This is a genomic window from Vreelandella songnenensis, assembly GCF_003002925.1.
Classification (GTDB): Bacteria; Pseudomonadota; Gammaproteobacteria; order Pseudomonadales; family Halomonadaceae; genus Vreelandella; species Vreelandella songnenensis.
The window spans coordinates 114,091-221,430 of the sequence record NZ_PVTK01000006.1 but is presented as its reverse complement, the minus strand read 5'-3'; the positions used below and the strand labels follow the sequence as shown (position 1 = coordinate 221,430).

The following is a 107,340-nucleotide window of genomic DNA, read 5'->3' as shown; positions in this document are numbered from 1 at the left end:
AAGGGCTGGGAGAGCGCTTCGCGGTGGGTAAAGTCGACTACCGCGATATCGTCAACGCCGGGTAGCGTGAGCGTGAAGTGCAGTCCTGTGCTCGCCATCTTAACTCCCCTCCCCTGAACCAGAACCAATGATCACACCACCGCAATCGACCGCGTGGCCGGTTAAAGCCGCTGGCTTGCCGTCAATCAAAATCGTGCCGGAACCTTGGGCAATCGCCCGCGGGTGCTTGGGATGATTGGGCTTGTCGTGGGGCTCTAACGGGTCGCCCACGCGGGCCACCGGCTTGCCATCCATGATCACCGTGCCGCTACCTGCGATGACGGGCGTCGGGGGGAAACCATCGTGGTCGGTTCCCATATCGCCTACGAGTACAAATTTCTGGCCCATTATCACTGCTCCTGTTCCGGTTCCGCGTATTCGTCCTGCTTGCCGCTTCAGTGTTGCGCTGGCGGGTTACTCATCCCACTGGGCAGGGGCTTCGTAACTCGCCACTTCCAGGACATCCACGTACTGGCGGCTGAAGCCCGCCGCCTCCAGGCTGTCGATGGCCGAATGGCAGGCCAGCGGCAGGCGCGTTTGCAGCGGCACCCCGCTTAGGCTTCGCCGCACCGCCATCAGCAGACGGGTGCCGTGGCCGCTGCCCTTCCACTCCCGGCTGATGTAGAAAAACTTGAGCTGCCAGGCGGCTTCGTCATCCGGCCGGCAGGCCAGCACCATACCCAGCGGCGGGCCATCGCCATGGCGCAGCGCCAGCAGGCGGCCCTGCCAGTGGGCCACCTGGCCATTTTCCCGCTGCATCCATACTTGGCGATTAACGGTGAATTCAAGTGCACGGCGCAGCGTATCGAGCACGCTTTTATCGCGCAGCACCCAAGGGGAGTGGCCTTTGGCATCGGCCTGATATACCGCTTCGATAAAGCTGTCGATATCCTCGTTGCGCGCGTCCATCAGTGGGCGTGAGCGCTTTGCGCCCTTGCGCTTGTGGCGCGCCGCCGGCTTGTCTTTATCGGAGATAAACAGCTGCTTAAGTTTGGTCAGCATTGCTACCTCGCTCAGCATAAAGGGCGGACGGCAGCTGGAAGCCTGCGGCCAGTGGACGCGTGAAGGGATTGGGCGCACCGCTGGCAAACAGGCGGTAGCGCATGGTGCCGCCGTCAACGTTGAACCGAAGCTCCAGCTCGCGTTCGCTTACGCTGGTGATATCGGCCTGCTCCAGCAGCCGAAACCATGCCCAGGCGCCATCCTGGGCAACGCTTCTCGGCGAGCGGTTCACTTCGCTAGGCACCATGGTGATTCGGCTTTCCGTACCGCCACGCAGCGCGTTTGGCCAGATCATCGACACTCGCTGGCTGGCACTGTGGGCATACTCGATCAGCTGGCCGTCCACGCTGATCACGCTGCGACGCTTGTCCGGCGACAGGCTGACGGGTTCAAGGGCAAACTCCACGTCCAGCGCGCCGTCACGGCTGAAGTAGGCGCGCCGAATCTGCTCGGCCTGCTGAATGGCGGTGTAGAGGCTATCGCGCAGCAGCGAATTACCTTCGGCATCCACCAGGTACTCAGGCGCGCCTTCGATGAAAGGCTGCAGGCTGTCCTGGTAGAAGGTATCCAGCGTGCCGCCCGGGGCGAAGAAGTCCTCGAAATCACTCAGCGCCACTTCCTGGCTAGCATTGGGCGCCAGTGGATAGCGGCCTGCCAGGCGCTCCTGGTAGGGTGCCACCACGTCATCCAGCCACTGGCTTTCAAGATGCCGCGTGGCGCTGGCCATCATCAACTGCCAGCTCTGGTCGGCCAGATTGTGCAGCATGCGGCCCACCGGCTCTGGCGTGCTGTCGGCAATGCGCTGCAGGTTATAGATGGGGTCGTTGCCGCGCAGTGACAGGCGGTCACGCACGCTGACAAAGGCAGCACGCCCGGCATTGCTCGACTCTTCGATCGCCATCAGGTAATCGCGCAGCGCCGTCACGGCGGTCTTGATCTCCTCGAGTGAAGAGGGGTTATCGTTGCGCGCCTGGCTCAGCTGATTGATCGGCGTGAACGGCTGCTCGATGGCAAATGCCAGCTGATAACGCTGGGATTGGCGTAGCGCCTCACGGGCCTGCTCGTCATCTTCGGGAAGCTCCGGGTAGAGGCTGGTATTGCGCTCTACCGCAGCCAGCAGCCGATCGAGGGGGCGCTGGCTGCCCACCAGCGCATCCGCCACCACGATGGCCTGATGGATATCCGGCAGCGGTACCAGCTGGGTATCGCGCAGGGCATCACGCCAGCTGGCATGATAATCCGCCACGTAGTGCTCGCGCAGGGCCACCTGCAGCTGTTGCCGGTCGGCCTCGCTGAAGTTGATGTTATCGCGCTGACCGAGTACCCAGGCATCGATCAGAGCAAGCTCTGTGGCCCGGTCGAGTTCCTGAAGGAAGTAGTTTTCGAAGCCGTCGCGGGTGAGCAGGTGCGGCAGGCGTACATTCTCGGGGTCATCGTTGCGCGACATGAACACGGTGTTGAACAGCGTGCCCACACTGCGGCGTAGATCCAGCGGCTCGCCCTGACGGTTTCCGGACGCCTTCAAGGCGGCGTAAACGCGCTCATCGATAGGTTGGCGCGAAAGCTCCTGCTGGGCGGCGGCGATGCTTCCCTGAAGCGGTGCCATGGCCCGCTCAGCGCTCGGGCTGCCTTCGGCAATGCGGCCTTCAAGATCGCTATGCTCGAGCGCGTAATCCAGGTGCATCAATAGCCGCCGCTGAACCTCGCCCTGCTGGGGAAAGTAACCCTGCCAGCGGTTTGCCATGAAACGTTCAACGCGCTCCGGCTGACGGCCGCTGGCATCCGACATCATGCGCAGCACGCGCAATAGCGAAAGCTTGGCATTGCTGCCCTCTTCGGCGCGGTTCATGTCGTCCATGATGCCGATCATCAGCGCCGGCAGGAACTGTCGCTCCAGCATGGCAAGATAGGCGCGCTCCACCTGAGCACCAATTACATGGCCTTGATACAGCCCCATGTCCGCCAGATACGGCGTATGTGTGCGGTACCCGTCAAAGGTTTCCAGGGCATGACGCAGCCGGTCGAGCGGGTCGAGAAGTTCAAAACCGGTGGGGTCATCGCTCTGGAACGCTTCCGGCTGAGTGGCCAGGAACGTTTCCGCGCGCTGTTCAACCGCGGCAAGCGACACGCTGTTCTTCTGATAGAAATGCGTCCAGCCGCCGACCAGAATAACGCTCAGCACCAGGCACGCCGCCAGGCTTGCCTTGCGCACGCGCTGGCGCCGCTGGGTCACGCGGGCGTTGTCGCCGGCCAGTCCCGCTTCGGGGTAAATGACCTTCTCGAACAGCTCTTCGGTAAAGTAGAGCGCGCTGCGCGTGGCCCGATGGGCAGGTTGAACGCTATCATCCATCCCATAGCGCCGTGCCGCGGCATCCACGAACGGGTCTTCCGGCACCCCCTGCTGGTACACCGAGGTGAAGTAGGTACCACGCACCATGGCGGCCGTTGAAAAGCGGTCACTGGAGAGCGCTTCGGTCAAGAAGCCAAACAGCACCTCGCGCAGCCCTGCCAACTGGCGTACAAAACGAAATACCGACTCGCGCTCTTCACGGTCGCGGCACTCGGAAAGCATGGTGGGCATCAGTTGATTCAAGCGCGCCAGCATGGCGTCGTAATCGGCTTCGAACTCAGCTTCCCACTTGCCAGGGGTATTCATGGACGCCGGAGTGAACGTGAAGCCTAGCGGCGCTCGGCGGGCTGCGCGGGAGTAGTGGCGGAAGAAGTCATCAAAGCCGTGCAGCAGGTCCATCTTGCTGAACGTGACGTACACCGGCAAGCGGGTACCGTGGCGCTCCATCAGTTCACGCAAACGGCTGCGCAGCAGCGCCGAGTAGGCCTTGCGAACGGCTACCTGGGCATGGCTCAGGCGGGCAAGGTCCAGTACCAGCACCACGCCATCCAGCGGGCGCTGGGGGCGGTTATGCTCCAGCCAGCCGACGAAGTGGTCCCACAGCCGGCGCTGGAGTTCCTGGGGTTCGCCACCTTCCATAGCGCCCTGAGTCAGAAGCTCGCCATCCGGGTCGATCAGCACCGCCTTGTCACCGATCCACCAGTCAAAGCCGAGCTGGCCCTGTTTGCTGCTCTGGCCCGAGGCTTTCATGACGTGGGTCAGGGCGAAGTTCTGGCCCGAGCGGTTGATCAGGCTGGTCTTGCCGGCGTTCTCGACGCCCATCACCAGATACCAGGGCAGCCGATAACGGCTGTTGCTGCCACCCAAACTGTCGGTAAGCTCAGTGAGGACCTGATTGAGCGAGTCTTCCTGGCGCTCGACCTGGGACATGATCGGGTCCTGCTGGCGCGACTCTTCCAACTGGCGTTCGTCATCCAGAGCGCGCAGGCGCCGGGCAAGGCGTACTCCCCAGATAACGGCCACCAGGGTCACGACCGCAAGCGTTGCCAGCAGGCGGTTGGTAAGCGGTGCCAGCGGCATCACGCCGCGCACTTCCCAGCCAGGCCCCCACCACCAGATAGCCACCACCAGAATGGCCAGCAGCACTGTCCACAGTAGCGTGGAGAGGCGCAAAAGCCCCTTGGCCTTGTTGCCGTGTGCATTGGCCCGGTTTTTTGCTGTTTGTGCCCGCGACAAACCAGGCACCCAGCGGCTCAGCTTCGACGTTATGGTTGACCACATTAGCCTTTATCCCTCGTCCCTTTAATATTGACCGTTGTCAGTGCGTTTCTTGAATCGCGGCTTTCAGGCGCGATACCAGCGCGGGTTCCCACTGCTCTAATGCCAGTTCCGTTACCGTTTGATGCAGCGTGCGGTAGTGCTGCTGCGCCAGGCTTTCGAGCCCGGTTTCCTGCAGCAGATCCGCGCTGGCCAGGCGCCAGTACGCGCTTTCTCGGGGCGTTCGGGCGCTGCTCAAGCCTTGGTCGAGCACCTTGAGCGCGGCGGCGAGATCGCCGTCTGCCACGGCTTCGCGTGCCTCTTCAAGCCCGGCGTGCCAGGCCTCGCTACCGCCGCCAGCCGCGCCGCCACTGTTTTCGTTGCTGTACAGCCAGCGCGTCGTTTCTTCATCGACGAATGAAGCGCCGCTATTGAAAGTGAGCGCCTCGATACCCGGCAGGCGCTCCACGAACCGCTGCGTTTCATCACGGATCGCTTCGGCACAGCGGCTGTGACCAAGCTTTTTGGCAAGCCCGGCACTCAGACGGTGGCCTTCCAGCCAATAGGGGCTTAGCGCCAGGCTATTTTCGATACGCTGCCAAAGTTCGTTGTCGCCGCCCTTGGCAAGCGCTTCGCGGTAATCGGAAACCCGGTCCGCTGATACCGGCGCAAGCTCGGTCTTGCCGTTCTCCTTGGCCGCGGGCAGCGCTTGAATCGTGCTCCATACCGCATAGCGGCGCAGGCGGTAGGCCAGCGGCTCGCCCGGTGACTGCTCGCCCAGAAACTCTGCCATCTTGAGCAGCGCCTGGCGATTCGAGCGCTCGTTGCCCGCCTCAAGGCGCAGCTCCGGCGCCTTGGCCGTCGAAGACGTGGTGGCCGCCTGCTCCTGACGAGCCGCCGGCTGGCTGGTGGATTGCTCACCAGCCGATGACTGAGAAGCGCTCTGAGCTGCCTGCTGGGTTGGTCGCTTGGCCTTTAGCTGGCGGCTTAGCTCAGCCAGCGCATCATCCGGCAACGCCTTCTCGGCCACCTGGTGTTCAAGCTCCGTCAACGAAGCCTGACAGGCGTCAAACTCATCCTCGGCATTGTGAAAATCGAGCGTTGATACGAGTTTGACGCTGCGCTGAATCAGCTGTTGAAACAGCCGCGGGCGCATCTTGACACCGCGCTTGCCTGCAAACGGGTAGGCGTGCTCCCACCAGGGCTGGGCGATGCTTCGGGCAAGCAGGCGTAGTGAAAGCGCAAAACGCACGCCGCTGCCTCCGTGCTGCATACAGTGCATCAGATGGCCCAGCACCTTCAGATCCTTGCTACGCTCGCTCAGCATACGGATGGCCAGCGTCTCGGCGGTCTCCCACTCCACGTTGGCGTGCTGAAGCGAGCCAATCTTCATCATTTCCTCATCCAGCGTCAGATAGTCGTTGCTATCTTCCACCGGCTCGCCCACCGGGGCACCCTCGCCGTTGGCGGGCAGAGGAGCCAGCAAGGGGCCCAGGTGTGACTCGGCAGTAATTCGCATGAAACCTCCCTTACCAGCGGCACGCTTCGCGTAGCGGGGCAATTTCCTGGCGCAACCCCGCCACGTTGAAGCGCAGTCCGTCAAGCCCTGTTACGTCGCTATGCAGCGTAACTTCCTCGGCATCCAGCAGTTGGCGCAGCGTATCGATGGCGGGCAAGCCGCGTCCGCCGCTGACCACCCGGCCGCCGTCACGTACACGCCACTGCTGCTGCACCGTGCGCCCTCCTCCTGTGAGCCGTAGATCCATCCGGGCACCGCTGATGGGCGTGGGCAGATGCAGCTGGAAGCGGGTGATCAGCCTTTCGCAGGCCATCACCATAATGGGCCTGGGAGGCGTCGTGCCGAGGGCTGGCACGCTGATCAGTACACTATCCCCAGCCTCTTGCGCTATCAGTCCGACGTTTTCATCAGGCCGGGCGGCCTCCTGACGCTCGATGGCTTGCCACAGCGCGGGCAGCTCATCGTCATCAACACTGAAATTGGCTTCCAGAAAGAGCGCGTCGTAGCAGTTCAGTCGCTCCAGGCGGGAGGTTTCTTCCGCGCAGGCCTGAGCGCTCTTGAGGCGCGCATCTTGCTCATCGGCCTGGGCAGGTGCGCAGGCCAGCAGGCAGAGCGTCAGCAGGCCACCGATAGTCCACTGACGTTTTAGCAGCATCGCGTTCATTTGATATCCAGTTCCAGTAGCTGACATTTATGGGCCAGCGTTCGCTTGGGTAGCCCGAGACTCTGCGCCGCCTGGGCGCGATTGCCCCCAAACAGGCGCAATCGCTGGCGAATAATGGTGGATTCGATATCGCGCATCGTCTGACGCAGATCATCAATGTCGCCCGGCAGTGCAAGCGGCATCTCCTCTGCTGGAGCCACCATGTCATCCAGGCCGCTGTCCGCGAGCTGGCTATCCTGCTCGCCGGGCAGCACATAGGTGTCAATATCGGCGCCGTGAGGCGTCATCGCGCAGGCGTAATCGATCACGTTTTTAAGCTCGCGTACGTTGCCCGGATAATCCCGGCGATAAAGCAGGCGCAGCGCGGCGGGCGTGATGCCCATCTCGTCACGCCCTTCCCGTGCGCAGAAATCGGTGATGAAAGACTGCGCCAGCTGGGCAATATCGTCCCGGCGCTCGTTCAAGGGCGGCAGAGTGATCGGAAACTGGCCCAGGCGGTAGTAAAGATCCGCACGAAACCGCTGCTCCTTGATCTGCTCGCGCAGGGGTTGATGCGTTGCCGCGACCACGCGCAGGTCAGCGCAGCGCTCCTCGTTTTCCCCCAGCGGGCGGTAGCGGCCGCTTTCGAGTACGCGCAGCAGTTTGGCCTGCAGCGCCAGCGGCATGTCACCGATCTCATCGAGGAACAGGGTGCCGCCATCGGCCTGGCTGATAAGCCCTTCGCGGGCGTGATCCGCTCCTGAAAAAGCGCCCTTGCCGTGCCCAAACAGCTCGGACTCCAGCAGCGCTTCGGGAATCGCGGCGCAGTTGATCGCCATGAAAGGGCCGTTCGCCCGCGCCGAAAGTTGGTGCATGGCGCGTGCCACGCGATCCTTGCCGGTGCCGGTTTCACCTTGTAGCAGCACCGCCAGGTTGGTTTCTGCCGCCCGTACGATATGTCGGCGCAGTGCCTGCATGGCGGCAGATTGGCCGAGCAGGTCTTCGGCCAATTGGTCAGCCAGTGCCTGGCGTCGCGTGCCATCGTTGAGCTTGGCCAGGGAGTCCTGAAGAATCCGCGAGCGGTGCCGCTCGCCCTGCTCGCGAGCAAGGCGCATCCATAGGCGGCACAGCAGAGCTTCAAATGCCGCCATGCCCGGGTCTTCCGTCAACGCCAAAAGCCTTGCCGGCGTTCCCGCCAGCAGCATCACGCCGAGCCATTCGCGCGTGCCCTCGACCCCGCGCAGCGGCCGAACGTGAAGATGCAGCGCGGACCCAAGCGATGCCACCTGGGACTGAAAGCCTGGATGATCCAGGCGAATGCGCGCATCGGCAACGCTCAGTGTCAGTGGCTTGCCGCTGCGGATAACGTGGGCGTAAGGGTGATGAAAATCACCGCAGTCGAACTGGCCCTCATCACCGTCACGGCCCAGCCAGCGCCCACTGCCATCGATGTAAAGACACTCCGCCAGCGCCAGCCCCAGATGGCGCTTTAACAGCGTCGCCGAGCGCTGGCGTAGCGTCGCCGCGCAGTGGCTCTCCACCAGGGTCAACGCCAGCGGCATGGCCGAAAGCTCGACGGATAGCGCCGAGCTTTCGGCGGTAGGGGCGACGGGCTGCGTCATGGGTCAGGCAACCTCTGCAGTGAAGGTGCCGTCTTGTGGATCGACCCCCAGCACCACGCTGGAAACCGTCTCGCGGCGCGCCATGCGCTCAAGCAGCGCCCGGGAAAGCGGCGGCAGCAGTTCGCCATCGATTACCGACTCCAGCATGCGCGCACCGTTTTCGCTGCGCGTGGCCCGTACGCATATGGCTTCGGCCAGGGCGTCTTCCAGCACTACCTCGGCCTGGCGATGACGTTCACGGATGCGCGTGGCCAGTGTCGTGAGCTTGGCCTTGACGATATCGCGCAGCGTATCGCCATCGAGCGGCAGGTAAGGCACCACTTCCATGCGTGCCAGCAGTGCGGGCTTGAAGAACTCGGCAAGCACCGGGTAGAGCGCTTCATCCAGGGCGGTGGCGTCTTCGCCGTGGGCAACGATCGCCTCATAACCCAGGTTGGAGGTGAGAAAGAACAGCACGTTCTTGCAATCGATCAGCCGCCCTTCGCCATCGGCAAGCTCACCCTTATCGAACGCCTGATAGAAAAGATTCAGCACATCAGGATGGGCTTTCTCCACTTCATCCAGCAACACCACTGAGTAAGGGCGTTGGCGGATGGCCTCGGTCAACAGTCCGCCTTCGCCAAACCCGACATACCCCGGGGGCGAGCCGATCAGCCGGGAGACCGTGTGCTTCTCCTGATACTCGGACATGTTGATGGTAGTAAGGAACTGGCGGCCGCCGTACAGCTGCTCGGCGATCTGCACCACGGTTTCCGTCTTGCCCACGCCACTTGGGCCAACCAGCAGGAAAGCGCCCAGAGGGCGGCCCGGGCGGCGCAGATCCGCACGCGCGGTCAGCAGGTGGCGATGCACCCGCTCGATCGCGATGTCCTGCCCCTTGATCAAGCTGCCCAGATGGGTGGGGAGTTCGGTCAGGCGCGTCAGCTCATCGCTGGTCATGCGCTCTACCGGCACCCCCGTCCAGTCACCGATGACCTGGGCGATCTGGGCTTCTTCAACACTTGGGTTCACCAGCGCATGGGCCTGCTGCAGGCGCGTCAGCTGCTGCTCGCGTTCGGCAAGCTCCGCGTGCAGCTGTTCGGGCGAGCGCGGCTCGGCCGGCGGCTGGTCGTCTTGGGCACGTTCGCCGGTGCCGTCAGCATCCAACAGTTGGCGATGCAGCGTGACGATGGCGTCAACGCATTCGCGCTGCTCTTGCCAGGCAGCTTCCAGGGTGGCGAGCTCGGCTTCAAGGGCGGCCAGGCGCTCGCTGAGCGCCTGGCCCATCGAGGCATCCGGCTCACGGCCCAGCAACTGTTCGCGGGCCAGCTGATCGCGTTCGCGCAGGGCGGCAGTGTGTTCGCTCTGCAGGTGGCTCAGCTTGCGCGGCGGTGTATCCAGCGCTTGCGCCAGACGCGTACACGCCGTATCCAGTACGTCGATGGCCTTGTCGGGCAGTTGGCGCCCGGCCAGGTATCGTGCGGAAAGCGACGCTGCAGCGCGCAGCCCGCTATCACCGATGAGCACGCCATGAGCGCGCTCATACACGTCCCGCAGGCCGCGCAGAATCACCAGCGCCTGCTCGACGCTAGGCTCGGACAGCGCCACGGGCTGGAAACGCCGCGAAAGCGCCGGGTCTTTCTCGAAATATTTCTTGTACTCGCGCCAGGTGGTCGCGGCAATCGTGCGCAACTCGCCCCGTGCCAGCGCGGGTTTCAGCAGGTTGGCGGCGTCGCCCCCGCCCTCCTGATTGCCCGCACCAATCAGCGTATGCGCTTCATCGATAAACAGCAGCGTGGGGCGCGGGGCGTTCTTGACCTCATCGATCACGGCCTTGAGACGTTTCTCAAACTCGCCCTTTACGGCCGCCCCTGCTTGCAGGGCGCCCAGGTCCAGCGTTAAAAGCTCTACACCGGCCAAGGCGGAGGGCACCTGGCCTGCCACGATACGCGCGGCCAGCCCTTCCACTACGGCGCTTTTACCGACGCCGGCATCGCCGATCACGATAGGGTTGTTCTTGCGTCGGCGTCCCAGTATATCGAGCATCTGGTCGATTTCAGGATCGCGGCCAAGCACCGGGTCCAGCTCGCCGTTGCGCGCCTGCTCGGTGAGCGAGGTGGCAAAGCGGGCAAGGGCGCTGTCATCACTTGAGCCAGACGCGCCAGTACGCTGGGCGTTGGCGTCAGCCTCCTTAGGTGCTTCTGCCGAATCAGCGGTCAGGCGATTAAGGTGGCGGCGCAGGTTTTCCCGGTTGATCTCGCCAAGTAGCCGTACCGAACCGGCGCCCAGATAGCGCTCAGGGTTGTGCAAGAGCGCAGTAAATATGGCGCCACTGCGCAGCGTCTGGTGCTGATACTCGGTGGATGCCAAAAGCCATGCATCCTGCAGCAGCTCGACCAGCAGCGGTGAAAAGCTGGGCGTTGCCACCTCCAGGTTACGCGGCGGGCGTGTCTCTTCTGCCAATTGGGCGCGCAAGGCGGGCGTATCGACCGTGAGGCTTTCACAGATGCAGCGCACGTCACACAGCGGCTGGTCGAGCATTGCCTGAAGCAGATGCCCGGCAGTCACTTCGGGTGCCTGCTGCTGGGCACACAGTACTGCTGCTTGCTCAAGCCCTTGGCGAGCAATGGTATTAAGGCGGTCAATAAGTGCCGGTAGCTCTACCCTGAGCATGGTAACTCCTAGCGATAAAGTTGGTTGAGAAGCGTGGTGATCTGTTCGGCCTGCTGATCAAGCGACCAGGAGAAGCCCAGATACACCGCGACCATGGCCAGGGTAAAAAGCGCAAAGATACCCCAGGTCGGGAAGCTGGCCGTGCGCTGCGAACGTCCCTGCACCACGTTCTTGAGCGGCTGCGTCAGGGTGTCTTCAGCGGGCTGTTCAAGCGATGAAAGCTGGTCACCCAGGGCACGAACAATCTGCTCGTACTCATCGCGCCCGTGAGACATGACGCGATAACGGCCCTCAAACCCAAGGCACAGGCACAGGTAGATAAAGGCGAGCATGTCACGATAGCGCTGGGGTTCTTGCTGCAGTCGCGCCAGGATGGAGAACACTTTTTCCCCGCCCCAGGTTTCGTTATGAAACCGGGTCAACAGCGAGTGTTCAGCCCACTTGCTTTGCCGCCCCCAGGGCATGCCCATGACTGCTTCATCGATAAACGAGCAGAGTACATAGCGGTAGGCAAGCAGCGTGGCACGGTCGTAGCCCTGTTCGGTCAGCTCGATCTCGATGGCGGCAATTTCGTCGACCACCTGGCGGTAGAGGCGTTCGACATCGCCTGCGCTGTCGAGCTGGCGAACGCGAACCACCATGCCCAGCAGGCTGCTGGCGGCATCCACCAAGGGGTTGAGGTTATGCCCCCGCAGCCGGAACCAGTAGTCTTCGTCAGCATCGAGCTGTTCGGCGTGGCTATGGATGAGATGCTCAAGGCCACGCTCGTTGATGAGATCCTCGTGGCGCATCTTATGCGGCGCGGCGCGTCCGCGGGTCGAGCCTTGCCCATCGGTAACAAGATGTTGCATGGTTTAACTCCTGATCGCCCAGAACTGCATTTCCAAACCCGGGAACTCCCCGGCCACGTGGAACGCAAAGCCGCTGGCGCCGTTAAGCATTCCCCACGCTTCGCTCTGGCGGTCCAGCTGGAAGTAGGTGTAGCCGGCGTGATAAGGCAGCTCGCGGGGGGCCACCGGCAGCGGCTCAAGCGGTACGCCAGGCAGCTGCAGGCTGATAAGGTCGCGGATACGCTCAACGCTTGCGACCTTGGTCTGCTGTAGAAACAGCTTGCGCAGACGTTCGTTGGGCATATCGGCACGCACGGCCAGGATGAACTCGGCAGATTCGATCAGGCTGAGATCGGAAAGCGGTGCAACCAGCAGGCCGAAGCGGCGCGACTGCAGCTGGATCGCCACTGCCCGTGGCTCAAGCACGGTGGAAAGCGCCTGGCGCAGCATCTTCATCAACGGCTTGAAGGCCCGTTCGGGGTGGTCGTGGTCGTAGGCCGGGCATTCCGGCGGCAGCCGGGATTCATCGGTAAAGGTCACCAGCTCACAGGCGATTTCGTGCATGGTGTCGTAGAGACGTTCCGGATGCAGTTGCCCAAGGCGCGCCAGATGCTGAAAGCGGGGCTGGGCACGGTTGAGCAGTTGCAGCAGCATGAAGTCAGATACATCCGCAACGCCTGCCTGGTGGGGAGTGGAAAGCCGTTGGGCGATGTTGCGTGCCCGCTCACGCATCAGGCCCGCCATTTCCCCCACGAACCGCTGCAAGCCAGGAGCCGCCTGTACGTTAAGCAGCGTGGGCAGGAACTGTTCATCCAGTACCAGGCTGCCATCCGGGCGGCGCTCGACGATGCGCGCTACGGCAAGGCAGGCATAGCCGCTGCGGTCATCGCGCTCAAGCAGCAGACGCGGTGAAACCCGTGCAACCTCAAGCTCGGCGGTGGCCCCATCTTGAGAGTGGAGGTCACGCACGCTGCGCGAGGAAAGGCGGTAGCGGGCAGGCAAATCATCTTCTGGCCAGCGCACTTCACCTACGCCGTCGGTGGCCAGCGGCAGGCCCAGGTAGACAACCTGGTTGGTAATGCTTGCATCATCGATCTCAAGCGGCGTCGGCTCGACATCGTCTGCGGGCAGGTGAAAAGCGATACCATCGGGCGTAACGCCGCTGGCCCGACTGATCGCTATGCGCCCAAAGCTGAGAAATTCGTTATTCAGCTCAAGGGATAAGAATCCGTAGAGGTAGTGGCTGACCCCCTTGAGGCGTGTATCCAAAAGCCCTTCCAGGCTGCGCTGCTGCTGCTGGAAATGCTGGGGCTTGATGAACAGGCCCTCGCTCCATACCACTCGATTGCGGCTAGCCATTACTCCTCCTTCCTTAGTTCTACTTCACTGTCACGGAGGTGAACCAGCAGGTGGTAGTGCTCCCCACGGCTGGTGACTTTCACGACCTTTTTCCACTCCGCCTCGTTGGGCGTGGCATAAAAGGCGATCAGCCCGATGTAGCGCGTCTCTTCATCAACCGCGAACGGTTCGTAGAACTTCCACTGCCCCGGCAGCAGGGTAAAGTCGTCGTGAGTCAGGTAGTTCGTGCCCAGCGCGGCTTCCAGGTCTGCATGCAGTTGGCTCAGATCCGCCGCCATCAGCATGGAGTCATCCTTGAGTTGCAGCACCTGAAAGCGCAGCGGCGTGCCATCTCCCTCCACGTTGGGGTTCACATTGGGCTCGGCCACCATGCTGATATCTACCGTCGTCGGGCGATCCTCGGGATAGCCCACGGGCACGGAAGGGTCGCGCATTACCTGCCACGTCTTGCCTGCCGCTTCCCGGGTCGACGCGCAACCGGCCAGCAGGAGCAGCAGGCAGAACAGCCCGACAAGGCGCACGACCGTCATGTTCAGGCCAGGCGCACTCATGCCTCCTCCCGCTGCTGACGACGCACTGACTGGTCATATCCCTGCTCGAATACTTCCCAGAAAAGCTTCTGAAAGCCCTGCTGGCGACCAGAGTTCAGCTCGCGGTAGTAGTGCTGGTACATTTCCCAGGCCCAGCCGCCTTCGTCCTCGATTCGGTTGCCAGCGCCGCGATAGGCATGAAAGCGCTTGAGCAGCGCCTCGGGCGAGAAGGCATCCAGAATGGCGCCCAGCGCCTGACCGATGGCTTCTTCAACGGCCGCCTGATGCTGGCCCTGATGACGCAGGCTCTCGGCGACCGCTTCCGGGGCCGACAGGTGAACAGGGCTGCGCTGTGCCGAAAACATGGTTTCTGCCGTTTCTTCAAACGTAAGCCCCAGTCGCAGAGGATTGTCCTCGATAGGCTGCAAGCGACGGTCGCGAAGCGGGTACTTGCTATCGTTCTGGCTCTGCTGCAGTCGGCGCAGGCCATCGATGGTAGCGCGCAATGTCTGGCCCGCTTCTTCTAGAAACGCCTGCTGCTCTTCACTGTTTTGAAAAGGCAGATCAAGCCCCAGCCCCCTCAGCAGCGGGTCGGCACCCACATGGCTCAGCGCCTGCGTAGTGGGCTGCTGCCAGCGATCTTCCAGTTGCTCGCCAACAGAGCGCTCCAAGTCGTTTAGCTGCCGTTCATCCATGCCACTGCTCCTCTGTTTTGTGGTGCCATTCAAGGGTTTGATTTCGGGAAGGCGTACCGCTTCGTCGCGCTGCTCTTGCTGGCGCCATTCGTTAGTGTGGCTGCGGTACGCACTGGGGCTCGCGTCCAGGGGCTCCAGGGTGGCTGGCGGTGCAGCGTCTTTATCCAGCGCGACCATGGGGTCGTGCTGCAGCGAACCGGGAACGACACCCCCTAGTGCTTCTATCGGGTCTTCCTGCTGAGCCTGATGACGCCCCGAGGGTTCGCTTCCCATGGGCCAGCCGGCGTGCTCATGTGTAGTAACGTCTTCCTGCTCTTCATCAATCAGCGTGGTAAGCGAATGCATGCCGGGTTGCCAGGCATGCCGGTCGCCGGTATGCACCTTCAAGCGATACACCCCGATCGTCAGCTCATCACCGTCGCGCAAGGCGACTTTCCGATTGCGCCCGACAGGCAGCGTGGCACGGTTGATAAAGGTATGGCCGCTGCAGTCGATCAGGCAGAATTTGCCATCGATCTTGGTAATCTCAGCATGCTGGGGGCGCACCCTTCCTGCGTGGTCCTGCAGCAGCCAGTCGTCATAATCACTGCTGCCAAGGGTTCCTCCCTCGCCCTGGAAGACATAGCTACTGGACGAACGGCCTTCCAGCTGTTCGCTGTTCACAACTACTAACGTCACGGCATCAAACGGATCGACTTGCATGCGTTAACTCATCATCTGAATGCGAACACGGCGACGCGTCGAGGCATCGTCACCATCAGGGTCTACAAAGGTGGTCCAGCCCAATTGGCAGGACCCGGCATCGCCAAGGCGCATGGGCTTGACCTCGCTTTCCAGCAGTTCAAGCTCCAGGTCGTAGGCGAGCGGCTCGCGCAGTACAAAGCTGACCAGCGTCTTCAAAGGCTGATGCTCTTCACCGTCGGGCAGAAAGTCCCTAAAGCGCTCAAGACTCAACCCGCGAAGGCATAGCGCGAACTTGCCATTTACATCGGCCACCCGCTCGCCTGCGACCATGTCTTCACCCAGCGTCATGCCCGATAACCCCATGCGGCTACGCTGATTCAGGGGAATATCCACCCAGCGGTGAATCCACTCTTCGATTTCCACACGGGCCAGGTCAAAGCAGTGGCTGACAATGCCGATGACCACATCCGGCGAGCGCGAACGCCCCGCCAGAAGCCCGGCATAGGCCAGCATCTTGCTCCAGTTGATGGGCGTTTCACCGCGCAGGTTGTCATCAGCAAGCCCTACCAGTGCAAATACGGCTGCTGAGAAGCCGTCCCGCGCATTGTCTTGATAGCGCACGTAATGGCGATATTTCCGCCAGTTCTGGTGCATCAGGGTCAGCAGGCGGTGGTTGAAGAAATCCAGAAAGTCGCCGGCCGCTCCCTCCTGGTGCGCGGACTCGTGAGCCAGCGCTTCCAGGTAGTAGCTGGGCAGCGGAGATTGCGCGCCCTGCAACCCCAGAAAACTGACTTCCATCTCATACTGACCGTACCCATCGGCCTCGAGTGTCAGTACGTCGCTGCCTGGAAAGCCCAGCGAAGCAGAAGTCTTGTAGCGCACGCGCTGAAATGACGGCACGCTACCGCCATGCCGCCGCTCCTGATCATCGCCGTGATGACGGTGCAGCAGCTCGACCAGTTGGAAAAATTCGTAGCGTCGCGCCTTGTCGAGCAAGGGCGCCAGCGCTACATCAGTGGCTGCTGCCCTTCCTGTAAGCTCCATACATAGCGCTCTTGGTTATGGCGATTGATGACCTGAAGCTCATGAAACGAATTGATGCTGGCATAAAGCGACATGAAGCGGGCAAGCACACTACCAAACAGGTACAGGCTGCCTTCATCGCCAAACGCGTCCTGATCAAGCGTCATGACAGAGCGCAAACCGCGCACCGGCAACCCCTTGCGCAAACGATCAACCGGCTGGGTATCGATACTGACAATACCGGTCAGGCGCTTCTGGGCAATGCGCTCGGCCTGACGGTCTACCAGAGCGCGGAAGTCATACGCCCTCAATACCGAACACAGCGCATCGCGATTGAGCAGCGAAAGATAGTTAAGCGACAGGTTCGAGATCAGAATCCATAAAAGCCCGTCATCAATGGCGGGCCGCAGTACCGGCGTGGGTCGGGTAATATTGGAAAAGGTGGCAAATGAAGGGCTCTTTTCCGTGCCGACGCAAACATCGCCAACGGTCAACCGCTCGGGCAGCTCGCGATTGGAACAGGTCAGGGCAAGAGAAATGGTTTCTCGCCGCCCCAGACACGCCTGCTCGTCCTCACGTATAAAGGCAATGTCGTGATCGAAACCATCGCTGCGCAGGCTGTTGCCGACACGCACACGAAAATGAAGCGCCTGGCGCCCCTTGTCACGCTCGATCTGGTGCTGGAAACTTTCGAACGGTACATACCGTCGTGACGCGGTCTTGGACGTACTCTGTTCACCTTCCAGACGCCCTACCACGCTATCCACACTGAATATTTCGTAATGCGAGGGCGACTTGCTGCTGGGGCGAATGCGGTATTCGCTGCGCTCCCCCGTCAGGTCGATGGGCTCAGCATCGTGTTCAAAGAGGTTGATGGCAGGCGTGCAGTAAAGGGCCAGGTGCTCGTTCTGGATACGCGCATCGGTCGGCAGCGGGCGCGCAAAGACAAAGCGAAGCGTGACCCGCTTGGCTGGCGCATCAGGCAATATCTGGTCCAGACCCTGCACATCAAAGAAATGAAACGCCTCGGGAAAGCAGAGATACTCCTGCAGAATTCGGTACCCTTGATGCACATTACTTGGATAGGGCAAAAGCGCCTGGTCGCGCTCGAACCCGACGGCTTTCAAGGCATTGGCTGGCAGCGTCTGGCGCTTTCCATCAATGTCGATTTCAAGACGAGCCAGGTAGTGGCTCATCCAGAGATAGAGCGTACGCGCCGTATAGGTATCGCCGCCCAGATGCAGACGCAATGACGTGATGCCCATATCCTTCATGGGCTGGTCACTGTGCACATCCATCGACAGCTCGACCAGCGAGGTTTCCCGTGTGTGCCGCGCCTCTACGCCCGCATGCTCCAGCGGATAGAGCGTGACGTCATGGCAGGTACGAAACAGACAAGACGTATTTTCGACAGCGTTGCTGGCAAGCTCCGTTCCACGGCTTACCTGCTGGTGCTGGCTCAGGGAGTGCCACATGGGGGTGAACTGCACAACCGTCATGCTGGGCACCGGCCGCAAGTAGTTCGGCCACAGCATGCTGATCAGTGAGTGGGTAAGCTCCGGGAACTCGTCTTCCACCTTTTCCCGCATGCGCCCGGTCAGAAAGGCAAAGCCTTCCAACAGCCGTTCAACGTCCGGGTCCGTGCTGCGCTCGGACAGAAACCGGCTAAGGTTCGGGTTTGCCTGGGCAAACTCGCGCCCCTGGCGCTTTAGAAAATTGAGTTCATCACGATAATAACGGTTGAGCATGCGTGCCCCTCGGGTCAATCAATTGAGACACTGATAACGCTTGTTGTTTAACACCAGGTCGATGGTGGTCAGCGCACTTTCTCTGCCTAACGCCACCGTGGCATGCACCTGAAAACGCAGCTGCAGCGGGTCGCCTGCGTTGGGCAGCGACTCGACATCTACCCGCTGCACTCGTGGTTCAAAACGCTCGATGCACTGGCGAATGGCCTGCTGAATGTTGAGCTCCAGGTCCAGCACACCAATGGTGGCGTCATTGAAGTCAAGCAGGCCCAGATCGGGTGCGCAGGCATTATTCCCAGGGTGACTATTGAGCAATTCAACCAGGTGGCGCTTGATCGACTCGACCACTTCTACCAACCGCGCCTCTTCTTCAAGAGGCGCAGATTGATGGGGGGTAGCGAGGCGCTCAAACAACCGACTGCTTAACAAGCCGCTACTGTCAGTTGCCATGACTCCGCCAGCCCTTTATTCCTTGTCGAGACGTCCGACCAGTGATAGCTCAAAGTTTGCCCCCATGTATTTGAAATGCGGGCGTACCGACATGGAGACCTGATACCAGCCTGGCTCTCCTTCGACATCGGATACCTGGATGGAGGCGGCCCTTAGCGGGCGGCGGCTGCGCACGTCTGCCGGCGGGTTTTCCTGATCGGCAACATACTGTCGAATCCAGGCGTTGAGCTCTCGCTCCAGATCCTGACGCTCTTTCCATGAGCCAATCTGCTCGCGCTGCAGCACTTTGACGTAGTGCGCCAGGCGATTGATGATGAACATGTAGGGGAGCTGGGTACCCAGCTTGAAGTTGGTTTCTGCCATCTTGCCTTCGGCGGTATTGGGAAATACCTTCGGTTTTTGCACCGAGTTGGCCGAGAAGAACGCCGCGTTGTCGCTGCCCTTGCGCATGGTCAGTGAGATAAAGCCCTCTTCGGCCATCTCGAACTCGCGGCGGTCGGTAATCAGCACTTCCGTCGGGATCTTGGCCTGCAGCTGGCCAAAGGCTTCGTAGGTGTGAACCGGCAGATTTTCAACGGCACCACCGCTTTGCGGACCGATGATATTGGGGCACCAGCGATATTTGGCGAAGCTGTCTGTCAGACGCTCAGCCAGCAGATAGGAGGTGTTACCCCACAGGTAATGCTCGTGATCTTCACTGACCGTTTCACGATAGTTGAAGGTCTTGATAGGGTTCTCGACCGGGTCATAAGGCGTCCGTAGCAGAAAACGTGGAGCCGTCAGACCCAGATAGCGGGCGTCATCGGATTCACGCAGGCTGCGCCAGCGGGCATATTTCGGCCCTTCAAAAATTGCCTTGAAATCCTTGATATTCGGCAGTTCTTCAAAGCTTTCGATGCCGAAGAAAGAGGGTGCCACCGATGACATGAAGGGCGCATGCGCCATGGCGCCTACTGCGGCAGAATACTGCAGAAGCTTCATATCCGGTGTTGAGGGCGTGAAATCGTAGTGCCCGATAATACCGGCAACTGGCTCACCGCCAAACTGGCCATAGCCCGCGTTATACACGTGGTGATAAAGGCCGCTCTGGCTGATTTCCGGAGCAAATTCGAAATCATCCAGCAGCTCCTGCTTGGTCGCGTGCAGGACATCCAGCTTGATGTTTTCACGAAAATCGGTGCGATCAACGAGAAGTTTCAGGCCTCGCCATGCGGATTCGAGCTGCTGAAAATCGCGTTCATGCAGAATCTCATCGACCTGATGGCTAATCTTGCGATCAAGCTCGACGATCATGTTGTCGACGAGCGACTTGTTGACCGTTGGCGCATCATCGTTACTGTTTAAAAGCTCCGCAATGAAGGCCGCTACACCCTGCTTGGCAACGTCATATCCTTCATCCGCCGGCGCCATCCTTGTCTGCGCCATCACCTGGTCCAGAAGCGAGCCTTCTGCTGCTTCTGTTACTGTTGCTTGCTGCTTAGCCGTTTTACTCATCGCCGTGCCTCGAAATCGTTTTGCTGTTTGATAGATACGCTATTTGCGATAAATGGTTATTCGCTCTTGCGATCTTGATCGAGCAGCTCGAGCTCGTTCAGCAACTGCTGGCGGGCATCATCGTTCTCGAGAAGCTTCTGCAAACGGTCACGAAATGCGGGAACATTGCCCAGCGGGCCTTTCAAGGCAACCAACGCTTCACGCAGCTCAACCAGCTTGCGCAGTTCGGGGACCTGTTTGGCGATGGCATCAGGAGAGAAGTCCTCAAGGGACTTGAACGTCAGATCAACCGGGATTTCGCCAGACTCTTCACTATCATCCAGACGATTAGGCACCGCTGTTTGAAGCGTCAAGCCAGCTTCACGCATTACTGATTGGAAGTTGTTTTTATCAACCGAAACGGCTTGGCGCTCTTCAATAGGCGTTTCTTCCTCCCCACCCTTGAAGTCGCCCACTACCAGTAGCTTCAGCGGAAGTTCGGTATCGGCCTGCTGACCATCGGTAGCTGGCACGTACTTGATATTGATGCGCTCTTTAGGCGCAACGGTCCCTTGTTTAGCCATGGCACTCTGCCCTGAAAGAAGGTTTCTGAATGTAACCGCAAACAATTCTTAATCAGGTAACGTTAGCTAAAAGAGGGTGATTTCTCTACTTAGGTTATGGAAATGAGACAACACTTCGACAACGCAAAAATCGAAAATAAAGCTGATTTTTGATGCGTATCGCGACAAATAGCCTCTAAATTAACTTTAATTTGCTAAAAAAGAATGATTTGTAAGAAATGTCTTACAAAAACTGTCGGCAATCTCTTAACCAGATTGTCAGCTTTTACGCACAAACCGTTTCGCAAAAAAGAGCACATAGCATGAAATTTTGGCAAATAATCAGGGGATAGATAGTTCAGCAACGAAGCCAGATGAAACATATAGTTACTTTCGCATACAAATGTTACCGCACCAAAGCAAACATTGCATCCTTTGTCATGATGGCCAAAAAAGCAGGCAACTCATTGCCAAGCAAGCAACAAGTTGCTTTTTAACAAGCCATATTTTGCCTAACTACGGTTAGATAATTAAAGCTTATAAATATTAAGCAATTGAAAAATAAAAATAAAAATATAATGGCATGTAGATTGCTATATCTTTTCCGTCCGTTGGACATCAATGACTTTTTTCGTCAAGGAGCAGATCATGCCAACACCATGTTATATCAGCATCGAAGGCCAGACTCAGGGCAACATCACTGCCGGTGCATTCACCCCTGATTCCGTAGGCAACATCTACGTTGAAGGCCACGAAGACGAAATGCTGGTCCAGGAATTCAAGCATGTCGTCACCGTACCGACTGACCCGCAGTCAGGTCAGCCTTCCGGTCAGCGTGCCCACAAGCCGTTCGTGTTCACCGTGGCACTGAACAAGGCCGTGCCGCTGATGTACAACGCACTTGCCTCTGGTGAAATGCTGCCCAACGTTGCGCTGAAATGGTACCGCACCTCTGTTGAAGGCAAGCAGGAGCACTTCTTCACTACTACGCTGACCGATGCCACTATCGTGGATATCAACCTGCGTATGCCGCACGCCCAGGACATCAACAAGTCTGAATTTACCCAGCTGATGGATGTTTCTCTGGCGTACCGCAAGATTGACTGGGAACACACCGTTGCCGGCACTTCTGGCTCGGACGACTGGCGCGCACCTATCGAAGGCTAAGCCTTTGCGTGATGCTCGCATTAAAAAACCCCTTCCACTGGAAGGGGTTTTTATTGGTCGGTACCACGCTTTAGACAAAGCGCCCCAGGCCTACGGCGCTGCGAAGCCTGTCCATGGTAACGGCGGCTTCTTCGCGAGCGCGCAGGGCACCCTTTTGCAGGACGCTCTCGATATACGCCGGGTCTTCCATCAGCGCCGTATAGCGCTCGCGTGGCTCGGCCAGGTGGGCGTTAAGATACTCGAACACCTGATTCTTGGCATCTCCCCACCCGATGCCGGCGGCGTACTGCTCGCGCATCGCGGCGGTTTCGCTATCGGAGGCAAAGGCGGAATAGATCTGGAACAGCGTACAGGTATCCGGGTCTTTCGGCTCGCCCGGCTCAAGTGAGTTGGTCTTGATCTTGCGCACCAGCTTCTGAAGCTTTTTCTCGGTGGAAAACAGCGGGATGGTGTTGTCATAACTTTTGGACATCTTGCGCCCATCGAGCCCCTTCAACACTTCGCCCTTCTCGCTTACCACGGCTTCCGGCAGGGTAAAGTACTGGCCTTTATAGAGGTGGTTGAAGCGCCCGGCCATATCGCGCGCCATTTCGATATGCTGGATCTGGTCACGCCCCACCGGCACTTTATTGGCGTTGAACATCAGAATATCGGCTGCCATCAGCACGGGGTAGCCAAACAGCCCCATGGTGACTCCTTTATCGGCATCCTGATTGCCCGCTTCTTCATTGTCGGCCACCGCTGCCTTGTAGGCATGGGCGCGGTTCATCAGCCCCTTGGCACATACACAGGAGAGCATCCAGGAAAGCTCCTGGACTTCCATGAGGTCAGACTGGCGGTAAAAGATCGCGTTGTCGGTATCCAGCCCCAGCGCCAGCCAGGTGGCAGCAATTTCCAGGCGCGATTCCTGAACCCGCTTTGGGTCCTGGCACTTGATAAGCGCGTGGTAATCCGCCAGAAAATAGAACGACTGTACGCTGGGGTCCTGACTCGCCTCGATGGCGGGCTTGATGGCTCCCACGTAGTTGCCTAAGTGTGGAGTACCTGTCGTAGTAATACCGGTCAGTACGCGGGTTTTGGCAGTTTGACTCATTGTATTCAGGCTCTTGGGCAAATAGCCCTATGATAACGCGCCGCCCATCGCGTGGCGAATGGCTTCATTGAAGGCGCGCCAGTTGCCAGCGGGGAGCCGTATCGGTGTAAACAAACACCAGCTGCGCCTGGGGCTGTGTATCTCCCGCTACCTGCCGCCCCGTTAAAACGGCCAAGCGACTGCCATCCAGCTTCTGTACGACAAGCGTGGGAATCCTGGCCAATGAGGAGGCGCCTGAATCTTGCTGGTCAAACGGCCATTGGCGAGCCAGCGCACTGAGCGTGCCCGCACTCAACAGGCTCCCCAGCGCCTCCCCTTGAATCACAAACTGCTCACCCCTGCCCAGGGTTGCCGCCAGACGGTCGAACAGGATGTCACGCTGCGCCGCACGCGTATTGCCTGCCGCTGCCGCCAACAGGCTCTCTTCTACCATTTGCGTCTGCACCAAGGCACGGTAGTTACCTGCCAAGCGCTCATCCACCAGCGCAGAGCGCAGGCTGGCGACACCTATCATCAGCGCGACAGACAGAAGCCCCATGACCACCACCAGCGCGGCGCCCCGCTGCCGCTTCATGGGCTGGCCTCCGGGAGCGCCTGCGACACGACCTGGTCGCGTTGCATCACATGCCAGGTAAACCTGCGCCTATCCTGCTCGAATTCGAGCGTGACCCGATAAAGGCCGGGGGTACCGTGGGCGTTCTTCTCCCACAGCGTGAGTGCGCTGCATTCACGCTGGCCTTTATAAAGCCCTTCGATCAACGGCTGACTATCCCGGCGCAGCGTGCAGGTGGCATCACTTGCCAGCGAATCGCTGACCTCATAGCGGTGTGCCTGACCACGGCGAATATCTTCTGTGAGCGCCTGACTGGCAAAGATCAGCGCCTCCTGCTGGCGGCTCAAGGTGTCTACTCGCTCGAAGGTGGTAAAGGTAGAGAGTACGAGCTGGCCCGCCCCCAGAATAATGACGGTACCAATCACCATGGCCACCATGACCTCCACCAGCGTGAAGCCCTCCGAGCGCCGGCTACTCATCACCCCTCCCCCAGCGTTGGAAGGATAAACACGTAGTCAAAGCGCTCGTCAGCACGGTCAGAGTCGCGCGCTTTCGTTACGATGGAGACCGTCAGCTCACAGCCGCTTTCCATGAAAGCGCGCCGGAGGCTGCCCGTGGCCTGTTCAAGCGGTGCGTGAGGCCCATCAAACCACTGCGTCTGCCAGTCGCTTTCCAGCGCGGTCATGTCGATACGCCGACAGCTCTGCCGGCGGGAGAGCCGCGACCAGGCGCGCTCCTGGGCATCGATGGCGGCAAGGCTTGCCTGTGAGCTCTGAAACCCGGCCACGGCGCTGTGCAGCGACGTCAGTTGCATGGCCGCCACGCCCATCAGCCCGAATGCCAGCAGCGCCAGGGCGATCAACGCCTCGATGAGCGTAAACCCTGCTTGGCGCGCCATTTACCAGCAGGCCTTTGGCAAGCGCTCTCCACGGCTATCGAGCGTGATGGCCGCTGCACAGCCATCCTTCTGGGTGGAAGCGGCATTGATCAGGTAGTAATGCGGGGTAATGCTTGAAGGAGCAAGGGTATAGCGCTTGGCGGGGGATTCAGGCGTAATCGTGCATTCGTGATAGGTAAAGGTGCGGCTATAGCAACGCTCTAGTTCGGCCGCGGCCTGCATGAGCCCGGCATGGGCATCGGTGCGCAGGGCAGCCTGCTGATGGCGGATAACGCTTGGGTACGCCATCGCGGCGAGCAGGCCGAGAATGGCCATCACCACTACCAGCTCGATCAACGTGAAGCCGCGCTGGCCCTCCGGGGAATCGCCAGCGCGTACAGCGAAAGGGCACACCGCCTGAATCAAAGGAGGCTCCTGTCTCGGCCAGGGCTTCAGCCCATCAACTGCTGACGATGACCTGCTCGCGAAGCTCCTTGGGCATGGAAAAGGTAATGTTCTCTTCCCGCCCCTTGAGCTCTTCGGGCACCGTAGCCCCCAGCGACTGCAGCTTGGCAATGACGCCCTTCACCAGCACTTCCGGCGCGCTGGCTCCGGCCGTCACCCCAATGCGGCTGACGCTTTCAAGCCATTCACCTTCGATCTGCTCGGCATTGTCGATCAGGTAGGCGGGCGTACCCATACGCTCGGAAAGCTCGCGCAGGCGGTTGGAGTTGGAGCTGTTGGGACTGCCTACCACCAATACCAGGTCGCTGTCTGCGGCCAGTTCGCGCACGGCGTCCTGCCGGTTCTGCGTGGCGTAGCAGATGTCGTCCTTGCGCGGCCCGCTGATCTCCGGAAACTTCTCGCGCAGCGCATCGATCACTTTTGCCGTGTCATCCATGGAAAGCGTGGTCTGAGTCACGAAGGCCAGGGTCGAAGGGTCGTTGACCGTAAGCTTGGCCACGTCCTGCTCATCCTCCACCAGGTAGATATGCCCACCGTGGGTCGTGTCGTAGCGCCCCATGGTGCCTTCCACTTCCGGGTGGCCTTCGTGGCCGATCAGGATGCACTCCTGGCCACGCTTGGCATAGCGAAGCACTTCCATATGCACCTTGGTGACCAGCGGGCAGGTAGCATCAAACACTTTCAAGCCGCGCCGCTCGGCATCTTCCTGCACGGCCTGGGAGACGCCGTGGGCCGAGAAGATGACGATCACGTCATCAGGCACTTCATCGAGCTCTTCGACAAATACCGCCCCACGCTCGCGCAGGGTTTCCACCACGAAGCGGTTATGCACCACTTCGTGGCGAACGTAGATCGGCGGGCCGAAGACATCCAGCGCCCGATTGACGATATCGATAGCGCGATCCACGCCGGCACAAAAACCACGCGGATTGGCTAGTTTGATCTGAATGGGCTGTGCTTGCGTCGATTGCATGATATCGCCTTGATGCGTAAGCGCATCGCTTGATGAATTAATGCGTGGTAACCGGTTTGACGTCGAGTACCTCGACCTCAAACGTCAGCGTACGCCCGGCCAGCGGGTGATTGAAGTCGACTTCAACCCGATCGCCCTCGATGGTTTTGACCACACCGGGCAATTCCGTTCCCGCTTTATCGGCAAACGACATCACCATGCCGATTTCCGGCGCTTCATCACCGAAGTCGGCCCGCTTCAGTGTCTGAATATTCTGCGGGTTGTGCTGGCCAAAAGCATGCTCCGGCGATACCTCAAACGCACCCGTTTCACCGGCGGCCATGCCCTTGATCGGGTGCTCAAAGCCTGGTGGCAGGTTGCCATCCCCGTACTGAAAGATCGCCGGGGCTTTCTCCTTGGTAGAGTCCACTACCGTGCCATCTTCAAGCTTCAGGGTGAAGTGAAGAGTCACTTCCATGCCGTCATCAATCAGGTATTCACTCATGAGACTGCTCGCTATAGGGTAACGCCCCGGCCTGAACCAGCTCCGGGGCTAAATAAAAAGGGGACTCAGAGACTCGCGCGGTGGGCTTTTCTGCGCCGCCGGTCGCCCATTACCGACTCCCAGATCAGGCCAATGGCGCCCAGCGTAATGCCGATATCCGCCACGTTAAACGCCGGGTAATACCAGCCCGAAACGTGAAACGACAGAAAATCGACCACGTAGCCATGCACCAGACGGTCATACAGATTGCCAAGCGCCCCACCGATGATCAGGGGCAGCGAAATGGCCAGCAACTTTTCATCCGCCCGCACGCGTGAAAGCCAGATGGTCAGGCCAACACTTGCGCCAATCGCAATCACGGCGAAAAACCAGCGCTGCCAGCCGGGGTGGCTGGCCAGAAAGCTGAATGCCGCCCCGGTGTTGTGCATTAACGTCAGGTTGAAAAACGGCAGCACTTCCACCGGCTGCAGGTAGCCCAGCTGACTGCTGGCAATTGCCTTGGTAGTCAGATCCACCACGATAACGGCCACTGCCACCCACAGCCAGCGCAGCGGCTGGCGCATGGGGGGGCGCTGCAGGGTTTCATCACTGCTCGATAGAGTATCAGGCATAGTAGCGCGTCTCGCCGTTGCCCTCGGGCAGGTTGGAGATACAGCGGCCACACAGGTCCGGATGGTCCGCATGGGTGCCGACATCGGCGCGATGGTGCCAGCAACGCTCGCACTTCTGATGATCGCTTGCGCTGACCGCCACTTTCAAACCGTCAAGCTCGGTGCTCTCCGCATTTTCCGCCGCGCTCAAAGATGCCAGGTGCACTTCGCTGGTCAGCATCACAAAGCGTAGCTCATCGCCCAGCTTGGTAAGGGTAGCGCTAAGCTCGTCGCTGACGTACAGCGTCACTTCCGCCGCCAGGCTGCCCTTTATCACCTTTTCATTGCGCGCATCTTCCAGGCACTTGTTGACCGCGTGCTTGACCTCGAGCACCTGCTCCCAGAAAGCGCGGCCCATCTCGGCGCCTTCTTCCAGGGTGCCCAGGCCCGTGTAGTACGTTTCCAGCAGCACGCTGTCGCCACGCGCGCCAGGGATATGCTCGAAAATCTCTTCGGCGGTGAACGAGAGAATCGGCGCGACCCAGCGGGAAAGCGCTTCGACCACATGATACAGCGCGGTCTGGGCGCTGCGCCGTGCCAGCGAATCTGTCTGGGTGGTGTACTGGCGATCCTTGATCACATCCAGGTAGAAGCCGCCCAGCTCGCGGGCACAGAAGCCGTGCACCTGCTGGTAAACATCGAGGAAGCGATACTCTTCGTAGGCCTTGTCGATGCGCCCTTGGAGCTGGGCCGCACGGTCCACCACCCACTGGTCCAGTGCCAGCATATCGCCAAAAGCGACCTGATCCGTTGCCGGATTGAAGCCGTTGAGGTTGGAGAGCAAAAAGCGTGCAGTGTTACGGATACGCCGGTAGACATCTGCAGTACGCTTCAGGATCTCGTCGGAGACCGCCATTTCCCCGGAGTAGTCGGTTGAAGCCACCCACAGGCGCAGAATGTCGGCGCCAAGCTTGTCCATCACCGACTGCGGCGCCACCACGTTACCCAGCGACTTGGACTGCTTGCGGCCTTGAGAGTCCACGGTAAAGCCGTGGGTCAGCAGCTGACGATAGGGCGCGTGGCCGTCGATGGCCGAGCCGGTCAAGAGTGACGAGTGGAACCAGCCGCGATGCTGATCCGAGCCTTCCAGGTACAGATCGGCACGCGGGCCGCTTTCGTGGCCGTGCGGGTGCGAGCCGCGCAGCACGTGGCGGTGGGTGGTACCGGAATCGAACCACACGTCCAGCGTATCGGTGATCTTGTCATACTCGGCCGCCTCAGCGCCGAGAAGATCAGCGGCGTCCAGGCTGAACCAGGCATCGATGCCCTGCTCCTGCACGCGCATGGCAACCTCTTCCATCAGTTCGACGGTACGCGGGTGCAGCTCGCCGGTTTGCTTGTGCAGGAAGAAGGGAATCGGCACGCCCCAGTTACGCTGGCGCGAGATACACCAGTCCGGGCGGTTGGCGATCATGCTGTGCAGGCGCGCCTGGCCCCAGGCGGGGGTGAACTGCGTGGCTTCGATACTTTCAAGCGCGCGCTCGCGCAGGGTCTTGCCATCCTTGCCCTGGATATCCATGCCCACGAACCACTGCGCCGTCGCGCGGTAGATGACCGGCGTCTTGTGGCGCCAGCAGTGCATGTAGCTGTGTACGATGGGCTTATGGGCCATCAGCGCGCCGACGTCTTCAAGCTTTTCGATGATATTCGGATTGGCCTTCCAGATCATCTGACCGCCAAAGAACGGCAGATCATCGACGTACACGCCATTGCCCTGCACCGGCCCCCGCATGTCGTCAAAGCTCATGCCGTGGGCGCGGCAGGTATTGAAGTCGTCCAGGCCGTAGGACGGCGCGGAGTGAACGATACCCGTGCTGCCCACTTCCGACTCGACGTAATCCGCCAGATACACCGGCGACAGGCGATCATAGAACGGGTGGCGGAAGTTGATCAGGTCAAGCGCCTCACCTTGGGTGGTCGCAATGACCTCGCCTTCCAGACCAAAGCGTTCAAGGCAGCTCTCCACCAGCTCTTCGGCCAGAAGCAGCAAGCGCTCGCCGGTATCCACCAGCGCGTAGGTGAACTCGGGGTGCACGTTGAGCGCCTGGTTGGCGGGGATGGTCCAGGGCGTGGTGGTCCAGATCACGACAGCGGCGGGCTTGGGCAGCGCACTCAGGCCGAACGCGGCGGCAAGCTTCTCGGCATCTTCTACCGGGAAGGCGACATCGATTGCGTCGGACTTCTTGTCCTGATACTCGACCTCCGCTTCGGCCAGGGCCGAGCCGCAGTCGAAACACCAGTTGACCGGCTTCAGACCCTTGAAGACGTAGCCCGCTTCGACCATATCGGCCAGCGCGCGAATTTCACCGGCTTCGTTGGCGTAATCCATGGTGCGGTAAGGGTGATGCCAATCACCGATCACCCCCAGACGCACGAAATCGGCCAGCTGGGTTTCTACCTGAGCACCGGCGTATTCACGGCACAGCGCCCGGGCTTTGGAAGGCTCCAGGTGCTTGCCGTGGGTAGTTTCCACCTTGTGCTCGATCGGCAGGCCGTGGCAGTCCCAGCCCGGCACGTAGGGGGCATCGAAGCCCGCCAGGTTTTTCGATTTGACGATGATGTCTTTCAGAATCTTGTTGACGGCGTGACCGATATGGATACTGCCGTTGGCATAGGGAGGGCCATCGTGCAGCACGAACAGCGGCGCGCCCGCACGCGCTTCGCGCAGGCGCTGGTACAGGTTCATGTCCTGCCAGCGGGACACCCGCCCCGGCTCCTGCTTGGGCAACATGCCACGCATGGGAAAGTCGGTTTCAGGCAAGTTTAGCGTGTGCTTATAGTCCATGGTTCGGTCAGCCGTTGTTAGCATCGGCAGCGTCATCCGCCGAAGAAGGATCAGAAGAATTTGTCTTGGAAACCACTGTCTTGGAAGCCACAGTCTTAGAGACCACAGTCTTGGAGACCACAGTATTAGAAAGCGGGGCCGAGGCCAGCGGTAGCGCGTAATGACGGTCAGCCAATGCCGTCGCAAAGTAGCCATGCGCCTGGCTCTGATCGCGCTCGATTTGCGCTTTCAGCGCATCAAAGTCGTCAAACTTCACTTCGCCTCGCAGCCGTGCGCAGGGGTATACCGTCATGCGCTGACCGTAGAGGTCGCCCTGAAAATCAAACAGGTGAACTTCCAGGGTCGGCCGCTTGGAGCCCACGGTGGGCCGAAAGCCGACGTTGCCCACGCCCTGGTACTGCCGGCCGTTTTCAAGGGCGACCGTCACGGCGTATACACCGCGCAGGGTCAGCGGCTGGGGCAACAGCGGCAGATTCGCGGTGGGTACACCAATGGTGCGCCCCAGCTGCTGGTCGCGCACCACGCGGCCACTTACCGAGTAGGCACGGCCCAACAGGCTAGCCGCTGCGGCAAAGTTGCCGCTGGCAAGCAACGTGCGTACCCGCGAACTCGACACCCGTTCGCCTTCGACCGTAAAGGTCCGGGTATGCTCTACCCCGAAGCCGCGCTCGCGTCCCACCGCCGCCAGCAGGGCAAAATCGCCTTGGCGGTCACAGCCAAAGCGGAAGTCGTCGCCCACCACCAGGTGTTTGACGTTCAGCCCCTTGATCAGCACCCGATCGATGAACTCACGCCCGGTCAGGCTGCGAAGCGCGTTGTTGAAAGGGAGACAAACCACCTGCTCGGCACCGTGCTGGCCCAGCAGGCGCACCTTTTCACGCAGGCGCGTCAGCCGGGGCGGCGCCTGGTCGCCGGCAAAGTATTCACGCGGCTGGGGCTCGAACACCACGACCGTTAACGGCACGTTCAGGCGGGCAGCGTGCTCACGGCACTGCTGCAAGATCGCCTGATGGCCACGGTGAACACCATCAAAATTACCGATGGTGGCCACGCAACCCTGGTTGATCGCCGCCAGATTGTGCAGACCTCGAATGACGCGCATGGCACCTCAGCCGTTGTAGTTTGCCCCTTTCCCCACCTTTTCAGGCGTTGGCGAAGCGTAAAAACCCCTGATTATAGCGAACCCGCCGCACTAAATGTCTAACTCTCTCTATATCAGTCTCGAGATTCAACTCTGCATCTTGAAGTGGCGGGGCCGCAAGCCAAGCGCCGCCAGCCAGACAAAGTAAAGCGAGCCACCGAGTCCGACAAGCATTGCCACCCAGCCCACGCGCTGCCACATACTGAAGTCAAGCCACGCCTGCCACTCCGGTGAGGCGAGATAAAGCGCGATGGTCATCAGTGCGCTGCCGCCGCCCAGCTGTACCGCATAGCGCCCCCAGCCGGGCTGGAAGACCAGCACGCCTTGCTTGTACAGCAGATAGCCCAGTAGCCCGGCGTTGAGAAACGCCGACAGTGCCGTTGCCAGGGCAAGCCCCGCGTGGGCCAGCGGCCAGATCAAGATAAGGTTGAACACCATATTGGCGATCATCGCGATAATACCCACCTTGACCGGCGTTTTGGTGTCCTGTCGGGCAAAAAAGCCTGGCGCCAGCACCTTGATCAGCATGAACGCCACCAGGCCAAACGCGTAGGCGCGCAGGCTCATGGCGGCCATCTGGATATCAGTGTCGGTCATTGCCCCGTAGTGAAACAGGGTAATCAGCAAGGGTTCGGCCAGCACTCCCAGCGCCAGGGCGGCGGGCAAGCCCAGCAGCAGCACCACGCGCAGCGCCCAGTCGAGCATGGCGGCGAAATGCGCCTTGGACTGCGAGGCATGGCGCTTGGAGAGCGCAGGCAGAATCACCGTGCCGATGGCCACACCAAACACACCCAGTGGCAGCTCGACCAGGCGATCCGAGTAGTAGAGCCAGGAGACGCTGCCGGCGGCAAGCAAGGAAGCCAGCACGGTATCCAGCAGCAGGTTGATCTGGGATACCGACACGCCAAACAGCGCCGGCGCCATCAGCTTCAGGATCCGCTTGACGCCCTCATGGGCAAAGTTGGGCCAGGGTGTGGGCATCAGCCCCATGCGCATCAAGAACGGTACCTGGAATATCAGCTGGGCGGCACCGGCAATCAGCACGCCCCAGGCGAGCGCCATGGCGGGCTCATCCATCAGCGGCGTCAGAAATAGCGCCGCGCCAATCAGCGAAAGGTTCAGCAATACCGGCGTAAAGGCCGGCACGGCAAAGCGGTTCCAGGTGTTCAGTACGCTGCCGGAAAACGCAGTGAGCGAGATCAGCAGCAGGTACGGAAACGTCAGGCGCAGCATATCCGCGGTCAGGGCGAGTTTGTCCGGGTCGTTGCCAAAGCCTGGCGCAAACACCCAGATGAGCCAGGGCGCGCACAGCATCGCCAGCGCCGTGATCAGCGCAAGCAAAGCGGTCAGGCTACCCGCCACCGCGTTCAACAGTTCGCGAATCTCCTGCTTGGTGCGCTGAGTCGAGTACTCGGAAAGTACCGGCACAAAGGCCTGGTTGAAGGCCCCTTCGGCAAACAGTCGGCGCAGGAAATTGGGGATCTTGAACGCCACGAAAAAGGCATCCGCCCCGTCGCTTGCGCCCAGCAGCGTTGCTACCACCACGTCACGTACCAACCCCATCACCCGCGACAGCATGGTCATGACGCTGACCACCAGCCCCGAGCGCATGAGCCCACGCGCCGGTGCCACGTTGACAGCAGTTGAGGTGTCGCTTGGGGGCGTGCTCGAGGTCATCGCTTTTATCCGTTATCGCCAGGAAAAACCATCAGACACAAAAAAACCGGCCGCAGCCGGTTTTTTTATGGCGCCTGCCGACTTACGCCGCCAGTGCCTTGATACGCTTGTTCAAACGGCTTTTCAGACGCGCTGCTTTCTTCTTGGAAAGCACGTCTTTATCAGCAATACGGTCAACGACCGGCTGCATTACCTTGAACTCTTCCATTGCCTTGCCATGGTCGCCGGTGTTGATCGCTTTGATCACACGCTTGATGTAGGTGCGGACCATGCTGCGCTGGCTGGCTTTCAGGACGCGACGGTTCTCGGCCTGGCGGGCGCGCTTGCGAGCTTGCTTGCTGTTCGCCACTGGTATCTCCTTGGAGAATAAAGGTTGCCGCTGATTCGGCAACGGATTAACTATGTGTTTGTCGGAGGGCCTTCGCCCAATCACGACATTTCCGTAACAACCAATTGATTTGAAGAGCCTTTAAGCTCATTCAAAGTGTGTGACCGGCAGCTGATTTGACTGCCCGCCCACGGGTCTTGTCTGAGAGGATGGCGTAGTCTATCACGCGTAAAGCCGCCAGGCTAGCGGGTATCACGCCCCTCGGGGGCGCTCAGGGCAGCGGCTGGCCGGTGGGCGCCAGTATCTTGCGCAGAAAACGCTGCGTGCGCGGGTCTTTAGGTGCGGTGAAGAGCTCCTCAGGCGGGGCCTGCTCGATGATCTGCCCTTCATCCATGAACACCACCCGGTCTGCCACATCCCGGGCGAACTGCATTTCGTGGGTGACGATAATCATGGTCTGTTGCTCGGATGCCAGTTGCTTCATCAGGCTCAATACCTCGCCTACCCACTGTGGGTCCAGCGATGAGGTCGGCTCATCAAACAGGATCACATCCGCGTTGGCAGCCATGGCGCGCCCGATGCCGATACGCTGCTGCTGACCACCGGAAAGCGCGGCCGGATAGGCATCACTCTTGTCGGCCAAACCGATACGCTCGAGAATCTCCCGGGCGCGGGCATGGGCCTGCTCCTTGGGTATCTTGTCGACCACGATCATGCCTTCGCTGATATTCTGAAGCGCCGTCTTGTTGGCAAACAGGCCGTAGTTCTGGAACACGAACGCCGTACGCCGACGCAGCTTCAGTATGTCCGAGCGGCTGGCGCGCTGTGCATCGACTTGTACATCGCCCACGGTAATACGCCCTGACTCCGGCCGCTCCAGAAAGTTGATACAGCGCAGCAGGGTGGATTTTCCCGTGCCCGAGGGGCCAATGATCACGATGATCTCGCCCCGCTCGAGCGTCAGGTCGATATCGGCAAACACGTTCTGCTTGCCAAAGCGTTTGGTCACCGCCTCAAGGGAGATCATCGTTGGTAAGCCCTGTTGAGATAAATTTCCAGGTGCCGCTGCCCCCAGGAAAGCAATTCCACCACCACCCAGTAGATGATCGCCACCAGCAGAAAGGCTTCAAGGTACAAGAAGCTGCTGGAGGCTTCTTTTTGCGTCGCCCCCATCAGCTCGGTGACGCCCAGCGTAAAGGCCAGCGACGTCGCCTTGATCATGTCGATGAAGTAGTTCATCAGCGTAGGGGTAGCCACGCGCGTCGCCTGGGGCAGGATAATGCGCCGCATCAGCTGCGGCTGGGTCATGCCGATAGAGAGCGCCGCTTCGGTCTGGCTGCGGTCGATCCCCACGATTGCCGCGCGAATGGACTCGGCCATGTACGCCGAGAAATGCAGCGTCAGCCCCAGAATGGCCGCCGTGACGCCGTTGATCGACACCAGCGCCTCTACCAGCTGCGGCAGACCGTAATAGAACAGGAACAGCTGAACGAGCAGCGGCGTACCGCGAAAAAACGAGATAAACAGCAGTGAAAAACCGTTAAGCAGCGGCACGCGAGTCACGCGAATCACTGCCAATAGGCAGGCAAACACCAGCGCAAACAGCATGGCGATGGTCGCCATTTGAAGGGTCAGCGGCAAGTAGCTTAAAAGAACCGGCAACAGCCCCCACATGTATTCCAGATTTAGCATGTCGGCATCGCTTATAAGCAAACGGCCGTGGGGTACCCACGGCCGAGTTCAATACGTAGCTTCACGTTACAGCGTAGCGCTTATTCCGGCTGCTGCGTGATATCTGAATCAAACCATTTTTCAGAAATCTCGCGCAGCGTACCGTTCTCGCGCAGCTCGGCAAGCGCCTCATTCACCCGGTCACGCTGGGCGTTACCCGCATCGTCATTGCGGAACGGCAGAGCGTTTTCAATGACCGTAAACGGCTGACCGGCAAGCTCCAACGGCAGACCGCGCTCCTTGATGACTTGGGTGGCACTTACCCGGTCCATGATAAAGGCGTTGATCCGCCCGATCGCCACATCCTGCTCCACGTTGGACTCGTAAGTGCGGATATCGATCTCATCGGCATTGGGCAGTTCACGCAGCAGCTGCTCGTAGTTGGAGCCCAGGTTGACGGCAACGGTTTTGCCAGAAAGATCTTCCACGCCGTTAATGGTGTCATTACCGGCGCGGACAACAACCTGTGCACCGTCATACACATAGGGCGCGGTAAACACGTATTTGGCCTCACGCTCTGGGGTGATAGTGATCTGGTTGGCAATGGTATCAATGCGCCCGGAATCCAGCATGCCGGCAAGGCCCGAGAAGCTCGCGGTCACGAACTCGACATCGTCACCGGTGATCTCGCCTACCGCGTTGAGCACATCCACTTCGAAACCTTTCAGCTCGTCGCGCTCGACAAATGTAAACGGAAAATAGCCCCCGGACATGCCCACCTTGAGCGTATCCGCCTGGGCTTGAACGGTGGCTAAGCCACTTGCCACGCTCAGCGTGAGCGCCGCGGCCAGCTGGGTCAATCGACGGGGTGTGATTCGGCGTGTACGTGTCATCTGCTGATATCCTCGTGGGCAAGCTTGGCCTGCCGTGTTCGACGGTTAACCGCTGTCACTCATGCCTGAATGCGTGTCAGCTACAAGCGCATCATAAACACATAAAAGAATATTAAAAATAGTTTTTATGCATCATGGTTATTAAAAACAGCATCAACCTCAAGCGTGCAGCGTCAATGTTCCTGAAGGAAAGTGTAGACGCTGAACCGCGATGGCGTGAGCCAGGGCCATAAGGCGCCGGCTGGCTAACCGGTAATATTCTTGAACGTTTTGGATGAAGCGGGCTTTCGCTCGGCATCGAGTATATCGCCACCCAAGGCAGCAAATTCCTCGCCCAGCGTGATCAGCTTGCCCAGTTGCACCTTATCAAACCCGCGCTTGCGCTTGAGCTTCTCGACAATCAGGCTTACCCCGCTCAATACGCTCGCTTCATCCAGAAAGGCTTCGGCCGAGGGCATGACGCCCGGCGGGTAGGCATTGGCTACGCGCACCGGGTTTTGCGGAGTAACGCCCGCTATCAGATACACCTGTAGAGAAGCATCGTAACTTGCTTCCCAGGTATTCATCAGGGCCTGAATCTTTTGGTTAAGCGCTATATCCGGTTGATTAAAGACCACAAACAGACAGTAAGAGGCGATTGGCGTAAGGTCGGATGTCGCCAGAGCCGCACCATCAAGAGCTACTTCTGGTTTCGCTTCAGGTAAAGCGTTTTCAGCAGAAGACTCATCAGCCACGGTAGGCGAAGCGCCACCCAGTTTACTGGGGCTTGTTTGATCCAGGGTCAACCCGGCACCAGACGAACTGGCGGCCAAGCCCAACGCTTCTTTCTTGCAAAAGTAGAAGTAGCCAACAATTATCAGAGTATTAAAGCTTAGCCAGCCAGCGGCGATGGTCAGGCTAAGTGCCAGCGTGTGTGGATTCATTGCTTATTTTCCGCCATTTTGATCAAGCAAGCAGTATCAATAAGCTGAAGCAAAAAGCAATTTCAGTCAGCTTAGCAATTAGTGGAAGAGAGTTATTTAAATTTAATTAAACATTGCCAAGAATACCGCTAGCTATTCTGTAACATGAGCTCACTATAATTTTCTCTTAAATAAATGATCCTGATCACTTTTTATTCTAAATAATTCAAATGAGACTTTAGTCAAAATATTACCAGTCGATAAGAATAAGGCACGCCAGTGCTCGCCATTGTTCTGTTTACTGCCCCTACTCCCTCAAACGTCATGAATCACTCTTCTACTGTGAGAAAACATAATGCTGCAGGCACTACACCGTATTTCCATAGGACGTAAGTTCGTTCTGGTTTTAGCTTTGCCGTTGATAGCCATGGCGTGGTTGGCGGTATCAGGTATTTTAGAGCGCAAGGCGCTTGTCTCGGAAATGAGCCACCTTCAGGAAATGACGGTTCTGAGCCAATATGCCGGCGACCTGGTTCACGAGCTGCAGCGCGAGCGCGGCATGACCGCCGCCTTTCTGGGCAGCAATGGCCAGAATTTTCGTACTGAACTGCCCGAACAGCGCAGGCAGACGGATGAGCGGGTCAATGCCTTCAACACCTATACCCACAGCCTGAGCTTTACTGAACAGGATGCTGGCGTACAGGCGCAGGTAGAGCAGGCCAAGCAGCTTTTGAAAGACGTGACCAGCCTTCGCCAGCGCGCTGATCGCCAGGAAATAGTGGGCGAGCAGTCCAGCACCTACTACACCAGCATCAATAACCTCTTGATCAACATCGTCAGCAGGTTGACCTTCAGCGTAGAAAACGGGGAGATCGTCAGGCAGTTGAACGCCTATTACAACCTGCAGAATATAAAAGAACTTGCTGGTATAGAACGCGCCTTGTTGACTACCGCCTTTAGTACAGACGCCCTCTCCGCCACCATGTACACCAATCTTCTTTCGCTTACAGGCCGCGCCAATGCCTATACCAGCAGTTTCAACAATCTCGCCAACCAGGAGATCCAGGGCGAGCTGGCAGAAGTCTTGTCCAGTGACCTTGCAAGGAACCTGGCGGCCATGCGTGGTATTGCAGTGGAGCGAGGCATTGCCGGAAACTTCGGGGCTGATCATCAACAATGGTTCGAACAGCAGACCCGCCTGATAGATCAGCTAGGCGAGATTGGGCGGAAAGCATCAAGTGACTTGATCAAAACCGCCCAGGACCTGCGTAATCGAGCGGTCAGCGGCCTAGTGTATTATCTGGCGCTTTCGTTAGCCGCCGCGGGGATTGCGATTCTGCTTGCCATCCTGATCGTGCGCAGCATCGTGCGTCCCTTGCAGGCTGCGCTGACGAATATCCAGACACGCGGTGGCGACCTGACCCAGCGCCTGGCCGTTCCAGGAAGCGACGAACTTTCCCAGCTGTACCAGGCATTCAATAAATCAACCATTGAAACAGAAGCGTTAGTGGCCAGTATCAAACAGGGCGCGGAGTCCGTTGAAGTCGCCAGCAAGGAGATCGCCAAAGGCAATGCGGACCTGGCGCAGCGCACCGAAGAGCAGTCCGCCTCACTAGTGGAAACGGCGTCCAGCATGGAGCAGATTACCGCAACCGTGAAACAGAGTGCAGATACTGCCCAGCAGGCGCGTCGCTCTACACAGGACATGGCCCATCAAGCCAATGAGGCCAATGAAATTGCGGAACAGGCACGCATGGCAATGGAGAAAATCCATCAAGCCAACCAGAAAGTCACCGCGATAGTGGAAGCCATCGATGGTATTGCCTTTCAAACTAATATTCTGGCCTTGAATGCCTCCGTAGAAGCGGCGCGCGCCGGTGAGCAAGGACGAGGGTTTGCGGTGGTCGCCTCTGAAGTACGTAACCTGGCTAGCCGCAGTGCCGAAGAAGCCAAACAGATTCGAAAACTGATCAACCACAACGTTGAAAGTATCCAGGAAGGCGAAAACCTTGTAGCGTCCACCAGCACATCGCTAAAAACTATCGCCGAACGCGCCCAGCATACGGCCTCGCTGGTCGCAGAGATATCAGCTGCCACCAGCGAGCAGTCATCCGGCATCGAACAGATCAACCAGGCCCTGACCCAACTGGAAGAAGTAACCCAGCAAAACGCCGCGCTGGTGGAGCAAGTAGCCACCGCAAGCCGCTCGCTGGATGATCAGGCGGGGGATATGGCGGATATGGTGGGGCGCTTCAAGGTTACCGAGGAAGAGAATTCGCTGGCGTTGGCGCATCAGGGGTATTAAAGCAGCGTTCTCCAGCCAACGCGTTAAAAAAAGTTCAATGAACAGGCAGCCAACGGCTGCCTTTATTAATGAAGGTTTGACGGTACAGATTCGTGACAGCCAACTAAATCAACAAGTTTCTGATGAGCGCTGGGCGAAAGACCCATCGCAAGATCCTGCCTGAAAAAAGCCAACGACCGTCCACTCTACTTAGACAGAACCGTCAAGCCAAAGCAATTTTCGGATGAGAGATTTAAACGGTCTTCATAGGCCAATCCAGCAGCCCTTTTCAACCCTTTGATTCAGTAAAATAATGACAAAATATTAAAAATATGCTGATTTTTTTCAATCCAAAATCTTACACTAACCATACATCGGAATGATAATACCAATCATCGTGAAGCTACAAACACTCAAATATTAATAAAACCTATTTTTATGAACTGCTTTAAAATAATAAAAACAACATCATCTACTATAAAACCTTTAATCAAGCATATACGATTATTCAGAGCCCAATACATATTTCAAAGAAAAATTCTATTTGACTATATGAAAAATATATTATCATCAATTTTACATTATGGATAAATTGATATTTAGCAGAATATTCAAAAACAATAAATATGTGGCTCTATTTTTAAATAGTTATTACTCGACGCTATTTAATATTTTCTAGAAATGATGAGCAGGGCTAATATGATTTACTTTCAGCAGCAATCCTATTAATAACTTTGATTATAGGTGTTTTATGATCCCAGTAGCCAAACCTTATTTACCTAGTCGTGAAAAGTTGAATAGCTATATCGATGGCATCTATGATCGCGCTTGGCTGACTAATAACGGCCAGCTGGTGCAAGAACTAACACGCCGGCTTGAAGAGTATTTAGAAGTAGAAAACCTGTTGTTAGTAGCAAATGGTACCTTGGCCTTACAGATTGCTTATCGCGCTCTTGGTATTAGTGGGACAAGTAATAAAACAGAAGCAATTACTACACCGTTTACTTTTGTTGCCACCGCAAGCTCTCTTAAATGGGAGGGAATAGATCCTGTTTTTTCGGATATTGATGAAACTACTTGGTGTTTAGACCCTTCTCTAATTGAACAGGAAATCACTTCTCGTACTAAGGCTATCGTGCCTGTTCATGTATTTGGCAACGCTTGCGATATAGAGGCAATTGATTTTATCGCACAACGGCATGATCTCAAAGTAGTGTATGATGCTTCGCATGCTTTTGGCGTTAAGTATCGAGGAAAAAGCATACTCCGCTATGGGGATGCCGCTACACTCAGTTTTCATGCCACTAAACTGTTTCATACAGGTGAAGGTGGAGCTATTATCTTCAAGCGAAAGGAAGATTTAGAACGTGCGAAAAAGATGATTAACTTTGGCATCACTGGTCCCGAAACTATTGAAGAACTAGGCATCAATGCCAAGCTGAGTGAGTTACATGCGGCAATTGGCCTAAGCGTATTAGATGAGATCGATAATAACATTTATGCAAGAAATAAAGTTGCTGATTTTTATCGACAGCAACTATCCAATCACTATCAGCACCAAGTATGGAATAATTATGCTACTCAGAACAATGCCTACATTCCGCTAGTATTAAATACCGAAGAAAGTACAATAAAGCTAGTTAAATACTTCCAGGCTATGAAAATTACTGTTCGTAGATATTTTTATCCATCCCTGAGCAACATTCCGCTTGTACTTAAAAATAACAAAAAGACCACTATATCTGACGGTATAGCGTCTCGAATTGTCTGCTTACCTATTTATTCGAATCTTCCTGAATGCACTCTTCATGAAATAGTTAAACACTTGTTATTATTTGATGAAAAAGAATAATTTTTCAATATATATAAATTAAAACAAAAGCTTTTATTATCAATAAAGTTATTGGATAACAGATAGAATGCATATTATTATTTTCAGCGGTTATAATCAACGTGCTGTTATATCGTTTCTCCGGACTCTTAAGCAGTGCGGCGTAATACCCTCTATTATTGCTAAATCTCATGATGACCCTATCTTCAAGACTTCGTACAAAAATCAAGTTAAAGCAGTACGCACTGAAGAGTCCCTTGAAAAAAATGACATCATCTCGTGTATAGAAAAAATAAAAATGCAAACTGCGCACTCAAAATTTTTAGTAGCGCCTTCAACAGAGGCTCTTAACCGCCACTTCCTTGAGAACAGGTCTTTCTACAATCTAAACTCTATTGAAATACCTTTAGTAAATCATGATTTGTATACAGAGGTATCAGACAAAAAGAGTTTTTCTAAACTATGTCAATCAAATAATATAAAAACACCTAAAGAATACTTCAAATTTGACAATGCATCTTTACCTATAGCAGCAAAACCTATTAAATATTTAAGCGATGATGGAAAAGCCTTAAAACCGATTCTCATCTATAATAAAGATGATCTTAGAAAATTTAAAACTGACCACTACCAAAACTCATTCTACTACCAAGAGCTGGTAATAGGTCAAAGTTACTACTTACTTTATTATTTTTCAAGGAATGGTCGATCTTATAAATTTTCACAAAAAAATATAGCTCAGCAAGCAGAAGGAAAATCTATCGTAGCTGCAATTCCTTCGAAAATTCATGATGATCCTATTTCTACCCAATATGAAACCCTTTTTTGTAAAATTGGTTTTCATGGACTTATCATGGTAGAAATAATAGAGGATATAAATAAAAACGAATATTACATGATCGAAGCTAATCCGCGTTTTTGGGGTCCATCACAATTATTTGTAGATAACAATATCAATTTTTTTGAGCTTCTTCTTTACGACTACGGCGTATTGAAAGAGGAACCAGCACCCGGTTCAACTGACTTATTAACGGCTTATTATTGGCAAGGAGGCATTTCACTAGCTAAAAAAGAGGGATTGGGTATCGTTATCCACTCCCCTTCAGATATGAAAAAAAACCATACTGAATGGAAAAAAAACGATGTTTATAACCGTACAGATACTTACAAAATATTCGAGGAGGAACTAGGCTATGGCGATTAATTATGGAACTGAAAAAGAAACGCTCAAAGCACTATATCAAAAGACTAGCAAGCACTCAAACTATCAGACTTTACCTGACTGTTTAAAACATCTTATCAGCGAGAAATCAATTACTACTAAATCTCGCTTTGAAAGCGAACGCTTTGACTATATAAAGCGTATTCTTGACTTTAAAGATAAGAAAATAATGGATATTGGCGGGAATACAGGTTACTTTACATTTCAATCAATAGCAGAAGGAGCCCGAAGCGCAAACTATGTGGAAGGTAACAAAACACATGTGGAATTCGTTCAGGCAGCTTCTAAAGCATTAGAATGGAATGAAAAAATACGTATAACCTCAAAATATTTTAACTTTGAAAACTCTGAAGATGATGAAAAACATTTCGATATAGTGCTGTTATTGAATGTTTTACACCATTTAGGTGACGACTATGGTGTTGAAAAAAGCATCTCAACAGTGAAATCTAAAATCATCGATCAACTAAATTCTATTGCCAGCATTACCCACTTTTGTGCTTTCCAACTTGGATTCAATTGGAAAGGTGATCGTGATATGGGGTTATTTGAAAACGGACAAAAGCGAGAAATGATAGACTATCTAGTTAAAGGAACGCAAAACAACTGGAATATTATTAAAATTGGTATTCCTGAAAAAATCAACAACAAAATTGTCTATTGTGATGCTAATAATGAAAATCTTGATAGAAAAGATAGCCTAGGCGAATTCCTCAATCGTCCATTGTTTATTTTAGAGTCCAAGCACAGTAGCGCTCTTAGTTAAGCATCCCCCCAGCAGAGCTGGGGGGAACCACTTTACTTGTCGTTCTCTTTCAAGAAGTTTCGAGATTCTTTAAAATAGTAGTCTGAAAGCTCTTTTCTAGATTTTCTTTCATGATATTTACCAATCCAGTAAAAACTATTACCTAAAATAGTTCTTTTTTGATTTTCACTTCTGCTAGACCATGTTGAATCAGCATGAAGTCTATACGCTGCTGGCTTAATGTCCTTTATAAACACACTTTCACCGTAGAGCCCTAACATAGAGATAAGAAAATTATCGCCATTGACAACGGTTCCTTTCTCTTTAGGAAACTTATTGAAAACCTTTCTAAACATCATCGAGAGTGTCAATACAAAACAATTATTCCGAAGCAACTCATTTCTTGAAAAACTTTTAATCATATGCTCAGGAAGTTTAGAATCCCTAACAATCTCTTTATCTTTAAAAACAAACGCATTGTGATGAGTAATCACGCATTCAGCGTTTTTTTCCATGTATTCAAATTGAACTTTGAGCTTATTAGGGTCTGTCCAGTAATCATCTCCCTCACAGATAGCGACATATTTACCTTTTGTCAATGGCAAACAAATATCCATAGGCTTTTTGTTTTTTGAATACTGATTTACTTCCTGAAAAATTGGTCGTATAAGTTCAGGATATTTCTCAGCGTAATGTTTAATTATTTCCTGTGTTCCATCCGTGGATGCATCGTCATGGATAATCAATTCAAAAGGAAAGTCAGTCTTCTGCGCAATGATGCCATTAATAGCATCTTCTATATAATTTGCATGATTATAAGTAGCACAGATGACACTGACGACTGGCTCACCCTTAACGTGCTCATCCTGCGGGATCGGAGGGCCTGCTGGTAGTGGTACCTGAGACTTTGGCACGGAAACCTTCGGCAAAAGCTTCTGTGCTTCAAGAAACTCTAATGCTTTTTCCTGGCTAACATCGGCCATCAACTCAAACGCAATATCATGGGCACCAAAACAGGTACTCATGATAAAGGCAAGCCTTGTCTTGTTTTTATCACTTAGTTCTGACGTGCGCTCATGACTGGGCAAAAATAGTACATCTGCACTTTCTTGTTCCGTAGCGCAGGGCGACACGGCATTCAGATTTTCCGGTAAATGGCTGTAGTGCTGAATGTTGTGCATGCGGTAAAAACGGAAGCCGTTACGGCTGGCCCAATGTTGCAACTCGGCAAGGCTAGGCTGTTTTTTATGGGTAAGCTGGAAGGGGATACGGGCTTGGATCACTAACGTATCGGTAAGCGACTTTTTACCATGCTCCAATATCGTCATGGCATCACTTAACTCATCAAGAATTAGCCAATCAAGGCTGTCCAGGCCATTAATGCTATCCAGAGCGATGGTACTGATAGGCAGTTCAGCCAACGCTTGTGTACCTAAGTGATGGCGTTTGGGCAGCTTCTCAGCCGGTAACGGCGCTAGCGTACTGGTCATCTCAGGAGCCACACAGGCATGCAGCGTGGCCGCGTTTCCATCGCCTAGCAGGGCATGCTGAAACAACTGGATAGTGTCGCTGCCTTCGTACTGTTTGGCCTCCTTGATTTCGCTGGCAGGGTCAAAAACAACGATTCCAAATGCCTCTGTTGCTACCATCTGCTCTGCCAGGCCACTTTTGATCAGGCTTGCTCGATTATCGAGCACCACAATCTTGCCTTTGATTTGCCAAGTAAAGTCATCGGTAAGCCATAGCTTATTGGCTTGTGGCACCTGACCTGGTTGATTCACTGATTGATGGCTAATCAACTGCTGAAGCGAGTTATCGACTTTGAAGTCTGGCTTGGTTGCCCGGCCGCTTAAGCGCTGACGGTGACGCTTTTTCTGGGTAATGGCGAACTCTTTATTACCCGCGCGCAGCTGCGCTAAAGGTGATAAAGCAGAAAGCAGACGCTCCGTGGCACGAGCAATATGATGCTTCTCTTTACCGACCTGCCTGGCACGAGCAACATACTCCTGGTAAAGCGTTTCGTCGTCATAAAAGCGGATCACTGCATCCACTAGTGGTTGCAGCTCTTCGTCGCTAAGCAAATGTTGATAGGGCTCTTCATAGCAGGCATCCGGAAAATCAAACGCAATACCCGCGTTGCCGATCATTTCGGGCATGCCACCACGATTGGTAATAAGCGCCGGGATTCCATTGAGCATTGCCTCGGCCAGTACTCGTCCTGAGCTTTCCCACCACAAGCTAGGGGCAACCAATACTCGAGCACGACTATAAGGGGCGCGCATGTCGCTGGTATTGGCCGTTAAGGTAACGTTGCTTAAAGAGCTTCGCTGCTGCCCCATGCTTCGCATGGTTTCTCGCAGTACGGCTGGCCAGTCGGCACGAGCCTCTACCACTTCAAGTTCGATGTCAGGTCTTTTTTGCCCTAACCTTTCTGCCAGCTGTATAAATACGCTAGCGCCCTTTTGCCAGCTCGGGTTCACGAACAGTACACGCTTACGCTCGTGATGCTCCGCAATGAAGTTTTCAGGAGCAATAAACTTGCCGACGGGTTTAGCCGCGAAGCCTATTGTCTTGCGGTACATATCCGCTGTAGCTTGGCTGTCAGTAAGAATAAGGTCGACATCGCGGCACCAGCGAGGCGCTTTATAGTGTCCGTTGGCCAGGTAGAAGGCGACTGGGATCCCTCGATCACGGGCCTCGTCAGCAATCAGCATATCAAGCGTCTGACCGCCGTAGAACCAGACGATATCTGGTTTAAAGGAGTCCAGCACGTAGAGATATTGACCGTACCATAGCCCTTCTTCATGGGTTGTGAAGTGATTACGGTTATAGCTGTAGCTCACCACCAGGTTATGCGTTAATGGTCCATCTACCGCTTCGATCATTTCGTGTTGATGAGCGCTCAGATTCGGGTACTGCTCTTTTAGCTTGCCCATGCCCTTGGGGTTATCAAACACGGTCGCGCCTAGTACCTGAACCTCATAGCCATTGGCTACCAGCTGCAATAGCATCTGGCGAACGGTCATGCTGGCCCCACTGGAGGTATCCAGTAAGCAGAAAGGATTAGCCCATAATAGGCGAGGCTTGCGTTTTTGATTCGCAGGTACAGAGGAGGACTTGACCATGAAGCGGGCTCACACGGATAGAGGGTAATTTACCTATCCTACTATGCTAGTGCTCTGTGCAAAGGCGTGAATGCAGCAGTATTTAAGTAGATATTCTCTCGATCATGCCATTCACTGCCTACGCCAATTATTTTATCTAGTTATCAAATAACTAAGGTGAGCTACCCAGGGCCAAGCAGGTACAAATACAAAAAAACGGGGCCTATTGGCCCCGTCGTTATATTTTAAATACTACTGTCAGGGTATTAACCCAGCAGCGACAGCACAGACTGTGGCGTCTGGTTGGCCTGTGCCAACATGGAAGTACCCGCCTGCTGAAGAATGTTGGCACGGGTCATGTTAGACACTTCCACTGCGTAATCGGCATCTTCAATGCGCGAGCGTGCTTCGGAAAGATTGGTTTTCGTTGTCGCCAGGTTATCAATCACGGAATCGAAACGGTTAAGCGTAGCACCCAACGTTGCGCGATTGGTATCAAGTGTTTTGGTAGAAGCATCGACCGCATCAATGAGGTTCTGGAAATCGCTGTGCGTTACCGCGCCAGAAGCCCCCGTGCCGGTCAAGGTGGTCGCGCCGGAAGCGGCGGTGAGAGCACCACTGGAACCGGTTACGAGGCCCAGACCGCTAGTAGTTGCATTAATCCGTGAAACGCTGATGACATCTTCACTATCGGTGTTGGCACCCACCTGGATTTTCAGCGCGCCGGTAGTACTGCCGCTGTCTACGTTCAGCAGACTAGTGCCGTTGAAGTTGTTACTACCAGCGACACGATCAATTTCTGCCAGACGCTCATTAATTTCAGTCTTGATGGCTGCGCGGTCATCAGCGGTGTTGGTATCGTTAGCGCCCTGTACCGCCAGCTCACGGATACGCTGCAGGTTGTCGTTGATCTGATCAAGACCGCCTTCCATGGTCTGCACCAGAGAAATACCATCACTGGCGTTACGGCTCGCTTGATCCATACCCTTGATCTGGGCAGTCATCTTGTTAGCGATGGCTTGCCCCGCGGCGTCGTCCTTGGCGCTGTTAATGCGCAAACCGGAGGAGAGACGCTCCTGAGCCTGAGCCAGCATGCCCTGAGACTTGCTCAGGTTATTCTGGCCGATCATGGAGGTAATATTGGTATTGATAACGGACATGATAGAGCTCCAAAGATTCAATGGGCCTTGTGGCCGACTCAGCGGCGCTTTTATCGCCGTTATTATAATTAACGGCCGTTAGTCCCGATTCTTTAGCTATTTGTCCAGTTTTTCATGTAAAAAATATCAATTTAAAACGTAAAACGGGGCCTAAAAGGCCCCGTCATTAGCTTCATTAGCGAAACATTACTGCCTACTGGAGTATTAGCCCAGCAGAGACAGTACAGACTGAGGCGTCTGGTTGGCCTGTGCGAGCATGGAGGTACCCGCCTGCTGAAGAATGTTGGCACGCGTCATGTTCGATACTTCCACTGCGTAGTCAGCATCTTCGATGCGCGAACGCGCTTCAGAAAGGTTAGTGGTCGTGGTTGCCAGGTTATCGATGACAGAATCGAAACGGTTCAGCGTAGCACCCAGGGTGGCACGGTTGGTGTCCAGAGATTTTACGGCAGCATCAACAGAGTCGATCAGGCTCTGGAAGTTGCTATGCGCACCACTCGCCGGGCCAGCGGTAAATGTGGAGCCGGACATGCCGCCGCCAGACAGGCCAAGACCACTCACAGTCGCATTGATGCGGTTAACAGTAATAACGTCTTCAGAATCAGTATTGGCACCAACCTGAATATTCAGCGCAGTAGTAGCACCGCTAGCAACGTTCAACAGGTTAGTACCGTTGAAGTTGTTGCTGCCCGCAACGCGGTCAATTTCTGCCAGACGCTCGTTGATTTCGGTTTCGATGGCTGCACGGTCATCGGCAGTGTTCGTGTCGTTGGCACCCTGTACCGCCAGCTCACGAATACGCTGAAGGTTGTCGTTAACTTGGTCAAGACCGCCTTCCATGGTCTGAACCAGAGAGATACCGTCGCTGGCGTTACGGCTAGCCTGGTCCATACCCTTGATCTGGGCAGTCATCTTGTTGGCGATGGCCTGGCCGGCAGCATCATCAGAAGCGCTGTTGATACGCAGGCCGGAAGAGAGACGCTCTTGCGCCTGTGCCAGCATGCTTTGTGAAGAGCGCAGGTTGTTCTGGCCGATCATGGAAGTGATGTTAGTGTTGATTACAGACATGTAAATGCTCCTCAGAATTTAACTGGCCTAGCGGCCTGCTCAGCGGCGCTTGCATCGCCGTTGTTATAATTAACGGCAGCAGCGCCCCTTTCTTTAGAAAATAAGCCTATTTTTGTGTAAGAAAAGGTAACCATGCTGCTGGCTTCTTATCTGTACCAAATGCTTTTGCTGTCGATACAGGCTACCTGTTACTTATAAAAGAGCGGTATATAAAAAACGGGGCCTGCTGGCCCCGTCGTTACGGTCATTCGCGAAACGTTTGTCTAGGTTATTAGCCCAGCAGAGACAGCACAGACTGAGGTGTCTGGTTAGCCTGTGCCAGCATCGAAGTACCCGCCTGCTGAAGAATATTGGCACGGGTCATGTTGGATACTTCCACCGCGTAGTCAGCATCTTCGATGCGCGAACGCGCTTCAGAAAGATTGGTGGTCGTTGTTGCCAGGTTATCGATTACCGAGTCAAAACGGTTAAGCGTAGCACCCAGAGTGGCACGGTTCTCATCCAGTGTTTTGACAGCGGCATCAACATCATCAATCAGCGTACGGAAGTTAGCGTGTGTTGCGTCAGCACCAGAGTTGCCAGACAACGCTGCTGCTGAACCGCTAATACCCAGACCCGAGGTAGACGCGTTGATTGTATTAACAGTAATAACGTCGTTATCGGAAGTATTAGAACCCACCTGAATGTTGAGTGCTGTAGAAGCGCCACTGGCCAGCAGTTTAGTGCCGTTGAAGTTATTGCTACCCGCGACACGATCGATTTCAGCGATACGCTCGTTGATCTCGGTAGTAATGGCGGCACGGTCATCTGCAGTATTAGTGTCGTTAGCGCCCTGTACCGCTAGCTCACGAATACGTTGCAGGTTGTCGTTGATCTGATCAAGACCGCCTTCCATGGTTTGAACCAGGGAGATACCGTCGCTGGCGTTACGGCTCGCCTGGTCCATACCCTTGATCTGTGCAGTCATCTTGTTGGCGATGGCTTGACCAGCAGCGTCGTCAGAAGCGCTGTTGATACGCAGGCCGGAAGATAGACGCTCTTGTGCCTGAGCCAGCATGCTTTGTGAAGAGCGCAGGTTATTCTGGCCAATCATGGAAGTGATGTTAGTGTTGATGACAGACATGTAAGTGCTCCTCAGAATTTAACTGGCCTAGCGGCCTGTTCAGCGGCGCTTGCATCGCCGTTGTTATAATTAACGGCAGCAGCGGCAATTACTTTAAAAAATACCTGCTTTTTTTATCGCTTGCCCTGCATGAGCGGCTCACCGCGCCGGTGAATTCTGATGCCCCCCGCTGCAGGTGCTCGATGCTTTAAGAATGACAGTCCCAAACAAAAAACGGGGCCTACTGGCCCCGTTTTTGGATTCATCCAAGCAACATAACCGCCTAGGCTATTAGCCCAACAGAGACAGCACAGACTGCGGGGTCTGGTTGGCCTGGGCCAGCATGGACGTACCGGCCTGCTGAAGAATGTTGGCACGCGTCATGTTGGACACTTCCACTGCGTAGTCAGCATCTTCGATACGCGAACGCGCTTCAGAAAGGTTAGTCGTCGTGGTCGCCAGGTTGTCGATAACCGAGTCGAAACGGTTGAGCGTAGCACCCAAGGTGGCACGGTTGGTGTCGAGTGACTTGGTAGCGGTATCTACTGCATTAATGAGTGTCTGGAACTCAGCGTGAGTTGCGCCGCCAGAAGCATCAGCAACGTTGAACGTGCCCCCTGCTACTGCTGCAGCAGCAGCACCAGATGCTGCCGTTTCCAGACCCAGGCCACTTACGGTTGCGTCGATTCGTTGAACCGTAATAACGTCCTGATCGGTAGTGTTGGAACCGACCTGAATATTCAGTGCTGCACCAGCGCCACTGGCTACGTTCAGCAGGTTAGTGCCGTTGAAGTTGTTGCTACCCGCAACGCGGTCGATTTCTGCCAGACGCTCGTTGATCTCGGTAGTGATGGCGGCGCGATCATCGGCAGTGTTCGTGTCGTTGGCGCCCTGCACCGCAAGCTCACGAATACGCTGAAGGTTATCGTTGACCTGATCAAGACCACCTTCCATGGTCTGAACCAGAGAGATACCGTCGCTGGCGTTACGGCTAGCCTGATCCATGCCCTTGATCTGAGCAGTCATCTTGTTGGCGATGGCTTGGCCGGCCGCATCGTCAGAAGCGCTGTTGATACGCAGACCAGAAGAAAGGCGCTCTTGTGCCTGGGCCAGCATGCTCTGCGAGGAGCGCAGGTTGTTCTGACCAATCATGGAGGTGATGTTGGTGTTGATTACAGACATGGAAGTGCTCCTGGAAATTTGTCTGGCCTAGGGGCCGGCTATGCGATGCGTTCATCGCCGTTATTCTAAATAACGGCCCCTCTCGCCAATTCTTTAATAAAAACCCGCACTTTTATGTAACCAACTGCAACGAAGCAGGCTATTTCTTCTGCATGTTGCTCATCAGATCGAACTGCTGACCCAGGTAACTACTCATGGAATTCATCTGGGCAATCATGCCGTCTAGCACTGCAAACTGCTTACGGTAACGCTCAGTGCTTCGCTCAATACTGGCCTCCATACGTAGCTTGCGCTGATCCAGACTATCTATCCGCAACTCAGCACTACCAATGGAGCTCTTGATGATGCCTTCATCCGCGGTTATTTCTTTCAAGGTAGCGCTCATGCGCCCTGCCAAACCGCCTTCTTTCGTGTCGCCCGCGAAAAAGGCAGCTAAGCCCTCGGAGTTGTTGGCGATTGCCTCATCCAGCTTGGCCTCATCGACCTTGAGACGGCCTTGCTTATCGATATCGATGCCCATTTGAGAAAGTCGCGTTATATCGCCCGTTCCAAAATTGCCCGTTATATCCTGACGAAGGCGATTTTCGATGGTACGAACGGTACGATCCCCTACCAGCTCTCCAGACGTCTCACCTGCACCGTTAAATTGGGTCATACGTCCAACGGTGGATTTCATCTCATTGTAGTTACTTACAAACGCATTGATCGCCTCCTTCAGGGAGTTATCATCGCGCTCGATCACCAGGGTAGAGGGGCTCTGAGAGACGGCGGTCAGGTTGAGCGTTACTCCCTGAATAGCCTCTTCCACCCGGTTGGTTTTGCTCGTAATCGCAATACCATTGACGTTCAACTCAGCATCCTGGCCTGCACGTAGCGTAGCTGGGTCCATTGATAAAGATGTCAGTCCCGAGAAGCCCGTCAGCGAAGCGTCTTTGCCCGTTTCCTTGGAGCTCAACGCGAGGCGATACCCCGAGCCATCATTGATGAGAGAAGCCGTAACGCCAGATTCTTTATCCGCATTGATCTGATCACGAACATCAGCCAGCGTACTGCCTGCCTTGATACTGACCTCATGGCTTTTTTGAGTACCGTCAGCACCAAAATTAAGCGTCAACTTCGTATCAGCGGCTGTGAGTTCCTGATCCAGCGCCACGCTATTGGAAGCAGCGCTGCCTCCCCGGGCCAGTTGGGTAACCGTCACTTCATAACGGCCTGGATTGGCCTTTTCGCTCGCCGCCGCCAGTACCCCTTCTCCCGTCACCGTACTTTTTTGCTGTTTGAAAGTGGCAAGGTCATTTAGTTTGACGACAGCCGTTTGTACCCTGTCCATTGCCGATTGAAGGCGGCCATAAGCAGATATCTTGGTTTTTTGAGCGCTTTGTTGCTCAAGGATGGGAACGAGCTTTTGGCGTTCGGCTGCTTTGAGCTGATCCACCAAACCAGATAGATCCAACCCAGAACCTACACCTAGTGCAGAAATCGATGCCATGAGGTTCAGCCCCTTATAAAATAGTAGAGAAACGCAGTTAAAGACTTTATCGACTGCCTGGAGAAAAACTTTAGCGCTGGCTGGCCTGCCCGAGCGCGGCAAACTGCTGGGTTAAATAGGCACTTGTTTGTTTCATTTGAGCCACCAGATTTTCTATCGCTGCAAACTGCGTGTGATAGCACTCAACTGTTTGCTCTATACGATTTTCAGTCATTGCAAAACGCTCCTTCAAAGATGACCCCATCTATAGCCCCAAGCCTCTTTGTTACCAAGCCAATCACAGTTGCCACGCGCTCTAGCTTGATCTCATACTACCTTGGTTTCGCATCACTGCTGGCTATGGCACTAGCGCCAGCCCTTTCCGGCTAGATGGCAAGGCGTTCAAAAAGAAGCATTATCATCAAGACGTTCCGTTCTGCAGCCGAGTCAATGCCTCTTGCAGCCGACCATGAGAAACAAAAGGTGTCATGGCTGCTAGCAAGCCATATTCGGTGCTTGTCTCTCTACTTATAGCCTCGGCAACTTTTACCCTAATTTCAGTATTATTAATCATTTTTATGTATCAGATTGTTATTTTATGCAATGTAAATCCAAGATAAAACTGCTCTATTAGCTAGCTATCTTTTATCCTCACGATTCACTCACCTTATGTAAATATAAAAAAATCCTTTACTTATCCTTATCGCTATATCGACACGTTTGTAAACGTCATTGAAACACCAACTCAGCAAACGACTGTTTGAATATTACGAACAGCCTTTTTAATATTAATATTTGTTATCTATCTACGTAGTAAATGTCTTTTACTTCAATTTTATGAACAATAAGCTTCTGTAGAAGATTTTCATCAGCACTTTACAAAATGTTAAATTTTCAAATCATAAATAATGCCCGATGTTAATATATACCTTGGTCTAACACCAATCCTGCCTTAAGATACCGTCAGCACATCCGCTCGCGCCGCTTGCAGGACCCTGCACCATGTTCGCTCAGTACGCTTACGATTTTAGTCAAACGCCCGCCGTTAATGCCCAGCGTAGCCTTCGCCATTGCCTCTCCTGGATGGCAGAAGTGCTTTATGATAACGGGCACGTGCTTGAAAGCATTACCCTGACCCAGCGCGGCCTGAGTAAAGCTGAGCTGAATACCCTGTGCGTCAACGTACCTGAATGGGTAGCGTACCAGAGGATTCTAGAAGCAAGTGACGCGGCTACTTTCAACGCCTATGGGCGCTTTGTGCTGACGGCGATGGGGCGGGAGCTGATGTTCGACATGTTCGGCCAGGGCGCGGCCGACTGCGCTTGACGTGTACGCCATGATTGAGAATTGCACCCACAAAAAAGCCCACAGGCATGGCCTGTGGGCTTTTTGTTAGCGTGATTAACGCAGGCCGAGCATTGAGAGAATGAACAGTACAACGACGATCAGACCTACGATATAGATGATATTACGCATGTCGGCGCTCCTTGCTAGTTTGCGTTTTGGGTGAAATCAAAGGGTTGCTTACGTCTCGATAACGCCTTTAGCCTAGCAGGCTTTTCCACTCTTTGCATAATCCAGGCATATTTTCTGCCAAGAACATTTTTCTTTTCGTCTTCGACGCCTATTCTGGGGGCTGGCCCACCGGCGTGAGCTTCACGCGTGTCACCACAGTGTGCGAGGAAATGGCTTATGCAAAAACGTATATGGCTAGCCTGTTGGGTATGGGCCTTGCTGGGAGTCCAGGGTGCCCATGCGCAGCCGCCCGAGCCTGCTACCTTGGCCGCGCTTGATGAGGCCGCCGGTAAACTTTCGCGTCTGCATACGCTGGTAGTGGCCTATGAGGGCGAGATCATTCATGAGCACTACCAGAGCGGCCCCGGTGTGGCCTCCCCTGCCAACATCAAGTCACTTTCCAAGACAGTACTGGCGGCGGTGACCGGCGCAGCGATTGAAGAAGGTATCGTCGAATCCGTCGAGCAGCCCATGGTGGCGCTGTTCGGTGAACAGCTGCCAGCCAACCTCGACCCACGGGTGAACGATATTACCGTGGCGCACCTGCTTGCTCAGCAGGCAGGGCTTGAGCGCACCTCGGGTGGCAATTACAGCGCCTGGGTAGCGAGCGGCAACTGGGTCAACGATGCGCTGACCCGCCCGTTCGTGGATGAACCCGGCGGGCGGATGCTCTACTCCACCGGCACCAGCCACCTGCTTTCGGCGGCGCTGACGCACGCCAGCGGAGAAACCACGCATGCGCTTGCGCAGCGCCTGCTGGGCGAGCCGCTGAATATTACCATCCCTCCTTGGCTGCGTGATCCGCAGGGCATTTACTTTGGCGGTAATGATATGCAGCTTTCGCCGCGCGCCTTGATCGAAGTAGGTGAGCTTTACCGCAATGATGGAATGATTGGGAACAAGCGCGTACTGCCCGAAGGCTGGGTGGAGGCTTCCTGGACGCCGCGTGGCACCTCCCCCTGGACAGGCGATGGCTACGGGTTTGGCTGGTTCATTACTCAGCTAGCCGAAACGCCTGCCTATTACGGGCGCGGCTATGGCGGCCAGGCACTGTACGTGATCCCCGAGCGGGCCATGACGGTGGTCATCACCTCAGACCCGACCCCGCCCTCACCCGGCGGGCAGTTTCAACAGCAGTTGAATCAGCTGGTGGTCAGCTTGTTACAACCCCGCTAATCCCCATACGTAAGCTATCCACCCTTATGCGATTTGCTCATCAAATAGAGGGCAGCGGCTAACGCCAATACGGAAAGCGCCAGGCAGATTGCCTCGAGCGGGGTGGTAAAACGAATATCCACTACGGCGCGAAAGAACTCGATGATCACCGCGAGAATGACCACACGAGCAATCTTGTCTTTTAACTGGTCAAGCGAGCTCACGTTGAAGGGGTGGGCGGGGTAGCGCGTTTCCGCCTGATCGATTCGCGATACGAACAGCCGATAGAGCCCCAGCCCGAAAATCATCAGCACGATCGCGATCAGGTATATATCAACCGCAATAATGATATCCGGCACAAGGTTTGCATGAATATCCTGAGTGCCGCCAAGCAGGTAGTAGCGGATCACATCGCCTACCACCTCAAAAATATCCAGGGTGCCCACCACAAACAGCGCCAGGGAGCCCAGCAGGCTAGGCACTATCGCAAGCATCACCAGAAATCGCGAGTTCCAGAGAGCAGTTTCAATGCGCCGTTCCCAGGCTGACTGCTCCTCGGGTGCCTTGGGCGGGGGTGGACTCAACGGGTCAGGCATAGCAGCGTTCCTGTACTGGCCAATAGGGGATGGGGGTGTTTATAGCGCGTTATAGAAGGTACATGAGAATTGCCACAAACGTGGCAATGGTAATCAGAAAGCCCAGCGAAAGCACCAGTCCGTCGCGTGCGACCAACCCCAGGCCAAACAGAGTGAGCGCAAGCCCCGCCCCATTGGCAGTAAAGGGAACGAACTCCATGGGCGGCATGGCTAGCGCCACCAGCAGGCAGGCAAGCGCCGTGGCGCGAATACCCACGTAGCCACTCATCCACTTGAAGCGCGTGCCCAGCAGGCCATCAACCCAGCGAGCAGGTTTTTTCATGGCTCGAATGGCTTTATCAAACCCCTTGCGAGAGACCGAACGATTCAGCAGCCATCTGGGGAGCCAAAACGTTTTCCTGCCCGCCAATAGCTGAGTTGAAACAAGCAGTACCAGGGCCGCCATTAATGTCGGCATCCCGGGTATGTCACCGATGACCGGCGCCAGGGTAATCAGCCCGGCAATCAATAAAAGCGGCCCGAAGGAGCGACGGCCCACGGCGTTGACAATATCCTCAACGCTTACCTTGGGTGCATCGTGTTCCATCTGCTCCATGGCTTGGATAAGTTCGGTGAGGTTGGTTGTTTCGGAGGATTCACTCATGCGCGTCCTGGCGCTCCTTTACCTGCAGCTTGGTACGAATAAAGTCGCCATGGCTGACGTAAAGTAGATCCGCCAGGCGGCGAATGCGGTGCTCCTCCAGCGGGTCGATGCTGCCATCGGCCCAGGCCAACTGCCACATCAGTGCCACCAGCTCGCAACGCTGAGCGTAGCTGTAGTGCTCCTTGACCAGGCTGACGAACTGATAATGATCCACCGCCTCGTCCACTTCCGCTTCGGCAAGCGCCATCAACTCTTCAACCTCACGCTCGCTTAGCCGGTAGCGGCGGGTCAGCATCTGCTTCAGCGCTGCCCGCTCGGCATCGCTTGAGTGATAGTCGGCACGCATCACTTCGCACAGCAGCGCCGCGGTGGCCAGCTCCAGCGTCAGCGCATGATTGTCGCGCCGTTCGGGTTCAGCCAGGGCACGTTGAAAGAAGTGGGTAATCGCATCCAGCATGAGGTTCTCTCCTGATGATACGTGACTCTAACCGTTCGACGCCAAACAACCAGCGAAGTGCCCAACCACGCTTTACTCCAGCAGCCCCACCACCCACCATTCACGACTTGCGCTTGGCAAGCTGCTCTTTCAACTGCTTGGGCACCTGCTTGATGATCAACCGGTCCTGGCCTTCGTCGTACTCGATACTGGAACCCAGCAGGTGCGAGTCAAAGCTGATGGACACCCCGCCGGCACGCCCGGTAAAGCGGCGAAACTGGCTGATCGTGCGTTTGTCCGGCGGGATCTCGGCAGCCAGGCCGTAATCCACGTTGCGGATATGTTCGTAAAACGCCTTGGGCTGCTGCTCGTCCACCAGCTCCGAAAGGGTTTCCAGCGTCATGGGCTCGCCGCGGCGCAACTGCTCGTTGGCGTAGTCCACCAGGGTATCGGTTTTCTCGCGGCTGGCGTCTTCGTCAAGATCCTCTTTCTCGACATAGTCGCTGAAGGCCTTGAGCAGCGTACGGGTCTCCGCCGGCGCGTCAATGCCCTCTTCCATGCCCAACAGCGCCGTCATGCCTTCGGCCAGCTTCTTGCCGCCGCGGTCCTTGAGAAACGACACGTACTGAGTGCCCGGCGTGTCGCTCTGCCACTGAGTCAGGTTGATACGCGCCGCCAGCGTCAGTTGGCTTACGTTGAGCTGGGCGGCGGGCACGGCCTGGTGAGCCTCACCAATACCGATCCCTTCACGCTGGTGCACCAGGGCCATGAACAGGGTTTCGGTATCGCCTTGACGGATATGCGCCATCAGTAGATAGCCGCTCACCGACAGCTGCGCCTGCAACTCACGGGCCAGGCGCTCGGCAATAGCGGTCGAAAGCTGGGTAAAGTCCTGTTCGCCGGCCAGGTAAGCCCGCAGCCAGGCAAGCAGCGGGCCTGACTGGTCGCCCTGCTCGGCAAAGCTGCCCCAGCCCTTGGCCTTGGTGTTGTAGGTATCGTTGAGCGTATTCACCAGGCTCGCCATGACCGGGTCATCGCTTTGCGCAGGCGCTGGCGCGGCGGTCAGCGTAAGGCGTTCGCCATCAAGCGTCGGGTCCAGGCGATGAACAATGCTGTGCAGTAGCGGCATAAGCGGGTATCAGCTCCAAAGGTTTAAACAAGCACGCGGATTACGGCTTCAGGCGGTAGCCGGTGCGGAAAATCCAGGCAATGGTGGCAAGGCTTGCGATCAGAAACAGCGAAATCATGGCCACACTCGCCACGATGCTGACATCGCTGATGCCGTAGAAGCTCCACCGGAAACCGCTGACCAGATAGACCACCGGATTGGCAAGCGTCACGTTCTGCCAGAAAGGCGGCAGCATATCGATGGAGTAGAAACTGCCGCCCAGAAAGGTAAGCGGCGTGATGACCAACAGCGGCACCAGCTGGAGCTTGTCGAAGCCGTCCGCCCAGATACCGATGATAAAGCCCAGCAGGCTGAAGGTAACCGCCGTCAGCACCAGAAACGTCAGCATCCAGAATGGGTGCGCAATCTCCAGCGGTACGAAGAAACTCGAGGTGGCCAGAATAATCAGCCCCAGCAGAATCGACTTCGACGCCGCCGCCCCCACGTAACCAATCACTACCTCAAGGTACGAGATGGGGGCCGACAGTATTTCGTAGATGCTGCCCGAAAACTTGGGAAAGAAGATGCCGAACGACGCGTTGGAGACGCTCTGGGTCAGTAGCATCAGCATGATCAGGCCCGGCACGATAAAGGCACCATAGCTTACCCCACCAATCTCGCTGATCCGTGAGCCAATCGCCGCGCCAAATACCACGAAATAGAGCGAGGTGGAGATCACCGGCGAGACGATGCTCTGTAGCATGGTGCGCCGGGTACGCGCCATTTCCGCCATGTAGATGGCGCGAACAGGATAGAGGTTCATGCGCGCTCCTTGACCAGATCGACAAAGATATCTTCAAGCGAGCTCTGCCGCGTATGCAGGTCCTGGAAGGTGATGCCTTCACGCTCGAGCGTGGCCAGCAGCGCCGGAATGCCGTGGCCCTCTTCGGCCTGGCGGCCATCGTAGGTGTACACCAGCTCATGGCCATCGGCGGCCAGGCTCAACGCTTCTACCTGAAGCGCGCCGGGCAGCTCGTCGAGTGGCGTTTGCAGCTGCAGGGTCAGCTGCTTGCTGCCCAGCTTCTGCATCAACGCCGCTTTTTCTTCTACCAGCACGATCTCACCGCGATTGATCACCCCGATGCGGTCGGCCATCTCTTCGGCCTCTTCAATGTAGTGGGTGGTGAGAATGATCGTCACGCCGCTTTCGCGCAGTCCGCGCACCACTTCCCACATATCCCGGCGAAGCTCTACATCCACCCCGGCGGTGGGCTCATCCAGAAACAGGATGCGCGGTTCGTGGGAGAGCGCCTTGGCAATCAGCACGCGGCGCTTCATGCCGCCGGAAAGCGTCATCAGGCGGTTATCACGCTTGTCCCACAGCGCCAGCGACTTCAACACCTTCTCGATATGCGCAGGGTCAGGCGCCTTGCCGAACAGGCCGCGGCTGAAGCTGACCGTGTTCCATACCGTTTCAAAGGCTTCGTTGGTCAACTCCTGAGGCACCAGGCCGATGCGCTCGCGCGCCTGACGGTAGTCGCGCACGCTATCAAAGCCGTCGATCACCACTTCGCCCTGGGTCGGGTTCACCAGCCCGCACACCACGCTGATCAGGGTGGTCTTGCCCGCACCGTTGGGGCCAAGCAGGGCAAAAATCTCGCCACGCTGAATGGTCAGGTCCACTCGCGTGAGCGCCTGAAAACCGCCCTGGTAGGTCTTGTTCAGGCCGTTAATCGCAATAATGGGGTCGTTCAAGGCGTACTCCTCACGCTCCGGCATACGGTGAACGTTTGAGGTAGTTTCTAAGGCAGGCCAAAAAATAGCCGGGCAGCGCGGAATCGCGCCTGCACGGCTATCTGGAAACTGCCCGCTTAAGTGCGGTCAGTAATTTCGAGCAGGTGGTAGCCAAACTGGGTTTTTACCGGGCCGTGAACCTGGTTCAACTCACCGCTGAACACCACTTTATCGAACTCGGGCACCATCTGGCCGGGGCCAAAGCTGCCAAGGTCACCGCCCTGACGGCCGGAAGGGCAGCTTGAGTGCTGCTTGGCTACTTCCGCGAAGTCGCGACCATTTTCGATTTCCTGCTTGAGCGCTAAACACTGCTCTTCACTGTTCACCAAGATATGACGGGCGCTGGCACGGGCCATAACGAACTCCTTTTGCATTGAATGTAGATAGCCAAGCGCTAGTTTATCACGCTCCTGACGGTATTAGCCGCCCTTCACGGCGTGCCGATAGCGCCGCTTTCACGCAGCGCCGCGCCGACGCGGGCCAGGGCGTGTTCGTGTTCGCTGATCTCGATGGGACCACGGCTACAGGCAACGACCACCCAAGGCCCGTCAGCACCGACTTCTTCCCGCGAGGCTATGCCCGCATCGCAGCTTCGCCGATGCTGGGTGCCGGTTTTATGGGCAAAGCTTACGCCCTCACCCAGGCCCGCTTTCAAGCGTTGCTCGCCGGAGCGGGTTCGCCGCATGATCTCCAATAGCGTCTCGCGCTGAGTGGCATTCAGGTCATCCTGGCCGCCTTGTTCAAGACTTGCCAGCATGCCACCGTAGGCACGTAACGTACCGACATTTTCTCCGCTTGCCTCATACGCATCATAGGCGTGGTCGTAGTCAGGCTGATGTAGCGCAGCGGGGCTGACACCCAGTAACTGTGCAAGCGCGGCCGGACGTTGGCTTATGGGGTTGCGACGCAAGGCGATAAAGTCCATGCCGCCCAGCGTGCGGGCATCCGGATGCAGCTGTCCGTAAACTCCCTGGCGCACGCCCACCAGCCGGGTAATGGGGCCTATCTCTTCGGACTTGCCGCCGCCGGCGGCGACCATCGCGCGTGCCCGGGCATTAACGGCATCCAGCCCCACCCGATTGATCAGCATATCGGAAGCCGTGTTATCACTGACGGTGATCATCTGCTCCAGCAGGTAACGAATGGAGATCCGCGTGCCGGGCTCATGCCAGATCACCGGGCCCGCGCCATCCACGAAGTCGCTTTGCGCAAGTGTCAGGCGCTGATCAAGGGTCAGCGTGCCCGCCTGGCGCTCGGCCAGCACCTGCGCAGCGATCGGTATCTTGACCAGCGAGGCGAGGTACCAGGGCTGGTCAGCCCGCCAGGAGTAGGCATCTCCAGTGGCCAGGTCTTGTACATATACACCAAGTTCGCCTCCAAACCCCTCCTCAATAGCCGCCATGCGGTCGTTCAACCCCTGCTGCCAGTGGCCCGAGGGCTCCACTTCCTGTGCTACGGCTGAGAACGGCATGGCCAGTATCAGTGCCACGCCGACACACCAGCATGTTAGTAATCGCAAACTACCTCCTAACGGTGCTTCGTCATCCAGCGGGTCAGCCATATCCAGGCGGCGGCGCCAAGTATCAGCAAGCCCCCAACGCCCAGTGCCTGTGGATAGGTGTACATACCCTCGCCCTCCAGAAGAAAACGCAGCACCAGAAAAATCATCACAATATGAAAAATAAACGCTTTGAGCGCATCGCTGCCCACGATGGTCAGCGGCAGGAGCACCCTCGCCGCCAGCGCGCCGTCAGCCAAGGCGAGTCCCAGCAGTATCAGTGCGCCGCCCACGCTGAACAGCATGAACGCAAGCCCTGGCGGGTGCTTGCCGGCGTTAAGGGCCACAGCCATCATGGCAGCATGAACGTCGCCTTCGACAAGTGCGACCCCATAAAATGCCGCAATCATCAGCGCGCCTGCGCCCATCAGTGTTAACACCAGGCGACGGCGGAGGCGGGCGCTAAAGTAGCAGCGCAGCAGCGCCTCACCCATCAGCAGGCCGATAAAAATCAGCGGCGCCCGGCTAATCTGTCCCCAGGCGTAATGATCCTGGTGATCTACCAGAAGCGCTTTGAGAATATCATTGCCGCCGAAGCTTACGCCCTGAAGCCAGGCGGAAAGCAGCACAAGACCCACGATGGTAGCGATTCGCCCCCATAGTGGCGCACGTGCCCACAGCGGCAGAATCAACGGCACCCAAAGTAGCGCAATGGCATAAAAGCCGAGAATCTCGACCCAGATGGCAAAACGGCCGTAAAGCAGCGTATCGACAATATCGCCGGGCGCGCTGAACGGCAGCATCTCGACCACGATAAGCATCTTGTACCAGAACCAGACCTCCAGCGCGCGAAGCCACAGTTTCAAACGACGTTTTGGCCACTGCTCGGTTTGCGTATGGGCCAGAAAAGCCACGGCAAGCGCCACGCCAAATACCAGAATGAACAGCGACGAGGAGAATTTAGTCAAAAAGTGTACGGGCACCATGCCCCAGTCGGGCACATTACGTATGCCCACCAGGCCACTGACCGCATGGCTTACGATCATCAGGGCAATCGCGATGCCTCGCGCCAGGTCAATGGCGTCTATTCGCCCTTCGGCCTTGGGAAGCTGCGGAATTTCTTTCCAGTTCACCACGATAGACATCCTTATTGTCATAACGGATCAGGTGATTGATCCCGTTTAACAATAGCCTATAAACGTGGTGGCTCTAAGCGGGGGTTTAAACGCAAAGATGCCCCGCAATCGGCGGGGCATCTCGTGGCTCATCCGTGAGCCGAAAAAAGAGTCAATCCTTTAGGGAGTGGTATTACCACTGGGAATCGTCGCTATCGGTCTCTGCGGGCTCGTATTCCTGCTCCTCTTCCTCTTCTTCGTAAGTGAATTCTTGCTCTTCCTCTTCATACTCGGTAGTGACACCTTGGTCTTGGTCCTGCGTGGTATCGTAAGAGTTGAAGTTGCCTTGCTCATCCTGCATCGGCTCTTCCTGCGGCATGGGTTCTTGCTCAGCACCACCCTCTACTTGCGCAAAGGCCAGCGGGCTAGCCATCAGGCCAAACGAAACGCCCAGGATACCTAGTTTCTTCAGAGCTTCCTTTTTCATGGTCATGCCTCCTAAATAATTTGCTTTCTGTTACTTCAGTAATTTCAGTAATTCACGTAAGGAACATTTAGCCAAGAACCAACAATCATCCTGATGCTGCGTTCTTGCTCAGGATATTGCAGCGGGCATACCAACTTTTGCCATAAAAACAAAAAAACTATAAATTACATATATTTATAGAAATTTATAGTATGCCATCATATTTCTTAAGCGATGTTTTATTAGCATTTTTTTGTTTACCACTGACACATGGTTCGTGAGGGGGCATGCCAATTAGCGTTTTTTGATCGGCTACAAGGTATTTCCTCACATAAAGACTAAACTTTTCTTAACGTCTATTTATTGTCAGACGTTTCGTAAAAGACTACCTATCTCTTAACAAGGGAATACACAATGTATTACTCACTAAGTAGCTGGTTCAAACCTGCACTCATTTCTATCGCGATAGGGGCGAACGTGATCGCGATTGCCCAAGCGGCCGTTCCCCCCTTGAGTGTCGAAGGCAATCAAATCCTGAGCGGTGGAGAGGCCAGAAGCTTTGCCGGTAATAGCCTCTTTTGGAGCAATACCGGTTGGGGCCAAGAGAAGATGTACAATGCCCAGGTAGTGCGGTGGCTCAAGGAGGATTGGGATGCCACTATCGTAAGAGCTGCCATGGGCGCGGATGAAGGAGGCTCTTACCTGCAAGATCCTGAGGCCAACGTCGAACGAGTGAAGACGATTGTTGAAGCGGCTATCGACAATGACATGTATGTCATTATCGATTTCCACACTCATCACGGTGAAGATAAAAAAGAAGACGCTATTCGCTTTTTTCAGCAAATGGCGCAGCAGTATGGCAACTACGATAACGTGATTTACGAAATCTATAACGAGCCGCTGCAGGTGAGCTGGAGCGATGTCGTCAAACCTTATGCGGTAGATGTCATTGATGCTATCCGTGACATCGATCCCGACAATCTGATCGTGGTGGGCACACCCACCTGGTCGCAAGACGTTGATATTGCCTCCACCGACCCGATCGAAGGCCGCAATATTGCCTATGCACTGCACTTTTATGCAGGCTCTCACGGCCAAGCCTTGCGCAACAAGGCCGAAACCGCTCTGAATAACGGTGCGGCCTTGATGGTAACGGAGTGGGGCGCCGTCAATGCCGATGGTGGTGGTGCCGTTGATGAGCAAAGCACCCGTGACTGGATGACGTTTCTCGCGGAGCACAACATCACTCACCTCAACTGGGCGGTAAGCGATAAAAACGAAGGCGCCTCCATCATTAGACCGGGTGCAAACCCTGCAGGCCAGTGGAGTGATTCAGACCTGACCGACGCTGGCACGTTCGTGAAAGACATCATCAGCAACTGGGGCACCGAGATCGATCCAGTTGAGTGATCGTGACCCAAGCCTTGAACGATCACTTCCAATACACCGAGCGGCGTCAAGTGATCAGAAAGTGGCCCGGCCCATGTCGGGCCACTTCGATCAAGAAGAGTATGTATTGGGCGACCGCCTACTCGGCAAACGCATCGACCGTTTCACGGTGACCGTATAGAAAGGCGTCGGCAACGTGACGTAGCGGAGATATGTCTACATCGCTCCTTTGGCCGTCAATCAGCGACACAAAATGGGCATAAAGCTCGACGTACTCGCGCTCCTCAGCATCGATGATTATCTCACCATTGATTACCAGGCGCCCTCCTCCCTGAGTCAAGCTCAGCTCCCCATCATCGGTTTTTACATGGATATCCCACGTTTGCGGCCCGGTTTGGCGAAAGTCGAAATGTGCCTTGATGGATGCCTTTTGAGCATCGGTAAAAGCCAGCTCGGCGGCGATAGGTGTCTGGCAGTTGCTGGGTATCTGAAGTATGCCCTGTCGCAAGAAAAATGGTTGCGGCAGGATCGTTGTGGCAATGGAAAGCGCATTGATACCGGGATCGAATACACCCATACCACCGGGTTGCCAAATCCATGGCTGGCCTGGATGCCATACACGCACATCCTCTTTCCACTCGATATCGACTCGCTGCACCTGCCGTTCGCGCAGCCAATCACGCGCCTGAGCCACGCCAGGTGCAAACCGCGAGTGCCAAGCGGCAAAAAGACTCATTCCCTGCTCGGCTGCAAGAGTAACCAGACTTTCAACTTCGCTTAGCGTAGCTCCTGGCGGTTTTTCAAGCAGCACATGCTTGCCCTGAAGTAATGCCATGCGCGCCTGCGTGTAACGAAGATGCGTTGGCGTACAGATCGCTACAGCATTGATTTCAGGGTGAGCGTCAAGCATCTCCTGCATATCTTGATAGCCAGGCAACCCCTGCAAAGACGTATACGGGTCCGCCGTAGCAACAAGCTGGCAGTTCGCAGTTTCGGCTATTGCTGGAAGATGCTGGTCGTGCGCAATCTTACCAAAACCCACGAGGCCAAGTTGGACGTTAGACATTCGCTTACTCTGTTCTCATTAGTATTTCATGGTAAATAGATTAGCCCGATAGAAGAGGAGGCAAGGCATATATCTAAGCGTTACTCTTGCGATGCCCTAGATATGAATCAAGGGATTTCTCGTCGATATAGCGAATAACCAGAGACGCGCCACCGTTCGCCTGTGCGGGTATCATAATAGCCACCCTCGGCACTTCGCCCTTCGTTTTCTATCTTCCAATCGCCGCCGCCATCGTAGCTAACGGCGGTGACATCATTACCCAGTAGACTGCCTTCGTTAACACCATCAAACAACAACCCTTCTTCCGGCGTTATGTACAGGGCATAGCCCACCAGATCGCTATCGAACTCATGCAGCTCGGCTAACTGCTCGCCATTCCAATGCCAAACAGAGCTGGGGTGGTGAACCAGCTGTTCCGTGGGCATCAAGGACATGGGGCGACCTTTGCGGGCCAGAATATAGACCTCGCCCTGTTCATTGACGGCGATGTCGTTAACTCCATAATCACCTATTGCTACGTCGAAGATTGGTTCGTCTTCGCCCCACGGAAGCGAGTAGATGACGCTCTCGCCACGGGCCTCATCGAAGAACGCCATGCGCAGCGCGTCATCCTGCCCTAGCGCGACTAGATCGAAACGCTGGCGTTCGTCTTCAGGGTTGCGTGCACCTGCTGGAACAGGAATTTCCTCCCAATGCTCACCGCCGTTCTCAGTACGCCAAATATGGGGGCCCCAACCGATCAGATAACCGCGCTGGGCATCTAGGAAACGCAGCGCCGAGATGTTCTGGTGTTCGGGCCAACGTAATTTTTCCCAGGATTCGCCCTGATCAGTAGATCTAAACAATTGAGTAGCTTGAGAGCGATAACTCTGCTCTGATAACTGACCAGCGGTTCTATCTGACCAGCCTGTTGACAGGTAAAGTGTGCTCCAGTCGGGAGAGAGCCACCAGTCTGCCTGCTGGGCCCGCTCTTCAAAGCGTCGCTCGATCCCGTCTTCGATATTTCCCGCCAGGATGCGTACAGTACGGCGATTGGCGCGTTCAGAGGGACTAGCCATCCAGCGCTCGCTGTATTCAAGCTTGACGTTAGCATTCACTTCTTCATCGGTTCTATGCTTGAAAGTAGTTTCAGGATTTGTAAGTTTCATGGATAGCACTTGCTCATTGCGTATCCGAAAATCCCCAGGCCCATAAGGAGTGTCTTCCTTCATAAAATCGTTGCTAATACTCTCCCACATACCTCCACTCCCTATGACATATCCGGCTATTGCAATGATCAGTACGGCGATTGCCCATCGAACTCGGCGCATAGTTACTCCTAACGAAGATGCTGAATTAACCGCGAGAGCGCCTGCTCTACAGCACTGATGCTGTCACCCACGGCTCCGGCCGCTGCATGTGCACCGCTTGAGATGGCATTTCCAGCACCCTTGAGTTTATCCTTACCTACCTCGAAAGCGCTGTCAGTTGCTTGCTTCCATGTTTCGCCATCTAACCACTCTTCAGCGTTGGGTTGGGTGCCGATTCGCATCAAATCAGTAATCGGTAAGTCAGCAAGCCCTGCATCCAGATAGGCTGGTACATGGGTATTGAAGGCAAAGGTTTTGAAGGTAACGGAATCGATTTCGAGCTCATGCCGCGGTACATTCATTTGCATACTACGATTAGGGTAACGACGGCAGACTACATTGATTTCATCGCCATCCATATTGTCCTCAAGACCCGTCTCTATGTTTTCCTGTAGATTAAATCTAGCCTGATCTAACCATCGTTGCCCATCGGTGCTAAGGCGATGCCTTAACCGCTCACCATAGGTATAGCAATAGTAATAACCGTAGCTGATGTAATAGTCAGGCGGCAGATGTCCACAGCCGATATGGCGCATCATGAAATTGGAGTGCCGCGACCAGTGAGCATGGGCGCTTTCCGGCGCAATCAATTCATCGCGGTTGGCCAGGAAGCGTCGAACGACGTCAGAATCACTGAAGGGATTCCACCAAGTGGCCCAGGCTTTCAAGGCTTCCCAGCTTGCAACACCGCTTTTCTCGATGAACTCATCGTGCAGCGGTCGATAATACCATTCACAGTTACCTAAAAAGCTCTCGTTGGCAGGGGGTACCTGCTTGTTACACACATGTAGGCTCACGGCGACAGGCTGTGTGTCGTCGGTGGGGGTGTAGGCCGCGTCAGTAGCACCTAGAACGTCATTCGTAGACACGCTTAGTCTCCTAGAATATCGATGTGCAAGCGGCCAGGCGCGTCGCTTTCGGTAACCCCAGTTTCACCCAGCTCGTTCGTGCGCCCCTCTTTTACGATACTGCCCTGTGCATCGGTAATGCGATAACGCATATTGGTAGCGGGTATATCGGTGCCGCTCCATGTGGCGATGAATGCCTGGTTATAGCTACCTAGCAAGTGCTCTCCACCTACTGGCTTAAGGGGTTTCAGAACAGCCTGCCCGCTACCCTTACCCGGGTTGCCACCGGAGTTGATACGCACCTGAGGGCCGACGATGGTGACACCACTGGGGTCGAGCTTAACGAAGCTGCCGCCAGCCTTGAGGGTAATTTCCGCCCCGGCATCGATAACGGTTTTTACCCCTGCTTTTTGATGAACCTCCTGCCCGACTTCCACCAGCTGCGCTTGGCCGACTTTTTCATGGCGGGTGCCGCTGATGATCAGGTGATCATCGCCGTCCACTTGGGTGTAGCGGTTGCCGTGCACCGTGTGGTGGTCATCGTTGTCGATCTCGCTGATGCGGTCGTTGTGTACCTTGAGGTGGCTGTCGTTGCGGGTTCGGCGTAGCGGTCCCAGGGGAACTGGACCTTCACCCGGCCGTGCTCGTCGCAGTGAATCTCCTCGCCTTCCGGGCCGACCACAAACGCCACCTGGGGGCCGTCGACTCTTGGCTTGGGGTTGGGCGTGGCCCGCCAGGGGGCGTCGCCGGGCATGAGGGTGACCTGGTTGACGTAGCGCGTCATGCCACTGGTATCGCTGTGCGTCATGCCATCTTCTTCCAGCGCCTGGGGCTGTTCGCCCGTGTGGTGGACGGCCACCACCTGCCAGTCGCGGTTGAAACCGTCGGTATCGTGATCGGTCAAGCTGAAGCGCACGCCGGGAGCGAGTTCCGGCAGGTCGCTTTCGGCGTTGGCGGTGATGGCGTCGCGGCGCAGCTCTTCCAGGCGGATGCGGGTGAACGGCTGGCCGGAGGCGTCCTGCTTGTAGCGGCCGGGGTAATCGAAGTGCTCGTAGTCGGTCTGCTGGCCGTGGGCTTCCACGTCACGGCCCAGGTGTTCGTGCAGCTGGGCGTAGGCCGGGTTCTTGAAGCTGTAGTCTTTCAGGGTCGCGGTGGCCGCGGCCACCCGGGCGGTATGGCTGAGCTTTCGCACATGGCGCGTAGGCGCGGTGCCGCCGGCGCGGCTGTGGTAAGTGCGCTCGCCTAGATTGGCCATCACTTGAGGGTCGTCGGCAAATACCAGCCGATGGGCGCTCGCTTCAAATTCGTGGAAGTAGAACAGGCCCTCTTCGGCGGCCAGGCGCTCAATAAACGCCAGGTCGGTTTCGCGGTACTGCACGCAGTACTCGCGCTCCGGCAGTTCGCGAGTGACGGCAAAAGCTACATCGGTGATCCCGCGTTCGTCGCACAGGGTATTGATGATGGTCAGCGGGTCGACTTTCTGGAAGATACGCGAGTTGTGGCGCAGTGAGAGCCACCAGAGCGCGGGGCGTAGCACCAGGGAGTAGAAGGTGCGCCGGTGGCCCCGGTCGCCGCGGCCAAACTCGCTGACGATACCGTGCACCTGACGCAGCACTTCACCATCCTGCCACACGGTCAGCGTAGCTTCACGGTCCAGCAGTTCGGTGGCCTCCAGGCTGCCGTCGCGGCTGGCCAGGTTGAGCACCAGCTCAAAGGGCTGGGAGAGCGCTTCGCGGTGGGTAAAGTCGACTACCGCGATATCGTCAACGCCGGGTAGCGTGAGCGTGAAGTGCAGTCCTGTGCTCGCTGTCCCCGTACCTTTTGACATACTGCCGCTCCCTGGATCGTTAGCCACTAGTGATAACCGAGTAGCATAACGAGCGCAGGCAGTAGAAAAACCCTTCCAGTGCGTGAAACAATAATGGCTTACAGCACTTTAAGCTATAGCTTACAAAAAAGGGCTTTACAGCCCTTTTTTGACATACATTCTTCCCCGCCTAGCTCAGCTCCGTTTATCGCGGCCCCACCACGTGCTTCACCTCCAGATAAGCACTCAGCCCCCAGGGTCCCAGCTCGCGGCCGATGCCGCTGCGCTTGAAGCCGCCCCAGGCGGTTTCGGGCAGCACCAGCTGCTCGGTGTTGTACCAGATGCTGCCGGCCTTGAGCGCCCGGCCGATGCGTTTTGCGCGCTCAGCATCGCCGCTTACCACCGTGGCGGCGAGGCCAAAGTCGCTGTCGTTGGCAAGCTCGATCGCCTCTTCTTCACTTGCCACGCTGCGCGCGCAGAGCACGGGTCCGAAGATCTCCTCGCGCCACAGGCGGCTTTCTACCGGCACATCGCGGTAGAGCGTAGGGGCGGCGAAATAGCCCTGCGTCGGCAGCGCATAATGGGTTTGATCGCGCACTACCGTTAGCCCTTCCTGTTCGGCCACTTTCAGATAGCCGTTGACCGCCGCATATTGCTTGGCGCTGGTGAGCGGGCCAAGGTCAGTGCCTTCCTCGAGCGGGTCGCCCAGCGTCAGCGCATCCATACGCTTGGCAAGCTCGACATAGAGCGCCTCGGCCACGCGTTCATGTACCAGCAGGCGTGAGGTCGCCGAGCAGATCTGGCCGGCGTTGAAGTAGATACCTGCCATGACCCAATCGGCGGCATGTAAGGGGTCGGCGTCCTCCATCACCAGGATCGGCGACTTGCCGCCGAGCTCCAGCGAAACCCCGGCGGTGCGCCTCGACGCCGCCTGCATCACCGCCTCGCCCACCCGGTTACTGCCGGTAAAGGAGATCTTGTCCACGCCGGGGTGGCTTGCAAGCGGCGCGCCGATGCCTTCACCGTCGCCGTTGAGCAGGTTCAACACACCCGCAGGCAGCTCGATCTCCAGCGCGATATCCGCCAGCGCCTGTTCCGGTAGCGGCACCACTTCAGAAGGTTTCAGGATGACCGTACACCCGGCGGCCAGCGCAGGCGCCAGCTTCCAGGCGCTGGTCACCAGCGGAAAATTCCACGGCGTGATCAGGCCGACCACCCCGGCCGGGTCGTGGTAGATGCGCGCCTCGACGCCCTCCATCTCGACCGCCACCCGCTCGCCCTGGCGCTCGTCCAGCGTGCGAGCCTCTCTGGCGTAGTAGCGGTAGCAGGCAATCGCATCGTCCAGGTCGATCCCGGCTTCCACCCGCGGTTTGCCGTTGTTGGTGGCGCTGAGCGTGATGAGCGCCTCGCGCCGGGCGGTCAGCGCTTCGGCAAAGCCGTCGAGATAATCCGCCCGCGCGGCACCGCCCAGCGCCTGCCAGGCGGGCTGGGCCTTTCGTGCAGCGTCAACCGCCGCATCGACATCACAAGCGGCGCCCGCCGTGACCCGGGCAATCACCTCTTCGCGGTACGGGTTGACGACGTCGAGCAGGCGGCGGCCCCGGGAGGCCACCCACTGGTTGTTGATGAACTGCTGATCGAGCGTTTTCATGACGATCCTTTTTCAGAGGCTTCAGTGGCGCAGACTGCTTGCCAGGCGCCAGCATCGATTTCGACAAGCAAGGGGGCGGCGGGGTCGCGCCGGGTCAGCGCCGTGGCAAGCGTCCCAGGGCTATCGACCCGGACGCCGGGGCAGCCAAAGCCATCGGCCAGCAACAAAAAATCCGGCGCCTGAATATCCACACCGAGCCGGGCCACGCCGCTTGCATCCATATAGCGGCGAATCTCCTCATAGCCCGCGTTGTGCCACAGCACGATGACCACCGGCAGGCGCGCCTCGACCGCCGTGGCCAGTTCTGAAAGCGTGAACATCACCCCGCCGTCGCCCACCAGCGCCACTACCGGCAGATCAGGCCGGGCAAGCTGTGCGCCAAGGGCGGCGGGTAGCCCGAACCCCAGGGTGCCGAAGCCGGTCGAGGCGTTGAAGTAGCGCCGCGGCGCGGGCTGGCTGACCAGATGATTGCCGGCGTAGACCGGCGCGGTGGAGTCGCCTACCAGAATCGCCTCGGGCAGGACGTCGGCAAGCGTTTTATAAAGCGCCACGAAGGGGCTGAAGGCCGGGTCATTGGCGAGATCCAGCGCGTCAAGGGCGGCTCTTGTCCGCCCCGCGCCATCACGCTTCAACGGCTCGGGAAAATGCGCCAGAAGCAGCGCCAGGCTGCGCCCGGCATCGCCCACCAGACCCAGCGTGGTGGCCTGGTTGCGCACCAGCTGTTCGGGATCAATATCGATGCGAATCAGGGTGCCGCTCAGGTGAAAGCCGTCGTCGAACACCACGTCGTAATCGGTTTCGCCAAGCTCGGTGCCAATCGCCAGAATCACGTCCGCTTCGGCGGCAAGCGTGCGCACGGCAGGAAGTGCCGCGTTGGCGCCCAGGTCCAGCGGGTGGTCGCGGCCCAGCAGGCCCTTGGCGTTGATGGTGGTGACCGCCGGGGCATCGAGCCGCTCGACCAGCGCGCGCGCCGCCTGGGGCGCCGAAACGCAGCCGCCACCCAGCAGCAGAAGTGGTCGCTTCGCTGCCTGTAGCAGGCGCGCCGCTTCAATAAGCCCCTGGGGGTCGGGGGCGGCGCGGTAAAGCGTGGGCGCCTGCCAGCCGCTCGGCACCGTGACCGGGGCGTTGAACAGGTCGATGGGGATCTCTATATGGACGGGGCCTGGGCGGGTGCCGCCAAAGACGGCAAAAGCGCGGGCCAGCACCGCAGGCAGGGTGTCGGCATCGAGCAGCGTGTGGCTGAAGCGCGCCACGCCGCTGATCATCTGCTGCTGGCTCGGCAGCTCGTGGAGCCGGCCCTGTTTCATTCCCAGGGTATCGCGGCGGTTTACGCTCGAGATCACCAGCATAGGGATCGAATCTGCCAGGGCCTGGCCCATGGCGGTGGCGATGTTGGTCATGCCGGGGCCGGTGATTATCAAGCACACCCCGGGCTTGCCACTGGCCCGGGCGTAGCCATCGGCCATGAACCCTGCGCCCTGCTCGTGGCGCGGGGTTACGTGTACCACGCCGCTGTCTTCAAGGCCGCGGTACAGCTCCACCGTATGCACGCCGGGGATGCCGAAGAGTGTGTCTACACCGTAGGTATCGCGCAGCAGGCGAATCAGAAGTTCGGCGCAGGTCAACGTCGATTGGTCCTTCATAGAGCCTCCCTAGAAGAAAAACGTATGGGCCATGAAGGCGATGATCGGCAGCGTGATCGCGGTGCGCAGCAGAAAGACCGCCACCAGCTCCCAGAACTTGATGGGAATCCTGGATTTCAGCAGCAGCGCGCCGATTTCCGACATGTACACCAGCTGCGTCATGGAAAGACACGCAATCACGAAGCGGGTCAGCTCGCTTTCGATGTTGGTGGCCAGCACCGCGGGCAGGAACATGTCGGCAAACCCCACCAGCGTGGCGGGTGCTGCCGCCTGGGCTTCCGGAATCCGCAGCAGTTCCAGCACCGGCACCATGGGGTAGGAAAGCCAGGTAAAGATCGGCGTGAACTCGGCCAGAATCAGCGCCACGGTGCCGATGGCAAATACCAGAGGCAGCAGCGTCAGAAAGATGTCGATGACGTTGATCAGCGCCAGGCGTGCAAGCTCTTTAGGCCCCGGGGCGCTGGCGGCGCGGCGGGTGGCCTGCAGCAGGCTATAGCGCAACAGGCCCACGTTCTCGGTACGCTCTTCGCTGATCTGGCAGCCCACCGGTTCATGATAGTCGTTGGACTTGAGCGACAGCGGCGGAATGCGCGACACGATCACCGCCGCCACCAGCCCCGAGACCACCACAGTAAAGTAGAACGGTACGAAAAGATGGTTGATGCCCACGAAGTTGGTCACCAGCAGGCTGAAGGCAATCGAGGCGACCGAGAAGTTGGTCGCGATCACCGAGGCCTCGCGCCCGTTGTAATAACCCTGCTCGTACTGCTGGGCCGTGATCAGCACGCCCACGGTGCCCGAGCCCATCCAGGAGGCAGTGGCATCGATGGCGCTGCGCCCGGGCAGGTTGAAGATCACCCGAAACGGTTTGCGCACCAGGGTGCCGATGAATTCCATGAAGCCGAACTCGACCAGAAACGGCAGCAATAGTGCGGCAAAGAAGAAGAACGTCAGCAGCACCGGCGCCAGGTCATTGAGCATCACGCCGCCGGTAAAGGAGGCAGTAACGAACTCAGGCCCCACCTGGAAGAACGTCATGATCACGAACATCGCCCCCAGGATGCGCATGGCCACCCAGATGGGTCCGACCTTGAACATGTCCTTGAAGTGGCCGGCCTGCGCCCACGACGGGTTGGCCGCTTTGACGTACAAGGTGGTGATCACCGAAATGCACAGCACGGCCATGGCGATGGCCGGCAGCGCCTCGCCGAGCAGCGCCTGAAGGCCATCGGCCATCAGGCCCATGCCGATATTGACCGACTCCCCCACCTGAAAGGGCACCAGAAACAGCAGCACGCCCAGAATGGAGGGGATCAGAAACTTGAGCAGATGCGCCCGGGGGATGGAAGCCGACGCGGTGGGTTCTTTCGGCTCTGCTGGGGAGTAAGACATGCGATTCACCTGTTGGAAGTGATTATTGGAGGTGGTCTGGCGGCGTCCTGAAGGGAAGGCTCGGCCTTCCCTTTATATGCTTGCTGGCGCCTTGCAAGGCTGGCGCTCTTGTAGGTCGATAACGCGAGGCCTCAATCGCCGCGCTTGACGCCGGGCAGCACGCAGAGCATCTCGTACAACAGGGTCGCGCCCATCAGCGCCGTGTTGCCGCTGACGTCATAGGGTGGCGACACTTCGACCAGGTCGCCGCCGACGATATTCAGCCCCGCCGCGCCGCGCACGATCTCGAGGCCTTGATGGGAGGTCAGCCCGCCCATCTCCACCGTACCGGTGCCCGGTGCCACGGACGGGTCGAGCCCGTCGATATCGAAGCTGATATACACCGGCGTATCGCCCATCTGTTCGCGCACCTCCTGCATCAGCGGCGCAAGCGACTGGTACCAGCACGCTTCGGCCTGAACGACGCGAAAGCCCTGGTCGCGGCACCAGTCGAAATCCGCGGCGGCGTAGCCGGTGCCACGCAGGCCAATCTGCACCACCTTTTCCCTGGCCAGCAGCCCCTCTTCCTGAGCGCGGCGGAAAGTGGTGCCGTGGGCGATCTCCTCTCCGAACATGTGCTCGTTGACATCCGCGTGGGCGTCGATGTGAATCAAGCCCACCGGGCCATGCTTTTTCGCCATGGCGCGAAGAATCGGCAGCGTCATGGTGTGATCGCCGCCAAGCGTCAGCGGGATGCAGTCGTGCTTGAGCACGTCGTCGAAAAACGCGGTGATGATGTCGATGCTTTTGGGCAGGTGGAAGGTGTTGATCGGCACGTCACCGATATCTGCCACCTGAAGGCTTTCGAAAGGCGCGGCGCGGGTCGCCATGTTGTAGGGGCGCAGCATGCGCGACTCGTCACGAATCTGGCGCGGGCCGAGCCGCGTGCCAGGGCGGTTGGAAGTGCCGATATCCATCGGAATGCCGATGAAGGCGGCATCCAGGCCTTCAGCGCTAACGCGGGCGGGCAGGCGCATCATGGTGGCGGGGCCGGCAAAGCGCGGCATGGTATTGCCGCCCAGCGGCTGGTTGAACTCGGACATCACTCTCTCCTGGGTCTTGTTGTGGCAAGCGCAAGCGCTTTGTAGAAGACGTTGCATAGAGCGTGCCAACTCGATAAACCGCGATAAAGCGCGCGTGTCGCCATGCAGCGATGCAAGAATGACTCGAAAAGCGCTACACTCGATGCATACCTGCATCATCGATTCATCCCTGCATCATTGGATTGGCCCCGAATACGAGAGATGGAATGAGCGAAATAGACCGCCGCGTGCTGCAAACCATTATCGAAACCGCCAACGACCATTTCTTTATCGTCAATGGCGACGGGCGCATCGTGGACATCAGCCCCGGCGCCGAGGCGGTGTACGGCGTCGCCCGCGAAGAGCTTTTATCGAGCAGCGTGCAGCAGCTGGAAAGCGCCGGCGTACTCAAGCCCTCCATCAGCCTGGAAGTGATGCGCACACGCCGCCCCGCCCAGTTGATGCAGATCACCGGCACGGGGCGGCGCGTGATCGCGGAAGCCTACCCGGTGTTCGTCGATGGCAGGCTCGAGCGCATCATTAGCCGCTCGCGGGATCTGACCGACCTTCAGCTTCTTCAGGACGAGTACGCCCTGCTGCAGAAACGCTTCAGCGACCACCTGAAGCGCAGCCAGGCCGCCCCGGATCTTGAGGAGCAGGCGCTGGATGATGCGCTGGGCGGTGGGCCAGGTGATGTGCAGGGCACGCTTCAGGCCCGAAGCCACGTGATGCGTGAAATCGCCCTGCTGCTCAAGCGCGTGGCGCCGTCGGATGCCAACGTGCTGATGCTGGGGGAGTCCGGCGTGGGCAAGACCGCCTTCGCCAAGCAGCTGCACCGCTGGAGCCAGCGCCGCGCGGGGCCGTTCATCGAGGTCAACTGCGCGGCGATTCCGGACAACCTGTTCGAATCCGAGATGTTCGGCTACCAGCCCGGGGCGTTCAGCGGCGCCGCCCGCCAGGGCAAGGCGGGCGTGCTCGAGCAGGCCGAAGGCGGCACGCTGTTTCTGGACGAGATCGGCGAGCTTCCGCTTTTGATGCAGACCAAGCTCTTGAAGGTGATTCAGGACGGCAGCCTGACGCGTTTGGGCGATACCCGCCCCCGCCGGGTCGATTTTCGCCTGGTAGTGGCCACCAACCAGAACCTTGGCCAGCAGGTGGAAGCCGGGCTGTTCCGGCTGGATCTCTACTACCGCCTCAACGTGATTCCCGTGACGTTGCCGGCGCTGCGCGACCGCCGCGAGGATATCCCGGAGCTGGCCAACGCCTGCCTCAGGCGGCTCAACCAGCGCTACGGCCGCCAGAAGATCCTGAGCAACCCGGTGTGGTCGATCCTGATGGGCAGCGAGTGGCCGGGCAACATCCGCGAGCTGGAAAACTGGCTGGAGCGCGCCTGGCTATCGAGCCCCACCGATCAGATCGAAGCGCCGCTGGCCTCGCCAGCCCCCAACAGTGCGGAGCCGTCGGGCGCTAGCGCCCGCCCCACCCTGGAGCCACCCTCCCTCGGTAGCGACGAAACCCTGCAGGCGTATCTGGCGCGCCTGGAGCGTGACACCCTGGCCGCGCTGTGCAAAACCCTGCCCAGCACCTACGCCATCGCCCGGCGCCTGGGCATCAGCCAGTCAAGCGTGGTGCGAAGGCTCCAGCGCCATGGGCTCGCCCCGCCGGCCCGGCGCTTGTGAAGCTGTCTTCATAACGTCATCTTCCCGACACACGTCTGACACGAAAAAGTCGCACGGTAGAGTCCACGCCCTCTAACTGTGACCCACCATGCTCGATGCCGCGCCACTTATCCGTTTTAGCCAGGTCAGCAAGTGTTGGGGCAGCACGACCGCGGTCCGTTCGCTCGATTTCAGCATCGCCCCGGGGCAGTTTGTCATCCTGCTGGGGCCTTCCGGCTGCGGAAAATCGACCACGCTGCGCATGCTGGCCGGCCTTGAAGCGGTCAGCGGCGGCGAGATCCATATCCAGGGGCAAGACGTTACCCACCAGCCGCCCGGCGCCCGCGGGCTCTCCATGGTGTTTCAATCCTACGCGCTGTTTCCGCACCTGAGCGTGGCGGACAACATCGTGTTTGGCCTGCGCAGCCGCAAGGTGCCCAAGGCCGAGCAGCGCGAGCGCCTGGCCAAGGTCGCCGAGATGGTCGATCTCACGGCCTACCTGGACCGCAAGCCCGCGAAGCTTTCCGGCGGCCAGCGCCAGCGCGTGGCACTCGCCCGGGCGGTGATTTCAGAACACCCCATCTGTTTGATGGACGAGCCGCTTTCCAACCTGGATGCACGGCTTAGAGCCGACATGCGCCGGGATATCAAGGCGCTGCAGGCGCGCCTGGGCATGACGGTGATTTACGTGACACACGACCAAGTGGAGGCCATGAGCATGGGAGATCGCGTGATTCTTATGCAGCACGGGGAGATCGTTCAGGACGCCCCTCCGGGCGAGCTTTACAACCAGCCCGCGACCACCTTTGCGGCAAGCTTTATCGGCAGCCCGGCCATGAACCTGCTGCCCCTGACCGAGGGCCTTGAGGCCGCCGTCATCGAAGGCGTGCCGGAAACGCCGGTAGCGCCGCTTGCGGCTGCCACCGGCCAGCTCGGCGTTCGCCCGGAAGATATCGAGCTGCGCGGTGCAGGCGAGCCCGGCGTACCCGCCACGGTCATAAGTGACGAGTACCTGGGCGCCGACACCATCATCCATCTGGCCGTGGGTCGCCACAGCGTCAAGGCCCGCCTGGCCGGTCGCCAGTCCATGGCCCCGAACACGGCGTGCACGCTGGCCTGGCGGGCTCAGGCGGCGCATCTTTTCGGCAGTGACGGCAAGCGCCGCGACGACCTTGCACCGTGCAACCTGATGCCGGACGTACCCGATGACGCCGATGCGCGGGTCGTGCCACGCCTGCCCAACGTCGGCTCGTTTGCCATCTGACGCCTCTTTTCACAACGCTACGCCCCACAACGTTACCCAGGAGCCATCCCATGCAGCGTCGCCTTCCGTTTGCCCTCTCGGCACTTGCCGCGGGCCTGTTGAGCGCAGGCCAGGCCTTTGCCACTCAGCTCACCATGTACTATCCGGTCTCCGTGGGCGGCGCCCTCACCGATGTGATCGACAACCTGGTCAGCGAGTTCGAGCAGGCGCATCCGGAGATCGACGTGGAAGCCATCTACGCCGGCAACTACGACGACACCCGCGTGCGCGCCATGTCGGCCCTGGAAGCCGGCGACGCGCCGCAGCTTTCAGTGCTGTTCTCCATCGACCTGTACGAGCTGATCGAGCAGAACGCCATCGTCGCCTTCGATGACGTGGTGCAGACCGACGAAGAGCGCGCGTGGCTCGACAGCTTCTACCCCGGCCTGATGGAGAACGGTCAGCTCGATGGCAAGACCTACGGCATTCCCTTCCAGCGCTCGACCATCGTGCTCTACTGGAACAAGGACGCCTTTGAAGCCGCGGGGCTTGACCCGGAAACGCCGCCGGAAAACTGGCAGGAAATGGCCGAGATGGCTGCCGCCATTCGCGAGGCGAGTGGTGATGAGCAGTGGGGCGTCATGGTGCCCTCCACCGGCTATGCCTACTGGATGTTCCAGGCCTTCGCCTTCCAGAACGGCCACCGCCTGATGAGCGAGGACGGCACCGAGGTCTATTTCGACGACCCGGCGGCGGTCGAGGCGCTGGAGTACTGGGTGTCGCTTGCCGAAGAACATGACGCCATGCCCAGTGGTGTGATCGAGTGGGGTACCCTGCGCCAGAACTTCCTTGAGCAGTCCACGGCGATGATGTGGCATACCACCGGCAACCTGACCGCAGTACGCAGTGATGCCGATTTCGATTTCGGCGTGGCCATGCTGCCCATGAACACCCAGCGCGGCAGCCCCACCGGCGGCGGCAACTTCTACCTGTTCGAAGGCTCAAGTGAAGAGGAGCAGCGCGCCGCCATGACCTTCATCCGCTGGATGACGGCTCCGGAGCGCGCGGCGGACTGGTCGATCGAAACCGGCTACATGGGCGTAAGCCCCGCCGCTTACGACACCGACGCCCTGCGCGACTACGTGGACACCTTCCCGCCCGCCGCCGTTGCCCGCGACCAGCTCGAACACGGCACCGCCGAGCTTTCCACCTACCAGGGTGGCCGGGTGCGCCGCGCGCTGGATAACGCCGTGCAGGCCGCCCTCACCGGCCAGATGACGCCTCTTGATGCCCTGAGCCAGGCCCAGCGCGAAGCCGAAGGCGTACTGCGCCGCTACGCGCGTTAGATATCACCAGGCCGTCATCTGAAAGGCCATTCTTGAACGCGGTCTTGAGTAATTCGTAGCGGGGGTCTTTCGCCAGGGATGGCGAAAGTAGCGTCCAGGGATGGATTCACAGCGCCCCCGCGTAGAGTTGCTCAAGCCCGCCCACCCCAACATGCTTCAGCGCGTTTTGACTAAGCGCGTCTTAACCTGCGGTTGACTCATGATGCTTTCCGCTCACCACAAGCTTCAGCTCTACGGCGCCCTCTTATTGCTGCCCGCCGCCCTGCTGCTGACCACGTTTGCCTACATTCCCACGGTCACCACGCTGATCAGCAGCCTGTTTCTGCCCGGCTTTCGCGGTGCGCCCGCCGAGTTCGTGGGGCTCGAGAACTATCAGGTGCTGTTCATTGATCCCACGTTCTGGAAAGTGGCGCGCAACAACCTGCTCTACGCGCTGGGCACCATTCCCACCTCCATTGCCCTGGCACTTGGCATGGCGCTGTTCGTCAACGCCCGGCTCCCGGGGCGGGGCCTGGTGCGCATGGCCTATTTCACGCCCACCATCCTGCCCATGATCGCGGCGGCCAATATCTGGATGTTCTTCTACGCCCCGCAGATCGGCCTGTTCAACAAGCTTTTAGGGGCGCTCGGCTTTTCCGGGGTGAACTGGCTGGGTGATCCCGCCGTGGCGCTTGGTTCGGTGATGGCCATGTCGGTGTGGAAAGAGGCAGGCTTTTTCATGATCTTCTATCTTGCCGCCCTGCAAGGCATGCCCCCGGAGCTCAAGGAGGCGTCCGACCTGGAAGGCACCAGCCGCTGGAGCTTCTTCTGGCGGGTGACGTTTCCACTTCTGATGCCCACCACGCTGTTCGTGCTCATCAACGCGCTGATCAACGCCGTGCGCGTGGTGGATCACCTGTTCATTCTCACCAAGGGCGGGCCGAACAACGCCACCAATCTGCTGCTCTACTACGTGTACGAGAACTCCTTTGCGTTTTTTGATCGCACAACGGCGGCCACGATCACCGTGGTCATCCTGCTGACACTCGCCATCATCGCCACGCTGAAGTTCACCCTGCTCGACCGCCGGACCCACTATCAATGAGCTCACTCACCGCCTTCTCGCCCAGCACCGCTCGTCGCGTTCACGCGTGGCGGTCGCTTGAAACGATCGCCGCCTGGCTTTTGGCGCTGATCTGGATATTTCCGCTGCTCTACGCGTTCTGGGCGGCGTTTCACCCCAGCGAGTACATGGTGCGTTTCGATCTGCTGGCGCCACTGACCCTGGATAATTTCGCCAACGCCTGGGCCCAGGCACCGTTTGCGCGCTACTACTTCAACACCTTTGCATTGGTCACGGGCGTGGTAGTCGGCCAGTTCGTGGTGTGCACGCTGGCGGCGTTCGCCTTTGCGCGCTTTCCGCTGCCGGGCAAGAACGTGCTGTTCATGCTGGTACTGATTCAGCTGTTCATTTTCCCCGAAGTGCTGATCGTCGAAAACTACCGCATGGTCAGCGAACTCGGCTTGATCAATACGCTGACCGGCGTGGGCTTGCCTTACGTGGCCAGCGCCTTCGGGATCTTTCTGCTGCGCCAGACCTTCAAGACCATTCCCCAGGAGCTTGAAGACGCCGCACGCATCGAGGGCTGCAGCTGGCTTGCGATTCTGTGGAAGGTGTACGTGCCCCTGGCCAAGCCCACGTACCTGGCTTATGGGCTGGTATCGATCAGCCACCACTGGAACAACTTCCTGTGGCCGCTGGTGGTCACCAACTCGGTGGAAAGCCGCCCGCTCACGGTGGGGCTCGGGATATTTTCCGCTCCGGAAACCGGCGTCAACTGGGCTACCATCAGCGCGGCCACGCTTTTGAGCATCGCCCCGCTGCTGGTGGCGTTCTTGCTGTTTCAGCGCCAGTTCGTGCAGTCGTTCTTGCGCGCGGGCATTCGCTAGGCGGGCGCTCGCCCGGTTTTTCGTGCGACAATCTCCAGCCTGGCAACAAGGAGAGCATTGATGCACGGCGAACCCAACCCGGCGGCGTTGAAGGTACTGCAGGAGATCTTTGGCTTCGATCAGTTTCGCGGCCCGCAGCAGCAGATCATCGAGCATGTAATTGCCGGGGGCGATGCCCTGGTGCTGATGCCCACCGGCGGCGGCAAGTCGCTGTGCTACCAGATCCCGGCGCTGATTCGCGAAGGTACCGCCATCGTGGTGTCGCCGCTGATCGCGCTGATGCAGGATCAGGTGGCCGCCCTTGAGCAGAACGGCGTGCGCGCGGCCTACCTGAACTCCAGCCTTGACTACCATGAGGCGGTCGAGGTGGAAAACCGCCTGCGCTCAGGCGACCTGGATCTTCTCTACGTGGCACCCGAGCGCCTGGCTACGGCGCGCATGCAGATGCTGCTGGAGCAGGCCTCTATTGCCCTGTTCGCTATCGATGAAGCCCACTGCGTTTCCCAGTGGGGTCACGATTTTCGCCCCGAGTACCGCCAGCTCTCCCAGCTTCATCAGCGCTTCCCTCAGGTGCCGCGTATTGCGCTGACCGCCACCGCCGATGTGCCCACCCGGGGCGATATCATCGAGCATCTGCAGCTCCAGGACGCGGCGCTGTTCAATAACGGTTTTGATCGGCCCAACATCCGCTACCATATCGCCGAAAATCAGGGCAACGCCCGCGAGGCGCTTTTGCGCTTCATTCGCGAGAACCACGATGGTGAGACGGGTATCGTCTACTGCCTCTCGCGGAAAAAGGTGGAAGACACCGCCGCCTGGCTTGAACGCCAGGGGCTGAACGCGCTCCCCTATCACGCCGGGCTGCCCCCGGAGCAGCGCCAGGAACATCAGACCCGCTTTCTGCGTGAAGACGGCGTGGTGGTGGTTGCCACCATTGCCTTCGGCATGGGCATCGACAAGCCGGACGTGCGCTTTGTCGGGCACTTGAACCTGCCCAAGAGCATCGAAGCCTACTACCAGGAGACCGGCCGCGCCGGGCGCGATGGTTTGCCCGCGGATGCGTGGATGGCTTACGGGCTACAGGATGTGATCACGCTGCGTCAGATGCAGCAGGGCTCCGAGGCATCCCACCAGCAAAAGCGCATCGAGCAGCAGAAGCTCGACGCCATGCTGGGGCTTTGCGAGATCATCAGCTGCCGCCGCCAGGCGCTGCTGCACTACTTCGGCGACCACCTGGACGCGCCCTGCGGCAACTGCGACAACTGCCTGACCCCGCCGCAGACCTGGGATGCCACCGTGGCCGCGCAAAAGGCGCTGTCGTGTGTCTATCGCACCGAGCAGCGCTTCGGCGTGACCTATCTGGTGGACGTGCTGCTGGGTAAAACCAACGAGCGCATCACCCGCTTTGGTCACGACCGGATCAGCACCTTCGGCATTGGTGGCGAGCTTACCGCCAACGAGTGGAAGGCGCTGTATCGCCAGCTGATCGCCAGCGGCTACCTGAGTGTGGACATGGAGGGCCACGGCGGCATCCGCCTCACCGCCAACGCCAAGCCGGTGCTGCGCGGCGAGCAGCCGCTCACCCTGCGCAAACCCGTCAAGGCCAAGGCCGCCCGCCGCGGCAAGGCCGGCTCCCCCGCCCAGGGCCACGGTGCCCTCTGGGAGGCGCTGCGCGAACACCGCAAGACGCTTGCCGACGCTCAGGGCGTGCCCGCCTACGTCATCTTCAACGATGCAACGCTTGCCGAACTCGACGAGCAGCGCCCGCAGAGCTTGGCCGCACTTGGCGGCATCACCGGCATCGGCGCGCGCAAGCTCGAGGATTACGGCGAAGGGATTCTGGCGGTCATCACGGCGCACAAGGGCGCGCCCGCAAGCGCCCCCGTAGGCGACAGCGCCCAGGAATCCGCCACGCTCTTGCGCCAAGGGCTGACACCGGAGGAGATCGCCCAGGCCCGCGGGCTGGCCCCCAGCACCGTCTACCGCCATCTGGCCGATGTGATCGCCAGCGGCGCGCTGGCGCTCGAGGACGTGATTACGCTGGATGACAACACGCTCAAGCAAATCCGCGCAGCGCTCGAGCAGCACGCAGGCCAAGGCATGAAAGCGGTGTTCGAGGCACTCGAAGGGCGGTTCGATTACAACGTACTGGCCTGCGTGCGGGCCTGGCTAACCGTCAGGCCCGGGAGTTCATAGCCTTCATATGGCGCTTTGAAAGCAGGCTCAGCACTGCTGGCGATTGACGCCGTGACGCAGGCGCAGGTAGCCGCGCAGCCGCCGGGCGAGCACATCGACGCCGATATTGATCAGCGCGGTGATCAATATCAGCACCATCGCCCGGTCGAAGCGGATTTCCTGAATGGCGCTGTCCACGTAGAAGCCGAGCGTGGCGATGCCCAGAATCCCCAGGATCGCCGTCTCGCGCAGGATGATCTCCCAGCGGTAGAACAACAGCGCCAGAAACGGGCCGTACAGGCGCGGCACCATCTCATACGTGTAACGATCGACGCCGCGCGGCGCATCCTGACGAAGCTGTAGCTCGTTGCTGCGCCGGCCCACCAGGTGCGCGATAATGCCGCCGTTGTGCAGCGCCAGCGCCACCACCGCCGGCAGCATCGACGGCCCCCAGAGCTGCAGCAGGATGAACGCCAGCATGTATTCAGGTGTCGAGCGCATCACGACCAGCATCACATGGCCCGCCATCCCGCTTGCACGCCCGGTAAAATGGCGCGAAATCACCGGGAAGAGCGCAAGCGCCAGCACCCCGGTGGCCACCAGGGCAATCTGGGTGAGCAGCAGCGTATTCCAGATGCCGGGCAGCGCCTGGTTCATGAACAGCTGGGCAAACCACTCCCAGAGCGCGGCGAGTCCCTCGCCCCTTCTGAGCGGCGCGGGCACGATATCTTCAGAAAAGAAGCGCGCCACGTTCGACCACATGATAGGAAGCCCCGTGCCAAGCAGAAACGGCGCCACCAGCAGATAGACCGGCAAAAGCCGTGGGCGTACCCACCAGCGCAGCGTGCCGATCAGCAGATAGAACACCAACAGCAGCGCCCCCACCGTCGAATAGTGGCCCTGGGCGAAGGCCGCCATCAGGTGGTAGCCGATGGTCGGCATGCCCACAAAACCCAGCACCGCACTCGAGCGCAACCCGCACTCCAGCCGGTAGGCCGTATAGCTCACCAGATGCGGCCAGGCCTGGCTGATGCGCGCGTAGACAAGCTTCGAGAACCGCCCGGCGCGCCGGGGGAGCACGTCAAGGGGCAGCGGGTCGGTCTCGTCGAGCATTTCGGCGTACACCTTGGCGAAGATGCCGGCGTAGGGAATGGCAATGGCCAGCACCCCGGTCACCGGGTGCAGGCCGAAACTCTGCAGAAAGATCAGCGCCCAGAAGAGTTCGTGGATGGCGCGAATGAAGGCGCTGAAGGTGCGCACCCACCAGCGGTGAAAACACAGCGCCAAGAGCATGCCCGCCCCGGCACCCAGGCCCACGCCGACAAACGCGAAGGCGACGGTGCGCAACAGCGCCTGGCTCAGTGAATCGACACTGCTGAAATCCGGCTGGATGAGACCCAGCAGCAGTTGACCGATAGAGCGCCACGGGTCGTGGGCGCTGATCTCGAAATCACCCAGCGCAAGGCATACCAGCGCCAGCACGATAAAGCCCAGCGTGACGAGGGTGGTGGGACGCAGCGCCATCAGTAGAGATCCTGAAGGGCCGCGCTTGAGAGCGTCTCGCTCGGAGCATCGAGCACGATCGCGCCCTCCTTGAGCCCGACGATACGGGTGCAGAACGCCAGCGCCAACTCCAGGTCGTGCATCGCCAGCACCGAGCGCGGGTAGCCCTGGGTGAGCTTGGCCATCACGTGGCTCGCCTGGGGGCCATCGAGCGCCGAGACCGGCTCATCGGCCAGCAGCAGGTCGCCCTGCTGGTAGAGCACCCGGGCCGCCGCCACGCGCTGGCGCTGGCCGCCGGAAAGCTCGCCGCAGGGCGCCCAGCGTTTCTCACCGATGCCCACCTCGTCAAGCAGCGCCACAATCTCGTCGATATCGCGCCGCCACGGCCTTGCCAGCGTGACCAGATTGCGCCACCACGGGTGGCGATCAAGCCGCCCCATGTAGACGTTGTGAAACACCGAGAGCGTATCAACCAGCCCCAGCGCCTGGGGCATCAGCGCCACGTTCTGCGCCTGCCAGCGGTCGAACATCAGCGAAAGCAGCGTCGACTTGCCCGCCCCGCTCTTGCCGATGAGCGCGACCCGCTCACCGGCAGCGATTCGAATCGACAGCGGCCCGAGCACCCGCGTGGCGCCATAGTGCGCCTCGGCGTCCTTGAGAACGAAATCGCTCACCCTTACAGCAGGTCCAGCGATACGGCGACGTCGTGAATGGGCTGGAAATCCTCATTGGTGGCCGGAATGAAGCCCGAGCGCGGGAAGCTCGCCAGCAGCGCCGGGTCGTCCATGTCGAGCAGCGCCTGCTGCAACCGCTCGGTGAAGCCTTCGCCGAAGCGCTCATCCACGTCGCCACGCACGGTCCAGTGATAGTCCGGATAGGTCGGCGATTCCCAGACGATCTGCACCTGCTCGGGGTCGACGTTGCCCTGATCGACCTCGTTCTCCCAGGCGGTGTAGCTCAGAACGCCCGCCTGATAGGCACCGGACTGCACCAGCGACACCGTGCGGCTATGGTTGCCGCTGTAGCCCACGCGCTCGAACAGCTCGTTCGGCGAGGCGCCCAGGTCACGGGTCAGAAAGTACTCCGGCATCAGCCGCCCGGAGGTGGAGCTTTGCGAGCCGAAGGTAAAGGTGAGCCCCTTGAGCGCCTCGGGCGCGGTGTCGGACTCGACCGGCGCGATGCCGGTGGCCTGGTTGGCGATAAAGTAGCTCTTGTACTCCGGGTCCTCGACACCCTGGGCAATCGCCTGGGAGCCGGGCACCAACTCGCGCGCCTGAACGCCGGTCAAGCCGCCGAACCAGGCCAGCTGGACCTGGTTGTTGCGAAACGCGGTCACGGAGGCGGCGTAGGAGGTTACGGGAATGAAGCGCACGTCGACCGCGAGCTCGTCGGCGAGGTAGTCGGCCACCGCCTGAAAGCGTTCTTGAAGACGGGTTTCGTCCTCGTCGGGAATGGCGGTAAACACAAGCGTATCGGCAGCGGCAAGCGGCGAAACGAGCGCAAGCAGAACGGCCGCACGGGCCAGAAGCGGTTGGCGAAGCATAGGAACATCCTTTGACAGGGAAGGATAAATCGGCACGAGTCGCCGAGGCAAAGCTCGCCAAAGCATAGCAGGTCCTTCAGCAAGTTTTACCGGCCGCATTTAACGGCAATGCTCGCCTCGGGCGATGGCGGCGGCGTCGAACACGCCGGTATCCAGCACCCAGCCGGTTACCAGTGACGCTGGCGTGACATCAAAGGATGGGTTCCACACCGGGGCGTTTTCCGGCGCCCAGACGATATCGCCAAAGGCGCCGGTGGCCCCGCGTATTTCCGCGGCGTCGCGCTGCTCGATGGGGATATCGTCACCGGTGGCGCAGGCCGGATCGACCGTGGTGTAGGGCGCCACCACATAAAACGGTACCTGATGGTAGCGGGCGACCACCGCCAGCATGTAAGTACCCACTTTATTGGCAAAGTCGCCATTGGCGCAGATGCGGTCGGCGCCGACCATCACTTTATCCACCTTGCCGGCGGCCATCAGGCTTGCCGCCATGCTGTCGGCAATCAGCTGGTAGGGAATGTCCAGATCGGCCATTTCCCAGGCGGTCAGCCGCCCGCCCTGCAAAAGCGGGCGGGTCTCGTTCACGTAGACATGCAGCGTCATGCCGCGCTTTCTGGCCACCGCCAGCGCGCCGATCGCCGTGCCCACGCCGGCCGTGGCAAGTGCCCCGGTATTGCAGTGGGTAAGCACTCGCTCACCCTCTACCAGCAGGTCTGCGCCACGCTCGGCCATGCGCTGGCACAGCTCGCGGTCTTCCTCGAACAGCGCTGCGGCGCGCCCCGCCAGCGCCGCTGGCCCCTGGGCAAAGCAGGCTTCCAGCGCATCCAGGCAGTACATCAAATTGACCGCCGTAGGACGCGTCGCGCGCAGGCGATCACTTACCCACTGCCACTTATCTTCCTGCCCCGGATGGCGCGCGGCGTACTGGGCCAGCACGAACGCTGCGCTCAGGCCGATCAGCGGCGCGCCGCGTATCGCCAGGCGCTTGACCGCCAGCTGCCAGGCCTCGGGGGAGTCGCAGCGCTCCCACTGTTCGGCCTGGGGCAGGCGCGTCTGGTCCAGGTACTCAAGCGAGTCGGCGTAAAGTCGCAGACTGCGGGATTCAAGTATGGGCATTGAAGGCTCCTTGGCGCTCGCCGGGCGTGCGGCTTATCAAGCGCGGAGCATATCATATAGAATGAAAGCCACTCGAACACAGGCGAAGCCGAACAAACGATGACTTCAAAAGACGAACTACTGACGGCCATTGCCTGGGCGGCGGCGCAGGGCTGGACGCCCGCCACCGGCGGCAATTTCTCCGCCCGGGTGGAAGGCGGCTATCTGGTCACGGCCTCAGGGCGCGACAAGACCCGCATCCAGGCCGATGACCTGCTGCTGTGCGACCTTGACGGCCAGGTGCTCAAAGGCAGCGGCAAGCCGAGTGCCGAAAGTGACCTGCACGCCGCGCTCTACCGGCTGGATGAACAGATCGGCTGCGTGCTGCATACCCACACCGTGGCCAGCACCGTGCTCTCGCGCCGTTTCCCTGACGGCATTGCGCTGAACGGCTTCGAGATGCAGAAAGCCCTGCAGGGCAACACCACCCACGACGCCACCCTCTGCCTGCCGGTGGTGCCCAACTCCCAGGATATGGATGTGCTGGCCGCCCACGTGCGCGACGCCTGGCCCATGCCCTGGGGCTTTCTGGTGGCCGGCCATGGTATTTACGCCGTGGGCCGCAGCGTGGCCGAGTGCCGCCGCCATCTGGAAGCGATCGAGTTTTTACTTGCCTGTGTTCTTGAAGAGAGTCGGTGGTCCCAATGATGAATACCCCAGACCTTGCTGATGCCAACATTCGCGCCGTCGTCACCGATATCGAAGGCACCACTACCGATATCCGCTTCGTGCATGACGTGCTGTTCCCTTACGCCCACGACCAGCTTCCCGAGTATGTGAACACTCACTCGGCCCAGCCGGACGTTGCCGAGCAGATAGACGCGGTGCGCCGTGAGCTGGGTGATCCCGACGCCTCGCTGGATAGCGTCATCGAGACGCTTCTGTACTGGATCGAAACCGACCAGAAAAAGACCTCGCTCAAGGCATTGCAGGGCATGATGTGGGCGGATGGCTACCAGCGCGGGGCGTTTCAGGGCCATCTTTATGCAGACGTGGCGCCGCGCCTTCGCCAGTGGGCAGAGGCAGGCAAAAAGCTCTACGTCTACTCCTCGGGCTCCGTTCAGGCGCAGAAGCTGCTGTTTGGTCATAGCGTCGAGGGCGACCTGACGCCACTGTTCAGCGGCTACTTCGACACCCATATCGGCCACAAGCGCGAGATAAAAGCCTACCGCCATATCACCGCCGAGCTTGGCCTGCCCGCCGCGTCAATCCTGTTTCTATCTGACGTGGTGGAGGAGCTGGACGGTGCAAGGCAAGCGGGCATGCAGACGCTGCAGCTGGTACGCGAAGGCACCCAGGCGGGCGCCGAGCACGCTAGTGTGGCAAGCTTCGATGAAATCGACCTTTAACGGTTTACCCCTTCATTAGTGGAGAGCGCCTTGATGTCACAACTCAAAGTATTCACCGACCAGGACCCGAGCACCGCCTTGACCGACACCACCGACGGCGAGCAGATCAAGACCGCGCTCAACCGCGTGGGCGTGCTGTTCGAGCGCTGGGCCACGCCCGGCGAGATTGCTGATGATGCCACCCAGGACGATATTCTGGCGCTCTACCAGGACGACATCGAGCGCCTGAAAGCCCAGGGCGGCTACCAGACCGTGGACGTGCTGCACATGGTGCCCACGCATCCGGAAAAGGACGCCATGCGCCAGAAGTTTCTGAACGAACACCGCCATCATGAAGACGAAGTGCGCTTTTTCGTGAAGGGCCAGGGGCTTTTCTGCCTGCATATCGAGGACAAGGTGTATCAGGTGCTGTGCACCCAGGGCGACCTGATCAGCGTGCCTGCCGATACCCCCCACTGGTTCGATATGGGACCCGCGCCTGAATTCACCGCGCTGCGTTTCTTCGACAACGTGGAAGGCTGGGTGCCGCACTGGACCGAGAGTGATATCGCCGGCAAGTTTGATCGGATTGATCAGCTTTAAATAACCTGACTTGCGTAAGGCGCAGCGGATTTTGAATCCGCCGCGCCTTACGCCTGCTCAAGATCATGATTCGTTACATCTTATCAACCTACCTCAAGCGCATCTTGTCGGTTGTGCATTTTGGCAAGCTTCCTTAATGCCGCCATATCTGAATAGGCCGCTGGATTGACCACCAATTCTTCGCCCATCAACAGGTTGCGCGCTTCAAGGCCTGCCCGTAATGCCGTGTCCTCGATCTCTTCGAAATCCGCGTTGTGGGCGAGCGACAGCACCCGGCGGTGCATCTCGATGCCACAAAACGCCAGCGCATCCTGGCGAATTTCCTCGAGCAGCGCATCGCAGGCCGCCTCGCTTTCGTGGCCCTGATCTTCGAAAAGCGCGCGGGGAAACAGGATGCCGGTGCGCTCGGTTTGCCAGAGGTGGCGGAACTCGGCGTCAAAGCTTGTAAAGCATGCCTCGATCACCTCGAGTATCCACGCTTGATACGCGGCCAGGTCACTGTCCAAGCGGTGGGCTGGCTGGCTGAAATACGCCATCAGGAAGTTGGCCACGGCCATGCCCAGATCGAACGCCATGGGCCCGTACTGGGAGAACTCCGGGTCGATCACGCGGACATCGGTGTCGGTCGCCATGATCGAGCCCGAGTGCAGGTCACCGTGCAGCATGGTTTCGGCGTTGGCGGTGAACTTCAAGAGCATCCGCTGGGCGCGGGCCTTCAATGTCGCATTGCCGCGCAGCCGTTCCACCACCGGCGAAAGCGCCGGCGTGTGATGATTCATCTCGGCATTGAAATAGGGGTCGGTGAACACCAATGATTCGGTAATCGCGGGAATCGCCACGTTGCCGGAGAAAAGTCCGACGTCCTGCTTTTTCTCCGGGCTTTCCAGGGAAAGCTCCGAGCCGCGAAACGCGGTGCGTGCGCAGAACCGGCCCAGGGTTTCGCCAAGCCCTGCCACCCGCTCGCCGTTGATCAGCTTGCGGCGCAGAATGACGTGCGGATGCAGGTACTCCATCACGATCAGCGCCTGGGCCTTGTCGAAATAGAACACTTCAGGTGCCACGCCCGGGTCGCGCCTTGCCTGACGCACCAGCGCGTAATACTCGAAATGCGCGCGATAAAGCGGCAATGGCCAGCTTTCGCCGACCATGCGTACATAGGGCAGCGCCTGCTTGACCACCACGCTGCCGACGCTGCCCGTGACGATAAACACCAGGTTCAGGTTGCCATCGCCTACTTCACGTATTTCCCAGCTGGCGGAATCGCCACCGACGCGGCTGGCGACTTCATGTACATCTCCCAGGCGCGTTGCCAGGGTATCGACACTCAGCGCTTCATAGCGCGTGGCTTCTTCGCGGTGTTCGTGCTGCACAGCGTGCTCCTTAGCAGTTTTTTGCGTATTTGCTCTTACCGCCATGCCAATGTCAAACGGTAGCCGTCTTCTCATCGACTGCCCAGGTGCGGTTGCGGCCATCATGCTTGGCTTTATAGAGTGCGGCATCGGCCAGGCGCAGAAGATCTCCCGCCTGAAGATTATCGCCTGGGCATATCGTGGCCACTCCAACACTCACCGTAATGATGCTATCGGGCGAATAGCCATGATTGGGAATCTGCAGCGCCTCGATGGTATGGCGGATACGGTCCGCCGCCTGCTGGGCGGCCGCGGGTGTAGTGTTCGCCATCAGCAGCACGAACTCCTCGCCGCCAAACCGCGCCAGCAAGTCAGTCCCGCGGCTTTCGCTTTGCATGGCTGCTGCCACCTGACGCAGGCACTCATCCCCCTGCACATGCCCGTAGTAGTCGTTATAGGCCTTGAAGTGGTCGATATCGATCACCATCAACCCGAGGCAGCTGCGCTGCTCAGCAGTCTCTTTCCAGCGCGTGGCAAGCTCAGCATCGAACTGACGCCGGTTGGCAATATTGGTCAACGAGTCGGTCATGGAGAGCTGCGACAGTTTCTGGTTATCTTTCTGGTAGTAGCCGGCGCGCAGCTTCTCTCTGAGTACCAGCAGGTAGGACTTGCGCTCGCTGCGCTCAAGGCGATAGTTGGTCACCAGGGTGAACAGCGTCGTGGTAAAAATGCCCAGCATCGCAAGGTTCTTTGCCTCACGGGGCATGGGTTCGTAATCCGCCACGAATATCAGCATGATCAGGATGCTGACGGCCGAGGAGAGGCAGGCATACGCAAAACGTAGTGGAAAGAAGATGTTGCCCGCAATCAGGATAAGACCGAACGAGAAAACGTCAAAATAGGAAAACGGCGCGGTAGATGCGGTCAGGATCAAGCAGGCAATGAGCATGGTCATGACAATGATGCTGGCCATCAGCGTTTCCCTCACCGCTGGCGCAACGCCCCGGTAAATCAGCCAGAAAATGGGCAGGGTAAACGCAAATACGGAGCCCAAGCGTAGCAGCAGGATCTGGGTAAATATCTCGTTACGAAAGCTGTAGTCGTTGATCAGAAAAAAACAGTAGATAGGAATGGCGATGAGCCCGGCCACCACCATGGTATGGCTTCTCCGCCGATGAGTGTCTGCCTCGAAACGTGTCTCAAGGGCTTTGGCAAAACGCAGCCGGAAGCGCTCGCTTTCCAGCTCGGTCTCTATGGCTTTAAGTAACGTATCGTTGATCATTACCAGCCCTCTTAGCCACGGAAAGTCCATCGTTTTGTCGCGCTGCTGTTCACTATACTTTACGGGTAGTCTGCCACATTCAGCACTCCCGATATCGAACAATATTTCAGCATAACGGGCTGAAAACGCCTACGCTTTTGGGCGGAACTTCAAGGCAGATGCCTGGATGCAACAACGAGCCAGCGTATGGGCTCATGCCGTCTACTGAAAAGGGAGAACGCAATGCAGCGCCAACAGGATCCTGAAACCCAGGACTGGACCTTTACCTTCGGCCATGAGGAGCTGGTGATTCATCGCCGCTATGAAGTGCTGAGCATTCTCAACGACTTCCTGATCGGCATCTGGTTCAGCGTGGGAAGCGTGTGCTTCTTTTTTGAGGGCACGCCCAAGACAGTGGGCGTGTGTCTGTTTGTACTCGGCAGCATTCAACTGCTGATTCGCCCAACGATTCGCCTGCACCGCTATATTCGCTTCAAGCACCTGCCCGGCACTGATCAGGATGGTTAATGCTCAGCCAGATACAGGTAGGCAGTAAAATGCCTTTGGCCACCAAAATAGGCAGCCAAAGGGTTTTGCTAATACGATCCCGGCACTGAACTAGATGGCTCCTTTAAGTCTTTGTATCGCAGGGCCCCGCTCTACCACTCCATTTCGCCCATGATGACCTTCGAACTCAGCTCCAGACTAGATGTGCCGAGCAGACTGGGGTAGCGCGTCTGCATCGCTTCGATCAAGTCAGAGGCATTATCAGCCTTGGCCGCTTGCTCTTCAAAAGTACGCAAATAGTCGGCGGTGAACTGTACGGCGCTCAAATCGAGCTGGCTGCCTGGCGCGAAGTGGCCCGGCACTACAGTAGTAGGCAAGAGCGCAGCGATATCAGAAAGAGTAGCCAGCCAGTTGTCGCGTGATTCCTCGGTCTGGGTGTCAGCTATCCAGACGTGTTCGCCCGCCATCACTGGAATGCCGCCTACAACAGCATTGATATCGGGAATCCACACGAAAGTACGATCCGGTGTCGGACCGTCAAGCCCCATGATTTTGAGGTCGTGGCCTTCAAGCGTCAGCGTATCGCTTTCAAGTGGCTGGGGTATGACCAGGCGCTCAGGTGCGTTATCGCCCAGTTGCGGCCCCCATACGTTCAGCTTTTCCTCTTTGGTCTCTTGAATATGTTCGATGGTCTGCTCGGTAGCGAACACTTCAGCATTGGGGAAGGCATCTACCAGCGCGGCCAGGCCAAAATAATAATCGGGATCACCGTGGCTGATATAGATAGTCGTTAGGCGCTTGCCAGAAGCGTTAATCATCTCGATCAACTGGCGCGCATCGTCGGTCGAAAACTGCGCATCGATCAAGATCGCGTCTTCCTTGCCTTCCACCAGCACGGAGGAAACCGCAAAGATGGCATCTTCTCCAGGATTATAGATTTCAAGATTCAGCGCCTCTTGCGATGCAAGCGCAGGCAAGGCGCTTCCCAACGAGAGAGCAGCAGTCAACAGTGTACGATTGAGGATGCCTGGCAGTTTCATTCTTTTCTCCTTTAAACAGCTTTTTAAGCGTGATTGTTACGCGTGGATAACGGCGTTTATAAAATCCGCGGGGCTTGAGTAAAGAGCCTGCGATTGCAGCGGCCCTTCGTCACCCTTACTTTCCACCACAAGACTTGGCACGCCCTGTAAAGACCAGCGGCGCATGAACGCGTGTGCCCGTTCCTTGCGGCGCTGATAAGCAACCTGCAGGCTTTCATCATCACGGCTGAGCAGTTCGGCCGCCTGAGCCAGCCCTAGCTTGCCTAGCAGTTCAACCAGTGGAGCCTTGCCGATGACATCCATACCCTCTACATAGCGGGCACGTTGAATGGCCTTCAAGACCTCGAACTCACGCTTGGGTGCGGTGAGGTAAACAGCCGTAAGCGCCAGCGTGGCCTGCTCGCTATCAAAGCGCTGATGCCGATTACCCAGCACGTCTTGCCGATAGGCTTCACTGAAAGGTTGTGAGGTAAGCGCAGCGATGCGCTGGTCGTTTTTCCAGGCGTATGCTGCAAACTGATCGTCCATCTCTCTGGCGCCGTCAGAGACAAATAGCCCCGTCGGTAATAGCTCAAGGGTTATGCCTGCCTGGTTTTGTACTGCCTCAAGTGAAGGTGTTGCGCCGTAACACCAGCCACATAGCGGATCCATCAGGTAAACTAGTCGTTTCGTCATTGATGCTTACTCCTGATTAACTTAATGTCGCTAAGAGTAAGTCCCTCTTTCACCCTGTTAAACACACCATTGGGAAACACACTGTATGCCAAAACCATACATTGGCTCCGCTCATACTAGCGGCGCTCCCAACCTGAACCGTTTGGCGTATTTCACTGCTGTGATTGAAACAGGCTCGTTTACCGCTGCCGCAGAACAGCTCGGTGTTACCAAGGCAGTGGTGAGTCAACAGGTCGCAAGGCTTGAACAGGACGTGCAGACATCGCTGCTTATTCGCAGCACACGCAGCGTGCGCACCACCCAGGCAGGTCAACTCTTCTATGGCCGCTGTGTCGCTATCTTACGTGATGCCGAAGAGGCTTTTGCAGAGCTGAACGATGGCCGCGAAGCGCCGACCGGAGTGTTACGGCTCACGGCACCGATCGATTACGGTTTGAGCGTGATTGTTCCCACCATCACCGAATTTACCAAGCGCTATCTAAATTGCCGGGTAGAAACACACTTCAGTGACAACATGGTGGACTTGATGGCCAGCGATATGGATCTGGCTATTCGTGTTGGCTGGCTTACCCAAGAGCATTTGCAAGTCAGGCAAGTGGGTACGTTCAAGCAGCATCTGGTAGCCTCCCCAACCTGGGGTGACCGACTAAGCGATATCCAGCGGCCGACGGAACTCGCCACCCTGCCCTGGATTGCCAATACCGCGTTAAAAAAACCACGTCAATGCACGTTTACCGCGCCCAATAAGAGCGTCGAAACTGTCGACTTCACGCCTCACACTGCGTTCGATATCACGTTGGCAGTCAAAGAGGCCGTAGTGAGCGGAATCGGCCTTGCAGTGCTGCCTGACTATTTGGTCAAGGAGGAGCTTAAAGCAGGACGCTTGATAAGTGTGCTGCCCCACTGGGCGCTCGCATCGGGCAATATCACAGCCGTCTTTCCCGAGACCAAGTTCCGGCCCACCAAGGTACGCGCCTTTGTCGACCTACTTGTCGAGCGTACTTAAAACCGCTGATTTGGCCGCGCTTCAGCTTAGAAAGATGACGCCCCTGGCCGCCAACGGGCTGCGCAGCCGGTCAGGCAGCGGTATATCGGTCACCACTGCGTCGTAGTCGGCAAGGGTTCCCGCCGCGCAGCGCAGGGTCAGATCGAACTTGGTTTTATCCAGCACCAGAATACGGTAGGCCGCGTGGGCCAGCAGCGCTTCCCGGGCCGTGACCTCGTCATCGTTATAGTCAAAAAGCTGCCCCTGACTATCCATGCCGCCTACTGACACCACGCCCACATCCACCCGATAGCGCTGAAAAAAGCGCCAGGCATCGCCGCCAATCACGTCCTGGTCGCGGCGGCGCACCCGGCCGCCCGCCACGGTAAGCTCGCACTCCCACTGACACAGCTTGATCAGCGCGTGCAGATTGTTGGTCATGATCTGCAGCCCCTGTGTGGCATGCAGGGCGTCGGCCAGTTGCTCAACCGTGGTGCCGGTACCCAGAAACAGCGATTGATGGGGCTGAATCAGCGTCGCCGCCTGGCGGGCGATATGGCGCTTGCCCGCCTCGTTGACGATCTGGCGCTGGTCGTAGCCAATATTCTCCTGGTCGGGAAACGGCAGAACTTCGCCATGCCTGCGCAGCACCAGCCCCTTTTCGGCCAGCACGCGGACATCGCCCCGCAGCGTCTGTACAGAGACGCCAAACTGGCAGGCCAGCCTTTCCAGCGGCTGACGCCCCTGCTCTCGCACCTGTTCAAGCAGCCGCCGCCGACGTTCGTTTAGGCCCATCTACTTCTCCTTTTTAACCCCCATGGCCCGCCTCGCCACCCAGGCGAAAGTCTCCTCTTGCAATGCGAAACCTCGCTGCCATCAAACGAAAGCGTAGTGTCATCATGTTGTAAGCAGATGACACTAATGTGGAGAGCGTTCACTCATTGGAGGTTTTCTGATGTTCAAGCGCCCACTCTGCACCGCCGTTGCTGTTTCCAGCACCCTTGCTGGCCTGACCCTGTCAGCGGCTGCATTCGCTGATGACACGCTCACGCTCTACACCAGCCAGCCCAACAGCGACGCCCAGCAAACCGTCGATGCCTTTCAGGCCGCCTACCCTGAGATTGAAGTGGAGTGGGTACGCGACGGCACCACGCGCCTGATGACCCGCCTGCGCTCCGAGCTGGCCGCCGGGGTCAGCAAGCCCGATGTGCTGCTGATTGCCGACAGCATGACCATGGAGTCGCTCAAGCAGGACGGCTACCTGCAGCCTTACCTGAGCCCCGAGCGCGATGCTTATGCGTCAGAGCTTTTCGACGCCGAAGGCTACTACTACGGCACCAAGCTGATTACCACCGGCATCATCTACAACACCGGCGCCGAGGAGCAGCCGCAAAGCTGGCAGGATCTGCTCAAGCCTGAATATGAGGGGCTGGTCACCATGCCGAGTCCGCTTTACTCGGGGGCCGCACTTATCCATATGGCCGCGATCAGCGCCAACCCCGCGTTGGGTGAAGGCTACTACGAAGCGCTCCACGACAACCGCACCGAAGCCCAGGGCGGCAACGGTGGTGTCTTCAACGCCGTGGCGGCCGGCACCAAGCCCTACGGCATCGTGGTGGATTTTCTACCCATCCGCGAGGCGGCCAAGGGCTCGCCGGTCGAGTTCGTGTTTCCGGAAGAGGGCGTGAGTGCAGTCACCGAGCCGGTGGGCATCATGGCGGGTGCCGAGCACCTGGATGCGGCGCAGAAGTTTGTCGATTTCGTGCTCTCTGAAGAGGGCCAGCAGCTGGTTAGCGGCCAGGGCTATCTGCCTGCCCGCGCGGATGTAGCTCCCCCCGAAGGCTTTCCCGCCCGTGACACCATCGAGCTGATGCCCGTGGATACCGCCGAGGCGCTTGAGCAGGAAGCGGCCATGAAGCAGCGCTTCAGCGACCTGTTCGGCGGTTGATGATGACGCCCGGGCTCACCCAAGGCAGCCAGCACCGCTGGCTGCTGACGCTACTGACCCTCATCGTGGTGCTGCTCAGCCTGGCCCCCAGCCTGCGGCTTCTGGCCGAAGCGCTGAGTGATCTTACCCAAGGCAGCGATGCGCCGCTGTGGCGCGTCATGCAGTCAGCAGGCACCTGGCGTGCGCTGTGGCACAGCCTGTATACCTCGGGGCTCGGCATGCTGATTGCGCTGACGCTGGGCAGTCTGTTTGCGTTCGTGATCACGCTGACCGACATTCGCGGCAAGGCGTGGCTGGTGTTCTGTTTCATGCTGCCCATGATGATTCCGCCCCAGGTCACCGCGCTTAGCTGGCTGCAGCTGTTTGGCCCGGCAAGCCCTCTGCTTAAAAGCATTGGCATGGCGCCGCCGCTCGGCAGCTCGCAGCCGCTCTACTCCGCAGAGGGCATTGCCCTGCTGCTGGGCATCCAAAGCGCTCCGCTGGTCTTTCTGGCGCTGCGCACTTCTCTGCTCTCCCTGCCCCGGGAGCTGGTCGAGGCCGCGCGCATCAGCGGTGCCCGCCAATCCCAGGTGTGGGGGCATATCGTGCTGCCCGTGACCCGCAGCGGCCTGATCGCCGGGGCCGCCATGGCATTTATCTCGAGCCTTGGCAACTTTGGCATTCCGGCGATGCTGGGCATTCCGGCGGGGTATTACGTGCTGCCCACGCTGATCTATCAGCGTATGGCAAGCTTTGGCACCGGTGTGCTGGCCGAGATGGCCGCGCTTTCGCTACTCATTGGCGTGCTGGCGCTGGCGGGGGTAGCGCTGCAGCAGCACTGGATGGGGCGCAGCCGTTTCGGGCTGACCGGCCACAGCGGGCGGGCACACGATTTCTCCCTTGGCCGCTACCAGGCAGGCGTCACGGCGCTGCTGGTTCTGGTGCTGCTGGTGATTCTGGTCGCGCCGCTGCTGGCGCTGGTGGTCAGCTCCCTGGTGCCCGCCATGGGCGTGCCGCTGAGCGCCGACACCGTCACCCTGGGCGCCTATCAGGAAGTGATTGGCCGCCAGGGTGCCACCTGGCGCGCGGTCAGCAACAGTTTGTGGCTGGCGGGCGGCGCGGCGCTGGTGCTCATGCTGTGCAGCCTGCCGCTGGCCTACCGCCTGCAGCGTCTGCCGCCACGCCTGCAGAACCTGACCCTGAGCATCATCGAGCTGCCCTATGCCCTGCCCGGCGTGGTGCTGGCGATTGCCTGCATTCTGCTGTTCGTGCGCCCACTGCCCCTCATCAACGTAGCGCTTTACGGCACCCTGGGGCTGATCTTCATCGCCTATCTGGCGCGCTTTCTAGTGGTGTGCTTAAAACCCGTTACCGCAAGCCTTGCCCAGCTTGACCCCTCTCTTGAAGAGGCCGCTCAGCTAGCGGGTGCCGGGCCCTGGCGGCGGCTCTCCACCATCGTGCTGCCGCTGATTGCCCCGGCGCTGTTTGCCGGGGGCTTGCTGGTATTTCTGCTGGCGGTCAACGAGCTGACCGTGTCGGCGCTGTTGTGGAGCGCGGGCAACGAGACCCTGGGCGTGCTGATTTTCAACCTCGATGAAGGCGGCGAAAGCGTGCTGGCCTCGGCGGTGTCGGTGCTGGTGGTGCTGATGGTCGCCTCGCTCATGCTGTCGCTGAGCCTGCTTTCGCCGCGTTTACCCAAAGGAGTCGTGCCATGGCAGGGCTGAACATACAAGACGTCACCAAACGCTTTGGCGACCATCTCGCCGTGGATGGGCTGTCGCTTGCGATCGAACCGGGTGAATTTGTGGCCCTTCTGGGCCCCAGCGGCTGCGGTAAGACCACCATGCTGCGCATGCTGGCCGGGTTCGAGCAGGTAAGCGCCGGCGAAATCCATCTGGGCGATACGCTGTTGGCAAGCGCGCACCAGCACCTGCCGCCGGAGCAGCGCAACATGGCCATGGTGTTTCAATCCTACGCCCTGTGGCCGCACATGAGCGTGGCCGATAACGTCGGCTACCCGCTCAAGCTACGCGGCGTGCGCGGGGCGGATTATCAGCGCCGAGTGGGGCAGGCACTTGCCCTGGTGGCACTTGAGCCCTACGCCGAGCGCACACCGCAGGACTTGAGCGGCGGCCAGCGCCAGCGCGTGGCGCTGGCCCGCTGCCTGGTGACCGACCCGGCGGTGGTGCTGCTGGATGAACCCCTGGCGAACCTTGACCGTCACCTGCGCGCCGCCATGGAGCACAGCTTTGCGGATTTTCATCGCCGCACCGAAGCCACCATGGTGTACGTCACCCATGACCAGAGCGAAGCCATGGCGCTGGCTGACCGCATCGCCGTGATGCGTGAAGGCCGGCTGGTGCAGTGGGCCACGCCGGAAACGCTTTATCGCGCGCCGCGCACGCCCTGGGTTGCAAGCTTTATCGGCCAGGGCAGCCAGCTGATGGTCGCCGCGGGCCGGCCGGGCCAGCGCCTTCAAGAGGCCGAGCTGATGCGGGGCCTGGCCGCTGCCGAGCGCACCCAGCCGGTGCTGGTGCGCCCCGAGCATATCCATGTGCAAACCGCGCCGACACACCACGATGTGACTGCCCGCGTGGAGCGCCAGACGTTTCGCGGCGAACGCTTTGAGCTGCACCTGCGCCTGCCAGGCGGCGAAGCGCTGCTGGCCTATCACCCCCACGCGCTTGAAGAGGGCCAGCAGGTTGCCCTGATTCTGCGCGAAGGCTGGTGTCTGGAGCCGGACCAATGAGCCTTGCTATCGACATTCTGAGCGGCCTGGGTGACAAGAGCCCGGCGGCCATTGTGGTAACGGCCAACGGCAGGCGCCTGCTGCTGGATGCCGGCGGCGCCCTGCACCCGGGCGACCCCACCACCTGGGCACGCGGGCTTGCCGTGGACGCAGTGATCATCAGCCACGACCATATCGACCATATCGGTGGCGTCAGCGAGCTGGACCCCGAGACGCCGCTCTACTGCACGCCGCTGGTGGCAAGCGCGCTACCCAAGGGGCGCGCCTGGCAGCCACTGCCCGAGCGCGGCACCTGCTGGATCGAAGGAATTCCCGTGACTACCGGGCAGGCGGGGCACTCCCTTGGCGGCGTCTGGATCCATCTGGGGGTCGAGGGCGGCATTTTCTACAGTGGCGATGCCTGCCTTGAGTCACGACTGTTTCCGTTTGATGTGCCGCCATCGGCGCGGATTGCGCTGTTGGATGCGTCCTACGGCACTTACGATCAGCCTCAGCAGGCATGTGTGGATGCCATCAGCGAGCACCTGAACCGTCCGCTGGTTTTCCCCGTGCCTGAGTCGGGCCGGGCACTGGAAATGGCGCTATGGCTTGCCAGCGAAGCCGATGCCCGCGGGCTGTCGATTGCCGTTGATCCAAGCATTCGCGCCAACCTGAAAACCCTGCTTGAGCTACCCGCCACGCTGCGCCGCCCGGGCGCTGACGAGGCTATCGCGGCGCTGCTGGCCCGCGAGGATGCCGCCACGCCTTCACTTCGGCTGATCAGCGACCGCGACGACACCGCCGCCCAGTGGCCAGGCTATCAGTTGCTGCACACCGGCTATCTAACGCCTTCGCGCTGCGCGGAGCTGGCCGCTGACAAGATTCTCTGGCAGCGCTGGAACGTACATCTGCGTGCCTCGCACCTGGTGGCGCTGGCCGACCAGGTGGGCGCCTGCCAGGTGGTGCCGCTATTTACCTCGCTCGCGGAGCCTGGCCTGAGTGCGTGGCGCGCCCTTCTGGGCCCCCGCCTGCATGCTCTGCCCACCCTGCATACTGCCCTTCACCCTACTTTTCACCTTGAAGCATGGAGTCCTGCATGACCGCGGTAATTGTTGATGTCGACGGCACACTGGCCGAATTTCACCCCGCCCAGGTACACGAATGGGTGCTGGGGCCTGCCAAGCAGTGGGACCCCTTCTTTGCCCATATGGCCAAGGCGCCGGTGATCGAACCGATCGCAAAGCTGGTCAAGCTGTTGAAAGCCCAGGGCCAGCAGATCATCATCTGCAGCGGCCGCCCGGACAGCCACCGCGAGCATACCCAGGCGTGGCTGACCCGCAACGCGATCCCTTTCGACGCCATGTACCTGCGCCCGGAGGGCCACGACCATGTGGATGACGAGGCGGTCAAGGAAGCCCTGCTCAGCACCATGCGCGACGACGGCTTCGACCCCTGGCTGGTGCTGGACGACCGCGATGCGGTCGTCGCCCAGTGGCGTGTGCTGGGTCTTACCTGTCTACAGTGCGCGCCCGGGGATTTCTGACCGGCGCGCCAATATGCTCTTGGGTTACTACACCGCATAATCGGCTCTTTCTCCGCTCGCTGCCTATATTCATCTACCTGTACATGCCTGCTCCGCTTTCCGGTTATTATCTCCTGGATAGCGGCGCGGGCACTTCTTTGCAACCATATAAATATGTTATAACATAACAATAAATCAAGGCGTCGTTTCCGTTGAGCCATCCGCTGACTGAAGGCGCCCAAGGCATGACAACTTATCGGGAATTTCCATGAACCTTGTTCGCTCTATGCTGTTGGCGGCCCTGGGCTTGTCAGCAGGCTACGCCACGGCCGATACGACGGTTGATACGACAGCTGCTAAAACGGACTACCCGCTGACGCTGAATAACTGTGGCAAGCCGATCAGCTTTTCGGCCGCCCCCGACGCAACGGTCACCATTGGCCAATCGGCAACCGAAATACTGTATGCGCTGGGGGTGGGCGATCAGGTACTGGGCACATCGGTATGGTTCACTCCGGTACTGCCACAGTTCAGCGAGCTCAATGCATCCATCGAGCGTATTGCCGACAACGACCCTAGCTTTGAGTCCGTGGTCAACAAGCGCCCGGCGCTTGTTGCGGTTCAGTACGAATGGCATGTTGGTGCGGCAGGCAGCGTGGCAACGCGTGAGCAGTTCGACGATCTGGGAATTGCCACGTACATCATGCCTGCCGACTGCGATACCAAAGACAACACCACAGGTGGTGACGGCATGCGCACGGCTCCCTTTTCCCCGGATCACGTCTACAAGGGCATTGCCGAGCTTGCCGAAATCTTCGATGTCCAGCCAGCGGGTGAAGCCCTGATCGAAGGCCTTGAAGCGCGTGAGGCCGCAGCGGTCGCCAGCGCCGGCCAGCTTGACCTGCCGGAGGACCTTTCCGCCGTCTTCTGGTTCTCCTCGCCGGACAATGGCGTTGCCCCCTATGTCGCAGGCCAGCTGGGCGCGCCCGGCTACATGATGAAGGCACTGGGAATACACAACGTCATCTCGTCGGATGAGGAGTGGCCCACCGTCGATTGGGAAACCATTGCCCGCGCCAATCCGGACGTCATTGTCATCGCGCACATGGACCGACGCCGCTATCCCGCGGATGATGTGGCCGCCAAGCGCGCCTTTCTTCAAAGCGACCCTGTCACGCGCGAAATGCGGGCGGTTCAAGAAGGCCATATCATCGAGATGGACGCCCACGCCATGAGCGCGACGATGCGCACCCTTTTCGGCCTGGAAACGCTTGCCGAAGCGCTTTCGGGGATGTCCTTCGAGCGATGAGCAAGGCATCTGTGCTAACCCCATGGCCGCGCTTTCAGGGACGCGGCCACTGGTTCTGGCTGACCCCGCTGCTGCTGTTTTCCGCCATCATGGCCGGCACTGCGATTGGCGAGACGTCGATATCCATCGAGACAGTGCTCAAGGTACTGGCCAATCGGCTGCTGGGCGCAGACTACCCCGTTGACCGCATCGATGCCGGGATCATCTGGAGCTACCGTCTTAGCCGCGCGGTGGTCGCCGCGTGCTGCGGCGCCGGGCTGGCCCTGGCCGGGGTGGTGCTGCAGGCACTGCTGCGCAATCCGCTGGCCGACCCCTACTTGATGGGCATTTCCGCCGGCGCATCCACCGGCGCGGTTCTCGTGGCCGTGGCCGGGTTTGGCGGGGGCGTCGTTACACTTTCGGCCGGTGCCATGGTCGGCGCCATCGCGGCATTCGGGCTGGTGGTGATACTCGCCTATGGCGCCTCGGATAGCCGAGGCGGCGGCACACAGGCATCCAGCGCGATCATTCTGGCAGGCATAGCCGGGTCGAGCCTGTTCAACGCCCTGACAGCGTTCATCATCGCCAGATCCGCCAGCGCGGAGCAGGCGCGGGGCATCATGTTCTGGCTGATGGGCAATCTTTCCGGTATTCGCTGGGACAACGCCCTGCTGGCCGTACCCACTGCGCTTGGCGGCCTGCTGGTCTGCCTCTGGTACCGCCAAACGCTGGATGCCTTCACCTTCGGCAATGACAGCGCAGCCTCCATGGGTATCGCCGTGCGCCGGGTGCGGGGCATTCTGATTTTGACCGTCGCCCTGATGACCGCCGTGATGGTGTCCATGGTGGGTGCCATCGGCTTTGTCGGGCTGGTCATTCCCCACGCCATGCGGTTTCTGACGGGCAGCCGCCATACCCGTCTGGTGCCCGCCTCTGCCCTGGCAGGCGCGGTGTTTCTGATCGGCGCTGACGTGGTGTCACGCATACTGGTGACCGGACAGGTGCTGCCCATCGGCGTCGTTACGGCCCTGGTCGGCGCGCCGGTGTTCGCCTTGATACTGATTCGCGGAGCAAGATCACGATGAAACTCGTTGCCGAAAATGTAAGCTGGAAAGTTCAGGGACGCACACTTCTGGAGAATGTCAGCCTGAGCATCGCCGCCGGTGAAACCTTTGGCCTGATCGGTCCGAACGGTTCGGGAAAGACGACCCTGCTGCGTCTGTTTGCCGGACTGCAGAAACCCAAGGCGGGGCGTATACGGATCGCCGGACAGGACATGGCCCGTATGCGTCAGCGCGATATCGCACGCTCGGTGGCGCTGGTGGAACAGCAGGCCAATACCGCTGAACGCATCAGCGTCCATCAGGCCGTGTCGCTTGGCCGAACCCCCTTTCTCTCCCCCTTCCAGCCATGGTCCGAGGAGGATGAAGCGATTGTGTCCCGCGCGCTGGCGGATGTCGGCATGCAGTCCATGGCAGAGCGCCTCTGGCATACGCTGTCCGGCGGCGAGCGCCAACGTGCCCATATCGCCAGAGCGCTGGCCCAAGAGCCTTGCGTGCTGTTGCTGGATGAGCCCACCAACCATCTGGATATCCGCCACCAGCTCTCGATTCTTCAACTGGTTCGGCAGCTCCCCATCACGGTGGTGATTGCCCTGCATGATCTCAATCAGGCCATGGAGTGCGACCGTATCGGCGTCATCGAAGACGGGCATCTGGTCGATCTGGGCACGCCTCGACAAGTGCTGACGTGCCGCCGGCTGCGCCAGACCTTCGGCGTGCATGCCGACATTCTTGAGGATCCTGCCGGGCCGGGGCAGATCATGCGCTTTCGCCAGGCCGTTTAAAGCGCGCTACTTGTCGAGCTTCTTGCGCCGCTGCTCGGCCCGTTTGAGGGTAGACAGCTTTTCGGGCCGCTTCATCGACTTCCAGTGGCGAATTTCTTCAATACTGCGTCCACAGCTGGTACACATACCGCCTTTCAACTGGCAGGTGGATGTGCAGGGGCTGTCGATTTTCTTGGCCATCCTGAAACTTCCTGATGTGCGCGTGGATAAGTAAGCATTGATAGCGGCTACCCGGCTACCGGGAGACGCCCGGCAAAGCCGGTATCGGTGCCAAAAGCCAGCCAGTGTCCATCCGCCGACCAGCTCATGGCGGTAATCGCTCCGTTTCCCGGTGGCTTGATGACGACTTCCTGGTCGCGCTGCGGCTCGGCAATGATGACCTGACCGTTATCGTAACCAATTGCAAGGATGGCGTGCCTGGGGTCACCGGCCACCGCGGTGACCAGAGCCTCTGTGGATTCACCCGGTGTCAGCGGTTCATGCCCTTTTGGCCCCTTGCGTCCCTTGAACGACCAGCAAGGCGCACAGGGGCTGCCACTGGTGGCCAGGTAGCGCCCGCCATTGAACCAGGCCCAGGATTTCACCTTGGCGCTATAGCCGCTCATGACCAGATCGTCGCTGTCCTCGAGCCGCCAGCCGCGCAGACACGCTTCCTGCATCGCTGAAATGACGAACCGGTTATCCGGGCTCCAGGTAACCGCCAGGTGCGAGCCGGGACACTTGAGCACCACCGGGGTGGAGTCCGCCGAACGTGTAGAGCAGAGTGTCACGCCGCCGTAGTGGGCCACGGCAATTCGGTAACCGTTGGGCGCAAGGCAGATGCCGCCAACCGTACTGGGAAATTCACGTACCAGCGGTTCGCCTTTTTCAGCGTACACATGCAGTCGTTTGCCTTCGGTACAGGCCATCACGCCGTTGGCATGACTGGCCACGTGATCGATCCAGCGCCCCTGAAAGGCAGCTATCTCTCGGGTCGTGCCATCGGCGTCGATGCGCAGGAAGCGCCCGTCATCGCCGCCGCTCAGAAAACCCGTCTTCGGCGCGCTGGCAAGGCTTAGCACAGCACCTTCATGCGCCTGCAGGTTGACAGGTTCATGATCAGCCCCGGCAGGCAGCAGGCGCACGCTGCCATCGCCCAGCGCAAAAGCCAGATTACCCGCTTTATCGAAGCAGGCGGATAACACATAGGCCGACCACTGCCACTGCTGCCCCAACTGCTCGAGGATCGAGGCCGACTGGCTCATGATAGCCCCGGGGTGGCACTACCCTTTTGAATACAGGCCTCGAACCCGGCACGCAGTCTTGCTTCGTCCAGATCGCGCCCGATGAACACCAGGCGGCTATGCCGCGGCTCGGTGTTCGTCCACGGCTGCGTGAAGATCCCGTTGGCCAGCATGTGCACGCTCTGGAAGACGTAACGCCTGGGCTGATCCAGCAGGTGCAGGATTCCCTTGCAGCGCAGGATGTTCACGCCGTCGGTACGCAGCACATCCGATATCCAGGTATCAAACAGCTCAGGGAGCAGAGGTTGCGTGGCCGTCAGCGAGAGGCTCTTGACCTGCTCGTCATGCTCATGGGCATGCTCTTCGGTCAGAAAACCCGGTTCCAGCGAGACGATCCTTTCCAGATCAAAGGCGCCCAGGTCGAGCACCTCGGCCAGATCGATATCGCAATGGTTGGCCATGACGATTTTCGCGTAGGGATTGATGGCGTGAATCCGTGCGACCAGCGATTGCCGCGCCTGCTCGTCGATCAGATCGATCTTGTTGAGAATGATGACGTCAGCAAACGCCACCTGCTCGGCGGCCTCGGGGCTATCGCCAAGCCGTACGGGGAGATGCTTGGCATCGGCGACCGTGACCACGGCATCCAGCGCCGTTTTACTGCGCACATCGTCATCCACGAAGAACGTCTGCGCCACCGGTGCCGGGTCGGCCAGCCCCGTCGTTTCAATGATGATCGCGTCAAAGCGGTCGATGCGCTTCATCAAACCTGAAATGATGCGTATCAGGTCACCGCGCACGGTGCAGCAGATACAGCCATTGTTCATCTCGAAGACTTCTTCATCGGCGCCAACAACCAGGTCGTTATCAATTCCCAGCTCGCCGAACTCGTTGACGATCACCGCGTAGCGCTTGCCATGATCCTCACAGAGAATGCGGTTGAGCAGCGTGGTCTTGCCCGAGCCTAGATAACCTGTCAGTACGGTAACCGGAACCTTACCCATGTTGAGCTCCTGCCCATTTGAACAATATCCATATGTTATAACATACCCAAACAAGACAGACAGAACCTTCTTGCATGAAGGCTCTGGGAGCTAGCAACCGCATCAGGCAGGATAACGCTGACGTCTCTCAATGCGCCGGAGAACGATGGTTGGCAAGACGCTTGTGCCAGGCGAGGCCCACCAGGGGCAGCAACGAAACAGGGATCAAGAGCGCGTTGAGCGTCGCCCATCCCAGTGTACCCACTAGAGGTCCCGCAAGCAGCGCCGTGAGAGCCACCGTGCCGAAGACGAGAAACTCGTTGGCAGCTTGCGTACGCGCCTTGTCGGCCGGGCGATAGCTTTGAGTCAAAAGACCAGTGGCGGGCAGGAAGGTAAAGTTCCAGCCCAGCCCCAGCAGAATCAGCGCAAGGTTGAAACCGGCAAGCCCGGCATCGAACTGCGCGGCGACGGCACTCGCCGCCAGCAGCAAACAGCCCAACACAATCATGCGCTTGGCACCAACACGGGCCGTCAGGTGGCCGGTAAAGAAAGAGGGCAGAAACATGGCTACCACGTGCCATTGAATGGTCATGGAGACATGATCGAAAGAGTGCCCGGCACCGGCCATGGCCAGGGGCGTGGCCGTCATCGCCAGGTTCATCACGCCATACCCGACCGCCGCCGAGCCGACGGCCAGAAGGAAGGTGGGCTGGCGGAGAATCTCGCCGAGCGGACGCGGCACGCCCTCGGCATGGCTCTCGCCCTGCGGCGGCAGCCTGGTCAGGCACAGCACCAGAAGCGCAAGGGCATAAAGCACGCCCAAACCGATAAAGCTGCCCAGAAACGGCACCTCGCCAAGCTCCCGGCTGACCCGGGCAAGCCAGGGGCCGAAGAACGCGGCCAGCACGCCGCCGCCCATCACCAGCCCGATCGCCCGATCCCGCAGCCGAGCGGGTGCGGCCTCCACCGCCGCAAACCGGTAGAGCTGACCAAACCCGATGCCGATCCCGATCAGCCAGGTCGCCAGCAGAAATAGCCCGAAGCGCTGGCCAATCAGCGCCTGGGTGGCAACGACCACGCCCACCAGGCCAATCAGGTTACCCAGCACAAAACCGCGCTTGCGGCCCAGTCGTCCCATGATCAGCGAGGCGGGAATGGTCGCGCACATCAGCCCCAGCCACTGGCTGGCTACCGGCGCGGTGGCCCAGCTGGCGCTGGGTGAAAGCGACGCGCCAATCAGCGGCGAGACGGCAATCAACAGAATATTGCCGCTGACCAGCAGCGCCTGACACAGCGAGAGTAACGACACCGTTAATGGCATGAAAAGCTCCTTGAAGGCTCAAGCGCGGGCAGTATGAAACCGCTGACGGTAAACGGAAGGCGAAACGCCGTAGTAACGCTGAAACTGGCGGCGCAGCTGCTCGGCGCTGCCCAGGCGCCAACGCTCGGCGAGGCGCTCGAGTGACACGCTCTGGACCTCATCCAGCAGCGCCATGCGCGCCTGCTCCAGGCGCAGCTGGGTCAGGTAGGTACAGGGTGTGGTGGCCAGATGCCGCCTGAACAGCCGGGTAAGGTGGCGCGGGGATACCGCCATCTGCGCGGCCATGCTCTCCAGCGTGTGCGCGCCGCCGGGGTCTGCATGCAGGCGGTCTACCAAGCGCTTGAGCGGCCCGGCACGCTGCTGGCCGCGCAGTATTTCGCTGAACTGCGACTGCCCGCCCGGGCGG

Annotated in this window: 97 protein-coding genes and 1 pseudogene (1 of these 98 only partly in view); 27 read left to right on the top strand and 71 right to left on the bottom strand. The window is 58.4% G+C overall.

Annotated elements, in window-relative coordinates:
- Nucleotides 1-99: 99 nt before the first annotated feature.
- The 16 genes from B0H98_RS11790 to tssB form a co-directional block, all read right to left on the bottom strand.
- A complete protein-coding gene (locus tag B0H98_RS11790) occupies nucleotides 100-387 on the bottom strand; it encodes a type VI secretion system PAAR protein (RefSeq protein ID WP_106375255.1) in 288 nt (95 codons plus the stop codon).
- A gap of 66 nt (nucleotides 388-453) precedes the next feature.
- Complete coding sequence (locus B0H98_RS11785; RefSeq protein WP_106375254.1) at nucleotides 454-1,041, bottom strand: GNAT family N-acetyltransferase; 588 nt, start codon at nucleotides 1,039-1,041, stop codon at nucleotides 454-456.
- The gene (gene tssM / locus B0H98_RS11780) at nucleotides 1,025-4,672 is read right to left on the bottom strand and encodes a type VI secretion system membrane subunit TssM (protein WP_106375253.1); all 3,648 of its coding nucleotides are present in this window, start codon (nucleotides 4,670-4,672) and stop codon (nucleotides 1,025-1,027) included. Before tssM ends, B0H98_RS11785 begins: the two co-directional genes overlap by 17 nt.
- A 37-nt stretch (nucleotides 4,673-4,709) precedes the next feature.
- Nucleotides 4,710-6,167, bottom strand: a complete 1,458-nt coding sequence (gene tssA / locus B0H98_RS11775; RefSeq protein ID WP_106375252.1) for a type VI secretion system protein TssA — start codon at nucleotides 6,165-6,167, stop codon at nucleotides 4,710-4,712.
- A gap of 10 nt (nucleotides 6,168-6,177) precedes the next feature.
- Nucleotides 6,178-6,831 (bottom strand): type VI secretion system-associated protein VasI, encoded by a 654-nt coding sequence (vasI, locus tag B0H98_RS11770; protein WP_106375251.1) that lies wholly within the window; start codon nucleotides 6,829-6,831, stop codon nucleotides 6,178-6,180.
- A complete protein-coding gene (locus B0H98_RS11765) occupies nucleotides 6,828-8,432 on the bottom strand; it encodes a sigma-54 interaction domain-containing protein (protein WP_106375250.1) in 1,605 nt (534 codons plus the stop codon). The genes vasI and B0H98_RS11765 overlap by 4 nt, the downstream gene beginning before the upstream one ends.
- Nucleotides 8,433-8,435: 3 nt before the next feature.
- Entirely contained in the window at nucleotides 8,436-11,084 is a 2,649-nt protein-coding gene (tssH, locus tag B0H98_RS11760) for a type VI secretion system ATPase TssH (RefSeq protein ID WP_106375249.1), read from the bottom strand.
- A gap of 8 nt (nucleotides 11,085-11,092) precedes the next feature.
- On the bottom strand, nucleotides 11,093-11,935 hold the full coding sequence (gene icmH, locus B0H98_RS11755) for a type IVB secretion system protein IcmH/DotU (RefSeq protein WP_106375248.1): 843 nt from the start codon (nucleotides 11,933-11,935) through the stop codon (nucleotides 11,093-11,095).
- 3 nt (nucleotides 11,936-11,938) lie between these two features.
- Nucleotides 11,939-13,273 (bottom strand): type VI secretion system baseplate subunit TssK, encoded by a 1,335-nt coding sequence (tssK, locus tag B0H98_RS11750; RefSeq protein ID WP_106375247.1) that lies wholly within the window; start codon nucleotides 13,271-13,273, stop codon nucleotides 11,939-11,941.
- The gene (gene tssJ, locus B0H98_RS11745) at nucleotides 13,273-13,824 is read right to left on the bottom strand and encodes a type VI secretion system lipoprotein TssJ (RefSeq protein ID WP_106375246.1); all 552 of its coding nucleotides are present in this window, start codon (nucleotides 13,822-13,824) and stop codon (nucleotides 13,273-13,275) included. Before tssJ ends, tssK begins: the two co-directional genes overlap by 1 nt.
- The gene (tagH, locus tag B0H98_RS11740) at nucleotides 13,821-15,200 is read right to left on the bottom strand and encodes a type VI secretion system-associated FHA domain protein TagH (RefSeq protein ID WP_106375245.1); all 1,380 of its coding nucleotides are present in this window, start codon (nucleotides 15,198-15,200) and stop codon (nucleotides 13,821-13,823) included. The genes tssJ and tagH overlap by 4 nt, the downstream gene beginning before the upstream one ends.
- Before the next feature lie 3 nt (nucleotides 15,201-15,203).
- A complete protein-coding gene (gene tssG, locus B0H98_RS11735) occupies nucleotides 15,204-16,226 on the bottom strand; it encodes a type VI secretion system baseplate subunit TssG (protein ID WP_106375269.1) in 1,023 nt (340 codons plus the stop codon).
- Nucleotides 16,190-17,953, bottom strand: a complete 1,764-nt coding sequence (tssF, locus tag B0H98_RS11730) for a type VI secretion system baseplate subunit TssF (RefSeq protein ID WP_106375244.1) — start codon at nucleotides 17,951-17,953, stop codon at nucleotides 16,190-16,192. Before tssF ends, tssG begins: the two co-directional genes overlap by 37 nt.
- Nucleotides 17,954-17,971: 18 nt before the next feature.
- Nucleotides 17,972-18,403: a type VI secretion system baseplate subunit TssE gene (gene tssE, locus B0H98_RS11725; RefSeq protein WP_106375243.1), complete on the bottom strand. Its 432-nt coding sequence runs from the start codon at nucleotides 18,401-18,403 to the stop codon at nucleotides 17,972-17,974.
- 15 nt (nucleotides 18,404-18,418) lie between these two features.
- Complete coding sequence (gene tssC, locus B0H98_RS11720) at nucleotides 18,419-19,897, bottom strand: type VI secretion system contractile sheath large subunit (protein ID WP_106375242.1); 1,479 nt, start codon at nucleotides 19,895-19,897, stop codon at nucleotides 18,419-18,421.
- Nucleotides 19,898-19,953: 56 nt separating this feature from the next.
- A complete protein-coding gene (gene tssB, locus B0H98_RS11715; protein ID WP_106375241.1) occupies nucleotides 19,954-20,460 on the bottom strand; it encodes a type VI secretion system contractile sheath small subunit in 507 nt (168 codons plus the stop codon).
- 627 nt (nucleotides 20,461-21,087) lie between these two features.
- Here tssB and B0H98_RS11710 point away from each other — a divergent pair.
- Nucleotides 21,088-21,606: an Hcp family type VI secretion system effector gene (locus tag B0H98_RS11710; protein ID WP_106375240.1), complete on the top strand. Its 519-nt coding sequence runs from the start codon at nucleotides 21,088-21,090 to the stop codon at nucleotides 21,604-21,606.
- Between the two features lie 70 nt (nucleotides 21,607-21,676).
- On the opposite strand, the gene B0H98_RS11705 is transcribed toward B0H98_RS11710, so the two are convergent.
- The 16 genes from B0H98_RS11705 to B0H98_RS11630 all read right to left on the bottom strand — a co-directional run bounded on the left by B0H98_RS11705 (nucleotide 21,677) and on the right by B0H98_RS11630 (nucleotide 36,119).
- Nucleotides 21,677-22,699, bottom strand: coding sequence for a tryptophan--tRNA ligase (locus tag B0H98_RS11705; protein ID WP_106375239.1), 1,023 nt, complete (start codon nucleotides 22,697-22,699; stop codon nucleotides 21,677-21,679).
- Nucleotides 22,700-22,763: 64 nt separating this feature from the next.
- Nucleotides 22,764-23,273, bottom strand: a complete 510-nt coding sequence (locus B0H98_RS11700) for a pilus assembly PilX family protein (protein ID WP_106375238.1) — start codon at nucleotides 23,271-23,273, stop codon at nucleotides 22,764-22,766.
- A complete protein-coding gene (locus tag B0H98_RS11695; RefSeq protein ID WP_106375237.1) occupies nucleotides 23,270-23,731 on the bottom strand; it encodes a PilW family protein in 462 nt (153 codons plus the stop codon). Before B0H98_RS11695 ends, B0H98_RS11700 begins: the two co-directional genes overlap by 4 nt.
- The gene (locus B0H98_RS11690; RefSeq protein ID WP_106375236.1) at nucleotides 23,731-24,150 is read right to left on the bottom strand and encodes a prepilin-type N-terminal cleavage/methylation domain-containing protein; all 420 of its coding nucleotides are present in this window, start codon (nucleotides 24,148-24,150) and stop codon (nucleotides 23,731-23,733) included. The genes B0H98_RS11695 and B0H98_RS11690 overlap by 1 nt, the downstream gene beginning before the upstream one ends.
- Nucleotides 24,151-24,555, bottom strand: coding sequence for a type IV pilin protein (locus B0H98_RS11685; protein WP_167392675.1), 405 nt, complete (start codon nucleotides 24,553-24,555; stop codon nucleotides 24,151-24,153).
- A 34-nt stretch (nucleotides 24,556-24,589) separates the two neighbouring features.
- Nucleotides 24,590-25,567 carry a 4-hydroxy-3-methylbut-2-enyl diphosphate reductase gene (ispH, locus tag B0H98_RS11680; RefSeq protein WP_106375234.1) on the bottom strand — a complete coding sequence of 326 codons (978 nt, stop codon included), beginning with the start codon at nucleotides 25,565-25,567 and terminating at the stop codon, nucleotides 24,590-24,592.
- A 37-nt stretch (nucleotides 25,568-25,604) separates the two neighbouring features.
- A complete protein-coding gene (gene fkpB / locus B0H98_RS11675; protein ID WP_106375233.1) occupies nucleotides 25,605-26,051 on the bottom strand; it encodes an FKBP-type peptidyl-prolyl cis-trans isomerase in 447 nt (148 codons plus the stop codon).
- Between the two features lie 65 nt (nucleotides 26,052-26,116).
- Nucleotides 26,117-26,662, bottom strand: coding sequence for a signal peptidase II (lspA, locus tag B0H98_RS11670; RefSeq protein WP_106375232.1), 546 nt, complete (start codon nucleotides 26,660-26,662; stop codon nucleotides 26,117-26,119).
- A complete protein-coding gene (ileS, locus tag B0H98_RS11665; protein ID WP_208623612.1) occupies nucleotides 26,655-29,486 on the bottom strand; it encodes an isoleucine--tRNA ligase in 2,832 nt (943 codons plus the stop codon). The genes lspA and ileS overlap by 8 nt, the downstream gene beginning before the upstream one ends.
- A gap of 7 nt (nucleotides 29,487-29,493) precedes the next feature.
- On the bottom strand, nucleotides 29,494-30,588 hold the full coding sequence (gene ribF / locus B0H98_RS11660) for a bifunctional riboflavin kinase/FAD synthetase (RefSeq protein WP_106375231.1): 1,095 nt from the start codon (nucleotides 30,586-30,588) through the stop codon (nucleotides 29,494-29,496).
- A gap of 126 nt (nucleotides 30,589-30,714) precedes the next feature.
- The gene (gene murJ / locus B0H98_RS11655) at nucleotides 30,715-32,304 is read right to left on the bottom strand and encodes a murein biosynthesis integral membrane protein MurJ (protein WP_106375230.1); all 1,590 of its coding nucleotides are present in this window, start codon (nucleotides 32,302-32,304) and stop codon (nucleotides 30,715-30,717) included.
- A gap of 82 nt (nucleotides 32,305-32,386) precedes the next feature.
- Nucleotides 32,387-32,653, bottom strand: a complete 267-nt coding sequence (rpsT, locus tag B0H98_RS11650) for a 30S ribosomal protein S20 (RefSeq protein WP_106375229.1) — start codon at nucleotides 32,651-32,653, stop codon at nucleotides 32,387-32,389.
- Between the two features lie 250 nt (nucleotides 32,654-32,903).
- On the bottom strand, nucleotides 32,904-33,659 hold the full coding sequence (locus tag B0H98_RS11645) for an amino acid ABC transporter ATP-binding protein (RefSeq protein ID WP_106375228.1): 756 nt from the start codon (nucleotides 33,657-33,659) through the stop codon (nucleotides 32,904-32,906).
- Nucleotides 33,656-34,324, bottom strand: a complete 669-nt coding sequence (locus tag B0H98_RS11640) for an amino acid ABC transporter permease (RefSeq protein ID WP_106375227.1) — start codon at nucleotides 34,322-34,324, stop codon at nucleotides 33,656-33,658. The genes B0H98_RS11645 and B0H98_RS11640 overlap by 4 nt, the downstream gene beginning before the upstream one ends.
- 80 nt (nucleotides 34,325-34,404) lie before the next feature.
- On the bottom strand, nucleotides 34,405-35,196 hold the full coding sequence (locus B0H98_RS11635; protein WP_106375226.1) for an amino acid ABC transporter substrate-binding protein: 792 nt from the start codon (nucleotides 35,194-35,196) through the stop codon (nucleotides 34,405-34,407).
- Nucleotides 35,197-35,441: 245 nt separating this feature from the next.
- A complete protein-coding gene (locus tag B0H98_RS11630; RefSeq protein ID WP_106375225.1) occupies nucleotides 35,442-36,119 on the bottom strand; it encodes a hypothetical protein in 678 nt (225 codons plus the stop codon).
- Between the two features lie 334 nt (nucleotides 36,120-36,453).
- Here B0H98_RS11630 and B0H98_RS11625 point away from each other — a divergent pair, with 334 nt between their 5' ends.
- The 4 genes from B0H98_RS11625 (at nucleotide 36,454) to B0H98_RS11610 (ending at nucleotide 42,201) form a co-directional block, all read left to right on the top strand.
- On the top strand, nucleotides 36,454-38,403 hold the full coding sequence (locus tag B0H98_RS11625; RefSeq protein ID WP_106375224.1) for a methyl-accepting chemotaxis protein: 1,950 nt from the start codon (nucleotides 36,454-36,456) through the stop codon (nucleotides 38,401-38,403).
- A gap of 730 nt (nucleotides 38,404-39,133) precedes the next feature.
- Nucleotides 39,134-40,234, top strand: coding sequence for a DegT/DnrJ/EryC1/StrS family aminotransferase (locus tag B0H98_RS11620; RefSeq protein ID WP_106375223.1), 1,101 nt, complete (start codon nucleotides 39,134-39,136; stop codon nucleotides 40,232-40,234).
- A gap of 67 nt (nucleotides 40,235-40,301) precedes the next feature.
- Nucleotides 40,302-41,417 carry an ATP-grasp domain-containing protein gene (locus B0H98_RS16985; RefSeq protein ID WP_146130252.1) on the top strand — a complete coding sequence of 372 codons (1,116 nt, stop codon included), beginning with the start codon at nucleotides 40,302-40,304 and terminating at the stop codon, nucleotides 41,415-41,417.
- A complete protein-coding gene (locus B0H98_RS11610) occupies nucleotides 41,407-42,201 on the top strand; it encodes a DUF1698 domain-containing protein (protein ID WP_106375221.1) in 795 nt (264 codons plus the stop codon). Before B0H98_RS16985 ends, B0H98_RS11610 begins: the two co-directional genes overlap by 11 nt.
- 32 nt (nucleotides 42,202-42,233) lie before the next feature.
- Here B0H98_RS11610 and B0H98_RS11605 read toward each other — a convergent pair whose 3' ends face one another.
- The 7 genes from B0H98_RS11605 to B0H98_RS11575 form a co-directional block, all read right to left on the bottom strand.
- Nucleotides 42,234-45,206, bottom strand: a complete 2,973-nt coding sequence (locus B0H98_RS11605) for a glycosyltransferase (protein ID WP_208623611.1) — start codon at nucleotides 45,204-45,206, stop codon at nucleotides 42,234-42,236.
- A gap of 344 nt (nucleotides 45,207-45,550) precedes the next feature.
- Nucleotides 45,551-46,444 carry a flagellin N-terminal helical domain-containing protein gene (locus B0H98_RS11600; protein WP_106375219.1) on the bottom strand — a complete coding sequence of 298 codons (894 nt, stop codon included), beginning with the start codon at nucleotides 46,442-46,444 and terminating at the stop codon, nucleotides 45,551-45,553.
- Nucleotides 46,445-46,648: 204 nt separating this feature from the next.
- On the bottom strand, nucleotides 46,649-47,512 hold the full coding sequence (locus tag B0H98_RS11595) for a flagellin N-terminal helical domain-containing protein (RefSeq protein WP_106375218.1): 864 nt from the start codon (nucleotides 47,510-47,512) through the stop codon (nucleotides 46,649-46,651).
- 271 nt (nucleotides 47,513-47,783) lie between these two features.
- Nucleotides 47,784-48,635 (bottom strand): flagellin N-terminal helical domain-containing protein, encoded by an 852-nt coding sequence (locus B0H98_RS11590; protein WP_106375217.1) that lies wholly within the window; start codon nucleotides 48,633-48,635, stop codon nucleotides 47,784-47,786.
- 270 nt (nucleotides 48,636-48,905) lie between these two features.
- Nucleotides 48,906-49,796, bottom strand: coding sequence for a flagellin N-terminal helical domain-containing protein (locus tag B0H98_RS11585; RefSeq protein ID WP_106375216.1), 891 nt, complete (start codon nucleotides 49,794-49,796; stop codon nucleotides 48,906-48,908).
- Between the two features lie 139 nt (nucleotides 49,797-49,935).
- Nucleotides 49,936-51,285, bottom strand: a complete 1,350-nt coding sequence (gene fliD, locus B0H98_RS11580; RefSeq protein WP_106375215.1) for a flagellar filament capping protein FliD — start codon at nucleotides 51,283-51,285, stop codon at nucleotides 49,936-49,938.
- Between the two features lie 70 nt (nucleotides 51,286-51,355).
- The gene (locus B0H98_RS11575; protein ID WP_208623610.1) at nucleotides 51,356-51,499 is read right to left on the bottom strand and encodes a hypothetical protein; all 144 of its coding nucleotides are present in this window, start codon (nucleotides 51,497-51,499) and stop codon (nucleotides 51,356-51,358) included.
- A gap of 767 nt (nucleotides 51,500-52,266) precedes the next feature.
- Here B0H98_RS11575 and B0H98_RS11570 point away from each other — a divergent pair.
- Nucleotides 52,267-52,590: a hypothetical protein gene (locus tag B0H98_RS11570; RefSeq protein ID WP_106375214.1), complete on the top strand. Its 324-nt coding sequence runs from the start codon at nucleotides 52,267-52,269 to the stop codon at nucleotides 52,588-52,590.
- 366 nt (nucleotides 52,591-52,956) lie between these two features.
- A complete protein-coding gene (locus B0H98_RS11565) occupies nucleotides 52,957-53,955 on the top strand; it encodes a serine hydrolase domain-containing protein (protein WP_106375213.1) in 999 nt (332 codons plus the stop codon).
- Nucleotides 53,956-53,969: 14 nt separating this feature from the next.
- Here B0H98_RS11565 and B0H98_RS11560 read toward each other — a convergent pair whose 3' ends face one another.
- The 10 genes from B0H98_RS11560 to B0H98_RS11515 form a co-directional block, all read right to left on the bottom strand.
- The gene (locus B0H98_RS11560; RefSeq protein WP_106375212.1) at nucleotides 53,970-54,530 is read right to left on the bottom strand and encodes a YqhA family protein; all 561 of its coding nucleotides are present in this window, start codon (nucleotides 54,528-54,530) and stop codon (nucleotides 53,970-53,972) included.
- A gap of 49 nt (nucleotides 54,531-54,579) precedes the next feature.
- Nucleotides 54,580-55,173 carry an exopolysaccharide biosynthesis protein gene (locus tag B0H98_RS11555; RefSeq protein ID WP_106375211.1) on the bottom strand — a complete coding sequence of 198 codons (594 nt, stop codon included), beginning with the start codon at nucleotides 55,171-55,173 and terminating at the stop codon, nucleotides 54,580-54,582.
- The gene (locus B0H98_RS11550) at nucleotides 55,166-55,630 is read right to left on the bottom strand and encodes a tellurite resistance TerB family protein (RefSeq protein WP_106375210.1); all 465 of its coding nucleotides are present in this window, start codon (nucleotides 55,628-55,630) and stop codon (nucleotides 55,166-55,168) included. The genes B0H98_RS11555 and B0H98_RS11550 overlap by 8 nt, the downstream gene beginning before the upstream one ends.
- Nucleotides 55,631-55,730: 100 nt before the next feature.
- Nucleotides 55,731-56,738 (bottom strand): nucleoid-associated protein YejK, encoded by a 1,008-nt coding sequence (gene yejK / locus B0H98_RS11545; protein ID WP_106375209.1) that lies wholly within the window; start codon nucleotides 56,736-56,738, stop codon nucleotides 55,731-55,733.
- Nucleotides 56,739-56,778: 40 nt separating this feature from the next.
- A complete protein-coding gene (locus tag B0H98_RS11540) occupies nucleotides 56,779-57,540 on the bottom strand; it encodes an ABC transporter permease (RefSeq protein WP_106375208.1) in 762 nt (253 codons plus the stop codon).
- On the bottom strand, nucleotides 57,537-58,472 hold the full coding sequence (locus tag B0H98_RS11535) for an ABC transporter ATP-binding protein (RefSeq protein WP_106375267.1): 936 nt from the start codon (nucleotides 58,470-58,472) through the stop codon (nucleotides 57,537-57,539). Before B0H98_RS11535 ends, B0H98_RS11540 begins: the two co-directional genes overlap by 4 nt.
- Nucleotides 58,473-58,588: 116 nt before the next feature.
- Nucleotides 58,589-58,867: a peptidylprolyl isomerase gene (locus B0H98_RS11530; protein ID WP_106375207.1), complete on the bottom strand. Its 279-nt coding sequence runs from the start codon at nucleotides 58,865-58,867 to the stop codon at nucleotides 58,589-58,591.
- Nucleotides 58,868-58,941: 74 nt separating this feature from the next.
- A complete protein-coding gene (locus tag B0H98_RS11525) occupies nucleotides 58,942-60,030 on the bottom strand; it encodes a serine hydrolase (protein ID WP_244183115.1) in 1,089 nt (362 codons plus the stop codon).
- A gap of 8 nt (nucleotides 60,031-60,038) precedes the next feature.
- The gene (opgC, locus tag B0H98_RS11520; RefSeq protein ID WP_106375206.1) at nucleotides 60,039-61,154 is read right to left on the bottom strand and encodes an OpgC domain-containing protein; all 1,116 of its coding nucleotides are present in this window, start codon (nucleotides 61,152-61,154) and stop codon (nucleotides 60,039-60,041) included.
- Between the two features lie 163 nt (nucleotides 61,155-61,317).
- A complete protein-coding gene (locus B0H98_RS11515) occupies nucleotides 61,318-61,611 on the bottom strand; it encodes a hypothetical protein (protein ID WP_106375205.1) in 294 nt (97 codons plus the stop codon).
- Nucleotides 61,612-62,004: 393 nt separating this feature from the next.
- Between B0H98_RS11515 and B0H98_RS11510 the strand changes: the two genes are divergently transcribed.
- Nucleotides 62,005-63,000 (top strand): glycoside hydrolase family 5 protein, encoded by a 996-nt coding sequence (locus B0H98_RS11510; RefSeq protein ID WP_106375204.1) that lies wholly within the window; start codon nucleotides 62,005-62,007, stop codon nucleotides 62,998-63,000.
- A gap of 118 nt (nucleotides 63,001-63,118) precedes the next feature.
- Here B0H98_RS11510 and B0H98_RS11505 read toward each other — a convergent pair whose 3' ends face one another.
- The 8 genes and pseudogenes from B0H98_RS11505 to speB form a co-directional block, all read right to left on the bottom strand.
- Entirely contained in the window at nucleotides 63,119-64,045 is a 927-nt protein-coding gene (locus B0H98_RS11505) for a Gfo/Idh/MocA family protein (RefSeq protein ID WP_106375203.1), read from the bottom strand.
- A 107-nt stretch (nucleotides 64,046-64,152) separates the two neighbouring features.
- Entirely contained in the window at nucleotides 64,153-65,283 is a 1,131-nt protein-coding gene (locus B0H98_RS11500) for a WD40/YVTN/BNR-like repeat-containing protein (RefSeq protein ID WP_106375202.1), read from the bottom strand.
- An 80-nt stretch (nucleotides 65,284-65,363) separates the two neighbouring features.
- Nucleotides 65,364-66,263 carry a hypothetical protein gene (locus tag B0H98_RS11495; protein ID WP_106375201.1) on the bottom strand — a complete coding sequence of 300 codons (900 nt, stop codon included), beginning with the start codon at nucleotides 66,261-66,263 and terminating at the stop codon, nucleotides 65,364-65,366.
- 212 nt (nucleotides 66,264-66,475) lie between these two features.
- Nucleotides 66,476-68,070, bottom strand: a pseudogene (tssI, locus tag B0H98_RS11490) (type VI secretion system tip protein TssI/VgrG); the annotation flags it as partial.
- Nucleotides 68,071-68,254: 184 nt separating this feature from the next.
- Nucleotides 68,255-69,700: an aldehyde dehydrogenase family protein gene (locus tag B0H98_RS11485; RefSeq protein WP_106375200.1), complete on the bottom strand. Its 1,446-nt coding sequence runs from the start codon at nucleotides 69,698-69,700 to the stop codon at nucleotides 68,255-68,257.
- The gene (locus B0H98_RS11480) at nucleotides 69,697-71,343 is read right to left on the bottom strand and encodes a 5-guanidino-2-oxopentanoate decarboxylase (protein WP_106375199.1); all 1,647 of its coding nucleotides are present in this window, start codon (nucleotides 71,341-71,343) and stop codon (nucleotides 69,697-69,699) included. Before B0H98_RS11480 ends, B0H98_RS11485 begins: the two co-directional genes overlap by 4 nt.
- 9 nt (nucleotides 71,344-71,352) lie before the next feature.
- Nucleotides 71,353-72,735: a YjiH family protein gene (locus tag B0H98_RS11475; RefSeq protein WP_106375198.1), complete on the bottom strand. Its 1,383-nt coding sequence runs from the start codon at nucleotides 72,733-72,735 to the stop codon at nucleotides 71,353-71,355.
- A 131-nt stretch (nucleotides 72,736-72,866) separates the two neighbouring features.
- Nucleotides 72,867-73,817 (bottom strand): agmatinase, encoded by a 951-nt coding sequence (gene speB, locus B0H98_RS11470; protein WP_106375197.1) that lies wholly within the window; start codon nucleotides 73,815-73,817, stop codon nucleotides 72,867-72,869.
- Between the two features lie 206 nt (nucleotides 73,818-74,023).
- Between speB and B0H98_RS11465 the strand changes: the two genes are divergently transcribed.
- The 6 genes from B0H98_RS11465 to recQ all read left to right on the top strand — a co-directional run bounded on the left by B0H98_RS11465 (nucleotide 74,024) and on the right by recQ (nucleotide 82,168).
- Nucleotides 74,024-75,475, top strand: a complete 1,452-nt coding sequence (locus B0H98_RS11465) for a sigma-54 interaction domain-containing protein (RefSeq protein ID WP_106375196.1) — start codon at nucleotides 74,024-74,026, stop codon at nucleotides 75,473-75,475.
- 88 nt (nucleotides 75,476-75,563) lie between these two features.
- Nucleotides 75,564-76,718 carry an ABC transporter ATP-binding protein gene (locus B0H98_RS11460; RefSeq protein ID WP_106375195.1) on the top strand — a complete coding sequence of 385 codons (1,155 nt, stop codon included), beginning with the start codon at nucleotides 75,564-75,566 and terminating at the stop codon, nucleotides 76,716-76,718.
- A gap of 50 nt (nucleotides 76,719-76,768) precedes the next feature.
- Complete coding sequence (locus B0H98_RS11455; RefSeq protein WP_106375194.1) at nucleotides 76,769-78,043, top strand: ABC transporter substrate-binding protein; 1,275 nt, start codon at nucleotides 76,769-76,771, stop codon at nucleotides 78,041-78,043.
- A 199-nt stretch (nucleotides 78,044-78,242) separates the two neighbouring features.
- Complete coding sequence (locus B0H98_RS11450) at nucleotides 78,243-79,127, top strand: carbohydrate ABC transporter permease (RefSeq protein ID WP_106375193.1); 885 nt, start codon at nucleotides 78,243-78,245, stop codon at nucleotides 79,125-79,127.
- The gene (locus tag B0H98_RS11445) at nucleotides 79,124-79,972 is read left to right on the top strand and encodes a carbohydrate ABC transporter permease (protein ID WP_106375192.1); all 849 of its coding nucleotides are present in this window, start codon (nucleotides 79,124-79,126) and stop codon (nucleotides 79,970-79,972) included. Before B0H98_RS11450 ends, B0H98_RS11445 begins: the two co-directional genes overlap by 4 nt.
- A gap of 60 nt (nucleotides 79,973-80,032) precedes the next feature.
- On the top strand, nucleotides 80,033-82,168 hold the full coding sequence (gene recQ / locus B0H98_RS11440; protein WP_106375191.1) for a DNA helicase RecQ: 2,136 nt from the start codon (nucleotides 80,033-80,035) through the stop codon (nucleotides 82,166-82,168).
- 27 nt (nucleotides 82,169-82,195) lie between these two features.
- Here the strand turns inward: recQ and B0H98_RS11435 are convergent, their stop codons facing one another.
- The 4 genes from B0H98_RS11435 to mtnA form a co-directional block, all read right to left on the bottom strand.
- The gene (locus B0H98_RS11435; protein WP_106375190.1) at nucleotides 82,196-83,671 is read right to left on the bottom strand and encodes a PhnE/PtxC family ABC transporter permease; all 1,476 of its coding nucleotides are present in this window, start codon (nucleotides 83,669-83,671) and stop codon (nucleotides 82,196-82,198) included.
- Nucleotides 83,671-84,324: a phosphonate ABC transporter ATP-binding protein gene (locus tag B0H98_RS11430; RefSeq protein WP_106375189.1), complete on the bottom strand. Its 654-nt coding sequence runs from the start codon at nucleotides 84,322-84,324 to the stop codon at nucleotides 83,671-83,673. The genes B0H98_RS11435 and B0H98_RS11430 overlap by 1 nt, the downstream gene beginning before the upstream one ends.
- 2 nt (nucleotides 84,325-84,326) lie before the next feature.
- Nucleotides 84,327-85,193 (bottom strand): putative selenate ABC transporter substrate-binding protein, encoded by an 867-nt coding sequence (locus B0H98_RS11425; protein WP_106375188.1) that lies wholly within the window; start codon nucleotides 85,191-85,193, stop codon nucleotides 84,327-84,329.
- Nucleotides 85,194-85,292: 99 nt separating this feature from the next.
- Nucleotides 85,293-86,309 carry an S-methyl-5-thioribose-1-phosphate isomerase gene (mtnA, locus tag B0H98_RS11420; RefSeq protein ID WP_106375187.1) on the bottom strand — a complete coding sequence of 339 codons (1,017 nt, stop codon included), beginning with the start codon at nucleotides 86,307-86,309 and terminating at the stop codon, nucleotides 85,293-85,295.
- Between the two features lie 99 nt (nucleotides 86,310-86,408).
- On the opposite strand from mtnA, the gene B0H98_RS11415 reads away from it, so the two are divergent.
- Genes B0H98_RS11415 through B0H98_RS11405 form a run of 3 tightly spaced genes read left to right on the top strand, consistent with a single transcriptional unit; the run spans nucleotide 86,409 to nucleotide 88,279 of the window.
- Nucleotides 86,409-86,996 (top strand): methylthioribulose 1-phosphate dehydratase, encoded by a 588-nt coding sequence (locus tag B0H98_RS11415; protein ID WP_106375186.1) that lies wholly within the window; start codon nucleotides 86,409-86,411, stop codon nucleotides 86,994-86,996.
- Entirely contained in the window at nucleotides 86,993-87,697 is a 705-nt protein-coding gene (gene mtnC / locus B0H98_RS11410; RefSeq protein ID WP_106375185.1) for an acireductone synthase, read from the top strand. The genes B0H98_RS11415 and mtnC overlap by 4 nt, the downstream gene beginning before the upstream one ends.
- Nucleotides 87,698-87,730: 33 nt before the next feature.
- Complete coding sequence (locus B0H98_RS11405; protein WP_106375184.1) at nucleotides 87,731-88,279, top strand: 1,2-dihydroxy-3-keto-5-methylthiopentene dioxygenase; 549 nt, start codon at nucleotides 87,731-87,733, stop codon at nucleotides 88,277-88,279.
- Between the two features lie 83 nt (nucleotides 88,280-88,362).
- Here B0H98_RS11405 and mtnK read toward each other — a convergent pair whose 3' ends face one another.
- Nucleotides 88,363-89,649 (bottom strand): S-methyl-5-thioribose kinase, encoded by a 1,287-nt coding sequence (gene mtnK / locus B0H98_RS11400; RefSeq protein ID WP_244183112.1) that lies wholly within the window; start codon nucleotides 89,647-89,649, stop codon nucleotides 88,363-88,365.
- A 52-nt stretch (nucleotides 89,650-89,701) separates the two neighbouring features.
- Complete coding sequence (locus B0H98_RS11395) at nucleotides 89,702-90,910, bottom strand: GGDEF domain-containing protein (protein ID WP_106375182.1); 1,209 nt, start codon at nucleotides 90,908-90,910, stop codon at nucleotides 89,702-89,704.
- A gap of 222 nt (nucleotides 90,911-91,132) precedes the next feature.
- On the opposite strand from B0H98_RS11395, the gene B0H98_RS11390 reads away from it, so the two are divergent.
- The gene (locus tag B0H98_RS11390; RefSeq protein WP_106375181.1) at nucleotides 91,133-91,417 is read left to right on the top strand and encodes a YrhK family protein; all 285 of its coding nucleotides are present in this window, start codon (nucleotides 91,133-91,135) and stop codon (nucleotides 91,415-91,417) included.
- Between the two features lie 131 nt (nucleotides 91,418-91,548).
- Here the strand turns inward: B0H98_RS11390 and B0H98_RS11385 are convergent, their stop codons facing one another.
- Nucleotides 91,549-92,436, bottom strand: a complete 888-nt coding sequence (locus tag B0H98_RS11385; protein ID WP_208623609.1) for an MBL fold metallo-hydrolase — start codon at nucleotides 92,434-92,436, stop codon at nucleotides 91,549-91,551.
- Nucleotides 92,437-92,472: 36 nt separating this feature from the next.
- The gene (locus B0H98_RS11380; protein WP_106375180.1) at nucleotides 92,473-93,111 is read right to left on the bottom strand and encodes a DsbA family protein; all 639 of its coding nucleotides are present in this window, start codon (nucleotides 93,109-93,111) and stop codon (nucleotides 92,473-92,475) included.
- A gap of 85 nt (nucleotides 93,112-93,196) precedes the next feature.
- Between B0H98_RS11380 and B0H98_RS11375 the strand changes: the two genes are divergently transcribed.
- Nucleotides 93,197-94,117 (top strand): LysR family transcriptional regulator, encoded by a 921-nt coding sequence (locus B0H98_RS11375; RefSeq protein ID WP_106375179.1) that lies wholly within the window; start codon nucleotides 93,197-93,199, stop codon nucleotides 94,115-94,117.
- Between the two features lie 21 nt (nucleotides 94,118-94,138).
- On the opposite strand, the gene B0H98_RS11370 is transcribed toward B0H98_RS11375, so the two are convergent.
- Nucleotides 94,139-94,891, bottom strand: a complete 753-nt coding sequence (locus B0H98_RS11370) for a DeoR/GlpR family DNA-binding transcription regulator (RefSeq protein ID WP_106375178.1) — start codon at nucleotides 94,889-94,891, stop codon at nucleotides 94,139-94,141.
- Nucleotides 94,892-95,051: 160 nt separating this feature from the next.
- Between B0H98_RS11370 and B0H98_RS11365 the strand changes: the two genes are divergently transcribed.
- The 8 genes from B0H98_RS11365 to B0H98_RS11330 all read left to right on the top strand — a co-directional run bounded on the left by B0H98_RS11365 (nucleotide 95,052) and on the right by B0H98_RS11330 (nucleotide 103,407).
- The gene (locus tag B0H98_RS11365) at nucleotides 95,052-96,044 is read left to right on the top strand and encodes an ABC transporter substrate-binding protein (protein ID WP_106375177.1); all 993 of its coding nucleotides are present in this window, start codon (nucleotides 95,052-95,054) and stop codon (nucleotides 96,042-96,044) included.
- A 2-nt stretch (nucleotides 96,045-96,046) separates the two neighbouring features.
- A complete protein-coding gene (locus B0H98_RS11360) occupies nucleotides 96,047-97,747 on the top strand; it encodes an ABC transporter permease (RefSeq protein ID WP_106375264.1) in 1,701 nt (566 codons plus the stop codon).
- The gene (locus tag B0H98_RS11355) at nucleotides 97,735-98,772 is read left to right on the top strand and encodes an ABC transporter ATP-binding protein (RefSeq protein ID WP_106375176.1); all 1,038 of its coding nucleotides are present in this window, start codon (nucleotides 97,735-97,737) and stop codon (nucleotides 98,770-98,772) included. Before B0H98_RS11360 ends, B0H98_RS11355 begins: the two co-directional genes overlap by 13 nt.
- Nucleotides 98,769-99,851 carry an MBL fold metallo-hydrolase gene (locus B0H98_RS11350; RefSeq protein ID WP_106375175.1) on the top strand — a complete coding sequence of 361 codons (1,083 nt, stop codon included), beginning with the start codon at nucleotides 98,769-98,771 and terminating at the stop codon, nucleotides 99,849-99,851. The genes B0H98_RS11355 and B0H98_RS11350 overlap by 4 nt, the downstream gene beginning before the upstream one ends.
- Nucleotides 99,848-100,294 (top strand): phosphatase domain-containing protein, encoded by a 447-nt coding sequence (locus tag B0H98_RS11345; RefSeq protein WP_106375174.1) that lies wholly within the window; start codon nucleotides 99,848-99,850, stop codon nucleotides 100,292-100,294. The genes B0H98_RS11350 and B0H98_RS11345 overlap by 4 nt, the downstream gene beginning before the upstream one ends.
- A gap of 247 nt (nucleotides 100,295-100,541) precedes the next feature.
- Entirely contained in the window at nucleotides 100,542-101,582 is a 1,041-nt protein-coding gene (locus B0H98_RS11340; protein ID WP_244183109.1) for an ABC transporter substrate-binding protein, read from the top strand.
- An 11-nt stretch (nucleotides 101,583-101,593) separates the two neighbouring features.
- Nucleotides 101,594-102,646 (top strand): FecCD family ABC transporter permease, encoded by a 1,053-nt coding sequence (locus tag B0H98_RS11335; protein ID WP_279628387.1) that lies wholly within the window; start codon nucleotides 101,594-101,596, stop codon nucleotides 102,644-102,646.
- Complete coding sequence (locus tag B0H98_RS11330) at nucleotides 102,643-103,407, top strand: ABC transporter ATP-binding protein (RefSeq protein WP_106375172.1); 765 nt, start codon at nucleotides 102,643-102,645, stop codon at nucleotides 103,405-103,407. Before B0H98_RS11335 ends, B0H98_RS11330 begins: the two co-directional genes overlap by 4 nt.
- A 6-nt stretch (nucleotides 103,408-103,413) precedes the next feature.
- Here B0H98_RS11330 and B0H98_RS11325 read toward each other — a convergent pair whose 3' ends face one another.
- The 5 genes from B0H98_RS11325 to B0H98_RS11305 all read right to left on the bottom strand — a co-directional run.
- Nucleotides 103,414-103,587 (bottom strand): DUF1289 domain-containing protein, encoded by a 174-nt coding sequence (locus B0H98_RS11325; protein ID WP_106375171.1) that lies wholly within the window; start codon nucleotides 103,585-103,587, stop codon nucleotides 103,414-103,416.
- Between the two features lie 47 nt (nucleotides 103,588-103,634).
- Nucleotides 103,635-104,651, bottom strand: coding sequence for a WD40 repeat domain-containing protein (locus B0H98_RS11320; protein WP_106375170.1), 1,017 nt, complete (start codon nucleotides 104,649-104,651; stop codon nucleotides 103,635-103,637).
- On the bottom strand, nucleotides 104,648-105,634 hold the full coding sequence (locus tag B0H98_RS11315) for a CobW family GTP-binding protein (RefSeq protein ID WP_106375169.1): 987 nt from the start codon (nucleotides 105,632-105,634) through the stop codon (nucleotides 104,648-104,650). The genes B0H98_RS11320 and B0H98_RS11315 overlap by 4 nt, the downstream gene beginning before the upstream one ends.
- 127 nt (nucleotides 105,635-105,761) lie before the next feature.
- Nucleotides 105,762-106,934, bottom strand: a complete 1,173-nt coding sequence (locus tag B0H98_RS11310; protein WP_106375168.1) for an MFS transporter — start codon at nucleotides 106,932-106,934, stop codon at nucleotides 105,762-105,764.
- An 18-nt stretch (nucleotides 106,935-106,952) separates the two neighbouring features.
- Nucleotides 106,953-107,340, bottom strand: partial view of a GlxA family transcriptional regulator gene (locus B0H98_RS11305; RefSeq protein WP_106375167.1) — the 3' portion only. The gene runs 587 nt beyond the window's last position; the window shows 388 of its 975 coding nt (coding positions 588-975); the start codon falls outside the window, past its right edge — the gene reads right to left on this strand; the stop codon is at nucleotides 106,953-106,955.

Coding starts and splice junctions, on each gene's coding strand:
- B0H98_RS11790 (WP_106375255.1), bottom strand. CDS start 387: ATGGGCCAGAAATTTGTACTCGTAGGCGATATGGGAACCGACCACGAT.
- B0H98_RS11785 (WP_106375254.1), bottom strand. CDS start 1,041: ATGCTGACCAAACTTAAGCAGCTGTTTATCTCCGATAAAGACAAGCCG.
- tssM (WP_106375253.1), bottom strand. CDS start 4,672: ATGTGGTCAACCATAACGTCGAAGCTGAGCCGCTGGGTGCCTGGTTTG.
- tssA (WP_106375252.1), bottom strand. CDS start 6,167: ATGCGAATTACTGCCGAGTCACACCTGGGCCCCTTGCTGGCTCCTCTG.
- vasI (WP_106375251.1), bottom strand. CDS start 6,831: ATGAACGCGATGCTGCTAAAACGTCAGTGGACTATCGGTGGCCTGCTG.
- B0H98_RS11765 (WP_106375250.1), bottom strand. CDS start 8,432: ATGACGCAGCCCGTCGCCCCTACCGCCGAAAGCTCGGCGCTATCCGTC.
- tssH (WP_106375249.1), bottom strand. CDS start 11,084: ATGCTCAGGGTAGAGCTACCGGCACTTATTGACCGCCTTAATACCATT.
- icmH (WP_106375248.1), bottom strand. CDS start 11,935: ATGCAACATCTTGTTACCGATGGGCAAGGCTCGACCCGCGGACGCGCC.
- tssK (WP_106375247.1), bottom strand. CDS start 13,273: ATGGCTAGCCGCAATCGAGTGGTATGGAGCGAGGGCCTGTTCATCAAG.
- tssJ (WP_106375246.1), bottom strand. CDS start 13,824: ATGAGTGCGCCTGGCCTGAACATGACGGTCGTGCGCCTTGTCGGGCTG.
- tagH (WP_106375245.1), bottom strand. CDS start 15,200: ATGCAAGTCGATCCGTTTGATGCCGTGACGTTAGTAGTTGTGAACAGC.
- tssG (WP_106375269.1), bottom strand. CDS start 16,226: ATGGAGCTTACAGGAAGGGCAGCAGCCACTGATGTAGCGCTGGCGCCC.
- tssF (WP_106375244.1), bottom strand. CDS start 17,953: ATGCTCAACCGTTATTATCGTGATGAACTCAATTTTCTAAAGCGCCAG.
- tssE (WP_106375243.1), bottom strand. CDS start 18,403: ATGGCAACTGACAGTAGCGGCTTGTTAAGCAGTCGGTTGTTTGAGCGC.
- tssC (WP_106375242.1), bottom strand. CDS start 19,897: ATGAGTAAAACGGCTAAGCAGCAAGCAACAGTAACAGAAGCAGCAGAA.
- tssB (WP_106375241.1), bottom strand. CDS start 20,460: ATGGCTAAACAAGGGACCGTTGCGCCTAAAGAGCGCATCAATATCAAG.
- B0H98_RS11710 (WP_106375240.1), top strand. CDS start 21,088: ATGCCAACACCATGTTATATCAGCATCGAAGGCCAGACTCAGGGCAAC.
- B0H98_RS11705 (WP_106375239.1), bottom strand. CDS start 22,699: ATGAGTCAAACTGCCAAAACCCGCGTACTGACCGGTATTACTACGACA.
- B0H98_RS11700 (WP_106375238.1), bottom strand. CDS start 23,273: ATGAAGCGGCAGCGGGGCGCCGCGCTGGTGGTGGTCATGGGGCTTCTG.
- B0H98_RS11695 (WP_106375237.1), bottom strand. CDS start 23,731: ATGAGTAGCCGGCGCTCGGAGGGCTTCACGCTGGTGGAGGTCATGGTG.
- B0H98_RS11690 (WP_106375236.1), bottom strand. CDS start 24,150: ATGGCGCGCCAAGCAGGGTTTACGCTCATCGAGGCGTTGATCGCCCTG.
- ispH (WP_106375234.1), bottom strand. CDS start 25,567: ATGCAATCGACGCAAGCACAGCCCATTCAGATCAAACTAGCCAATCCG.
- fkpB (WP_106375233.1), bottom strand. CDS start 26,051: ATGAGTGAATACCTGATTGATGACGGCATGGAAGTGACTCTTCACTTC.
- lspA (WP_106375232.1), bottom strand. CDS start 26,662: ATGCCTGATACTCTATCGAGCAGTGATGAAACCCTGCAGCGCCCCCCC.
- ileS (WP_208623612.1), bottom strand. CDS start 29,486: ATGGACTATAAGCACACGCTAAACTTGCCTGAAACCGACTTTCCCATG.
- ribF (WP_106375231.1), bottom strand. CDS start 30,588: ATGCGCGTCATTCGAGGTCTGCACAATCTGGCGGCGATCAACCAGGGT.
- murJ (WP_106375230.1), bottom strand. CDS start 32,304: ATGACCTCGAGCACGCCCCCAAGCGACACCTCAACTGCTGTCAACGTG.
- B0H98_RS11645 (WP_106375228.1), bottom strand. CDS start 33,659: ATGATCTCCCTTGAGGCGGTGACCAAACGCTTTGGCAAGCAGAACGTG.
- B0H98_RS11640 (WP_106375227.1), bottom strand. CDS start 34,324: ATGCTAAATCTGGAATACATGTGGGGGCTGTTGCCGGTTCTTTTAAGC.
- B0H98_RS11635 (WP_106375226.1), bottom strand. CDS start 35,196: ATGACACGTACACGCCGAATCACACCCCGTCGATTGACCCAGCTGGCC.
- B0H98_RS11630 (WP_106375225.1), bottom strand. CDS start 36,119: ATGAATCCACACACGCTGGCACTTAGCCTGACCATCGCCGCTGGCTGG.
- B0H98_RS11625 (WP_106375224.1), top strand. CDS start 36,454: ATGCTGCAGGCACTACACCGTATTTCCATAGGACGTAAGTTCGTTCTG.
- B0H98_RS11620 (WP_106375223.1), top strand. CDS start 39,134: ATGATCCCAGTAGCCAAACCTTATTTACCTAGTCGTGAAAAGTTGAAT.
- B0H98_RS16985 (WP_146130252.1), top strand. CDS start 40,302: ATGCATATTATTATTTTCAGCGGTTATAATCAACGTGCTGTTATATCG.
- B0H98_RS11610 (WP_106375221.1), top strand. CDS start 41,407: ATGGCGATTAATTATGGAACTGAAAAAGAAACGCTCAAAGCACTATAT.
- B0H98_RS11605 (WP_208623611.1), bottom strand. CDS start 45,206: ATGACCGTTCGCCAGATGCTATTGCAGCTGGTAGCCAATGGCTATGAG.
- B0H98_RS11600 (WP_106375219.1), bottom strand. CDS start 46,444: ATGTCCGTTATCAATACCAATATTACCTCCATGATCGGCCAGAATAAC.
- B0H98_RS11595 (WP_106375218.1), bottom strand. CDS start 47,512: ATGTCTGTAATCAACACTAACATCACTTCCATGATCGGCCAGAACAAC.
- B0H98_RS11590 (WP_106375217.1), bottom strand. CDS start 48,635: ATGTCTGTCATCAACACTAACATCACTTCCATGATTGGCCAGAATAAC.
- B0H98_RS11585 (WP_106375216.1), bottom strand. CDS start 49,796: ATGTCTGTAATCAACACCAACATCACCTCCATGATTGGTCAGAACAAC.
- fliD (WP_106375215.1), bottom strand. CDS start 51,285: ATGGCATCGATTTCTGCACTAGGTGTAGGTTCTGGGTTGGATCTATCT.
- B0H98_RS11575 (WP_208623610.1), bottom strand. CDS start 51,499: ATGACTGAAAATCGTATAGAGCAAACAGTTGAGTGCTATCACACGCAG.
- B0H98_RS11570 (WP_106375214.1), top strand. CDS start 52,267: ATGTTCGCTCAGTACGCTTACGATTTTAGTCAAACGCCCGCCGTTAAT.
- B0H98_RS11565 (WP_106375213.1), top strand. CDS start 52,957: ATGCAAAAACGTATATGGCTAGCCTGTTGGGTATGGGCCTTGCTGGGA.
- B0H98_RS11560 (WP_106375212.1), bottom strand. CDS start 54,530: ATGCCTGACCCGTTGAGTCCACCCCCGCCCAAGGCACCCGAGGAGCAG.
- B0H98_RS11555 (WP_106375211.1), bottom strand. CDS start 55,173: ATGAGTGAATCCTCCGAAACAACCAACCTCACCGAACTTATCCAAGCC.
- B0H98_RS11550 (WP_106375210.1), bottom strand. CDS start 55,630: ATGCTGGATGCGATTACCCACTTCTTTCAACGTGCCCTGGCTGAACCC.
- yejK (WP_106375209.1), bottom strand. CDS start 56,738: ATGCCGCTACTGCACAGCATTGTTCATCGCCTGGACCCGACGCTTGAT.
- B0H98_RS11540 (WP_106375208.1), bottom strand. CDS start 57,540: ATGAACCTCTATCCTGTTCGCGCCATCTACATGGCGGAAATGGCGCGT.
- B0H98_RS11530 (WP_106375207.1), bottom strand. CDS start 58,867: ATGGCCCGTGCCAGCGCCCGTCATATCTTGGTGAACAGTGAAGAGCAG.
- opgC (WP_106375206.1), bottom strand. CDS start 61,154: ATGTCTATCGTGGTGAACTGGAAAGAAATTCCGCAGCTTCCCAAGGCC.
- B0H98_RS11515 (WP_106375205.1), bottom strand. CDS start 61,611: ATGAAAAAGGAAGCTCTGAAGAAACTAGGTATCCTGGGCGTTTCGTTT.
- B0H98_RS11510 (WP_106375204.1), top strand. CDS start 62,005: ATGTATTACTCACTAAGTAGCTGGTTCAAACCTGCACTCATTTCTATC.
- B0H98_RS11505 (WP_106375203.1), bottom strand. CDS start 64,045: ATGTCTAACGTCCAACTTGGCCTCGTGGGTTTTGGTAAGATTGCGCAC.
- B0H98_RS11500 (WP_106375202.1), bottom strand. CDS start 65,283: ATGTGGGAGAGTATTAGCAACGATTTTATGAAGGAAGACACTCCTTAT.
- B0H98_RS11485 (WP_106375200.1), bottom strand. CDS start 69,700: ATGAAAACGCTCGATCAGCAGTTCATCAACAACCAGTGGGTGGCCTCC.
- B0H98_RS11480 (WP_106375199.1), bottom strand. CDS start 71,343: ATGAAGGACCAATCGACGTTGACCTGCGCCGAACTTCTGATTCGCCTG.
- B0H98_RS11475 (WP_106375198.1), bottom strand. CDS start 72,735: ATGTCTTACTCCCCAGCAGAGCCGAAAGAACCCACCGCGTCGGCTTCC.
- speB (WP_106375197.1), bottom strand. CDS start 73,817: ATGTCCGAGTTCAACCAGCCGCTGGGCGGCAATACCATGCCGCGCTTT.
- B0H98_RS11465 (WP_106375196.1), top strand. CDS start 74,024: ATGAGCGAAATAGACCGCCGCGTGCTGCAAACCATTATCGAAACCGCC.
- B0H98_RS11460 (WP_106375195.1), top strand. CDS start 75,564: ATGCTCGATGCCGCGCCACTTATCCGTTTTAGCCAGGTCAGCAAGTGT.
- B0H98_RS11455 (WP_106375194.1), top strand. CDS start 76,769: ATGCAGCGTCGCCTTCCGTTTGCCCTCTCGGCACTTGCCGCGGGCCTG.
- B0H98_RS11450 (WP_106375193.1), top strand. CDS start 78,243: ATGATGCTTTCCGCTCACCACAAGCTTCAGCTCTACGGCGCCCTCTTA.
- B0H98_RS11445 (WP_106375192.1), top strand. CDS start 79,124: ATGAGCTCACTCACCGCCTTCTCGCCCAGCACCGCTCGTCGCGTTCAC.
- recQ (WP_106375191.1), top strand. CDS start 80,033: ATGCACGGCGAACCCAACCCGGCGGCGTTGAAGGTACTGCAGGAGATC.
- B0H98_RS11435 (WP_106375190.1), bottom strand. CDS start 83,671: ATGGCGCTGCGTCCCACCACCCTCGTCACGCTGGGCTTTATCGTGCTG.
- B0H98_RS11425 (WP_106375188.1), bottom strand. CDS start 85,193: ATGCTTCGCCAACCGCTTCTGGCCCGTGCGGCCGTTCTGCTTGCGCTC.
- mtnA (WP_106375187.1), bottom strand. CDS start 86,309: ATGCCCATACTTGAATCCCGCAGTCTGCGACTTTACGCCGACTCGCTT.
- B0H98_RS11415 (WP_106375186.1), top strand. CDS start 86,409: ATGACTTCAAAAGACGAACTACTGACGGCCATTGCCTGGGCGGCGGCG.
- mtnC (WP_106375185.1), top strand. CDS start 86,993: ATGATGAATACCCCAGACCTTGCTGATGCCAACATTCGCGCCGTCGTC.
- B0H98_RS11405 (WP_106375184.1), top strand. CDS start 87,731: ATGTCACAACTCAAAGTATTCACCGACCAGGACCCGAGCACCGCCTTG.
- B0H98_RS11395 (WP_106375182.1), bottom strand. CDS start 90,910: ATGATCAACGATACGTTACTTAAAGCCATAGAGACCGAGCTGGAAAGC.
- B0H98_RS11390 (WP_106375181.1), top strand. CDS start 91,133: ATGCAGCGCCAACAGGATCCTGAAACCCAGGACTGGACCTTTACCTTC.
- B0H98_RS11385 (WP_208623609.1), bottom strand. CDS start 92,436: ATGAAACTGCCAGGCATCCTCAATCGTACACTGTTGACTGCTGCTCTC.
- B0H98_RS11380 (WP_106375180.1), bottom strand. CDS start 93,111: ATGACGAAACGACTAGTTTACCTGATGGATCCGCTATGTGGCTGGTGT.
- B0H98_RS11375 (WP_106375179.1), top strand. CDS start 93,197: ATGCCAAAACCATACATTGGCTCCGCTCATACTAGCGGCGCTCCCAAC.
- B0H98_RS11370 (WP_106375178.1), bottom strand. CDS start 94,891: ATGGGCCTAAACGAACGTCGGCGGCGGCTGCTTGAACAGGTGCGAGAG.
- B0H98_RS11365 (WP_106375177.1), top strand. CDS start 95,052: ATGTTCAAGCGCCCACTCTGCACCGCCGTTGCTGTTTCCAGCACCCTT.
- B0H98_RS11360 (WP_106375264.1), top strand. CDS start 96,047: ATGACGCCCGGGCTCACCCAAGGCAGCCAGCACCGCTGGCTGCTGACG.
- B0H98_RS11355 (WP_106375176.1), top strand. CDS start 97,735: ATGGCAGGGCTGAACATACAAGACGTCACCAAACGCTTTGGCGACCAT.
- B0H98_RS11350 (WP_106375175.1), top strand. CDS start 98,769: ATGAGCCTTGCTATCGACATTCTGAGCGGCCTGGGTGACAAGAGCCCG.
- B0H98_RS11345 (WP_106375174.1), top strand. CDS start 99,848: ATGACCGCGGTAATTGTTGATGTCGACGGCACACTGGCCGAATTTCAC.
- B0H98_RS11340 (WP_244183109.1), top strand. CDS start 100,542: ATGAACCTTGTTCGCTCTATGCTGTTGGCGGCCCTGGGCTTGTCAGCA.
- B0H98_RS11330 (WP_106375172.1), top strand. CDS start 102,643: ATGAAACTCGTTGCCGAAAATGTAAGCTGGAAAGTTCAGGGACGCACA.
- B0H98_RS11325 (WP_106375171.1), bottom strand. CDS start 103,587: ATGGCCAAGAAAATCGACAGCCCCTGCACATCCACCTGCCAGTTGAAA.
- B0H98_RS11320 (WP_106375170.1), bottom strand. CDS start 104,651: ATGAGCCAGTCGGCCTCGATCCTCGAGCAGTTGGGGCAGCAGTGGCAG.
- B0H98_RS11315 (WP_106375169.1), bottom strand. CDS start 105,634: ATGGGTAAGGTTCCGGTTACCGTACTGACAGGTTATCTAGGCTCGGGC.
- B0H98_RS11310 (WP_106375168.1), bottom strand. CDS start 106,934: ATGCCATTAACGGTGTCGTTACTCTCGCTGTGTCAGGCGCTGCTGGTC.